The sequence below is a fragment of the Pantoea sp. UBA6567 genome (genome assembly GCF_002434165.1).
In the GTDB taxonomy this organism is placed as follows: Bacteria; Pseudomonadota; Gammaproteobacteria; order Enterobacterales; family Enterobacteriaceae; genus Pantoea; species Pantoea eucrina.
The window spans coordinates 1-115,343 of sequence record NZ_DJJN01000005.1 but is presented as its reverse complement, the minus strand read 5'-3'; the positions used below and the strand labels follow the sequence as shown (position 1 = coordinate 115,343).

The 115,343-nt window shown below is 58.1% G+C and carries 99 protein-coding genes, 1 tRNA gene, 1 pseudogene and 1 riboswitch (1 of these 102 running past the window's edge); of the genes and pseudogenes, 39 read left to right on the top strand and 62 right to left on the bottom strand.

The annotated features are described in order from the left end of the window. The 10 genes from rpe to pilM all read right to left on the bottom strand — a co-directional run. Nucleotides 1–303, bottom strand: the 5' end (the start) of a protein-coding gene (rpe, locus tag B4M48_RS05760; RefSeq protein WP_039380919.1) for a ribulose-phosphate 3-epimerase. It extends 381 nt beyond the left edge of the window; 303 of the gene's 684 nt are visible here — the first part of the coding sequence; its start codon is at nt 301–303; the stop codon falls past the left edge of the window. 65 nt (nt 304–368) lie between these two features. Next, nucleotides 369–1,178 carry an adenine-specific DNA-methyltransferase gene (gene dam / locus B4M48_RS05755; protein ID WP_039380921.1) on the bottom strand — a complete coding sequence of 270 codons (810 nt, stop codon included), beginning with the start codon at nt 1,176–1,178 and terminating at the stop codon, nt 369–371. A 94-nt stretch (nt 1,179–1,272) separates the two neighbouring features. Continuing rightward, entirely contained in the window at nt 1,273–2,304 is a 1,032-nt protein-coding gene (locus B4M48_RS05750) for an SPOR domain-containing protein (RefSeq protein ID WP_288656211.1), read from the bottom strand. Nucleotides 2,305–2,424: 120 nt separating this feature from the next. Continuing rightward, entirely contained in the window at nt 2,425–3,513 is a 1,089-nt protein-coding gene (gene aroB, locus B4M48_RS05745; RefSeq protein WP_039380926.1) for a 3-dehydroquinate synthase, read from the bottom strand. A gap of 39 nt (nt 3,514–3,552) precedes the next feature. Then, the gene (gene aroK, locus B4M48_RS05740) at nt 3,553–4,074 is read right to left on the bottom strand and encodes a shikimate kinase AroK (protein WP_039380929.1); all 522 of its coding nucleotides are present in this window, start codon (nt 4,072–4,074) and stop codon (nt 3,553–3,555) included. 483 nt (nt 4,075–4,557) lie between these two features. Further along, complete coding sequence (gene hofQ, locus B4M48_RS05735; RefSeq protein WP_071669289.1) at nt 4,558–5,817, bottom strand: DNA uptake porin HofQ; 1,260 nt, start codon at nt 5,815–5,817, stop codon at nt 4,558–4,560. Beyond that, nucleotides 5,735–6,142 carry a HofP DNA utilization family protein gene (locus B4M48_RS05730; protein ID WP_039380932.1) on the bottom strand — a complete coding sequence of 136 codons (408 nt, stop codon included), beginning with the start codon at nt 6,140–6,142 and terminating at the stop codon, nt 5,735–5,737. Before B4M48_RS05730 ends, hofQ begins: the two co-directional genes overlap by 83 nt. After that, complete coding sequence (locus tag B4M48_RS05725; RefSeq protein WP_071669288.1) at nt 6,132–6,620, bottom strand: hypothetical protein; 489 nt, start codon at nt 6,618–6,620, stop codon at nt 6,132–6,134. The genes B4M48_RS05730 and B4M48_RS05725 overlap by 11 nt, the downstream gene beginning before the upstream one ends. Further along, nucleotides 6,613–7,155 (bottom strand): PilN domain-containing protein, encoded by a 543-nt coding sequence (locus B4M48_RS05720; RefSeq protein WP_071669287.1) that lies wholly within the window; start codon nt 7,153–7,155, stop codon nt 6,613–6,615. The genes B4M48_RS05725 and B4M48_RS05720 overlap by 8 nt, the downstream gene beginning before the upstream one ends. Then, the gene (pilM, locus tag B4M48_RS05715; RefSeq protein WP_039380938.1) at nt 7,149–7,964 is read right to left on the bottom strand and encodes a pilus assembly protein PilM; all 816 of its coding nucleotides are present in this window, start codon (nt 7,962–7,964) and stop codon (nt 7,149–7,151) included. The genes B4M48_RS05720 and pilM overlap by 7 nt, the downstream gene beginning before the upstream one ends. 153 nt (nt 7,965–8,117) lie before the next feature. Between pilM and mrcA the strand changes: the two genes are divergently transcribed. Then, the gene (gene mrcA, locus B4M48_RS05710) at nt 8,118–10,667 is read left to right on the top strand and encodes a peptidoglycan glycosyltransferase/peptidoglycan DD-transpeptidase MrcA (RefSeq protein WP_039380941.1); all 2,550 of its coding nucleotides are present in this window, start codon (nt 8,118–8,120) and stop codon (nt 10,665–10,667) included. 30 nt (nt 10,668–10,697) lie between these two features. Here the strand turns inward: mrcA and nudE are convergent, their stop codons facing one another. Further along, nucleotides 10,698–11,264, bottom strand: coding sequence for an ADP compounds hydrolase NudE (nudE, locus tag B4M48_RS05705; RefSeq protein ID WP_039380943.1), 567 nt, complete (start codon nt 11,262–11,264; stop codon nt 10,698–10,700). Nucleotides 11,265–11,652: 388 nt separating this feature from the next. On the opposite strand from nudE, the gene B4M48_RS05700 reads away from it, so the two are divergent. The 4 genes from B4M48_RS05700 (at nt 11,653) to pckA (ending at nt 17,313) form a co-directional block, all read left to right on the top strand. After that, complete coding sequence (locus B4M48_RS05700) at nt 11,653–13,788, top strand: intracellular growth attenuator family protein (RefSeq protein ID WP_071669286.1); 2,136 nt, start codon at nt 11,653–11,655, stop codon at nt 13,786–13,788. A gap of 337 nt (nt 13,789–14,125) precedes the next feature. Next, nucleotides 14,126–14,527, top strand: a complete 402-nt coding sequence (gene hslR / locus B4M48_RS05695; protein WP_039380949.1) for a ribosome-associated heat shock protein Hsp15 — start codon at nt 14,126–14,128, stop codon at nt 14,525–14,527. A gap of 25 nt (nt 14,528–14,552) precedes the next feature. Then, nucleotides 14,553–15,425 (top strand): Hsp33 family molecular chaperone HslO, encoded by an 873-nt coding sequence (gene hslO, locus B4M48_RS05690; protein WP_039380951.1) that lies wholly within the window; start codon nt 14,553–14,555, stop codon nt 15,423–15,425. A 268-nt stretch (nt 15,426–15,693) separates the two neighbouring features. Next, the gene (gene pckA, locus B4M48_RS05685; protein WP_039380954.1) at nt 15,694–17,313 is read left to right on the top strand and encodes a phosphoenolpyruvate carboxykinase (ATP); all 1,620 of its coding nucleotides are present in this window, start codon (nt 15,694–15,696) and stop codon (nt 17,311–17,313) included. Nucleotides 17,314–17,368: 55 nt separating this feature from the next. Here the strand turns inward: pckA and envZ are convergent, their stop codons facing one another. Together envZ and ompR are read right to left on the bottom strand one after the other, a co-directional pair. Continuing rightward, nucleotides 17,369–18,727, bottom strand: a complete 1,359-nt coding sequence (envZ, locus tag B4M48_RS05680) for a two-component system sensor histidine kinase EnvZ (RefSeq protein ID WP_039380956.1) — start codon at nt 18,725–18,727, stop codon at nt 17,369–17,371. Further along, complete coding sequence (gene ompR / locus B4M48_RS05675) at nt 18,724–19,443, bottom strand: two-component system response regulator OmpR (RefSeq protein ID WP_001157751.1); 720 nt, start codon at nt 19,441–19,443, stop codon at nt 18,724–18,726. Before ompR ends, envZ begins: the two co-directional genes overlap by 4 nt. A 498-nt stretch (nt 19,444–19,941) precedes the next feature. On the opposite strand from ompR, the gene yjbE reads away from it, so the two are divergent. Further along, on the top strand, nt 19,942–20,187 hold the full coding sequence (gene yjbE / locus B4M48_RS05670) for an exopolysaccharide production protein YjbE (protein WP_039380960.1): 246 nt from the start codon (nt 19,942–19,944) through the stop codon (nt 20,185–20,187). A gap of 53 nt (nt 20,188–20,240) precedes the next feature. Here the strand turns inward: yjbE and greB are convergent, their stop codons facing one another. After that, nucleotides 20,241–20,726, bottom strand: a complete 486-nt coding sequence (gene greB, locus B4M48_RS05665; protein WP_039380962.1) for a transcription elongation factor GreB — start codon at nt 20,724–20,726, stop codon at nt 20,241–20,243. A gap of 188 nt (nt 20,727–20,914) precedes the next feature. Between greB and B4M48_RS05660 the strand changes: the two genes are divergently transcribed. Together B4M48_RS05660 and B4M48_RS05655 are read left to right on the top strand one after the other, a co-directional pair. Then, entirely contained in the window at nt 20,915–23,239 is a 2,325-nt protein-coding gene (locus B4M48_RS05660; RefSeq protein ID WP_288656206.1) for a Tex family protein, read from the top strand. Between the two features lie 126 nt (nt 23,240–23,365). Further along, the gene (locus B4M48_RS05655) at nt 23,366–25,051 is read left to right on the top strand and encodes an alpha-amylase family glycosyl hydrolase (RefSeq protein ID WP_039380965.1); all 1,686 of its coding nucleotides are present in this window, start codon (nt 23,366–23,368) and stop codon (nt 25,049–25,051) included. Here the strand turns inward: B4M48_RS05655 and bioH are convergent. Then, nucleotides 25,032–25,805, bottom strand: coding sequence for a pimeloyl-ACP methyl ester esterase BioH (gene bioH / locus B4M48_RS05650; RefSeq protein WP_283341323.1), 774 nt, complete (start codon nt 25,803–25,805; stop codon nt 25,032–25,034). The genes B4M48_RS05655 and bioH overlap by 20 nt on opposite strands. A gap of 35 nt (nt 25,806–25,840) precedes the next feature. Here bioH and gntX point away from each other — a divergent pair, with 35 nt between their 5' ends. Both gntX and nfuA read left to right on the top strand, forming a co-directional pair. Next, nucleotides 25,841–26,518, top strand: a complete 678-nt coding sequence (gene gntX, locus B4M48_RS05645) for a DNA utilization protein GntX (RefSeq protein WP_039380970.1) — start codon at nt 25,841–25,843, stop codon at nt 26,516–26,518. A gap of 58 nt (nt 26,519–26,576) precedes the next feature. Beyond that, on the top strand, nt 26,577–27,152 hold the full coding sequence (gene nfuA / locus B4M48_RS05640; protein ID WP_039380973.1) for a Fe-S biogenesis protein NfuA: 576 nt from the start codon (nt 26,577–26,579) through the stop codon (nt 27,150–27,152). Nucleotides 27,153–27,190: 38 nt separating this feature from the next. Here the strand turns inward: nfuA and malQ are convergent, their stop codons facing one another. From malQ to glpE, 4 genes are all read right to left on the bottom strand, one after another. Then, the gene (malQ, locus tag B4M48_RS05635; protein WP_039380975.1) at nt 27,191–29,245 is read right to left on the bottom strand and encodes a 4-alpha-glucanotransferase; all 2,055 of its coding nucleotides are present in this window, start codon (nt 29,243–29,245) and stop codon (nt 27,191–27,193) included. 132 nt (nt 29,246–29,377) lie between these two features. After that, nucleotides 29,378–30,136, bottom strand: coding sequence for a DeoR/GlpR family transcriptional regulator (locus B4M48_RS05630; protein WP_039380978.1), 759 nt, complete (start codon nt 30,134–30,136; stop codon nt 29,378–29,380). Between the two features lie 32 nt (nt 30,137–30,168). Then, the gene (glpG, locus tag B4M48_RS05625; RefSeq protein ID WP_039385660.1) at nt 30,169–30,999 is read right to left on the bottom strand and encodes a rhomboid family intramembrane serine protease GlpG; all 831 of its coding nucleotides are present in this window, start codon (nt 30,997–30,999) and stop codon (nt 30,169–30,171) included. A gap of 28 nt (nt 31,000–31,027) precedes the next feature. Next, nucleotides 31,028–31,354: a thiosulfate sulfurtransferase GlpE gene (glpE, locus tag B4M48_RS05620; protein ID WP_039380980.1), complete on the bottom strand. Its 327-nt coding sequence runs from the start codon at nt 31,352–31,354 to the stop codon at nt 31,028–31,030. A gap of 228 nt (nt 31,355–31,582) precedes the next feature. On the opposite strand from glpE, the gene glpD reads away from it, so the two are divergent. Continuing rightward, nucleotides 31,583–33,091, top strand: a complete 1,509-nt coding sequence (glpD, locus tag B4M48_RS05615) for a glycerol-3-phosphate dehydrogenase (protein WP_039380983.1) — start codon at nt 31,583–31,585, stop codon at nt 33,089–33,091. 144 nt (nt 33,092–33,235) lie between these two features. Here glpD and iolE read toward each other — a convergent pair whose 3' ends face one another. The 3 genes from iolE to iolD are packed head-to-tail and all read right to left on the bottom strand — an operon-like array spanning nt 33,236 to nt 37,199. Next, a complete protein-coding gene (gene iolE, locus B4M48_RS05610; RefSeq protein ID WP_071669280.1) occupies nt 33,236–34,132 on the bottom strand; it encodes a myo-inosose-2 dehydratase in 897 nt (298 codons plus the stop codon). A gap of 59 nt (nt 34,133–34,191) precedes the next feature. Further along, a complete protein-coding gene (locus B4M48_RS05605) occupies nt 34,192–35,205 on the bottom strand; it encodes a Gfo/Idh/MocA family protein (RefSeq protein WP_039380988.1) in 1,014 nt (337 codons plus the stop codon). 59 nt (nt 35,206–35,264) lie between these two features. Then, nucleotides 35,265–37,199 (bottom strand): 3D-(3,5/4)-trihydroxycyclohexane-1,2-dione acylhydrolase (decyclizing), encoded by a 1,935-nt coding sequence (gene iolD / locus B4M48_RS05600; protein WP_039380990.1) that lies wholly within the window; start codon nt 37,197–37,199, stop codon nt 35,265–35,267. A gap of 537 nt (nt 37,200–37,736) precedes the next feature. Here iolD and B4M48_RS05595 point away from each other — a divergent pair. Both B4M48_RS05595 and B4M48_RS05590 read left to right on the top strand, forming a co-directional pair. Further along, nucleotides 37,737–39,650: a bifunctional 5-dehydro-2-deoxygluconokinase/5-dehydro-2-deoxyphosphogluconate aldolase gene (locus B4M48_RS05595; RefSeq protein WP_288656202.1), complete on the top strand. Its 1,914-nt coding sequence runs from the start codon at nt 37,737–37,739 to the stop codon at nt 39,648–39,650. Between the two features lie 262 nt (nt 39,651–39,912). Continuing rightward, nucleotides 39,913–40,758 (top strand): MurR/RpiR family transcriptional regulator, encoded by an 846-nt coding sequence (locus B4M48_RS05590; RefSeq protein ID WP_039380996.1) that lies wholly within the window; start codon nt 39,913–39,915, stop codon nt 40,756–40,758. Between the two features lie 57 nt (nt 40,759–40,815). On the opposite strand, the gene iolB is transcribed toward B4M48_RS05590, so the two are convergent. The 3 genes from iolB to B4M48_RS05575 all read right to left on the bottom strand — a co-directional run bounded on the left by iolB (nt 40,816) and on the right by B4M48_RS05575 (nt 44,774). Then, nucleotides 40,816–41,634: a 5-deoxy-glucuronate isomerase gene (gene iolB / locus B4M48_RS05585; protein WP_071669277.1), complete on the bottom strand. Its 819-nt coding sequence runs from the start codon at nt 41,632–41,634 to the stop codon at nt 40,816–40,818. Between the two features lie 20 nt (nt 41,635–41,654). After that, complete coding sequence (locus B4M48_RS05580; RefSeq protein WP_071669276.1) at nt 41,655–43,160, bottom strand: CoA-acylating methylmalonate-semialdehyde dehydrogenase; 1,506 nt, start codon at nt 43,158–43,160, stop codon at nt 41,655–41,657. Between the two features lie 405 nt (nt 43,161–43,565). Next, nucleotides 43,566–44,774: an MFS transporter gene (locus B4M48_RS05575; RefSeq protein WP_104086008.1), complete on the bottom strand. Its 1,209-nt coding sequence runs from the start codon at nt 44,772–44,774 to the stop codon at nt 43,566–43,568. Between the two features lie 204 nt (nt 44,775–44,978). Between B4M48_RS05575 and B4M48_RS05570 the strand changes: the two genes are divergently transcribed. The 5 genes from B4M48_RS05570 to B4M48_RS05550 all read left to right on the top strand — a co-directional run bounded on the left by B4M48_RS05570 (nt 44,979) and on the right by B4M48_RS05550 (nt 51,528). After that, the gene (locus B4M48_RS05570) at nt 44,979–46,046 is read left to right on the top strand and encodes an AI-2E family transporter (RefSeq protein WP_104086007.1); all 1,068 of its coding nucleotides are present in this window, start codon (nt 44,979–44,981) and stop codon (nt 46,044–46,046) included. Between the two features lie 251 nt (nt 46,047–46,297). Beyond that, a complete protein-coding gene (locus B4M48_RS05565; RefSeq protein ID WP_288656228.1) occupies nt 46,298–47,887 on the top strand; it encodes an EAL domain-containing protein in 1,590 nt (529 codons plus the stop codon). A gap of 314 nt (nt 47,888–48,201) precedes the next feature. Continuing rightward, nucleotides 48,202–49,707 carry a glycine betaine/L-proline transporter ProP gene (gene proP, locus B4M48_RS05560; protein WP_039381007.1) on the top strand — a complete coding sequence of 502 codons (1,506 nt, stop codon included), beginning with the start codon at nt 48,202–48,204 and terminating at the stop codon, nt 49,705–49,707. A 135-nt stretch (nt 49,708–49,842) separates the two neighbouring features. Next, complete coding sequence (gene hemB / locus B4M48_RS05555; RefSeq protein ID WP_039381009.1) at nt 49,843–50,820, top strand: porphobilinogen synthase; 978 nt, start codon at nt 49,843–49,845, stop codon at nt 50,818–50,820. 273 nt (nt 50,821–51,093) lie between these two features. Next, nucleotides 51,094–51,528: a helix-turn-helix domain-containing protein gene (locus B4M48_RS05550; protein WP_052246457.1), complete on the top strand. Its 435-nt coding sequence runs from the start codon at nt 51,094–51,096 to the stop codon at nt 51,526–51,528. A gap of 48 nt (nt 51,529–51,576) precedes the next feature. On the opposite strand, the gene B4M48_RS05545 is transcribed toward B4M48_RS05550, so the two are convergent. Then, nucleotides 51,577–51,924, bottom strand: coding sequence for a hypothetical protein (locus tag B4M48_RS05545; protein WP_039381011.1), 348 nt, complete (start codon nt 51,922–51,924; stop codon nt 51,577–51,579). Between the two features lie 269 nt (nt 51,925–52,193). On the opposite strand from B4M48_RS05545, the gene B4M48_RS05540 reads away from it, so the two are divergent. Then, nucleotides 52,194–53,138 carry a glycosyltransferase family 32 protein gene (locus B4M48_RS05540; protein WP_052246458.1) on the top strand — a complete coding sequence of 315 codons (945 nt, stop codon included), beginning with the start codon at nt 52,194–52,196 and terminating at the stop codon, nt 53,136–53,138. A 3-nt stretch (nt 53,139–53,141) separates the two neighbouring features. Here the strand turns inward: B4M48_RS05540 and B4M48_RS05535 are convergent, their stop codons facing one another. Then, nucleotides 53,142–54,326 (bottom strand): NAD(P)/FAD-dependent oxidoreductase, encoded by a 1,185-nt coding sequence (locus tag B4M48_RS05535; protein WP_071669272.1) that lies wholly within the window; start codon nt 54,324–54,326, stop codon nt 53,142–53,144. A 241-nt stretch (nt 54,327–54,567) separates the two neighbouring features. Here B4M48_RS05535 and pitA point away from each other — a divergent pair, with 241 nt between their 5' ends. Then, entirely contained in the window at nt 54,568–56,067 is a 1,500-nt protein-coding gene (gene pitA / locus B4M48_RS05530) for an inorganic phosphate transporter PitA (RefSeq protein ID WP_039381015.1), read from the top strand. A 77-nt stretch (nt 56,068–56,144) separates the two neighbouring features. On the opposite strand, the gene uspB is transcribed toward pitA, so the two are convergent. After that, on the bottom strand, nt 56,145–56,480 hold the full coding sequence (uspB, locus tag B4M48_RS05525; protein ID WP_039381017.1) for a universal stress protein UspB: 336 nt from the start codon (nt 56,478–56,480) through the stop codon (nt 56,145–56,147). 416 nt (nt 56,481–56,896) lie between these two features. On the opposite strand from uspB, the gene uspA reads away from it, so the two are divergent. Then, on the top strand, nt 56,897–57,334 hold the full coding sequence (gene uspA / locus B4M48_RS05520) for a universal stress protein UspA (protein ID WP_039381019.1): 438 nt from the start codon (nt 56,897–56,899) through the stop codon (nt 57,332–57,334). Nucleotides 57,335–57,389: 55 nt separating this feature from the next. Here the strand turns inward: uspA and rsmJ are convergent, their stop codons facing one another. Next, nucleotides 57,390–58,139: a 16S rRNA (guanine(1516)-N(2))-methyltransferase RsmJ gene (gene rsmJ / locus B4M48_RS05515; RefSeq protein ID WP_071669270.1), complete on the bottom strand. Its 750-nt coding sequence runs from the start codon at nt 58,137–58,139 to the stop codon at nt 57,390–57,392. An 8-nt stretch (nt 58,140–58,147) separates the two neighbouring features. After that, nucleotides 58,148–60,190: an oligopeptidase A gene (gene prlC / locus B4M48_RS05510; protein WP_039381023.1), complete on the bottom strand. Its 2,043-nt coding sequence runs from the start codon at nt 60,188–60,190 to the stop codon at nt 58,148–58,150. Nucleotides 60,191–60,547: 357 nt separating this feature from the next. Between prlC and B4M48_RS05505 the strand changes: the two genes are divergently transcribed. Next, a complete protein-coding gene (locus B4M48_RS05505; protein WP_039381025.1) occupies nt 60,548–61,390 on the top strand; it encodes a 23S rRNA (adenine(2030)-N(6))-methyltransferase RlmJ in 843 nt (280 codons plus the stop codon). A 12-nt stretch (nt 61,391–61,402) separates the two neighbouring features. Here the strand turns inward: B4M48_RS05505 and rnz are convergent, their stop codons facing one another. Further along, complete coding sequence (gene rnz, locus B4M48_RS05500) at nt 61,403–62,314, bottom strand: ribonuclease Z (RefSeq protein ID WP_039381026.1); 912 nt, start codon at nt 62,312–62,314, stop codon at nt 61,403–61,405. Between the two features lie 125 nt (nt 62,315–62,439). Here rnz and gorA point away from each other — a divergent pair, with 125 nt between their 5' ends. Further along, entirely contained in the window at nt 62,440–63,792 is a 1,353-nt protein-coding gene (gene gorA, locus B4M48_RS05495; protein ID WP_094112215.1) for a glutathione-disulfide reductase, read from the top strand. 45 nt (nt 63,793–63,837) lie between these two features. On the opposite strand, the gene B4M48_RS05490 is transcribed toward gorA, so the two are convergent. The 5 genes from B4M48_RS05490 to B4M48_RS05470 form a co-directional block, all read right to left on the bottom strand. Further along, the gene (locus B4M48_RS05490; protein WP_039381031.1) at nt 63,838–64,854 is read right to left on the bottom strand and encodes a zinc-dependent alcohol dehydrogenase family protein; all 1,017 of its coding nucleotides are present in this window, start codon (nt 64,852–64,854) and stop codon (nt 63,838–63,840) included. A 105-nt stretch (nt 64,855–64,959) separates the two neighbouring features. Next, entirely contained in the window at nt 64,960–65,856 is an 897-nt protein-coding gene (locus B4M48_RS05485; protein ID WP_039381033.1) for an alpha/beta hydrolase, read from the bottom strand. A gap of 192 nt (nt 65,857–66,048) precedes the next feature. Beyond that, on the bottom strand, nt 66,049–66,390 hold the full coding sequence (locus tag B4M48_RS05480; RefSeq protein ID WP_039381035.1) for a hypothetical protein: 342 nt from the start codon (nt 66,388–66,390) through the stop codon (nt 66,049–66,051). A 25-nt stretch (nt 66,391–66,415) separates the two neighbouring features. Next, nucleotides 66,416–67,765 (bottom strand): cation:proton antiporter, encoded by a 1,350-nt coding sequence (locus tag B4M48_RS05475; protein ID WP_039381038.1) that lies wholly within the window; start codon nt 67,763–67,765, stop codon nt 66,416–66,418. Between the two features lie 54 nt (nt 67,766–67,819). Next, on the bottom strand, nt 67,820–69,025 hold the full coding sequence (locus tag B4M48_RS05470) for an MFS transporter (RefSeq protein ID WP_071669268.1): 1,206 nt from the start codon (nt 69,023–69,025) through the stop codon (nt 67,820–67,822). Nucleotides 69,026–69,117: 92 nt separating this feature from the next. On the opposite strand from B4M48_RS05470, the gene B4M48_RS05465 reads away from it, so the two are divergent. Beyond that, nucleotides 69,118–70,050, top strand: coding sequence for a LysR family transcriptional regulator (locus B4M48_RS05465; RefSeq protein WP_039381040.1), 933 nt, complete (start codon nt 69,118–69,120; stop codon nt 70,048–70,050). A 5-nt stretch (nt 70,051–70,055) separates the two neighbouring features. Here B4M48_RS05465 and B4M48_RS05460 read toward each other — a convergent pair whose 3' ends face one another. The 8 genes from B4M48_RS05460 to B4M48_RS05425 form a co-directional block, all read right to left on the bottom strand. Beyond that, entirely contained in the window at nt 70,056–70,562 is a 507-nt protein-coding gene (locus B4M48_RS05460) for a TIGR00645 family protein (protein ID WP_039381043.1), read from the bottom strand. A 54-nt stretch (nt 70,563–70,616) separates the two neighbouring features. Then, nucleotides 70,617–73,292: a two-component system sensor histidine kinase KdpD gene (gene kdpD / locus B4M48_RS05455; protein WP_039381045.1), complete on the bottom strand. Its 2,676-nt coding sequence runs from the start codon at nt 73,290–73,292 to the stop codon at nt 70,617–70,619. A gap of 97 nt (nt 73,293–73,389) precedes the next feature. Beyond that, the gene (gene kdpC / locus B4M48_RS05450; protein ID WP_039381048.1) at nt 73,390–73,962 is read right to left on the bottom strand and encodes a potassium-transporting ATPase subunit KdpC; all 573 of its coding nucleotides are present in this window, start codon (nt 73,960–73,962) and stop codon (nt 73,390–73,392) included. An 11-nt stretch (nt 73,963–73,973) separates the two neighbouring features. Continuing rightward, entirely contained in the window at nt 73,974–76,022 is a 2,049-nt protein-coding gene (gene kdpB, locus B4M48_RS05445; RefSeq protein ID WP_039381051.1) for a potassium-transporting ATPase subunit KdpB, read from the bottom strand. Nucleotides 76,023–76,029: 7 nt separating this feature from the next. Next, complete coding sequence (gene kdpA, locus B4M48_RS05440) at nt 76,030–77,709, bottom strand: potassium-transporting ATPase subunit KdpA (protein WP_071669266.1); 1,680 nt, start codon at nt 77,707–77,709, stop codon at nt 76,030–76,032. Further along, nucleotides 77,709–77,798, bottom strand: a complete 90-nt coding sequence (gene kdpF / locus B4M48_RS05435; protein ID WP_071669265.1) for a K(+)-transporting ATPase subunit F — start codon at nt 77,796–77,798, stop codon at nt 77,709–77,711. The genes kdpA and kdpF overlap by 1 nt, the downstream gene beginning before the upstream one ends. Nucleotides 77,799–77,906: 108 nt before the next feature. Further along, nucleotides 77,907–79,070, bottom strand: a complete 1,164-nt coding sequence (locus B4M48_RS05430; protein WP_039381059.1) for an HD-GYP domain-containing protein — start codon at nt 79,068–79,070, stop codon at nt 77,907–77,909. 146 nt (nt 79,071–79,216) lie between these two features. Further along, the gene (locus B4M48_RS05425) at nt 79,217–80,611 is read right to left on the bottom strand and encodes an MFS transporter (protein ID WP_039381061.1); all 1,395 of its coding nucleotides are present in this window, start codon (nt 80,609–80,611) and stop codon (nt 79,217–79,219) included. Nucleotides 80,612–81,031: 420 nt separating this feature from the next. On the opposite strand from B4M48_RS05425, the gene B4M48_RS05420 reads away from it, so the two are divergent. Continuing rightward, nucleotides 81,032–81,946 (top strand): sugar ABC transporter substrate-binding protein, encoded by a 915-nt coding sequence (locus B4M48_RS05420; RefSeq protein WP_039381064.1) that lies wholly within the window; start codon nt 81,032–81,034, stop codon nt 81,944–81,946. A gap of 88 nt (nt 81,947–82,034) precedes the next feature. On the opposite strand, the gene B4M48_RS05415 is transcribed toward B4M48_RS05420, so the two are convergent. Beyond that, entirely contained in the window at nt 82,035–82,535 is a 501-nt protein-coding gene (locus B4M48_RS05415; RefSeq protein ID WP_071669262.1) for a GNAT family N-acetyltransferase, read from the bottom strand. Between the two features lie 63 nt (nt 82,536–82,598). On the opposite strand from B4M48_RS05415, the gene B4M48_RS05410 reads away from it, so the two are divergent. Then, a complete protein-coding gene (locus B4M48_RS05410; RefSeq protein WP_039381067.1) occupies nt 82,599–84,431 on the top strand; it encodes an ABC transporter ATP-binding protein in 1,833 nt (610 codons plus the stop codon). On the opposite strand, the gene B4M48_RS05405 is transcribed toward B4M48_RS05410, so the two are convergent. Then, nucleotides 84,428–85,552 carry a GNAT family N-acetyltransferase gene (locus B4M48_RS05405; RefSeq protein WP_039381070.1) on the bottom strand — a complete coding sequence of 375 codons (1,125 nt, stop codon included), beginning with the start codon at nt 85,550–85,552 and terminating at the stop codon, nt 84,428–84,430. The genes B4M48_RS05410 and B4M48_RS05405 overlap by 4 nt on opposite strands. Nucleotides 85,553–85,914: 362 nt before the next feature. On the opposite strand from B4M48_RS05405, the gene B4M48_RS05400 reads away from it, so the two are divergent. The 3 genes from B4M48_RS05400 (at nt 85,915) to B4M48_RS05390 (ending at nt 88,470) form a co-directional block, all read left to right on the top strand. Then, complete coding sequence (locus B4M48_RS05400; protein ID WP_288656193.1) at nt 85,915–86,814, top strand: LysR family transcriptional regulator; 900 nt, start codon at nt 85,915–85,917, stop codon at nt 86,812–86,814. A 99-nt stretch (nt 86,815–86,913) separates the two neighbouring features. Beyond that, on the top strand, nt 86,914–87,855 hold the full coding sequence (locus B4M48_RS05395) for a glutathione S-transferase family protein (protein ID WP_039381074.1): 942 nt from the start codon (nt 86,914–86,916) through the stop codon (nt 87,853–87,855). Nucleotides 87,856–87,864: 9 nt separating this feature from the next. Beyond that, nucleotides 87,865–88,470: an alpha/beta hydrolase gene (locus B4M48_RS05390; protein ID WP_094112041.1), complete on the top strand. Its 606-nt coding sequence runs from the start codon at nt 87,865–87,867 to the stop codon at nt 88,468–88,470. Here B4M48_RS05390 and B4M48_RS05385 read toward each other — a convergent pair. The 4 genes from B4M48_RS05385 to mntP all read right to left on the bottom strand — a co-directional run bounded on the left by B4M48_RS05385 (nt 88,467) and on the right by mntP (nt 91,683). Beyond that, nucleotides 88,467–89,264 (bottom strand): sugar phosphate isomerase/epimerase family protein, encoded by a 798-nt coding sequence (locus B4M48_RS05385; RefSeq protein WP_288656191.1) that lies wholly within the window; start codon nt 89,262–89,264, stop codon nt 88,467–88,469. The genes B4M48_RS05390 and B4M48_RS05385 overlap by 4 nt on opposite strands. 56 nt (nt 89,265–89,320) lie before the next feature. Further along, nucleotides 89,321–89,698, bottom strand: a complete 378-nt coding sequence (crcB, locus tag B4M48_RS05380; RefSeq protein WP_145339910.1) for a fluoride efflux transporter CrcB — start codon at nt 89,696–89,698, stop codon at nt 89,321–89,323. A gap of 86 nt (nt 89,699–89,784) precedes the next feature. Beyond that, nucleotides 89,785–89,858: riboswitch (Fluoride riboswitch) on the bottom strand. A 56-nt stretch (nt 89,859–89,914) separates the two neighbouring features. Next, on the bottom strand, nt 89,915–90,751 hold the full coding sequence (locus B4M48_RS05375) for a fumarylacetoacetate hydrolase family protein (protein ID WP_071669293.1): 837 nt from the start codon (nt 90,749–90,751) through the stop codon (nt 89,915–89,917). Between the two features lie 359 nt (nt 90,752–91,110). Then, nucleotides 91,111–91,683 carry a manganese efflux pump MntP gene (mntP, locus tag B4M48_RS05370; protein WP_039381085.1) on the bottom strand — a complete coding sequence of 191 codons (573 nt, stop codon included), beginning with the start codon at nt 91,681–91,683 and terminating at the stop codon, nt 91,111–91,113. Between the two features lie 284 nt (nt 91,684–91,967). Between mntP and B4M48_RS05365 the strand changes: the two genes are divergently transcribed. Together B4M48_RS05365 and mqo are read left to right on the top strand one after the other, a co-directional pair. Further along, the gene (locus B4M48_RS05365) at nt 91,968–92,213 is read left to right on the top strand and encodes a DUF1158 domain-containing protein (protein WP_039381087.1); all 246 of its coding nucleotides are present in this window, start codon (nt 91,968–91,970) and stop codon (nt 92,211–92,213) included. Nucleotides 92,214–92,711: 498 nt separating this feature from the next. Further along, nucleotides 92,712–94,322: a malate dehydrogenase (quinone) gene (gene mqo / locus B4M48_RS05360; RefSeq protein ID WP_250341322.1), complete on the top strand. Its 1,611-nt coding sequence runs from the start codon at nt 92,712–92,714 to the stop codon at nt 94,320–94,322. A 35-nt stretch (nt 94,323–94,357) separates the two neighbouring features. Here mqo and B4M48_RS05355 read toward each other — a convergent pair whose 3' ends face one another. Further along, nucleotides 94,358–94,945: a LysE family translocator gene (locus tag B4M48_RS05355; protein WP_039381094.1), complete on the bottom strand. Its 588-nt coding sequence runs from the start codon at nt 94,943–94,945 to the stop codon at nt 94,358–94,360. Nucleotides 94,946–95,080: 135 nt separating this feature from the next. On the opposite strand from B4M48_RS05355, the gene B4M48_RS05350 reads away from it, so the two are divergent. After that, nucleotides 95,081–96,541: a PLP-dependent aminotransferase family protein gene (locus B4M48_RS05350; RefSeq protein ID WP_250341323.1), complete on the top strand. Its 1,461-nt coding sequence runs from the start codon at nt 95,081–95,083 to the stop codon at nt 96,539–96,541. On the opposite strand, the gene B4M48_RS05345 is transcribed toward B4M48_RS05350, so the two are convergent. Further along, entirely contained in the window at nt 96,538–97,161 is a 624-nt protein-coding gene (locus B4M48_RS05345; protein ID WP_039381100.1) for a glutathione S-transferase family protein, read from the bottom strand. The two genes, B4M48_RS05350 and B4M48_RS05345, sit on opposite strands and share 4 nt — an antisense overlap. A gap of 107 nt (nt 97,162–97,268) precedes the next feature. Here B4M48_RS05345 and B4M48_RS05340 point away from each other — a divergent pair, with 107 nt between their 5' ends. Next, entirely contained in the window at nt 97,269–98,117 is an 849-nt protein-coding gene (locus B4M48_RS05340; RefSeq protein ID WP_039381103.1) for a PhzF family phenazine biosynthesis protein, read from the top strand. Between the two features lie 26 nt (nt 98,118–98,143). On the opposite strand, the gene B4M48_RS05335 is transcribed toward B4M48_RS05340, so the two are convergent. Continuing rightward, on the bottom strand, nt 98,144–98,902 hold the full coding sequence (locus B4M48_RS05335) for an SDR family NAD(P)-dependent oxidoreductase (protein ID WP_288656183.1): 759 nt from the start codon (nt 98,900–98,902) through the stop codon (nt 98,144–98,146). A 115-nt stretch (nt 98,903–99,017) separates the two neighbouring features. On the opposite strand from B4M48_RS05335, the gene B4M48_RS05330 reads away from it, so the two are divergent. The 3 genes from B4M48_RS05330 (at nt 99,018) to B4M48_RS05320 (ending at nt 102,610) form a co-directional block, all read left to right on the top strand. Then, complete coding sequence (locus B4M48_RS05330) at nt 99,018–99,917, top strand: LysR family transcriptional regulator (RefSeq protein ID WP_071669257.1); 900 nt, start codon at nt 99,018–99,020, stop codon at nt 99,915–99,917. Nucleotides 99,918–99,986: 69 nt separating this feature from the next. Continuing rightward, nucleotides 99,987–100,988, top strand: a complete 1,002-nt coding sequence (gene yhjD / locus B4M48_RS05325; protein WP_039381111.1) for an inner membrane protein YhjD — start codon at nt 99,987–99,989, stop codon at nt 100,986–100,988. Nucleotides 100,989–101,275: 287 nt separating this feature from the next. Continuing rightward, nucleotides 101,276–102,610: an MFS transporter gene (locus tag B4M48_RS05320; RefSeq protein WP_039381113.1), complete on the top strand. Its 1,335-nt coding sequence runs from the start codon at nt 101,276–101,278 to the stop codon at nt 102,608–102,610. Between the two features lie 231 nt (nt 102,611–102,841). On the opposite strand, the gene ilvC is transcribed toward B4M48_RS05320, so the two are convergent. Next, entirely contained in the window at nt 102,842–104,317 is a 1,476-nt protein-coding gene (gene ilvC, locus B4M48_RS05315; RefSeq protein ID WP_039381116.1) for a ketol-acid reductoisomerase, read from the bottom strand. Between the two features lie 164 nt (nt 104,318–104,481). Here ilvC and ilvY point away from each other — a divergent pair, with 164 nt between their 5' ends. After that, nucleotides 104,482–105,363, top strand: coding sequence for an HTH-type transcriptional activator IlvY (ilvY, locus tag B4M48_RS05310; protein ID WP_039381119.1), 882 nt, complete (start codon nt 104,482–104,484; stop codon nt 105,361–105,363). Here ilvY and ilvA read toward each other — a convergent pair whose 3' ends face one another. The 6 genes from ilvA to ilvL form a co-directional block, all read right to left on the bottom strand. After that, nucleotides 105,364–106,911 carry a threonine ammonia-lyase, biosynthetic gene (ilvA, locus tag B4M48_RS05305; RefSeq protein ID WP_071669255.1) on the bottom strand — a complete coding sequence of 516 codons (1,548 nt, stop codon included), beginning with the start codon at nt 106,909–106,911 and terminating at the stop codon, nt 105,364–105,366. A gap of 4 nt (nt 106,912–106,915) precedes the next feature. Beyond that, a complete protein-coding gene (gene ilvD / locus B4M48_RS05300; protein ID WP_039381124.1) occupies nt 106,916–108,766 on the bottom strand; it encodes a dihydroxy-acid dehydratase in 1,851 nt (616 codons plus the stop codon). Nucleotides 108,767–108,827: 61 nt separating this feature from the next. Beyond that, nucleotides 108,828–109,757: a branched-chain amino acid transaminase gene (locus B4M48_RS05295; RefSeq protein ID WP_039381127.1), complete on the bottom strand. Its 930-nt coding sequence runs from the start codon at nt 109,755–109,757 to the stop codon at nt 108,828–108,830. A gap of 18 nt (nt 109,758–109,775) precedes the next feature. Further along, on the bottom strand, nt 109,776–110,033 hold the full coding sequence (ilvM, locus tag B4M48_RS05290) for an acetolactate synthase 2 small subunit (RefSeq protein WP_039381130.1): 258 nt from the start codon (nt 110,031–110,033) through the stop codon (nt 109,776–109,778). Further along, nucleotides 110,030–111,676, bottom strand: a complete 1,647-nt coding sequence (ilvG, locus tag B4M48_RS05285) for an acetolactate synthase 2 catalytic subunit (protein WP_039381132.1) — start codon at nt 111,674–111,676, stop codon at nt 110,030–110,032. The genes ilvM and ilvG overlap by 4 nt, the downstream gene beginning before the upstream one ends. 149 nt (nt 111,677–111,825) lie before the next feature. Further along, complete coding sequence (ilvL, locus tag B4M48_RS05280; RefSeq protein ID WP_071669254.1) at nt 111,826–111,924, bottom strand: ilv operon leader peptide; 99 nt, start codon at nt 111,922–111,924, stop codon at nt 111,826–111,828. A 327-nt stretch (nt 111,925–112,251) separates the two neighbouring features. Between ilvL and B4M48_RS05275 the strand changes: the two are divergent. Beyond that, nucleotides 112,252–113,771, top strand: a pseudogene (locus B4M48_RS05275) (YifB family Mg chelatase-like AAA ATPase). A 28-nt stretch (nt 113,772–113,799) separates the two neighbouring features. On the opposite strand, the gene B4M48_RS05270 reads toward B4M48_RS05275, so the two are convergent. Next, nucleotides 113,800–114,138, bottom strand: coding sequence for a DUF413 domain-containing protein (locus B4M48_RS05270; RefSeq protein WP_039381138.1), 339 nt, complete (start codon nt 114,136–114,138; stop codon nt 113,800–113,802). A 121-nt stretch (nt 114,139–114,259) separates the two neighbouring features. On the opposite strand from B4M48_RS05270, the gene hdfR reads away from it, so the two are divergent. Continuing rightward, on the top strand, nt 114,260–115,081 hold the full coding sequence (gene hdfR / locus B4M48_RS05265) for an HTH-type transcriptional regulator HdfR (RefSeq protein WP_039381140.1): 822 nt from the start codon (nt 114,260–114,262) through the stop codon (nt 115,079–115,081). 128 nt (nt 115,082–115,209) lie between these two features. Here hdfR and B4M48_RS05260 read toward each other — a convergent pair. After that, nucleotides 115,210–115,285, bottom strand: a tRNA-Trp gene (locus B4M48_RS05260). Between the last annotated feature and the right edge of the window lie 58 nt (nt 115,286–115,343).

Genomic DNA, 115,343 nt, shown 5'->3' with positions numbered 1-115,343 from the left:
GCGATCCACGTGGTCACTGGCTTCCGGGTGGAATGTGATATAGCTGGCACCCGCTTTCGCAAACTCCGGGATAAGCGCATCCACTGGCTTGACCATCAGGTGCACATCAATCGGTGCCGTAATGCCGTAGTCACGCAGCGCTTTCAGCACCATAGGTCCCATCGTCAGATTGGGCACATAGTGATTATCCATCACATCGAAATGCACGACATCGCCGCCTGCCGCCAGTGCTTTGGCGGTATCTTCACCCAGACGGGCAAAGTCAGCGGCAAGAATTGAAGGGGCCAGTAAAAATTGTTTCATCCGATTCTCCCAATGTTGTGCGCCAGTCTCAGCTGACGTAATGCGTTGGTCGCGGACGAAACAGGCTAGCGGAAAAGCGCCAGCAGTTCGTCCACCTGCGTACGACCACTTATGCTTCGGCTGATAGAACGCCGGGCTTTTACTACATGTAAATCCGCGTTCTGATACCACTCCCGGGTCAGCAGCGTATCGTGATTGGAAATCAGGACCGGTATCTGGCTCTTAGCCAGCTTCCCGGCCAGCTCCGCGAGATGCTGCTGCTCGCGCAGGCTGAAACTGTTGGTGTGATAGGCCGTGAAGTTGGCCGTTGCCGACAGCGGTGCATAGGGCGGATCGCAATAGACCACCGAGCCTGCAGCAGCGCTGTTCAGGGTAACATCGTACGATTCGCAGACAAAGGTCGCTTTCTGCGCGCGCTCTGCAAACCAGAGTAGTTCAGCTTCCGGAAAGTAGGGTTTGCGGTAGCGGCCAAAAGGCACGTTAAATTCACCGCGCAGGTTGTAGCGACACAGGCCGTTATAGCCGTGACGATTCAGATAGAGGAACAGCACGGCGCGCTGGTAGGGATCGCGGCTGGCGTTAAATGCCAGCCGCTGCGCATAATAGTGCTCAGCGCTGTTTCCTTCCGGCGTAAACAGCTGACGCGCATCCGCAATAAATGTCTGCGTACGCGTTTTGACAATGTTGTAGAGGTTAATGAGATCGCCGTTGATGTCCGCCAGATGGTAGCGGTCATAATCGGTATTGAGAAATACGGAACCGGCGCCCACAAAAGGCTCAACTAAGCAGTCGCCTTGTGGCAGGTGACGACGAATATCGTCAAGCAGTGGGTATTTCCCACCGGCCCATTTCAGGAAAGCGCGATTTTTTTTCATGCTGTCGTGGTTATTACATCTTCATTGTAGCTGTGGTGAAACCGACAGCAGATCTGCGCTTAAACGGGGCCGCAGCAGCGGGCCCCACATCAATTTACTGACTCTCTTTCTTAACCTGGCTCAGCGGTTTTACCCACGGATTAACCGCACGTACTTCTGCAGGCAGCGCAGCCGCAGCCCGTTTCGCTTCGGCAGGCGTCGCGTAAGCGCCACTGACCAGCACGTACCAGGGCTGACCGTTACGTGTGGTTTTATACACGTGATAGCCGCTCAGATTCTGTTTTTTTGCCCACGCCGTCAGGCTCTCCTGCTTCGACGCTCCGCTCAGCTGCAGCGTATAGTTGCCACCCGAAAGCAGAGACTTGCTGGCGCTGCTGGCAGGCGGGTTGTGCGCCGCCGTGGTGTGGGTCTGGCTCTCGCGGGTCGCAGACGGTTTTGCCGCAGCCGCTGGTTTATGGCTGGTACCGGATGCGGTGGAGCGTGAATTATTGCTGCTGGCACGCGGCGCATTATCCGCCCGCACAGCTGGCGGCGTAACCGCTTTTCCTGCTGTGCTGCCAGCATTACCGCTTACGGTAGCCGGCGCGGTGGGCAGAGAAGAGCCGCCCTGCGCACCCTGGGCGGCAGCATCTACCGAGCCCTGCTGATTACTCAGCGCGCTGTTGAGATCGCCTGGCAGCGTGACGCGCTGCTGATTCGCAGGCGCCTCTGTTACCTGCGCCTGCGTTGGCGTGGATGACACGGAAGGCATTGAGATCGCCTGCCCTTCACTGCCGGCTGCCGGCTGCGTCGTATCCTGTGGCGCGCTGCCTTCAGCCGTTGGGGCCGCTGCCTGCTGGCCGCTCATGGAGGTGGAGTCAGAGAGATCGATATGTTTTTCACTGCCGCCAGATGTCGACGCACTGCCGCTGCTGCGGTTAGCCGCGGGTTTATCATCCGGCCCGGTCAGCGCTGAACCAATGCCCAGCACCAGAACCAGCAACACCAGAATGCCAATCCCCATCATCATATGCTGACGGGAGACCGGCGCTTTGGCCTTTGGCGCAGAAGACGCTTTACGGGATCGCGCGGGACGGCGATCGCTGGCATCAGGTTTTAACTCATCTTCCGGTTTGAACTCATCCATCTCGCCTCCTCCGTAAAACGGTGCGTCTCCGACACACCGTATCACAACGTTCTTCTTCAGCCTGAACTTGCCTGCCGCAGCGTTATATGACGGTCTGCTGTCAGAACGCTACATTCGCGCTCAGTTACTGCGACAATCGTTAATTGCAGCCAGCACCATATCATGTGCAACACCGGCACGCACTTCAGAGCGACCAATAGCGAGAGGCAGCACCAGACGCAGCTCGCCCCCGATCACTTTTTTGTCGCGCATCATGTGCGGCAGATACGCTTCAGCTGTCATCTCAGCGGGACCGGTTACCGGCAAGCCAGCACGCTGCAGCAGCGCAATCACGCGTTCGCTCTCTGCTGCGGTAAATTGCCCCAGCCGTTGCGCCGTACGCGCGGCCATCACCATACCTGCGGCCACGGCTTCGCCATGTAGCCAGTTGCCATAGCCCATATGCGCTTCAATCGCATGACCAAACGTATGGCCCAGATTGAGCAGCGCACGCTGGCCGTTTTCACGCTCGTCGGCAGCAACCACTTCCGCTTTCAGCTCGCAGCAGCGGCGAATACACCAGGCGATTGCGCGCGCATCCAGCGCCAGCAGCGCATCAAGATTTTGCTCCAGCCAGTGGAAGAATTCACCGTCCAGAATAATGCCGTATTTGATCACCTCTGCCAGGCCAGACGCCAGCTCGCGCGGCGGTAGCGTGGAGAGACAATCCGTGTCGATGACCACCGAGGCGGGCTGATAAAACGCGCCAATCATGTTTTTACCGAGCGGATGATTGACGGCGGTTTTTCCGCCTACTGACGAGTCAACCTGCGCCAGCAGCGTGGTGGGCACCTGAATAAATCGGACGCCGCGCTGATAGCTGGCAGCGGCAAATCCGGTGAGATCGCCAATCACGCCGCCACCCAGCGCAATCAGCGTGGTGTCGCGGCCGTGCGGCTTCTGCAGCAGCGCGGTAAAGACCTCATCCATGACGGTCAGCGTTTTATACTGCTCACCGTCAGGCAAAATCACCTGATCAACATGGATGCCCGCCTGGGTCAGCAGCGTTGCGACTTTCCCGAGATAGAGCGGGGCCAGCGTCTGGTTGGTTACCAGCATGGCGCGATCGCCTGCCTTCAGCGGCCAAAAAGAAGCCGGATCCTTAAACAATCCGGCAGCAATGGTAATGGGGTAACTACGATCCCCCAGTGAGACAGTGATCTTCTCCATGATGACCGATACCTGTTGCTGAGCCCTCAGGATGCTGGATTAATTTTTTTCCAGCATGTTGATGATCTGATTGGCGACCACTTTGGCACTTTGATCATCAGTGCGAATAGTGACGTCAGCGATCTCTTCATAAAGCGGATTGCGTTCATCTGCCAGTGCTTCGAGCACTTCACGAGGCGGTTCATCAACCTGCAGCAGCGGGCGCTTTTTATCGCGCTGCGTGCGGGCAAGCTGCTTTTCGATGGTGGTTTCCAGATAGACAACCACGCCGCGGGCGGAGAGACGATTGCGCGTTTCACGGGATTTGACGGAACCGCCGCCGGTCGCCAGTACGATGCCTTGTTTCTCGGTCAGCTCGTTAATGATTTTTTCTTCGCGATCGCGGAAACCAGCTTCGCCTTCCACATCAAATACCCAGCCTACATCCGCTCCGGTACGTCGCTCAATTTCCTGATCGGAATCGAAAAATTCCATATTGAGTTGCTGAGCTAACTGACGACCAATAGTGCTTTTGCCGGCACCCATCGGCCCAACCAGAAAGATATTGCGTTTCTCTGCCATTTTGTCGGTATTACTAAGAATTCGTTGATGATACCCCGCGTTCAGCGCGTTGCTGGCGGGACAGGAACTGAGACCTCATAAGCATTAGCAAGAGTCAGATAGAAAATTATCTCAACACTCATGGCCGTTTGGCAACCGAATAAATCGCCTCCGGCAACCTGCACACAGGTATGGTCTTTGGTTCGCGAGACGGTAACGCTCTTCCTTACGTGCCTTCATTAAACGGGCTACAGCTGCGCAGGCCGGGGGTTGCCGGTGCTTATCATCGGCTGATATTAGCGCTGAAAACGGCCCTTTATCTGCTTGCTGCTGCCCACTTTATGCTGGCATATTTCTTTTTTGACGCCAGTATCGCTTGTGACTGACGCCCGTCGGAAGATTATCCTGCCGCGTACCGCTACACCGTTTTAAAATCGCTAAACCTTGTAAGCTAATTCCTCTCTGGCGTCAACGCGCACGGCACTACAGAACGAATTTTCCGCTTTATCCGGCAGAAAGCGCTGCTTCCCTGACCAGTCTGGGGGTAATAAAGATAACCAGCTCACGTTTTTTCTGCTCCTGCAGCTGCTGCCGGAACAGCGCGCCCAGCAGCGGCACTTCTCCCAGCCACGGCACGCGCTTTTCACTCTGCGTGCGCTGCTGCTGAAAAATGCCGCCCAGCGCCAGCGTTTCGCCATCACGCAGCGTCACCTGCGTCTCAATTTCCTGCTTTTCAATGCTCAGCACCTGGTTCTCTCCCAGCGTCAGGCTGCGGCCAGGCATGTTCTGGCTCAGCCGCAGCCGCAGCTGAATGCGACCGTTGCCCAGAACCGTGGGAGTGACCTCCATACCCAGCACCGCCTCTTTGAACTCGATTGCCGTCGCACCGCTGTTGCCTGACTTCACCTCGTACGGAATTTCGGTGCCCTGTTTGATGGTGGCCGTCTGCTGATGCGCAGTAAAGAGCCGCGGGCTGGCGATGATATCGATCTGATTCTCCTGCTCCAGCGCGCTCAGCTCAAGATTCAGCAATTCACCGCTCATTTTACCCAGCGTCACCCCGGCGCGCAGTGCTGGCGTACTGACCGCCAGCGGCAGGCTAAGCTGCGGATTGCGCAGCGTCGCCGCTACCGCATCTGCCGGAGAGAGCTGCCAGCTGACGCCCAGTTCACGCAGATGCTCTTCGTTAAGCGTCACGATATGCGCCTGCAGCTCCACCTGCTCCAGCGGCCGGTCGAGGGCTTTGATCCAGCGCGTCGTGCTTTCCAGAGCCGGTGCCGTGTCGCGCAGCAGCAGTGAGTTAGTACGGCTATCGACCGTGACGCTCCCGCGTGCTGACATCAGTGAAGGCTCTCCCTGCAGGCTGCGGTGAATATCGCTGGCGCTGGCATAATGAAGCGTAACGGTGCGCTGCTCCAGCGTCCGCTGCGCCTGTTTATCTTCCTGCTCCTGCCGGACCCGCTGCATCTGACGCTGCTGCCAGCTTTGCGGATAGACCAGCAGCACCCCCTCCTCTTCTATCAGAACAAGATCGGTCAGGCGGGAAATCAGCGACAGGGCATGCTCTGCGCTTACCTTCTCCAGGCGCAGCGACAGTCGTCCCTCAACCCCGGGCGCAATCAGCAGATTAGTCTGCTGATAATCCGCCAGCGCCTGCAGAATGCGCTCTACCGGCGCATCGTCAAATACCAGGCTCAGCGTGCTGGTCTGCGCCTGCAGCGGGGTGCTTAACATAAGCCCCAGCAGCATCACGATCCGTTTCATAAAAGCCTCCTTTAATTACCCAAACGATCTGTTGCTTCACACAGCGGCGCGGCGCGGTTAACGTCAGCGTGCGCGCGGTTATCCCCGCGACCTGCCAGGGATAAACCGGAAAAGGAATGGATGGCTCCAGCCGGTAGCTTTTCCCCTCGGGCGATATTACCCAGGCGACAAAGTGGGGTGCGCGACCTGCCACGCCCTGCAGACGCCAGTTCTGCGGCGTGGCGGCAGGCGGTTCGCAGGCGCGGGTGGTCAGAGGGACGAAAGGATTGCGTGCTGCGACGGCACCGACCCAGAGCAGCAGGCACAGCAGCGCGCTACTCCGCATCGGATTGCTCCAGCCACAGCTCTGCCGTCAGCAGACGCGCGCCGGACCGCAGTGAAAAACGCTGCGGTACCGGCTGAGCGGTTCCGGCCAGCTCACTGAACAGCGGCATAAATTCACGCCACTCCAGCTGCAGCACCAGTTCTGATGGCTGAGCCTGCGGCTGCCAGTTTTGCAGCTGCGCGCCACGCGTGTTCACCAGCTGCTCCAGCGATGCGCTGGCCGCGCTGCCGCGCTGCGGCATCTGTAACATAGCGATCTCCTGCGTAAGCGTGGCGACTGACGGCTGCAGCGCCTGCTGCAGCTGGCTTTGCTGCGCGGACAGCGCTGTCAGCGCTGTCCGCTGCTGTGCCAGCGCCTGCTGCTGGGGTTGCAGCAGCAGCAGCCAGAGCAGCAGCAGCACGGCTGCGGCAACCAGCGTGCTGCAACCGGCACGCCAGGCAAAAGGCCACAGCGCATAGCGCCACATCAGCTCATTCATTGCGCGGCTCCCGCATCCGCGCCTGCAGCGTGAAGCGGTATCGGCCATCGGACTGCCGGGTTATCGCCCTCTGCCTGACGGCGGCAAACAGCGGCTGTGCCAGCAACCGATGGCGCAGCTCGCTCACCGCAGCCACGCTGTCACTCCACCCTTCGACGCGCAGCAGCTGCTGCTGACGATCGATACGCTCCAGCCACAATGCATCCGGCAGCAACCCCGGCAGCTGCTGCCAGAAACGTTGCCAGTGCTGATACTGCAGCGCCACCTGCTGACGCTGCTGCTGTAAGTCCAGCAGCCTGTCGCGCACCTGCAGCAGTGATTGCTGTTGCGTGCGCAGGTGCCGCAGCGCGAGCAGTCGCTGCCGGGCCTGTTCTGTCGCGCTTTCAGCCTGAGTCAGCTGCTGTCTGCTATATCCTCCCAGCACCAGCGCAACGAGCAGCGGCAGCGTTAACGCGGTAATCAGCAGATATTTCGTCTGCCGGCAGCACTTCTGCCACTGCCGCTCACGCCACGGCAGCAGATTAACCCTTAGCATGAGCTGTCTCCGGGACGCAGCGCCAGTCCCAGCGCCAGCGTAAAGTCGCCCTGCTGTGCGGGCAGAGGCGGCTGCTGGTAGCGTAATAATGAGAGCGGCAGGCACAGCTTCGCCTGTAGTGTGGTCAGGGCTGACGAAGAGGTACAAAGCGAGTCCGATACCTGCGGAAAGAGCTGTGTAACAGTGTCTGCATCGAGCGCGCCTGTGACGCTCCCGCAGCGCAGCGCGCCATCATTAAACACCCAGAACCCGTGCTCGCCTGCCGGGTGGATCAGCAGCGTATGGGGGGCAAGCGGCAGCTGCTGTGCGACCTGCATCAGGGCCTGCGTGCTCAGTTCAAAGATGTCAGGCTCCAGACCCGCCTGCTGCAGCGGCTGCAGCCATTGCGCCATTACGTCCCGCCGTGCCGCCGTAACCTGCAGCCTGTTTTCAGCCGCGTCACACTGATAGTCAAACGCCAGCAGCGCGGTTTCCACCGGAAAGAGGGTACGGGCGGCGGCAGTGACATAACGATTTAAAGCGGGTTCGCGCAGCGAGGTGTCGGGCAGCGGCAAGGTCCGCTGCAGAACCAGCTGTGGCGGCAGGCCAACGCGCAGGGAAAACTGCGCCGGCAGCTGCCGCCGCCACGACGCTAACATCTCCTGTAACAGCGGCGAGCTTTGCAACACGCCGTTGCGTAACGTATCGTGCGGCAGCGCTTGCTGCCACCAGTGTCGCAGCTGCCAGCCATGACGACGGCGTTCAATACCCAGCGCACACAGGTGCCTGTTCTGAATATCCAGTCCAATTTGCCAGCGCTGAAAAGCCATACGCGCGATCTCCTTATCATCAAAGGTAAACGCTAAACCCGGCTATGCTGAATGACAGGCAAATGACGGGTATATCAAAGCGTCAGGCTTGCCTTTATACTACCGCGCGATTGTTTATAAACTGCCCAAACGCCAACAGATGGGAATTCTCAGGTGAAGTTCGTAAAGTATTTATTGATTCTTGCAGTGTGTTGCATTTTGCTGGGAGCCGGTACGGTTTATGGCTTGTACAAGTATATAGAGCCGCAGCTGCCCGATGTGAACACATTGAAAGATGTGCGTTTGCAGACGCCGATGCAGGTTTACAGCGCCGATGGCGAGCTGATCGCCCAGTATGGTGAAAAACGCCGCGTACCGCTGACGCTGAAGCAGATGCCGCCAGAGCTGATCAAAGCATTTATCGCGACCGAAGATAGCCGCTTTTATGAGCATCACGGCGTCGATCCGGTGGGGATTTTCCGTGCCGCCAGCATCGCGCTGATGTCAGGCCATGCGTCGCAGGGTGCCAGTACGATTACTCAGCAGCTGGCGCGTAACTTCTTTCTGAGCCCTGAACGTACGCTGATGCGTAAAATCAAGGAAGCGTTCCTGGCCATCCGCATTGAGCAGCTGCTGAGCAAAGATGAGATCCTTGAGCTTTACCTCAATAAAATCTATCTCGGCTATCGCGCGTATGGCGTTGGCGCGGCGGCGCAGGTCTATTTCGGTAAAACGGTCGATCAGCTGTCGCTGAGTGAAATGGCGATGATCGCTGGCCTGCCGAAAGCGCCCTCAACCTTCAACCCGCTCTATTCGCACAGCCGGGCACTGGCGCGTCGTAATGTGGTGCTGGCGCGCATGCTGGATCAGAACGACATCACACAGCAGCAGTATGAAGAGGCCCGTAATACGCCGCTGACCGCCAGCTATCACGGTCCTGAGATCGCCTTTTCTGCCCCTTATCTCAGTGAAATGGTGCGTCAGGAGATGGTGAAACGTTACGGCGATCGCGCCTATGACGACGGCTACAAGGTGTATACCACCGTAACCCGTCGCCTGCAGGAGGCGGCGCAGCAGGCGGTGCGTAATAACGTTATGGCTTATGATATGCGCCACGGCTATCGCGGCCCGACCGCCGTGTTATGGAAAGTGGGCGAGACCAGCTGGGATCAGCCGCGTATTCTTAAAACGCTGAAAACACTGCCCGCCTACGGACCGCTGAATGCCGCAGTGGTGACCAGCGCCAGCGCTCAGGAGGCCACGGCCTTACTGAAAGATGGCAGCACGGTCGCGCTGAAACTCTCCGGCGTGCGCTGGGCGCGCCCTTATAAATCAGACACGCTGCAGGGCCCGACGCCGCGCAGTATCACGCAGGTGCTGCAGGCTGGTCAGCAGATCTGGGTACGTAAAGTGGGCGATGAGTGGTGGCTGGGTCAGGTACCGCTGGTGAACTCTGCGCTGGTGTCGCTGAATCCGGAAGATGGCGCAGTGCGCGCGCTGGTGGGCGGATTCGATTTCAATCAGAGCATGTTTAACCGTGCCACCCAGGCGCTGCGCCAGGTGGGATCGAACATCAAGCCTTTCCTCTATACCGCCGCTATGGATCGTGGTCTGACGCTGGCTTCTATCCTCAACGATGTGCCGATTTCCCGCTGGGACGCCGGCGCAGGCGCAGACTGGCGGCCTAAAAACTCGCCGCCAACCTATGCTGGTCCTATCCGTTTACGGCAGGGGCTGGGAGAGTCTAAAAACGTGGTGATGGTACGCGCCATGCGCGCGATGGGCGTCGATTATGCTGCGGAATATCTGCAGCGCTTTGGCTTCCCGGCGCAAAATATTATTCATACCGAGTCGCTGGCGCTGGGTGCGGCTTCATTCACCCCACTGCAAGTGGCGCGTGGCTATGCGGTCATGGCAAACGGCGGTTTCCTGGTTGACCCCTATTTCATCACCCGCATTGAGGATGAGCAGGGAGGCGTGATTTTTGAAACAAAGCCTAAGATTGCCTGTCCGCAGTGTAATCTGCCGGTGATCTATGGTGATACGAAGAAGTCAGTTGCCCTGAATGAAGAGAGCGTGGAGAACGTCGCCACCTCTGATGAGTCGAAGAATCAGACGGTGCCACAGCCAGCGCTGGAGCAGGTTCCGGCACAGCCGCAGCCAGCAGGCGATCAGCAGTATGCGCCGCACGTGATTAATACCCCGCTCTCTTTCCTGATCAAAAGCGCGCTTAACTCCAATATCTTTGGCGAGCCGGGCTGGATGGGTACCGGCTGGCGTGCCGGACGCGATCTGAAGCGAAATGATATTGGCGGAAAAACCGGTACGACAAACAGCTCTAAAGATGCCTGGTTCTCCGGCTATGGCCCGGGTGTGGTGACGTCGGTCTGGATTGGCTTTGATGATTCACGCGCGCTGGGACGTTCAACCGTATCAGGTGCGATTCCGGATCAGATTTCCGGTTACGAGGGCGGAGCCAAGAGCGCGCAGCCGGCGTGGGATGACTATATGAAATCTGCGCTGGAGGGCGTACCGGTGCAGCCGCTGACGCCGCCGGAAGGCGTGGTCACCGTGACTATTGACCGGGCAACCGGCAAACTGGCTAACGGTGGTGGCAATACGCGTCAGGAGTATTTCATTGACGGCACGCAGCCGGTGGAATATAGCGTGCACGACGTCGGCACAACCATTATGGACAATGGCGAAAGCCACGAACTGTTCTGATAAACAGGCGCCTGCGGGCGCCTTTTTTATTCAGTAATCAAGCCGGCCCTGTTTTACCAGCCATTCGCGCACCAGAAACAGCGCACTGACGTTACGCGCTTCGCTGAAGTCGGGTTCTTCCAGCAGCGCCAGCAGGTTCTTCAGCGGCCAGCGCCGTACCACCAGCGGCTCCGGCTCATCCCCTTCCAGCTTCTCTTCATAGAGCCCTTCAGCCACCACGATATTCATTTTGCTGGAGAAATAAGAGGGTGCCATGGTGAGCTTGCCAAGGGCTTCAAGACGGGTCGCGCCGTAGCCAGCCTCTTCTTTGAGTTCCCGGTCGGCCGCTTCAAAGGCGCTTTCGCCCGGATCGATTAGCCCTTTTGGAAAACCAAGCTCATAGCTTTCCAGCCCCACCCCATATTCCTGAATCAGGATAACGTCGTCGCCGAGAATCGGCACAATCATTACCGCTTCGCGTTCAGAAGGCTTCATGCGCTCATAAACACGGCGTGCACCATTGCTGAAAGCGAGATCGACGGCTTCAATGGTAAACAGGCGGGAGCGGGCCACCGCTTCTACCTTGAGGATGTCAGGTTTTTTCAATGGAGTGGTCATATCAGCCTCAGACGTTGCACAACCTTGTGAAATGCGATAGCGCCAGCATACCGAAGGCCGCGCAAATGTGCGACAGGCAACGCAGGCTAAGCCGCTGCCGGATTGCGCGGCCCGCCGTATGGCGCGCTATGCGCTCGCTCGCTTTAAGCATAAGTCAACGCCTCAGCGCGAAATTCAGAAAATACCGATATTTAATTGAGTATTGCCTGGTTAACATCCTATCAGGGATTAATCTAATAATTTATAATCCGATGATTTAGCGCATTATTTTATCTGTGTTTCTTCTTGTCAGAACCTCTTCTGCTCGCCAGAATTGACACATCTTACGATTTTCGCCGGGAGTAGAACGTTAACGTGAAGGCATTTCGTTGGCTGGAATGAGCTGAGCATGAGCACTTTTATTGTCATCCTGACAGTGATGCTGATCGGCTCATCATTAGCAGGTATCACTTACTGGTACGCTATGCGGCATCGTCCGCCGTTAGCGCGACCTCTGCCGTTTATCAGTCCGCCCTGCCGCAAACTCTCTGATGATGAACGCATCGCAGTAGAAAAGTATCTGGCTGCGCTGGCAAAACGTCAGCCGCCGCGCACCCGCGCCCGCTTTGCTACGGAAGCGGAAGCGCTGACGCTGACGGCTCAGAGCAATCATGTCTACCCGGTTACCCGTTCCATCACCCGCTACGGTCTCTCAACCGACGATCCGCATAAATGGCGCTACTACCTGGATGAAGTGGAAGTGCATCTGCCACCGCTCTGGGAACAGTATATTGCCGATGAAAATTACGTTGAGCTGATCCGCACGCAGACGCTGCCGCTGGTCATCTCTCTGAATGGTCACTCGCTGGTTAACTACGCCATTGAGCAACCCGCCCTGCCGCCGCTGATCCAGCCTGCCAGTACCAACGCCTCTATCCGTAAAGCAGAGAGTGAAAACGTTGAGTTACTGCGGGTGCGCAAAGAGTCGCACGAGGAGTACCAGCTTTCGCGGCCTGACGGTACGCGTGAAGCGGTCGTTATCAGCTGCGCTTTTTTGCTGTTTTTTCTCGGTCTGGTGCTGCCGGGCAATCTCCTGCTCTGGCTGGTGGTGCCTGGCTGCGTAATGATCGCCGTCAGCCTCTGGTTCCTCTGTCGTTTTCCCGGTGAGAAAAGACTGCGTGATATTCACTGCCTGCGCGGTGCGCCGAAACGCTGGGGCCTGTTTGGTGAATCGAACCAGGAGCAGAGCAACATTTCGCTGGGCATTATCGATCTCATCTACCCGCCGCACTGGCAGCCTTATATCGCTCACGATCTGGGACAGATCACCGAAGTGGATATCTATCTGAACCGCCAGGTTGTGCGTCAGGGGCGTTTTTTGTCGCTGCAGGATGAAGTCAGGAATTTCCCGGTCCAGCGGTGGCGCAAGAATCTGGTACTGGCCTGCGGTTCACTGCTGGTACTGGCAATGCTGCTGACCTGGATCCCGCTCAGTATGCCGCTCAAGCTGAGCCTGGCCTGGGTCAAAGGCACGGAAAGTCTTGAGGTCGACAGCGTGGATAAGCTCTCTGCCCTGCCGCTGCACGTCGGCGATGTGCTCAGGGTGACGGGAACCGGTATGTGCTCGGTGCCAGGCAATTACCAGAGCAATCGCACCTACGCTTACATGCCTTTTGACTGCTCTGCTATCTACTGGAACAAAGCTGCTCCGCTGCCTCAGCCGCAGTCTGACATTATTGACAAGGCCGCTGCGCTGCTGGATACCACCCTGCGCCAGCTGCATCCGGAAACCAGTACCGATCCCAAGCTTAATCCGCAGCTCGCCTCAGCAATTCAGAAGTCAGGCATGATTTTGCTGGATGATTTTTCCGAGCTGGTGCTAAGGACGCAGGATCTCTGCAGCCAGCAGCAGGATTGCGTCCGGCTGAAAAATGCGCTGGTTAACCTGGGCAATGCAAAAGACTGGGATTCGCTGATCCACCGCGCGGACACCGGCAAACTCAGCGGCATGAATGTGCTGTTAAGGCCTGTCAGTGCCGAGGCGCTGGAGAATCTGGTGAATACCGCGACGTCGACCTTCTTTTCCCGTGAAACCCGTCGTGCGGCGGAAACGCTTAACAGCCCGCCGCCGGGCGGCTTTCTTATCATCAGCGATGAAGGCCGGCAGCTGGTGACGCAGCCGCAGCCTGCCGTCTCCCTGTTTGATCTGGACGCGCCTTCACAGTGGCGCGAGCTGCAGCGTATCGCGGGCATGCTGCTGCATACGCCGTTCAGCGCCAGCGGCATCATTACCAGTATGAGTACCGACGCTAACGGGACACGCCATATCATGCTGCATAACGAACCGGATGCCATGGCGCAATGGCGCTACATCGGCAGCGTTGTGCTGATGCTGATACTGCTGATTTCCGCGCTGGTGAACGGGTTACTGACGCTGCGTCGCATCCATCGTAACCGGCTGCGCATGGCTGAAATTCAGCAATATTACGATAAATGCTTTAACCACAATCTCAGCACTATGCAGAGTGTGCGCTCGCTGTTCTGACCCTCCGCCCTTCTGTGCTACCCTGACGCGCATTTTTTTGCGACGGCTGTCGGGGCCGGCATTTACGCTAAACTGATAGGGTGCGGCATCGCGTCGCACCTTGATTTATCACTTTCTGCCCATATCTCCGGGTATCTGCAGCTTTTCCTCTGCGAAGTTCGCGTCAGAGCCGGTTGCATATAGCGCGACGCGGTGATGAGAGCCCGGCCAGCGTCTGGTGCAGAGGCCCGGACGTCAGCCGCTTCCAACGCCGACTGGCCGCCACCCTTTTTCAGCGCCGCCCTGCCGGACCCGTTTACCGGTAAAGGTGAAACGCTGCGTTAAAGCAGGAGCCACAATGAAAGAGAAAATCAGCGACGGCGTACGCCTTGATAAATGGCTGTGGGCCGCGCGCTTCTATAAAACCCGCGCGCTGGCACGTGAAATGATCGAAGGCGGCAAGGTTCACTATAACGGTCAGCGCAGCAAACCCAGCAAGCTGGTTGAATCTGGCGCGGAGTTAACGCTGCGACAGGGAAACGATGAGCGGACGGTGATCGTTAACGCCATCAGCGATCAGCGCCGCCCCGCCAGCGAAGCGCAACTGATGTATAGCGAAACCGCCGCCAGCGTGGAAAAACGGGAAAAAACGGCGCTGGCGCGCAAGCTCAACGCGCTGACTATGCCACATCCGGATCGCCGGCCTGATAAAAAAGAGCGCCGCGATCTGATGAAATTTAAACTGTCGGGTGATGAATAGTTTCCACCCCTGCGAGAGAAAACTTATGTCTGTTCAAGATCAATTACACCGTTACCTGTTCGAAAACGTTGCCGTGCGCGGCGAGCTGGTCAATGTCTCCCACACCTGGCAGGACATTATCCGCAATCATGACTACGCAGAGCCGGTAAAAACGCTGCTGGGCGAGCTGCTGGTTGCGACCAGTCTGCTGACCGCCACGCTGAAATTTGACGGTGATATCACGGTGCAGCTGCAGGGTGACGGTCCGCTGACGCTGGCAGTGATCAACGGTAATAACCGTCAGGAGCTGCGTGGCGTGGCGCGCGTGAAAGAAGGTGCAGAGATTGCGCCCGGCAGCACGCTGAAAGAGATGACAGGTAACGGCTATCTGGTTATCACCATTACACCAGAAAAAGGCGAACGTTATCAGGGCGTGGTAGGTCTGGAAGCGGATACGCTGGCAGGCTGTCTGGAAGACTACTTCATGCGTTCTGAGCAGCTGCCTACCCGCCTGTTTATCCGTACTACTGAGCAGGGCGCAGCCGGTATTTTACTGCAGGTGCTGCCCGCGCAGGAGACCAGTCAGGATGATTTCAATCATCTGGCCATGCTGACGGAGACGGTGAAAGCGGAAGAGCTGATCACGCTGCCGGCAAACGATGTGCTGTGGCGTCTCTACCATCAGGAAGAAGCCACCGTTTACGATCCGCTGCCCGTTATGTTTAAGTGCACCTGCTCGCGCCAGCGCTGCGGTGAAGTGCTTAAAACGCTGCCAGAGAGCGAAGTGGATGAGATCCTCGAAGAAGATGGCAAAATCGATATGCACTGCGACTATTGCGGCACGCACTATGTTTATGACGCGGTCGATATTGCTGCCATCCGGAACGAATCTGTCAGCGACAGCGACCAGCTGCACTGATTCCGCTGCGGGCGGCCACGCCGCCCGTTTCGCGTAAAACTATACCCCCATGTTTTTTCACGGAAATTAACTAATTTTCACTAACTTTACTTTTATAAGTAGCCGATTTCTCCGCTTGTCACGTTCCAGTTCGCATTTTTAACTATCTTCACTTTCCGCTTCTGCTCAGATGTGTACACTGCGCGCGATCTGTCCTGCGCAACCGAGTGCGCCACGCGGCAGACACCCCCTAAAAATGCAATGAAGTACCGATTTAAGGAGCAGTCACATGCGCGTTAACGGCCTGACATCGCAAGACCTCGCCGACCTGGGCATCAGCGGCACTACCGAAGTGGTGTATAACCCTGACTATGACACGCTGTTTCAGGAAGAAACCCGCCCGGAGCTGGAGGGTTATGCGCGAGGCACCCTGACGCAGAGCGGCGCAATCGCCGTGGATACCGGCATTTTTACCGGCCGCTCACCGAAAGATAAATATATTGTCCGCGATGACACGACGCGCGATACGCTGTGGTGGAATGGCACCGGCAACGGTAAAAACGATAATCAGCCGCTTTCGCAGGAGACCTGGCAGGCGCTGAAGGATCGCTGTACCCAGCAGCTTTCAGGCAAACGCCTGTTTGTGGTGGATGCCTTTTGCGGTGCCAATCCTGACTCCCGCCTGAGCGTACGCTTTGTGATGGAAGTGGCCTGGCAGGCACACTTTGTGAAAAACATGTTTATCCGCCCGAGCGATGAAGAGCTGGCCAGCTTCACGCCTGATTTTGTGGTGATGAACGCGGCGCAGTGTACCAATCCGGACTGGCAGGCGCAGGGGCTGAACTCAGAAAATTTTGTTGCATTTAACCTGACAGAACGCATGCAGCTGATTGGCGGTACCTGGTACGGCGGCGAAATGAAGAAGGGCCTCTTCGCCATCATGAACTATCTGCTGCCGCTGAAAGGCATCGCCTCCATGCACTGCTCCGCAAATGTGGGTAAAGCGGGCGACGTGGCCGTGTTCTTTGGCCTCTCCGGCACCGGTAAGACCACGCTCTCCACCGATCCTGAGCGGCAGCTGATTGGCGATGATGAGCACGGCTGGGATGACGACGGCGTCTTCAATTTTGAAGGCGGCTGCTATGCAAAAACCATCAACCTGTCTGAACAGGCAGAGCCGGAAATCTATCGCGCTATCCGCCGCGATGCGCTGCTGGAAAACGTGGTGGTGCGTGCCGACGGCAGCGTGGATTACGCCGATGGCAGCAAAACAGAAAACACCCGCGTCTCCTATCCGATCAATCACATTGAAAACATTGTGCAGCCGGTTTCCAAAGCGGGTCATGCGAAAAAGGTCATTTTCCTTACGGCTGATGCGTTTGGCGTGCTGCCGCCGGTTTCGCGGCTGACGCCAGAGCAGACGCAGTATCACTTCCTTTCCGGCTTCACAGCCAAGCTGGCCGGCACTGAACGCGGCGTCACGCAGCCAACGCCAACCTTCTCTGCCTGCTTTGGCGCCGCATTTCTGACCCTGCATCCGACGCAATATGCTGAAGTGCTGGTTAAGCGCATGGAAGCGGCGGGCGCGCAGGCTTATCTGGTTAACACCGGCTGGAACGGCAGCGGCAAGCGCAACTCACTGAAAGATACCCGGGCGATTATCAACGCGATTCTGGCAGGCGAGCTGGATAACGCCGCGACCGTGACCCTGCCGGTGTTCAATCTGCAGATCCCGACGCAGCTGGCCGGGGTGGACGCCGCCACGCTGGATCCGCGCCGCAGCTGGCAGAGCGAAGCGGAGTGGCAGCAGGCCGCGCAGGATCTGGCACAGCGTTTTATTACTAACTTTGAGAAGTATACCGACAACGACGCGGGTAAAGCGCTGGTACAGGCGGGTCCACAGCTGTAAGCACGGCTGAACCACTGCAGCGGGCGGCATCACTGCCGCCCTTTTTTCTGTCTGCTCAGGTGCTGTGCGCGACGCTGGCCAGCGCGGTGCTGTTTTCCGGCATCGGCAGCCAGGCGCGGATACGTAATCCGCCGCGCTCGCTGGCACCAATCTCCAGCGATCCTTCATGCGCATCGATTATGCGCTGCACAATCGCCAGCCCCAGCCCGGTGCCGCTGGTACTGCGGGCGCTGTCGCCGCGCACAAACGGCTGAAACAGATGCTGCAGCTGATCGGGTTTAATACCGGGACCATCATCATCAACCTGGAACCAGGCGCGGTTAAGCTCCTGGCCGCTGCTGACTTTGATCCAGCCGTTACCATAACGCGCAGCATTTACCACCAGATTTGCCACCGCGCGTTTAATCGAGAGCGGATTGATATTCAGCATCAGCTCATCGGTCATCACCGCATTCTCAATCTCGCGTTCATAGCCGCTCTCGGCCGCGACCACTTCTCCCAGCACGCTATTGAGATCGGCCCGCTCGGTCTGCATCTCCTGACCCGTACGCAGATAATCGATGAACTGCTCAATGATAGCGTTGCACTCTTCGATATCTTTATTAATTGACTCCGCCAGATAGCCATCCTGCTCACCCATCATCTCGGTCGCCAGACGGATGCGCGTCAGCGGCGTGCGCAGATCGTGACTGACGCCCGCCATCAGCAGGGTGCGATCGTCAGCCAGCTGCTTGACGCCAGCCGCCATCTGATTGAAGGCGCGCGTCACTGAACGCACTTCAGAGGCCCCGTATTCACGCAGCGGCGGCGGAATAATGCCTTTACCCACCTGCAGTGCCGCGTGCTCCAGATCCACCAGCGGCCGGTTTTGCATCCGGATAAACAGCCAGGCTCCGCCAATCGCCAGCAGCATGATTGCCAGCGTGTAGCGGAACAGCGGCGAGAAGTCGCCCTGATGAATTTCCGTCAGCGGCACCCGCACCCAGATATCGGGCGAAAGCCAGGTTTTCAGCCAGACAACCGGCGAGTTTTTATTGACCTCGACGCGCACATCGGTCGGGCCGCCCAGCTGCTGCGCCATCTGCTCACTCAGAAACTCATAGTGCTGCGCCCAGCGCAGCCCGCTCTCTTCTGCCGCCGCGTTGGTATAAAGCGAAATCCCCAGCTCGCGGTAAATTTCGCGCCGGAAGGCGGGTGGCACTTCCAGCTGTGTCCCATCTTCCAGCTGCAGCCGATCGGTCATCAGCATACGCACTTCATAGGCCAGCACCTTATTAAACTGCTGCAGGCTGGGAAGAATAGCGAAGTTCAGCACCACCAGATACGTCGTTACCAGGCTGACAAACAGCAGGGTAACGATCAGCAGCAGGGTGCGGGCAAAGGAGCTGCGGGGCGAGAAGCGCAGTCGCCTCATGCTTTACTGCCGTCCGGCACAAAAACGTAGCCCAGACCCCAGACGGTCTGGATATAGCGCGGATGCGCGGGATCTTCTTCCACCATGCGGCGCAGGCGCGAAATCTGCACGTCGATTGAGCGTTCCATGGCGCTGTATTCACGTCCGCGCGCCAGGTTCATCAGCTTGTCACGCGAAAGCGGCTCACGCGGATGACTTACCAGCGCTTTCAGCACGGCAAATTCACCGCTGGTGAGCGGCATAGGCTCATCTTCACGGAACATTTCACGCGTGCCGAGGTTCAGTTTGAATTTGCCGAAGGCGATAACCGCCTCTTCCTGTGAAGGCGCACCCGGCAGCTCGTTGGCCTGACGACGCAGCACCGCGCGGATCCGCGCCAGCAGTTCACGCGGGTTAAACGGTTTGGGAATATAGTCATCCGCCCCGATTTCCAGCCCGACAATGCGGTCAACCTCTTCACCCTTAGCTGTCACCATGATAATCGGCATCGGGTTACTCTGGCTGCGCAGACGGCGACAGATAGAGAGGCCATCTTCGCCTGGCAGCATTAAATCCAGCACCATCAGATGAAACGATTCACGCGTCAGCAGGCGATCCATCTGTTCAGCATTAGCGACACTGCGCACCTGAAAGCCCTGTTCGGTGAGATAGCGTTCCAGCAGCGCGCGCAGACGCATATCGTCATCAACGACCAGAATTTTGTAGTTCTCTTGCATGTTCAACTCCCAAAGGCGCCATTGCCTGAAGCAATATTGTGAGGATAAGGGACCTGTCTGTGACAGATATTTATGGTTTATATTCTAAGCGAAATTGTTACAAAGCATATTAAACAGGAGCTTATATTTAATTTCTTGCCTGAAATGCGGCTCCGCTCCCGCTTTTGCCACCCGATTTTACCCTGATTAGCGCTTGTCTGAAAAAACGGCACTTTTTCTCACTGCGCGTGGCTCGACCGCACTTTTCCCGCTCTGCCAGAGCCTGCCCTGCGCTTTCACATCAATTCAGCGGGATAGCAGACCGCCGGCAGCACAAAACTGCGCAGATTCTGGTTAGCGCCTCATAACGCTCTAGGAAGAGTGCCAGCGGCGGCACAATCCAAGACCATTTATAAATAAAGACAGTTAAATCAGCGAGTAAACACCACTTTCGCCCGGCCCGATGATCTCCGACACTTCTGCTGTATCGACCCGATCGGTGTCATGTGGAGAAGAAAAATGAAAAAAGTTGTTCTGCTGAGCGCGCTGGTTCTCTCCAGCCTTACCCAGGTTCAGGCGGCAACGTCAGTCGGTGAAGCCGCCGGTGCGCAGGCGTCAACGACAGCAAAAGGCAACTCGGATGCAATTGGCGTGGGCGCAGTAGCAGCACTGCTGGGCGTGGCGCTGGCTACCATGGGCGGTGGCGGTGGCGATGGCAATGGCAGCAGCACCTCAACCACTACCGCAACGGTGCCGGGCAAGTAAGCGCTATACCGGGACTGCGCTGCCTGTGGCTCACCACGCGCAGTGCAGTTCACTTACGCCTTGTCGTGATAGGTAATCTGATTCACAAACCAGATCTTTTGTCCTTCAGGCGTGTTAACGGTGACCTCATCATCGACCTCTTTTTTGATCAGCGCCCGCGCCATAGGTGAATCGATCGAGATGTACTCTTTCACATTATCGCCATAGATTTCATCTGGTCCGACGATGCGAAAACGCTTTTGTTCCCCCTGCTCATTCTCCACTTCTACCCACGCGCCGAAAAAGACTTTGCCCTCCTGCTGCGGGGCGTAATCAACAATTTTCAGCTCAGCGAGGCATTTGCGCAGGTAGCGTACCCGCCGGTCAATCTGCCGCAGCAGCCGTTTATTGTAGGTATAGTCCGCGTTTTCTGACCGATCGCCGAGGCTGGCGGCCCAGGAGACGATACGGGTGATCTCCGGACGCTTCTCATTCCACAGATGATCGTGCTCGGCGCGCAGCTTGTTGTAGCCTTCGCGGGTAATCAGTTGAGTTTTCATTACATCGGCTCATTTATGTCAGTTTTGCAGGTCGCCAGCTGCGTACAATAAGCGACGCTGCCGCAGGCAGCAAGATGCGGGCGCGATTCAGAAAAAGATGGATTGCCGCCCGGCTGGCTGGCAATTTACGCCCTCAGTCCGTATAACTGTCCCCTGTTTTTAACCCCGGATAAGCAAGATCGTTACTGATGATGAAAGATTCGCTGAGCCAGATTATCGCAGGTGAGCTGCAGGCACGCGCCGAACAGGTTGATGCCGCCGTACGCCTGCTGGATGAAGGGAATACCGTCCCCTTTATTGCACGTTACCGTAAGGAAGTCACCGGCGGGCTGGATGATACCCAGCTGCGCGCGCTGGAGAGCCGCCTGAGCTATCTGCGCGAGCTGGACGATCGCCGCCAGTCGATTCTGAAATCGATTGACGATCAGGGCAAACTCTCGCCGGAACTGGCGCAGGCTATCAACAGCACGCTGAGTAAAACCGAGCTGGAAGATCTCTATCTGCCTTACAAGCAGAAGCGCCGTACGCGTGGCCAGATCGCCATTGAAGCGGGCCTCGAACCGCTGTCTGACACATTGTGGAACGATCCCTCGCAGCAGCCGGAAGCGGTAGCTGCAGGCTTTGTGGATGCGGATAAAGGCGTGGCGGATACGCGCGCCGCGCTCGATGGCGCACGCTATATCCTGATGGAGCGGTTTGCCGAAGACGCCGCGCTGCTGGCAAAAGTGCGCGACTATCTGTGGAAAAACGCCCATCTGGTAGCACGTGTCGTTGAGGGCAAAGAAGAGGCGGGCGCTAAATTCCGCGACTATTTTGATCATCACGAAGCGCTGAGCAGCGTGCCTTCGCACCGCGCACTGGCGATGTTTCGCGGCCGCAACGAAGGCGTACTGCAGCTGTCGCTGAATGCCGATCCGCAGTCTGAAGAGGCGCCGCGTGAAAGCTATGGCGAAACGCTGATTGCCGATCACCTGGGTCTGCGCCTGAATAATGCGCCGGCTGACAGCTGGCGTAAAGCGGTGGTGAGCTGGACATGGCGCATCAAGGTGCTGCTGCATCTCGAAACCGAACTGATGGGCACCATCCGTGAACGGGCCGAAGATGAAGCGATTAACGTCTTTGCCCGCAATCTGCACGATCTGCTGATGGCCGCTCCGGCCGGTATGCGCGCCACAATGGGGCTTGACCCTGGCCTGCGCACCGGTGTGAAGGTTGCCGTAGTTGATGCGACCGGCAAACTGGTGGCCACTGATACGGTCTACCCGCACACCGGTCAGGCGGCGAAAGCGGCGGCGGCCGTCGCGGCGCTCTGTATAAAGCATCAGGTTGAGCTGGTGGCGATTGGTAACGGCACCGCTTCGCGCGAAACCGAGCGCTTTTTCCTCGATGTGCAGAAACAGTTTCCGCAGGTCAGCGCACAAAAAGTGATCGTCAGTGAAGCGGGCGCCTCCGTCTACTCCGCTTCGGAACTGGCGGCGCTGGAGTTTCCTGACCTCGACGTATCGTTGCGCGGTGCGGTCTCTATTGCCCGTCGCCTGCAGGATCCGCTGGCCGAGCTGGTCAAAATTGACCCTAAATCGATTGGTGTGGGCCAGTATCAGCATGATGTCAGTCAGAGTCAGCTGGCGAAAAAGCTGGATGCCGTGGTTGAAGATTGCGTTAACGCCGTTGGCGTCGATCTCAACACCGCCTCGGTCGCCCTGCTTACGCGCGTAGCGGGTCTGACGCGCATGATGGCGCAGAATATTGTGGGCTGGCGTGATGAAAACGGACGTTTTCAGAACCGTCAGCAGCTGCTGAAAGTGAGCCGCCTCGGACCAAAAGCGTTTGAACAGTGCGCCGGCTTTCTGCGCATCAATCACGGTGACAATCCGCTGGATGCCTCTACGGTGCATCCGGAAGCGTATCCGCTGGTGGAGCGTATTCTCTCTGCCACTGAGCAGGCGCTGGATGCGCTGATGGGAAATCCCGGCAGCCTGCGCAATCTGAACGCGCGCGACTTTACCGATGAACGCTTTGGTCTGCCTACCGTGACCGATATCATCAAAGAGCTGGAAAAGCCGGGCCGCGATCCGCGTCCTGAGTTCAAAACCGCGCAGTTTGCCGAAGGCGTGGAAACCATGAACGATCTGCTGCCCGGCATGATTCTGGAAGGCGCCGTGACCAACGTGACTAACTTTGGTGCCTTTGTGGATATCGGCGTGCATCAGGATGGACTGGTGCATATCTCCTCTCTCTCCGATCGCTTCGTGGAAGATCCGCATCAGGTGGTGAAAGCAGGCGATATCGTGAAGGTCAAAGTCATGGAAGTGGATCTGCAGCGTAAACGTATTGCGCTCACTATGCGTCTGGATGAACAGCCGGGTGAGAGCAATGCACGCAGCGGTAGCCGACCTGCTGCCAGAGAACCGGCGCGCGCCGCAAATCCGGCCAAAGGGCGCGGCAAGACTGCGCCTGCAGGCAACAGTGCCATGGGTGATGCGCTGGCTGCGGCTTTTGGTAAAAAGCGCTGATTTCAGCCTGCTAATCTGCCTGCAGCCGGCAAATGGCTGCAGGTAACAGGTTGCGAAATTGTCCCGTCAGGCTACGCTGAAAAAATCTGTGTGATCCACTGACCTTCCGCGTGGCCTGACAATCTGATGGATAAAATCAACGCCCTGCTCGATGAGATCTATGAAGGAGACCTGCCCGCCATCGCGCGCGAGCGTCTGCTGTCACATATTCGCGCCGCGCGCGACAGCGTGAAAATGCCACGCAAAGCGCACTGGGATGAGAAAGATGTGGTGCTCATCACCTACGCCGATCAGTTTCGTGAGCCGGAGCAGCCCACCCTCGCCAGCTTTACACGCTTTTATCAGCAGCACCTGCAGTCTGCTTTTAACCTGGTGCACCTGCTGCCATTCTTTCCCTACTCGTCCGATGATGGCTTTTCGGTTATCGACTACCACAAAGTCAATCCGATCTGCGGTGACTGGCAGCAGATTGCGGCGCTGCACAGCCAGACGCGGCTGATGTTCGACTTTGTCTGCAACCATATCTCGGCGCACAGCGCCTGGTTTCGTCACTATCTGGCGCAGGACCCGGGCTGGGATGATTTTTTTATCAGTATGCCGCCGGCCACCGATCTCAGCGCCGTGACCCGCCCGCGCACTTCGCCGCTGCTTACGCCTTTTACCCTGGCCGACGGCAGCACGCGCTATATCTGGACCACCTTCAGCGCCGATCAGATCGATCTTAACTTCGCCAGCCCGGATGTGCTGATCCGTATGATCGGCGTGCTGCTCGACTACCTGAAAAAAGGTGCGGATTATGTGCGGCTGGATGCGGTTGGCTATATGTGGAAAACGCCGGGCACGCGCTGCATTCACCTGCATAAAACCCATTTGCTGGTGAAGCTGTTCCGCGCCGTCGCCGATGTTGTTGCGCCGGGCACGGTGATCATCACGGAAACCAACGTGCCGCACCAGGATAACATCAGCTATTTTGGCCGCGGGGATGATGAAGCGCAGATGGTATATCAGTTTTCTCTGCCGCCGCTGGTGCTGCAGGCGATCCATGCCGGTTCAGCGCGCGCGCTGCGTCAGTGGGCCGCCTCGCTGACGCCCGGCAGCGGCAGCACCACCTTTTTTAACTTTCTCGCCTCGCATGACGGTATCGGCCTGAATCCGGCGCGTGGCATTCTGTCAGAGCCTGAAATTGTTGCCCTGGTGCGTGAGCTGGCGCTGGAAGGCGCGCTGGTGTCATATAAAAACAACCCCGACGGCACCACCAGCCCCTATGAAATCAACGTTACCTATCTCGATGCGCTTAACCATCAGACCGATGATGATGAGACGCGCCTGCGCCGTTTCCTGCTGGCGCACGCCATTCTGCTGGCGTTTCCGGGCGTGCCCGCGATTTATATTCAGAGCATCCTCGGCTCGCGTAACGATAACGAAGGGGTGCGCGCTGCCGGCCACAACCGCGCCATCAATCGCGAAAAATATAGCCTGCGTGAAATGGAGCAGTGGATCAGCGGCGGCGACTGGCTGCGTCAGCAGGTGTTTGAACGGCTGAGTGCGCTGATCCAGCTGCGCACCCGCCAGCCCGCTTTTCATCCCGATAACGCCATGACTCTGCTGGAGAGCGACAATGCAGTCCTGCTGTTTCGCCGCCACGCGCCAGATGAAGAGGGGCTGCTGTGCCTGTTTAACCTGAGCAGCCGTGAAATTACCGCCACGCTGCCGCAGGCGCGCCACTACCAGGATATCGTCAGCGGACAAAAGGTGGACGGCAGCGCGCCGGTGACGCTCGCTGCCTGGCAGTTTATGTGGCTGCGTGGATAAACTGCGTCACGTGCCCGCAGAACGCTTCAGGGTGTGAGATGAACGGCGCATGCGCTGCCTTTTCCATGACCACTGACGGGGAGCCGGGCCAGCGCGCATCCAGCTCGGCGGCAATACGTCGCGGTACCAGCCCATCCAGCGCCCCATAGAGGCGCAGAAACGGCACGCTGAGAGTGTCCAGCGCCGGGCGCAAATCGCTCTGCCGCAGAATCTCCAGCCCGCTCTGCAGCGCCGCAACTGACGGCATCGGCTGCAACAGCACCACCTCTTTCAGCTGACGCGCATCCTGACGCGCATTTTCTGTCCCCATGGTCTGTAATGCCAGAAAGCGCTCAACGGTGCGCCGGAAATCGTCACTGAGCTGCTGCTGAAAACCGGTCAGGGTGTCGGGCTTAATCCCCGGCCACTCCGCCTGCGCGGTAAAACAGGGCGAGGAGGCTACGCTGATCAATGCAGAAACGCGCGCCGGCTGCAGCAGCGCCAGCTGGCTGGCAACCAGCCCGCCCAGTGACCAGCCCAGCAGCGTGGCGCGTTCAGGAAGCTGCGGCAGCAGCTGTTGCGCCATCTGCATCAGCGTCAGCGGACCGGCCGCTGCGCTGCGGCCAAACCCGGGCAGATCCACCAGATGCAGGCGAAAATGGGGGCTGAGTCGTGGAACAATGTGTTGCCACACTTCGGCATTCAGTCCCCAGCCGTGCAGCAGCACAAGATCGCGATCGCCCGCGCCCGTGGTGTGCCAGTAAAGCGAACTCATCGGTTATACTCCCGAAAAGTGAAAAAGAGGTCGCTATGCTATCAACCCCGGCCCGCTGCTGGCTATGCCATCTTCCGCTGCAGATTGCACACCACGGCTTGTGCACTCTCTGTCTGCATCAGCTGCCGCTCCTGCCGGCGCTCTGCCCCTGCTGCGGCCTGCCAGCCACTGCAGCGCAGCGCTGCGGTCGCTGCCTGCGTCAGCCGCCGCCGTGGCATCGCTTAACCTGCGTCAGCGATTACACTCCGCCGCTGAGTGACTGGGTACAGCAGCTGAAATTTTCCGGCGCGATCGCACTCAGGGTGATGCTGGCGCGGCTGCTTTTGTTAAAATTGTTAACAACGCGCCGGAATGAACCCGCTACGGCGTTCGATCTGGTGCTGAGCGTGCCGCTGCATCATCAGCGCGCCTGGCAGCGCGGCTTTAATCAGTCAGCGCTGCTTGCGCAGCCGCTCGCACGCTGGCTGAGGTGTGAGTATCGTGAAGGTGTCAGCCGGATACGTCGCGGCAGCACCCAGCATCAGCTTAATGCCCGCGCGCGCCGTCATAATCTGCGCAGCGCGTTCCGCCTTGAAATGCCGGTGCAGGATCGCCATATCCTGCTGATTGATGATGTGGTCACCACCGGCAGCACCGTAGCGGAGATCAGCCGCCTGCTGCAGGCTGAGGGCGCCGCCAGCATCCATATTGGCTGCCTGTGCCGTACCTTGTAGAGCGTCGGTGTTGGGCGTATTATAACCAGGTAATTTAGTCAACTATTGAGCAATCGCCATGATCCGTATTACTGATACTGCGCAAGAGCATTTCGCAAAACTGCTGTCAAAACAGGAAGATGGCACCCAGATCCGCGTATTCGTTATTAACCCGGGTACGCCAACCGCCGAGTGCGGCGTCTCCTACTGCCCGCCTGACGCGGTAGAAGCAACGGATACCGAACTGAAGTTCGATAAACTCTCTGCCTATGTGGATGAGCTGAGCGCACCCTATCTTGAAGATGCAGAGATTGACTTCGTTACGGATAATCTCGGCTCTCAGCTGACCCTGAAAGCGCCAAACGCGAAAATGCGTAAAGTCTCTGACGATGCGCCGATGGCAGAGCGGGTCGAATATCTGCTGCAGGCGCAGATCAATCCGCAGCTGGCCAGCCACGGTGGCCGCGTGTCGCTGATGGAGATCACCGATGATGGCATCGCCGTGCTGCAGTTTGGCGGCGGCTGTAACGGCTGCTCGATGATTGATGTCACGCTGAAAGATGGCATTGAGAAAGAGCTGCTGGCTGCCTTCCCGGAGCTGAAAGGGGTTCGCGATCTCACTGAACACCAGCGCGGCGAACACTCCTACTACTGATAGTTTATGCGGCAGCGCCCTGCGCTGCCGCGGTTTTACTACGCTTTACGCGCCTCGCTTACCGTTTTCAGCAGTTTCTTCACGCCCTTATCCGCAAACGCCTCTTCCAGCGTAAAGCTCCACTTGCGTCGCCAGTTAGGATACTCATCTGTTGTGCCCGGCACGTTAACCGGCGTTGTCATGCCCATCCAGTCCTCCGGCTGCAGGCCCAGCAGCGTGCTGCGGGTAAGCGCCAGAAAGCGATGGATAGCCTGATTAAAGGCTGGCGTCAGCGCCTGTTTTTCCGCCTGCTTTGCACTGCGCGCCGGCATGGCCCCGGCCTGATGCAGCGCATCCAGCAGCGCCTGTTTCTGTTCCACGCGCTGCGCCTGCAGCGACTGCAGCGTACTGCCTTTATACATACCCAGCTTCTCGCCCAGTGCCAGATCCTCCGCCTGCCAGAAGCCGCTCAGCGTCGGCAGATCGTGCGTGCTGGCACTGGCGATGGACTGCGGCGGATAGCTGTCGGGCAGGCGATAGCGCCCCTCTTTTTCCTGCTCGAAGAACAGTACTTTCCAGGAGAAAACCCCGCTGTCGCGCAGCAGTTTGACAATTTCCTGCGGCACGGTGCCGAGATCTTCGCCAATCACCATGCAGCGCATCCGCTGGCTCTCCAGCGCCAGAACCGCCAGCAGATCCTCTACCGGATAGGAGACGTAGGCGCCTTTATCCGCACCTTCCCCATGCGGGATCCACCACAGTCGCAGCAGCGACATCACATGGTCGATGCGCAGCGCGCCGCAGTCGCGCATATTCGCGCGCAGCAGGTCGATAAACGGCTGATAGCCACGCGCGCGCAGCACGTGCGGATCGAGCGGCGGCAGCCCCCAGTTTTGTCCCAGCGGTCCCAGCGGATCGGGCGGCGCGCCGACCGAAGCGCCAAGTTTATATAGCTGCGGATCCTGCCAGGTTTCGGCACTATGTTCAGCCACACCTACCGCCAGGTCGCGGTAAAGCCCCACCGCCATACCCAGCTCCTGACTGCGCTGCCAGCAGTCACTGAACTGCTGATGCGCCAGCCACTGCAGCCAGCTCCAGAAGCCAATCTCCTCTTCATGCTGCGCGCACCAGGCCTGGACTTCCGGCTGCGCGGCACTGCGTAAACCCTCCGGCCAGGTTTCCCAGCCCCACCCCTGCTCATCCTGCCCGCTGCGCTCAGCCAGAATGCCATCAAACGCGGCCTGATAACGCAACGCGTCGCCGCCCGCCGTCAGAAACGCCTGGTAATCCGCTTCCTCTGCCGCCTGCGGCTGATACTGCTGCCAGGCCAGACGCAGCGCCTCCAGCTTGAGTGCCGCCACTGCCGCATAGTCAACTGCCTCCACCGCGCGCGCCTTCTCCAGCGCCTTGCGGGTTTTCGCACTCTTCCACCAGCGCTGTGCCGCGGCGCTTTGCTGAAATGCTGCCACCTGGCTGACGTCAATATAGAGAATATTCAGCCAGCGGCGCGACGCCGGGCTGTAGGGGCTGGCGAGATCGGGCTGAGCCGGATAGAGCGCATGCAGCGGGTTAAGGCCAATAAAGTCGCCGCCGTGCGCCGCTACCTGCTCCAGCATCCGTTTTAAATCGCCAAAGTCACCGATACCCCAGTTCTGCTCTGAGCGCAGCGTATAGAGCTGCACCAGCGCACCCCAGCGTTTTTCTCCCTGTGCCAGCGGTTCAGGCAGGTAGCAGCGACGCGGCGCAATAATCAGGCGCGACTGCCACTCCTGACGCCCTTTACGCAGGCTGAGCTGATGATAGCCCTGCGTCAGACGCGGCGGCAGCGTCAGCATCTCGCCACCCTGTACCGTGCCGCTGTGGCTTTTGCCCTGCTCAGTGGTCAGCTGCCAGGTAAATTCACCTTTGCCACCCACCGCAAGCTCGCGCCGGGCGCGTGCCACAAAGACCTGCACCGGCGGCACCGGCGGCGCTTTACCTGCCGGCGCCTCCATTACCGCCAGCAGCGCCTCTTTGGTCTCATCGCTGATGGTTTCCTTTTCCCCTCTGGCATTCACAAAACGCAAGGCAATTCCCGCCGCTTCTGCGGCCTGATCCAGTTTATTGAGAGACATCAACGCTCCTTTCGCGTCCGGGCTGGCGGATAGAGATCAAAAGGATAAGTAAAGTCGCGCCTGGTGAAAAAAGCGACCGGATCGGAAGGGAGAGGGAAAAAATAGCTGCCGGGCGCGTGGCCCGGCGCAGGATCAGCAGAGTTCGAGATGGACCTCATGCTGCTCAATCACTTTAAGCACGCTGGCGGGAGGCTTCTGATCGGTAAACATGTAATCAATCAGTCCCATATTGCCCAGATTGACCATAGCGTTACGCCCGAACTTTGAGTGATCCACAACCAGCATTACGCAGCGCGAATTGTCGATGATGGCTCGTTTGGTCCGGACTTCATGGTAGTCAAACTCCAGCAGCGAGCCATCCATATCGATGCCGCTGATACCGAGAATGCCGTAGTCGAGGCGGAACTGCGAGATAAAGTCGAGCGTGGCTTCGCCCATGATCCCGCCGTCACGCGTGCGCACTTCTCCGCCGGCGATGATCACCCGGAAATCGGGCTTGCCCATCAGCAGAATGGCAACGTTAAGGTTGTTCGTGACAATCCGCAGATCGTTATGGTTCAGCAGCGCATGGGCAACCGCTTCGGGTGTAGTACCGATATCAATAAACAGCGTTGCGCCATCCGGGATCTGACTGGCCACGCGTGCGGCGATGCGTGCCTTTTCTGCCGACCACATCATTTTACGATCCTGCCAGGCGGTATTTTCCGAACTGGAGGGCAGCGCCGCGCCGCCGTGATGGCGCTGAATTTTATTCTGATCGGCCAGATCGTTTAAATCCCGGCGGATGGTCTGCGGACTGACCGCAAAATGCTCAACCAGCTCTTCCGTACTGACATACCCCTGACGCCGGACCAGATCGATAATGGCGTCATGACGTTGCGTCTGCTTCACATCTCTCTCCTCGGCTTGCAGCCGTGTTCTTTTTATCTCTGATGACGGGCAGCGTGGCGCGTATCCACAAACGCCATAGCCAGCCCGACCAGCAGGCCGGTCACGTGCGCGGCATTAGCAATTGCCAGACCAAATGCGCCGTACCAGCCAATTACCAGCCATACAATAGCGAAACCAATCAGTCCGCGCTCCAGATAAATACCGCTTTCGGGATCGCGCTCGCCGCGCAGCCAGCAATAGCCCATCAGCGCATAGACCACACCCGAAAGACCGCCAAACAGCACGCCGCTGAATTTGGCCTGCATCCAGCCGCTGAGCAGCGCAGAGATCAGCATAATCACAAACAGCTTGCCGCTGCCGAGTCGCTTCTCGACCGCTCCGCCGAGATACCACCACCACATCAGGTTAAACAGGATATGCAGCAACGAAAAGTGCAGCAGCGCATGGCTGAACCAGCGCCAGACCTGAAAATATTGCGAGGCGTCAGCCGGCCAGCCCAGCCAGGCCAGCGCGACATCATCACCCGCAATCTGCATCAGAATAAACACTGCGACGCAGAGCGCCATCACCGAAAGCGTCAGCGGTCCGGCGCGTTCGCGAATCGTGGCCCAGACGTTGCTGCGCTCATAGTGCAGCCCGCTGCGGGTGCTGCCGCTGCGCCAGCTGGCCGCCTGATAGCGCGGGTGATTAGGGTCGCGAACGAATTGCGCAAGTTCGTTTTCGACCATCTGCAGCTGGCTCTCATCATCCAGCACGATCACAAAGTGACTTTCCTGCTCTATGCGCAGCGTCACACCGCGCGTCGCCATATAATCCACAAACGCCTGCGCGGTGCGGGCGTGGCTGAACCGGGTAATACGCATCATGCTGCGCTCTCCTTAAGGTGGCGGGTCAGAGACTACCGGTCGCGGTCTGCGCAGGAAACGCTGCACGCCAGGCGTCAAACCCGCCATCAATGCTGTACACCTCACTGAAACCCTGCCCCAGCAGAAACTGCGCGGCGCCTTTGCTGCTGTTGCCGTGATAACACATCACCAGCACCGGCAGATCGCGGCGCGCCTGCGCGATAAAGTCCGCCAGGTTGTCATTGGAGAGATGCTGCGCGCCAGCGGCATGTCCCAGGGCGAAACTCTGTGGATCGCGAATATCGACCAACTGCGCGCCCTGCGCCAGCTGCGTGTTTGCCTGCTGAACGTTAATACACTCGAAGGTTTCCATCGTTATCTCTCATTTAGCTGTTCTGTTTGCGCCTAGTTTACCCTGAGAAACAGGTGCCATAACCTGATAAAGAAAAGGGTTATCTGTTTTTTTTCCTGCCGGAATGTTAGCTGCATCACGCAGGAATGTTTTTATTGCGTTAAAGACTGGCGAAAATGTTGGTTTCCGATTATTATTACGCTCGAAAACGAACATTTTAGAACTATTCCGAACATCGGAGGAGATGACGTGGAAACCAAAGACCTGATCGTGATCGGCGGCGGCATCAACGGAGCCGGCATTGCAGTGGACGCTGCAGGACGCGGACTGTCTGTGCTGATGCTGGAGGCGCGGGATCTGGCGTGTGCCACCTCCTCCGCCAGTTCCAAACTGATTCACGGCGGCCTGCGCTACCTTGAACACTACGAGTTTCGTCTGGTTGGCGAAGCGCTGGCCGAGCGTGAAGTGCTGTTAAAAATGGCGCCGCATATCGCTTTCCCGATGCGCTTCCGCCTGCCGCACCGCCCGCACCTGCGTCCGGCGTGGATGATCCGTATGGGCCTGTTTATGTATGACCGCCTCGGCAAGCGCACTACGCTGCCGGGCAGTAAAGGTCTGCGCTTTGGCGCGGAGTCGGCGCTGAAGCCGGAAATTACGCGCGGTTTTGAATATTCCGACTGCTGGGTGGATGATGCCCGCATGGTGGTGCTGAACGCGCAGGAAGTTGAGCGTAAAGGTGGCGAAGTGCGCACCCGTACCCGCGTTAACCGCGCATGGCGTGAAGGCGGCATGTGGATGGTTGAGGCAGAAGAGGTCGATACCGGCAAAATTCTGACCTGGCGCGCTAAAGGCCTGGTTAATGCGGCCGGCCCGTGGGTTAAACAGCTGTTTGACGACGGCCTGAAGCTGAAATCCCCTTATGGCATTCGCCTTATTAAAGGCAGCCATATCGTGGTACCGCGCGTGCACACCGAAAAGCAGGCTTATATTCTGCAGAACGAAGATAACCGTATCGTGTTTGTTATTCCGTGGATGGATGAGTTCTCTATCATCGGTACCACCGACGTTGAGTACAAAGGCGATCCGAAAAACGTTAAAATTGATGAGGAAGAGACGCGCTATCTGCTGAAGGTGTTTAACGCGCACTTCAAAAAGCAGCTGACCTCAGATGATATCGTCTGGAGCTACTCCGGCGTGCGTCCGCTGTGTGATGATGAGTCAGATTCACCGCAGGCGATCACCCGTGACTATACGCTGGACGTGCGTGATGATAACGGCGGGGCGCCGCTGCTGTCGGTGTTTGGCGGCAAGCTGACTACCTATCGCAAGCTGGCAGAGCATGCGATGGAGAAACTGGCGAAGTACTACCCGAACGCCGGCCCGGCCTGGACAAAAAATGCCGTGCTGCCGGGTGGTGATTTCTCCGGTACGCGTGAGGACTACGCTGCCGGTCTGCGTCGCCGCTATCCCTTTATCAGCGAAAACATGGCGCGGCACTATGCCCGCACCTACGGCAGTCGCACCGAAATGCTGCTTGAGGGTGCCACCAGCCTGACCGATCTGGGCGAGAATTTTGGTCATGAGTTCTATGAAGCTGAACTGCGTTATCTGGTCAAAAACGAGTGGGTACGTGAACTGGATGATGCTATCTGGCGCCGTACCAAGCAGGGTATGTGGCTGAACACGGCCCAGCAGGCGCGCATCAGCGAGTGGCTGGCGCGCAACAGCCAGAAGCCGGCGCTTTCGCTCGCATCGTAAGGTCTGTTATCCGCTTTACCGACCCCGCACCCGCTGCGGGGTTTTTTATGTCGCCGGATAACCGATTCAGGAAGAGCGTGCAGGGATAACAGAACAGCGCCGCTGCCCCACAGAAGCGGCAGCGGCGCTGGCACAGAGCAGCAATCAGAGTCCGGCGTGTTCGCGGATATATTTGCGCGCTTTTACCGCATATTCAAACGGGTTGGCGATAGCCGGATCCTGCTCCGCCTCTACCACCATCCAGCCTTTATAGCCTGCCTCGTCGAGAATTTTAAACACCGGCGCGAAATCGATCGCACCATCTCCCGGCACGGTGAAGGTGCCTTTCTTCACGCCATCAAGAAACGACAGGGATTGCCCGCGCACTTCAGCCACCACTTCGTCGCGCACATCTTTCAGATGCACGTGGAAAATACGCGGCAGATGCGTGGTCAGTACGTCCAGCATCGCCTGCTGCGATCCTTCAGAGTAGTAAATATGGCCGGTATCATAGAGCAGGCCTACGCTGTCGTGGGTCAGCGCCATAAAACGGTCAATCTCTTCCGGCGTCTGGATCCCGGTTCCCATATGGTGGTGCAGCGTCACGCGCATGCCCTTTTCTGCGGCAAGCTGCGCCAGTTCGTTATAGCCTTCCGCCGTCAGGCGCCACTCTTCGTCACTGAACACCGGTTTCTGCTCAAACACGGCCAGCGTGGTACCCTGAATACTTTTGCTCTGCTCTGAACAGCCGATAACGCGCGCGCCCATCGCATGCAGGAAGTTCATATGGTTGATGAACTCATCGATGGTCTTCGCCTTATCGCCGTTAGCAAAAAAGGTACTGAACCACGCGTTGCAGATCTCAATGCCGCGGATATCGAGCATCGGTTTCAGAATCGCCGGATCGCGCGGATATTTACTGCCGACTTCGCTGCCGGTAAAACCGGCCAGCGCCATTTCACTGACCGTCTGCTGGAATGTGTTCTCTTTGCCCAGATCGGGCATGTCGTCATTGGTCCAGCCGATCGGCGCTATCGCCAGCTTTACATTCTCTTTGTTCATCTTCAGATCCCGGAATCAGGGCGGCGGAGCAGCCGCGCCGCCGCAAAAAAAGTAGCAGGTTATTTGCTGTAGAATGCCGGACGCGGTGGCATTTCAACCGGCTCAATCGCGCCGCTGTTCTGTGCTTTCAGGCAGGCGTCAGCTGCTACTGAAGCGGCAAAGCCATCCCATGCGGAAGGTCCGGTAAGCTCACCGGCTTTAACATCGTTGATAAACGCCTGCAGCTCGACGTCATAGGCGTCGATAAAGCGATCTTTCCAGTCGGTCAGCAGCGGCGTACCGAGGCGCGCATTTTTACGCGTCTGGATCGCCGACGGTTCTGGCAGACGGGCGATGCCCTCTTCTCCCACCACTTCACACTGGATATCGTAGCCATAGGCGCAGTTCACGAAGATCTCCACATCGATGCGGATCCCTTTCTGCGTTTCAAACAGCACAATCTGCGGATCTTTCAGCTGCGCATGCGATTTTGACGTGACGCGCGGAAAGACCACCTGCACCGATTTATAGTCATCCTCCGTCAGCCAGCGCAGCACATCCAGCTCGTGGATCAGCGTGTTGGTGATAGCCATGTCGGTAGTGTAGTTCTCACCCACGCTCTGATTACGGTGCGCGCAGTGCAGCATCAGCGGTTCGCCAATTTCACCTTCAGTAATCACTTTTTTCAGGGCGCGGTAGCCCGCGTCATACGGGCGCATAAAGCCCACCTGCACCAGCCGTTTACCGTGCTGAATTTCCGCATCCACAATACGGCGGCAGCCTTCCGCACTCATCGCCAGCGGCTTTTCACAGAACACCGGCTTGCCGGCAGCGATAGCCGCCAGGGTAAACTCTTCATGCGTCGGGTCCCAGGAGGTCACCAGAATGGCGTCAACCTCCGGCGAGGCGATCACCTGATGACCATCCTGATAAACCTCCGCGCTGATATTCAGCCGCTGCAGCGCCGCCCGGGCCCCCTCAACGTTGATGTCGGAAACCGCCACCACTTTTGCGCCCTGCAGTACGTTGTTACAGCGACGGATATGCTCCTGACCAATTGCACCGGTCCCGATTACCCCGAGTTTGAGCGTCATGATTACACCTGTAGAGTCAGATAAGAGATAAGACGGCCGATCTGCGCCGGCCAGAAGCGTTAATATTTACGTGCCTGCTGAATGTGCTGATTCAGCTTGTCAGCGACCTGCTGCGTACGCTCAGATTCAGAGGTTTGCGCTACGCCAACGTTCCACCAGCTGAAATATTTGTGCACCATGGTTTTTGGCAGCACTTTGATATCAATCAGGGTGGAGACGCTTTGCTGCTGTGCGTCGGCCAGCGCCGCCTTCAGCTGCTCAAGCGTGGTGACGCGGTAGGTTTTGCAGCCGTACCCGGCGGCAATGGCCGCAAAGTCCACCGGCACAAAGCCGCCATCGAGCCGCCCCCCTTCCGGATTACGGAAGCGGAATTCGGTCGTAAAGCTGTCCATACCGTGTTCCATCTGCAGGTTGTTAATGCAGCCGTTGGTCATGTTATCCAGCAGGATGACGTTGATCTTCGCGCCCTCCTGAATCGACGTCACCAGCTCTGAGTGCAGCATCATGAAAGAGCCATCACCGACCATGGCATAGACCTCACGCTGCGGCTGGGCCAGCTTTGCCCCCAGCGCGGCGTTGACTTCATAACCCATGCAGGAGTAGCCATACTCCACGTGATAGTCGTTGTAACTGCGGGTGCGCCAGACGCGCTGCAGGTCGCCCGGCAGGCTGCCCGCTGCGGCCACAATGACCGCGTCATCCGGCAGCTGCTCGTTCAGCGTGCCGAGCACGCTACTCTGCGTCAGCACGGATTGAGTAAGACGCTGAAATTCGGCAAACAGCGCGTCGCGATCGATATGGTCAGCAATTTCCGGAACGAAATCATCGCTGTTCCAGGTAGCAGCATAGACGCGCTGCGTCTCCTGCCGCAGCTGACGCTGCGCCTCTTCTATCTGATCGCCCCAGTGGCTTTCAAAGCCCTGCAGCTGCTGCGCCAGCGCGGTCAGCCCTTCGCGCGCATCGGCGAGCAGCTGCACGCCATCGAGCTTGTAGCTGTCGAAGTTGCTGACGTTAAGATTAAGGAAGCTGACCTCCGGATGGCGGAAAATCCATTTTGACGCGGTGGTGAAGTCGGTATAGCGGGTGCCGATACCGATAACCAGATCGGCCTCTTTCGCCAGCAGGTTAGCGGCCAGAGAGCCGGTTTCCCCCACGCCCCCCAGGTTCAGCGGATGTTCGGAACTCAGCGTGCCTTTGCCCGCCTGCGTTTCCGCAAACGGAATCGCGAAGCGCTCAGCAAATTTCAGCAGCGCCTCGCCCGCTCCGGAGTATTTGACGCCACCGCCCACGACAATCAGCGGCTTGTGCTTGCGCGCAATCAGCGCCAGCGCAGCCTCAAGCTGCGCAGGAGAAGGAAGGCGGCGATCGAGCCGATGCACGCGCTTCTGAAAGAAGTAGTCCGGGAAATCCCACGCTTCGCCCTGTACATCCTGCGGCAGGGCGAGCGTCACTGCACCGGTTTCGGCGGGATCGGTCAGCACGCGCATGGCGTTAATACAGGCGGACATCAGCTGCTCCGGGCGGCTGATGCGATCCCAGTATTTGCTGACGGCGCGGAAAGCATCATTGGTACTGATACTTAAATCGTGGCTCTGCTCAATCTGCTGCAGCACCGGATCGGGCTGGCGGGTCGCAAACACATCGCCGGGGAGCAGCAGCAGCGGAATACGGTTGGCCGTGGCGGTTGCCGCAGCGGTAATCATGTTGGCCGCGCCCGGGCCTACCGACGAGGTACAGGCGATAATCTGACGGCGCAGCGACTGTTTGGCAAAGCCGGTCGCAGCATGCGCCATACCCTGCTCGTTGCGTCCCTGATACACAATCAGATCGCCGCTATCCTGCTCCAGCGCCTGACCCATACCGAGTACGTTACCGTGGCCGAAAATGGCGAACACGCCTTTCACAAACTTGCTCTCTGCGCCATCGACATTCAGATATTGATTATCGAGAAACTTCACCAGCGCCTGTGCCGTTGTCAGTCTGATCGTGCCCATATCTCTTTTCCTTTACTTGCCGGCATCCGCAGAGGAGCCTCGCGACCCGGAGCAGGCTGTCTGGCTGCCCCGCGCATAAGTGAAACATGCGGCGATTATAAACAAATATTTTTTCCATAAAATACAATTACAGAAGAAACATTTCATTTTGCGATGGAGATCAAATTCAGCAGAGTAAAGTGGCTGAGCAGCCGTTTCTGCGTGGCTAAAGTGGAACGAAGCCAGAAAGCGTGGCGCGGTTATGAACTTTTGTTTCACCCGGAGAGCTTCTGCTATTTACCTGATATTTCCTGCGATCGGCTTCACAGCCCGGAGATGCCGCACCTGTTTACGACGTTACCCCTGCTCTGTTGCGCAGAGCGGTAATTTTACCTGGCTCACAAAATAAAGATGTATGTTTCATTTTATGTTGTTTATGAAATATTCATTCCTCATACTGATTTTCCAGCCAGTCAGGCATTCTGAGAACCCGACAGCAGCGCACCCGACACGGGCGATGATGTTCGTGCCTGCTTATCACAGAAGGAAACTATAGGTATGAGTACACAACAGAAGCGGCTTGATGTGATTTGTATCGGACGCATCGCCGTTGATCTCTATGGTCAGCAAATCGGTTCGCGCTTAGAGGATATGACCAGCTTTAATAAATATCTGGGTGGATCCTCAGGCAACGTGGCGTATGGCACAGCCATTCAGGGGCTGAAATCTGCGATGCTGGCGCGCGTCGGCGATGAACATAACGGCCGTTTTTTACGTGAAGAGCTGCAGCGCGTCGGCTGTAATACTGACGGCCTGATCACCGACAAAACGCGTCTGACCGGACTGGTGATCCTCGGCATTAAAGATGAAGAGACCTTTCCGCTGATCTTCTATCGCGATAACTGCGCGGATATGGGACTGGTGCCGGATGATATTGAGGAGACGTTCATTACCTCTTCACGCGCGGTCGCGATTACCGGCACGCACCTTTCCCATCCGGATACCCGCGCCGCCGTGCTGAAAGCGCTGGATATTGCCCGCCGCAACGGGCTGCGTACCGCGCTGGATATCGACTATCGGCCGGTATTGTGGGGCCTGACCTCACTGGGCGACGGTGAGACGCGCTTTATTGAATCGGGCCAGGTGACCCGCCAGCTGCAGGAAGTGCTGCACTATTTTGACCTTATCGTCGGCACCGAAGAGGAGTTTCACATTGCCGGCGGCAGTACCGATACGCTGACGGCGCTGAAAAATGTGCGCCAGGCAAGCCAGGCCACGCTGGTGTGCAAGCGCGGTCCGCTGGGCTGCGTGGTGTTTGAGGGCGATATTCCGGACAGCTGGGAACAGACCCGGCTGCAGAGCGGCGTGCAGGTTGAAGTGCTGAACGTACTGGGTGCGGGCGATGCATTTATGTCCGGTCTGCTGCGCGGCTGGCTGAACGATGAGAGCTGGGAGCAGGCGTGTCGCTACGCGAATGCCTGTGGCGCGCTGGTGGTGTCGCGGCACGGCTGCGCGCCGGCAATGCCTACTAAAGCGGAGCTGGATGATTTCCTCAGCCGCGACCGTGAGGTTAAACGACCAGATCGCGATACGCGCCTTACTCACCTGCACCGGGTCACCACGCGCCGGCAGCAGTGGCCGGAGCTGAATGTGTTCGCCTTTGACCACCGTAAACAGCTGGCCGATATGGCGCAGGAAGCGGGCGTCAGCGAGACGCGCATTCCGCAGTTGAAACTGCTGCTGCTGCAGGCGGCGCAGGAGGCGGCGGCAGAAGCAGGCCTGAATGAAAAGAGCGGCATTCTGGCCGATACCACCTACGGGCAGAAAGCGCTGAACGCAATTACCGGCAAAAAGTGGTGGATTGGTCGGCCGATTGAGCAGCCCGGATCGCGGCCGCTGCGCCTGGAGCATGGCAATATCGGCTCGCAGCTGATCGACTGGCCGGCGGAGCACGTGGTGAAGTGCCTGGTGTTTTACCATCCGCACGACAGCGCTGAGCTGCGCGATGAGCAGGATGCGCTGCTGCTGGATGTCTGGCGCGGTTGTAACAAGAGCGGGCATGAGCTGCTGGTAGAGGTGATCCTGCCGGAGAGCAATCCGGATCACAACGAGTCTTACTATCATGAGATGCTGAGCCACTTCTACAGCCTCGGCATTCAGCCCGACTGGTGGAAACTGCCGCCGCTCTCTGCAGAGAGCTGGCAGGCGATAGGTGCGCTGATTGAACAGCAGGATCCGTACTGTCGCGGCATACTGCTGCTTGGCCTGGACGCGCCGGAAGATAAGCTCAAGGCGGGCTTTGCCGCGGCGGCGCAGGCGGAGTGGGTAAAAGGATTTGCCGTCGGGCGCACCATCTTTGGTCAGCCTTCACGTCAGTGGCTGAAAGGCGAGCTGGATGACCAGACGCTGATTGAGACGGTAAAAGGCAACTATCTGCGCCTGATTGGCTACTGGCGCGCGGCGCGCGGTTAGATCCGGCGGGCATTGTTTCCGCACACCCTCTCCCCTGGCGGAGAGGGTGCAACCCTCTGCTTTAGCTCTTTCCCCTGCCTCTCTCTTTCCGGCCTCCGATAACTTCACCGCAAACCGTACTGCCGCCACGCGGTTTTGTGAGGTATTGCATAATCCAATGAAATAGATGCGCTGCTGATGACAATTGAATGAAATTTTCCATCCATCTGGTACTATAGCGCTCATTATCCAGCCATTTTTCTTTTGTTAACGGGCCGAAGCAATGACCAATAATCCAACCCAGCTCACTCTGCTACAGGACGATATCCGTCGTCGCTACGAGACGCTGAGCAAGCGTCTGAAGCAGGTGGCTCGTTATATTCTCGATAACAGCAACAGCATCGCTTTTGATACCGTCGCCTCTATCGCTCAGCAGGCTGATGTACCGCCCTCCACACTGATCCGTTTTGCCAACGCTTTTGGCTTCAGCGGCTTCAATGAAATGAAACAGGTGTTTCGTCAGCATCTGATGGAAGAGACCGTTAATTATACCGAGCGCGCGCGCCTGTTTCGCCAGACGGCCACCGATGACAGCGCCAGCTCGCCGGAAAGCCCGATGGAGATCCTCAACGTCTTCACCATGGTTAACAGTCAGGCGCTGCAGCAGCTGGCGATGCAGATAAACCCTGAACAGCTCAACAAAGCGGTACAGATGCTGAATGAGGCGGAGAATATCTACATTATTGGCCTGCGCCGCTCCTTCAGTGTGGCTTCTTATCTGGTGTATGCGCTGCGTCACCTTGAGCGCCGCGCGTTCCTGATTGACGGTCTCGGCGGCATGTTTGCCGAGCAGCTGAGCATGGTGAATCCCAAAGATGTGGTGATCGCTATCAGCTACTCGCCCTACGCCCGCGAAGCCGTTGAGCTGGTCGAGCTGGGTGCCCGACGCGGCGCGCATCAGATCGCCATCACCGACAGTCAGGTCAGCCCACTGGCCGCCTTCAGCGACGTCTGCTTTGTGGTACGAGAAGCCCAGGTTGATGGATTCCGTTCTCAGGTTGCTTCACTCTGCCTGGCGCAGACGCTGGCCGTGTCGCTGGCGCTGACTAACAGCAGCGAGCCGGAATAACTGCACCCATAAAAAAGGGCAGCGCGCTGGCTGCCCTCTTACCCTCTATACCGCGACTCAGCGGCTGCGTGGATAGCTATCGCTGTTTACCCAGGCGTGATCTTTCTCCCAGGTAAATTTCCACTGCCGTACCGGTCCCGCCATCACGTTGAGATAGTAGTTGTCATAGCCCGCCAGCGTGGCGACCGGGTGGTAACCGCGTGGCACCATGACCACATCGCGATTGCCGGGCGCCATACAGACATCCAGCGAGCGATCGTCGGTATAGACCCGCTGCATAGCAAAACCGGGTTCCGGATCAAAGCGATGGTAATAGGTCTCCTCCAGATAGGTCTCATCCGGGCTCGCTTTATCATCATGCTTATGACTTGGCCAGGAGCTGGTCGCTCCTTCACCGGTATAAACCTCCACCACCAGCAGGCTGTCCGCCGCTTTGTTATCCGGCAGAATATTATGCACCAGACGCTGGTTACGCCCTTTGCCGCGATGCTCAATGCCTACCTCTTCCGGCGGAATGAGCCGGGCCGGCAGATCGCCATGTCCCGGCGCGCTGCATACGGCCAGCTCAAGATCGGTTTCTGCGGTGATCTCCGCCCCATCGTGGTGCGGCACATAGACTGACCACGGGGGAGTCCGCTCAAACGGCGACATGCGCTTGCCAATACCGGCAAAGGCAGCGTGACGGGTTTTAACCGACGCCCGCCCGGCGACCAGCACCAGGCAGAGCTCTTTCTCACCGCTCTGCAGCGTCAGCGTCTCGCCCTGCTTTAGCAGGTAAGCCGCAAAGCCAACATATTCCCAGCCTGCGCTCTGCGGCGTGACGTGCTGAATACGACCGCTGCTGTCAGGCTGCTGTGCTTTTGAAATCAGGGACATGCTTTCCTCCTGTGACCGCCTCAACCCAGCGTCGGCATACTGAATTCCGATACGGTCTGCTGGCCGCTGGGCCAGCGTACGGTGGCAGTTTTCATCCGCGTATAGAAACGTACGCCATCCGGGCCGTGCACATTCAGCGCACCAAACACGGAACGTTTCCAGCCGCCAAAGCTGTGGAACGCCATAGGAACCGGCACCGGAACGTTTACGCCCACCATGCCCGCCTCGACGTTCTGAATAAACTCGCGCGCGGTGTGGCCATTGCTGGTAAAGATGGCGCTGCCGTTACCAAACTCATGGCTGTTAACCAGCTGCAGTGCGCTGCTATAGTCGCTGGCGCGCATAATGCTCAGCACCGGGCCAAAGATCTCCTCACGCCAGATCACCATATCGGAGGTGACATTATCGAACAGCGTGCCGCCTACATAGTAGCCCTCTTCATGGCCCGCGACCCGGATAGTGCGGCCATCGACCACCAGCTTCGCCCCCTCCTGCTCACCTTTATCGATGTAGCCGAGCACTTTTTTCTGATGAGCGGCAGAGACCACCGGACCCATCTCATTCTCTTCCGCGCCCTGCTGCATGCCTGGCCCCACGCGCAGCGCTTTGATCAGCGGCGTCAGGCGGGCGATCAGTTTGTCCGCGGTATCATCGCCGACGGCAACCACTACCGGCAGCGCCATGCAGCGCTCGCCCGCTGAGCCAAACGCACCACCCATGATGGCATTGACGGTGGCATCCAGATCGGCATCCGGCATGACGATAGCGTGATTTTTCGCCGCGCCAAACGCCTGTACGCGTTTGCCGTGCGCGCTGGCCGTTTTATAGATGTGCTCCGCAACGCCGGACGAGCCGACAAAGCTGACGGCCGCGATGCGCGGATCTTTATACAGCTGTTCTGCATCATCATTAGATGAGTGCACAACGTTAAATACGCCATCCGGCAGGCCCGCTTCTTTCAGCAGCTCCGCCATACGCACCGATGCGGACGGATCCAGAGCCGGTGGTTTGAGAATAAAGGTATTTCCGCACGCCAGTGCGATCGGGAACATCCAGAGCGGCACCATCGCCGGGAAGTTAAATGGCGTAATGCCTGCCACCACGCCCACCGGTTGCATCAGTGAGTAGCTGTCAACGCCGGTGCCTACGCCCGGCGAGTTTTCGCCTTTCAGCAGGTGCGGAATGCCGCAGGCAAACTCAATCACCTCAATACCGCGCGTCAGCTCACCGAGCGCATCTGACCAGACCTTGCCATGTTCTGAGACGATCAGGGCTGCCAGCTCATCACGGTGCTTTTCCATCAGCGCTTTGAAATTAAACATGACGCGCGCACGACGCAGCGGCGCGGTTTTCGACCATTCCGGAAAGGCAGCGTGCGCTACCGCAATCGCCTGCTCTACTTCTGCAGCGGTGCTTTGCGTCAGCTCACGCACCACTTTGCCGGTTGCCGGATCGTAAACCGGAATGGTTTCATTACTGGCGCTGTGCGTGATGCTGCCACCGATAAAGTTTCCAATAATAGTCATGTCGATGCCTCATTGATGTAAAGAACCCTGCAGGCAGCAAAGGGTTAGCGTCAGGCTACCCGGGCAGGTGAGATGAAAAGCGTGCTATGAAGCTATTACAATGAAATAAATTTTTCAAATAATCTTTTTTGGAAGATTTTCTTTTAGCGGGCTGGATCGCATTTTTTCTGGCTGACGGGGCGCTGATCACTCTCATCAGCCAACGTTTTAGTTACTGCAGATAATGTTAACGGTGCATTTTTGCGAAGCGGATCTACTGTTTTAAATTTCATTATTTACTTATTTTGAAACAAATGTTCTCCTGCTTTCCATCAGTATCTCTGCCTGCACGAGGTGCTCAGCGATCCTTATCTGTGTCCCTCAGGGATACTTTTGCCGTTGCTGGCCCCGATCGGGGCCTTTTTTTTATGGCGTCTCCGCGCTGTCCGGCTGGCGGGATTTCAGCATATAGAGCGTGCAGCCCAGCGCGACACAGACCAGCAGCGCCGTCAGCAGATAGACCTGCGACACGCCGGCATAGCTCATGATCAGGCCAGCAAGGGGCCCCGTGATGCCCAGCGCCAGATCCATAAAGGCGGTATAGGTTGCCAGCGCACTGCCCTGATTCTGCTGCGGCACCGCTTTGACCGCGACAACGCCGATAGCCGGAAATACCAGAGAAAAGCCGGCGCCGGTCAGAAAGGCCCCCAGCTTCGCCATCCACGGATCGACCGCGCCTGCGACCAGAAACAGGCCCGCCGCTTCGATGGCAAAGCAGACGCTGGCGACGCGCAGCCCGCCCCATTTGTTAATCGCATCCGGAAACAGCAGGCGCATACCCACGAACGCACTGCTGAACAGCGTCAGGGCAAACGCCGCCCCTTCCCAGCCACGTTCGCGGTAGAACAGGGTAATAAAGGTCGCAATCACGCCAAATCCGGCCGACCCCATCGCCAGCAGCACGCCATAGCCATATATTTTTCCCAGGACCGCACGGAACGGCAGCGGGCGCGCTTTACTGCCTTTAACCGCCGCACGCGGCAGCGCCAGCACCATCGCCAGCAGGCTGATGGCCACAATTACCCCTGAGAGCTGCAGCAGCCCGCCGCTGCGAAACAGCGCAACGCCCAGTGGCGCACCCAGCGCCATGGCGCCGTAGGTGACAATGCCGTTCCAGGAGATAACGCGCCCGATATGCAGAGAACCCGCTTTCGCCACGCCCCACAGCGACGTCCCGGTGCCGCAAAAGCTCTGACCGACGCCGAGAATAATGCGCCCCAGGCAGAGCAGCGTCAGGCTGAGTAGCGCCTGCTGCTGTGTCAGGGCGGAGAAGAGCATACAGAGTCCGCTCAGCAGGCTGCCTGCCAGCCCCAGCACCACCACGCGCTTGGGTCCCCAGCTATCGGCAAAGCGTCCGGCATAGGGCCGGCTCAGCAGCGTAGCGATATACTGCAGGCTGATCACCACCCCGGCCCAGAACGCGCTATACCCCAGATTGTCATGGACGAACCCCGGCAGCACCGCCAGCGGCAGCCCGATAGTCAGATAGGTGGCGAAATTAAACTTCACAATAGAGAGAATCTGCAGATTCAGCCGGAGACGGCTCTGTTCCGCAGCAGCAGGCAGGTCAGGCATAGATAAACGCGCTCACGACAGGCATTTGATAACAGAAAATTAACTATACGCCTTTTCAGAGGGTATGCATCTGCTGAACGCCCTGGATCGCGCTCCTGTTTCTGGCGCTGTGCCCTGGCGTCTGCCCTGCCTGCACGTGTATAAACAATCTCTTACCCGCCTTCAGCTACACTTGGATCAGAAAAATTCCCCGCAGGAGCAGCAATGAACGAAAAGCCACAGGAGAGAATTGGCCAGAACATTCTGGTCAAGCTGGCGATGTTAGTCATTATTCTGGCAGGCATCCGCGCCGCGTCAGACATACTCGTCCCCTTTCTGCTCGCCAGTTTTCTGGCCATCGTGCTCAACCCGCTGGTCAGCACGCTGATGCGTCGCGGGCTACGCCGCGGCGTCGCTATCTCACTGGTGATTACCGTGATCTTTATTATGATGCTGCTGCTGGTCGCCGTGCTGGCAAGCTCAGTCGGTGAATTCAGCGATACCTATCCGCAGATCCGCACCATGCTGGAGCAGAAGCTGATGGTCATCCAGCATCTGGCGGCGGGTTTTCATATTAATATTTCAACCGAAACGCTGGCGCAGCACTTTGACCCGAATCTGATCATGAACATGGCAACCACGGTACTGGCGCAGTTTTCCGGCGCGATGACCAATATTGTGCTGCTGATCCTGACGGTGGTGTTTATGCTGTTTGAAGTGCACCACCTGCCTTATAAAATGCGCAACGCCCTGACAAACCCGCAGATCCGTATTGCGGGCCTGCATAAAGCGCTAAAAGGCGTCACCCACTATCTGGCTCTGAAAACGCTGGTAAGCCTGATAACCGGATTTTCTGTATGGCTGGTTCTGCTGCTGCTGGACGTGAAGTTTGCGCTCTTCTGGGGCGTGGTGGCTTTTATACTCAATTTTATTCCCAATATTGGCCCGATTATCGCCGGTATCCCGCCATTTATTCAGGCGCTGGTGCTGAATGATATTTACGATGCGATGCTGGTCGCGTTTTTGTTCAGCGCAATCCATATGGTATTTGGCAATATGCTGGAACCGCGTCTTATGGGGCGCGGGCTGGGCCTCTCTACGCTGGTGGTTTTTCTGTCGCTGATTTTCTGGGGCTGGCTGCTGGGGCCGGTCGGCATGCTGCTGTCGGTGCCGCTGACCAGCGTCACAAAAATTCTGATGGAAACCACGCCGGGCGGCAGCCGGCTGGCGATCATGCTTGGCACCGGCAGGCCGCGCCTGAAACGACGCGAGCCGCAGCGGCAGATCAAATAGCATCCGGCCTCGTCACCGTTTTGCTTTTAGCGATTAATACCTCTTTATCGCTGCTTTTAACCGCAAAACCACGATTTATCCGCTGGATAAACGCAAATTGAGCGGGAAAAATCGGGCGATAAGCGCAACGGGCAGCGATCGTTAACGCCAGCGGGTGGCATCGCAGACGATTCACAGCCCTGCAGAGCGTAAAGAAGATGCTATGCTGCTGGCGCGGCTGATGAATGCCTAACCCCACCGAGGAGAGTCTGGTGCCTCTGCGTAAAAAACGTCGTGATTTTGGCTGGCTCTATATTGTCTGCGCCGGACTGCTGCCGCTGGTGCTGGGCATCGTCTGTACGGCGATTGAAGCGCGCCATATGGTCAGGCAGCAGCAGGTGGCAACAGCTAATATTCTGCTGGCTCAGGCGGAGAAAATGAGCGACAACGCCTGGGGTATGATCGCCGAACTGCAGCAATACCAGCATCAGACCTGCAGCGATATCGAAAAGCATTTGCAGCGCATCGGCACGCTTAACGCCTACTTTCGTTCGGTGGGGATGCTGCAGGGCGATAACATCACCTGCTCCTCCGCTTACGGCGTTAATCACGGCGCGCTTGAATCGATGATAATGCGTCCGCTGCCGGTGACGGATAAAGCCGTCTGGAGCCTCTCACTGCCCGGCACCTCGGGCGTACCGCATCGTCCGGCGGTGATTTTCGTGCGTCAGCTACCGGACAGCAGCGGCTTCTGGGCCGTTATTGATGGCCAGTATCTGATGGACTTTATGCATGCCATGGGAGAGTCCCGCGGCTATCAGATGAGCCTGCAGTTCAGCGAAGGCGCAATTATCGCCAGCGGCAACTCTAAAACGCCAGCTGAACACTATATGCAGAGCACTCTGTTTCAGAGTGAATCGTCGCGTTACCCTATTCGCGTCAGCGTAACCGTGCCGCCGGCAGAGCTGATCGCCGCCTGGCGACAGGCGCTGTTTATCTTCCTGCCGATGGCCTCAATCTTCTCAATCATGCTGATGATACTGACGGCAAACTGGCTGCGCCGGCGTATCTCCTGGGCCGATGAAATCCGCCGCGCCATGCGTAATCGTCAGTTCTCGGTTCACTATCAGCCGGTGTACAGCAACACCCTGGCGCGCTGCTCAGGCGCAGAAGCGCTGCTGCGCTGGCAGCTCCCCGATGGGGAGATGGTGCGACCCGATATTTTTATTACGCATGCGGAGTCAGAGGGGATGATTGTCGATCTCACCCGCCATCTGCTGGAACTGATGAGTGAAGATATCGCCCGCTGGCCGGTGATGCCAGGTTTTCACCTGGGGTTTAATCTGGCGGCAGATCATCTGCAACATGCAGAATTTACTGAGGATATCATGCAATTTGCGCACGCTATCCGCGACAAGCAGATGCTGCTCACGCTTGAACTTACCGAGCGCAGCCTGATTCAGGATGGCGAAGCGGTGGCGCGCAAGCTGCGCTTTCTGCAGGCGCAGGGCATGAAAGTCGCCATCGACGATTTCGGCACCGGCCACTGCTCCCTCTCCTATTTGATGACCTTCCCGCTCGACTACCTGAAGATCGATCGCGGCTTTATCAACGCTATTGAGGGGCTGGAGATCGAAACGCCGGTGCTGGATGCGATTATCACTCTCTGCCATAAGCTGAAGCTGGAGGTGCTGGGCGAAGGGGTGGAAACCGCGCTGCAGCTCGCCTATCTGCAGCAGCGTCAGGTCACGTTTATTCAGGGCTATTATTATGCCCGTCCTGTCGCCAGTCAGACCTTTCTGCGCTGGCTGGAAGAGCATGGCAGCCAGCCGCTGAGCGGTATTGTCTCTGCATCGCACTGACCTCATCACAGCCCGCATGACATGCGGGTTATGTCAAAAAAAGTAAAATATTTTTTACCCCTCTGACACCGCTTTACGACCATATAATTAGCTAAAAAGTAACCACTTACTGGCTAAAACATGACAAATATCACATAAAAACGGTATACTCTGTCGCGGTTCGCAATAATTACCCGGGTAATAATTGCTATGGCTGGCCAGGGAAAAACCCGTTTTCACGGCTATGCTTTAATTTTCTCAACGCCGCGGACTGAGTTGATAGCAGACAGCCGGCGGCGTTGAGGATTTTTCGAATTCCAATACAGGGTAACATCATGAAATTACGTAGGAAGCGTGTAAAACCTATCGGGCTGGATGACGTCACCATTATCGATGACGCCCGCTTACGCAAGGCTATTACTGCGGCATCGCTGGGTAATGCGATGGAGTGGTTCGACTTTGGTGTCTATGGCTTTGTTGCCTATGCGCTGGGTAAAGTCTTTTTCCCGGATGCCTCTCCGGGCGTGCAGATGATCGCGGCGCTGGGTACCTTTTCGGTTCCGTTCCTGATCCGTCCGCTGGGTGGTCTGTTCTTCGGCATGCTGGGCGATAAGTATGGCCGCCAGAAAATTCTCTCTATCACCATTGTTATTATGTCGGTCAGTACCTTCTGTATCGGCCTGATCCCCTCTTACGCCTCTATCGGCATCTGGGCACCGATTCTGCTGCTGCTGGCCAAAATGGCCCAGGGCTTCTCGGTCGGCGGCGAGTATACCGGCGCATCGATTTTTGTCGCAGAGTACTCCCCGGACCGTAAACGCGGCTTTATGGGCAGCTGGCTCGACTTCGGCTCTATCGCCGGTTTCGTGCTGGGTGCAGGCGTTGTGGTGCTGCTCTCGACTATCGTCGGCGAAGCTAACTTCCTTGAGTGGGGCTGGCGCGTGCCGTTCTTCCTGGCGCTGCCGCTGGGCCTGATTGGCCTCTATCTGCGCCATGCGCTGGAAGAGACCCCGGCTTTCCAGCAGCACGTTGATGGTCTGGAGCAGGGTGACCGTGACGGCCTGCGCGATGGCCCGAAAGTGTCGTTCAAAGAGATCGCCACCAAACACTGGAAAAGCCTGCTGGCCTGTATCGGTCTGGTGCTTGCCACCAACGTGACCTACTACATGCTGCTGACTTACATGCCGAGCTACCTGTCACATAACCTGCACTACTCAGAAGATCATGGGGTGCTGATTATCATCGCCATCATGATGGGTATGCTGTTTGTACAGCCGATCATGGGCATGCTGAGCGACCGCTTCGGCCGTCGTCCGTTTGTTATCCTCGGCAGTATTGCGCTGTTCTTCTGTGCGATCCCGGCGTTTACGCTGATTAACAGTAACGTGCTGGGCCTGATTTTTGCCGGCCTGCTGCTGCTGGCGGTTATCCTCAACGCCTTTACCGGCGTCATGGCCTCGTCGCTGCCGGCGATGTTCCCGACGCATATCCGCTACAGCGCGCTGGCCAGTGCATTCAACATCTCGGTTCTGGTGGCCGGTCTGACGCCAACTATTACCGCCTGGGCAGTAGAAGCCAGCAATAACCTCTATATGCCTGCCTACTATCTGATGGTGGTTGCTGTCGTGGGTCTGATCACCGGTCTCTATATGAAAGAGACGGCGAACAAACCGCTGCGTGGCGCCACGCCTGCGGCATCTGACCTGGATGAAGCCCGTGAGATCCTGCAGGAGCATCACGACAACATCGAACAGAAGATTGAAGATATTGATGCCGAGATCGCACGCCTTGAGGCTAAACGCCGCAACCTGGTCGATCAGCATCCGGTTATTAAAGAGTAATATTCACCAGTCCCGCCGCCCGGCGGGACTTTTTTATCTCCCGTCTCCGCCTCTCAGCAGCACACATTCTTCATTACCCGACGTGAAAAAGAGTAAACTGTAGTCACTATTTTCATCCAAAAAAGTTGTGTGAACATGTCTGAATTTAATCTGATCCAGCGCCCGAGAAGGCTGCGTAAAAGCGCCTCTATGCGCGCAATGTTCCAGGAATCCGGCCTTAGCATCAACGATCTGGCGCTGCCGATCTTTGTTGAAGAAGAGGTGGATGACTATGTGCCGATCAACGCTATGCCAGGCGTGATGCGAATTCCGGAAAAACGTCTCGCGTATGAAATTGAGCGTATTGCCAAAGCGGGTATCCGCTCGGTAATGACCTTCGGTATTTCGCATCATACCGACGCCACCGGCAGCGATGCATGGCAGGAGAATGGCCTGGTCGCGCGTATGGCGCGTATCTGTAAAGATACCGTGCCGGAGATGATCGTGATGTCCGACACCTGCTTCTGTGAATACACCAGCCACGGCCACTGCGGTGTGCTGTGCGATCACGGCGTGGATAATGACCAGACGCTGATCAATCTGGGCAGGCAGGCGGTAGTAGCCGCGCAGGCGGGTGCTGACTTCATTGCCCCTTCAGCGGCAATGGATGGTCAGGTTAAGGCGATTCGTCAGGCGCTGGATGGGGCGGGCTTTACGGATACGGCGATTATGTCCTACTCCACTAAGTTTGCCTCTTCGTTCTACGGCCCGTTCCGTGAGGCCGCTGGCACGGCGCTGAAAGGCGATCGCAAGACCTATCAGATGAACCCGATGAACCGGCGTGAAGCGATCCGCGAATCCCTGCTGGATGAAGCCGAAGGGGCGGATTCGCTGATGGTTAAACCTGCCGGCGCCTATCTCGACATTCTGCGTGATATTCGCGAACGCACCACGCTGCCGCTGGCTGCCTACCAGGTGAGCGGTGAATATGCGATGATCAAGTTCGCCGCGCAGGCGGGTGCGATTGACGAGCGTAATGTCGTACTGGAAAGTCTGGGCGCCATTAAGCGTGCCGGTGCCGACCTGATATTCAGCTACTTTGCGCTGGATCTCGCCGAGCAGAAAGTGCTCTGATAAGCACTCTTCAGCCTGGCGGTCGCTATCGCCGGGCTGCTGATTTACACAATAATCGTGAGCACGTGAACCGCTTTTTCTGATCGAAATTTAAATAAATAACGCTGCTTTTATTCTGTTATTTCCAGAAATAACGGTAAAGTATTTATATAAAAACAAGACCATTCTTGATATGAGAATATATTAATCAAAAGCAGAAAAATAATTTAGCATGCCGCTATTTTATGCCGTTTAATTAACCTTCATAATAACGAGTGAAGGGAAAACATCGGCATGAAGCAGAAATATAATCAGCAAGTTATCGCCATAATAAAAGAGTGGATCACCGATAATCTGGAGCAGCGCCTGAGCATCGACGATATTGCACAGAAATCAGGATATTCGAAATGGTATCTGCAGAAATTATTTGCCCGCTATTATAGTGAAACGCTGGCGCGTTATATTCGCCGGAAAAAACTGACCCACTGTATTGCGGATCTTAAATACAGCGACACGCCGATTATTCGCCTGGCGCTGAAATACCATTTTGAAAGCCAGCAGTCGCTGACCCGTTCGTTTAAGCAGACGCTGGGTTGCACGCCGCTGCAGTGCCGCAGGCGCAGGTTGAGTCACGAAGCGGAAGCGCATATCCGCAACAGTGACGACCCCTGTGCGATTTGCCGGCGTATGGAGGGTAAACCGGGCTCTCCGGATGAAGACCCGCTGTGATCGGCCGGCAATACGCTTCGCGCCGGCCGCAGAGAAGCGCAATCGCTTTTATGCCACTGGCTTACCCGGCAGCATCACGGCTGACATGATCTGCCGGCAGCGCAGCGCCTCCTGACGCGCCTGCTGCTGCTGCGGCAAGGCCAGATCCTGCCACACCTGCTGTAGATGGGTTGCCAGGCCAGGCTGGAAGCGGATTTTCTGCAGCGCGTAATCGGAGTTACCGCCTTCAATAATCTGTTGCATCGCCTGCGGGCTGTTATCGCGCCCGTCGTGGGTCAGCGTACAGAATACAGCAATATAATAAGCTTTATCTTCATCATCATAATGTGGCATCAGCCACCATACGGCTGCGCTCAGCAAAATCAGCACCGGCAGCAGAAATTTCATTTTTAACATAGTGTCACAGGATCGGCGGAGTAAAAAACCTGGCGATAATAGCAGATTAGCGGCCCGGCTACCCGCCCGCGTGAGCCATCCGCGCCGGTTTCTGCGGATTCTCTTAAAGTTGTTGTTTTACGGTTTATTGATTGAGCAACTTCACGCCCTTTGTTAATTTTAAAACTTCATTTCGCGCCGCTCAGGGTGCATTCAGGACGTTGCCACAGGGCCAGTTTTTTTGCCTGCATAAAAACTGCGATAGCTGACGGCCTGTGACAGGAAAAAGCATGAACAAAAATAACGTTAAAACGCATCTGGTCTCGCTGGGTCTGCGGGCAGAGAAGATGCTGACGCGGCGTAAACAGCTGGCAAGCTATAATCCGCGCGATGAGCAGGATATCGATATGTGCAGCCAGCCCGCCACCGGCACGCCAATCCCGCAGCAGATCTGGATGTACTGGGAGAGCGAAACGCTGCCCGCTGAAGTGCAGATTTTTGTGGATAAAATTGTCCGGGAAAACCCGGGTTACCAGATGACGGTGATTAACAATCGCAATCTCGCCCACTATCTGCCGGACCTGCAGTTTACGCATCCCGATATGCGTCCGTCGCACAAAAGCGATGTTATCCGCCTGGAGCTGCTTTACCGCTATGGCGGCATCTGGATGGATGCCACCATTATCCTCAACCGTACGCTGGATACGCTGCTGGCCGTTAACGCCGACTCGCGTTACGACCTGATTGCGTTTTATCGTGCCGGTTCAACGCACGATATGGCTTATCCGGTGATTGAGTCGTGGTTTCTTGCGGCTCCGGCGAACAATGCCTTTATTGGCCGCTGGCTGCACTATTTCCGCCCGATTGTGACGCTGGGGGCGGAGGCTTTCTTCCGGCAGCTGCTGGCGCAGCCTGACTATGACACCCTGGTGCAGGGGATTACGCCACCCGACTATCTGGTAGTCTATCTGGCGCAGCAGCAGGCGCTGCGCGAAAGCAATCATTACAATCTTTATCTGCGCAAGTGCGAAGCCAGCGCACTGCTTTATCAAAGCCTGAGCGAGTGGCGTCCGGTCCGGCTGAGCCGCATGCTGATGGTCGATCGTCTGCCTGAGGTGCTGCCGCCGTTAACCAAACTCACCGGCTTCGATCGCAAATATCTCGCCACCAACCTGAAATATGGCGTGGTCAACCGCGACAGCCTGCTGGGACAGCTGCTGCTGAGCCGCCGGTAATGCTCAGAGCGCCTGGGCGCAGGCCCAGGCGGAACTCCACGCCCACTGGAAATTGTAGCCCCCCAGCCAGCCGGTCACGTCCGCAACTTCACCAATGAAATAGAGGCCCGGCACATCGCGCGCCTCCATGGTTTTTGAAGAGAGCTGGGTGGTATCGACGCCTCCCAGCGTGACCTCTGCGGTGCGATAACCTTCGGTGCCGTTTGGCTGTACCCGCCACTGGTGCAGTAACTGCGCCAGTTCAGCCTGCTGTTTGCTGTTGAGCTGCTTCAGGGTGACATCCGGAATCGAATTCATCGCCTGCAGAACCTCCACCAGCCGCTTCGGCAGGATCTTCGCCAGGCTGTTTTTCAGGCTGAGATTGGGATGTGCGCTGCGCTGCTCATCAAGGTAGTCGTTCAGCGCCAGCGCCGGCAGCAGGTTGACGCTGATAAACTCGCCTGGCTGCCAGTAGCTGGAGATCTGCAGCACTGCCGGACCAGAGAGACCGCGATGGGTAAACAGCATCGCCTCCTTAAACAGCGTGCCATCCTGCGCTTCGATGGTGGCCGGCAGCGCAACGCCCGACAGGGTGCTGAGCTGCTCCAGCAGCGGCTTATGCAGCGTAAACGGCACCAGTCCGGCGCGGGTCGGATAGACGCGCAGACCAAACTGCTCCGCCACTTTGTAACCAAACGGCGACGCGCCCAGTCCCGGCATCGACAGCCCGCCGCTGGCGATCACCAGCTTCTCTGCCCATACCTCTGCGCCATTAAGCTGCAGCCGGTATCCCCCGTTGTCACGCTCCGTGCTCAGCACTTCGCTGCGCAGCCGCAGCGTCACCGCACCCGCTTCACACTCTTTCAGCAGCATATCGACAATCTGCTGCGCGGAGTCATCACAGAACAGCTGACCCAGCGTTTTTTCATGCCAAGCGATGCCGTACCGGCTGACCAGATCGATAAAATCCCACTGGGTGTAACGCGCCAGTGCAGATTTGCAGAAGTGCGGATTGTGCGACAGGTAGGCCGCCGGCTCGGTATACAGATTGGTAAAGTTGCAGCGGCCGCCGCCTGACATCAGAATCTTACGGCCCGCTTTTTTGCCGTTATCCAGCAGCAGTACGCGGCGCCCGCGCTGTCCCGCCTGCGCTGCACAGAACATCCCGGCAGCACCTGCCCCTATTACGATAACGTCAAACTTTTCCACTGCGATGTCCACCTGATTACGAAAGGCGCTGATTGTAGTGATCTGCGGCTTTTTGCGCCACCTTCAAAAAAATGCCGTAAATATGTCATAATGTAACTGTTTCATTTTTCGGCTCTTTTACCTTGTTTTGTCCTCTGAGTTACCAATTTAAGACAAAAAAAGGCTATATTTCTCTTTCCCATACAGTGCGTTGTCGCAGATAATGCGCCGCGTTCATGTCCTCCAAAATGGCGTAACGTTTATGCTACATCTGTTTGCTGGTCTTGACCTGAGTACCGGCCTGTTATTGGTTCTTGCCCTGCTGTTTGTATTGTTTTATGAGGCAATCAACGGCTTCCACGACACCGCCAACGCGGTCGCTACCGTCATCTACACCCGTGCGATGCGGGCGCAGCTGGCAGTGGTGATGGCAGGTGTGTTCAACTTTTTTGGCGTGCTGCTCGGCGGTCTGAGCGTGGCCTACGCCATCGTACATATGCTTCCTACCGACCTGCTCCTGAATGTTGGTTCGGCGCACGGCCTCGCCATGGTCTTTTCCATGCTGCTGGCTGCCATTATCTGGAACCTCGGCACCTGGTATTTGGGCCTGCCGGCCTCCAGCTCCCATACGCTGATTGGCGCCATTATCGGTATTGGTCTCACCAATGCGCTGATGACCGGCACCTCTGTAGTGGATGCGCTTAATCTGCCAAAAGTGATCAATATCTTTCTGTCGCTGATCCTGTCACCGATTATCGGATTGATCATCGCCGGCGGCCTGATTTTCCTGCTGCGCCGCTACTGGAGCAGTACGAAGAAACGCGCGCGTATTCATATGACCCCCGCTGACCGTGAAAAGATCGATGGCAAGAAAAAGCCGCCATTCTGGACGCGCATCGCGCTGATTGTTTCGGCCATCGGTGTCAGCTATTCACACGGCGCTAACGACGGACAGAAAGGCATTGGTCTGATCATGCTGGTGCTGATTGGCGTGGCTCCGGCAGGTTTTGTCGTGAATATGAACGCTTCCGGTTATGACATTACCCGCACGCGCGATGCGGTTAATCATCTGGAGCAGTATTACCGCCAGCACGGCGATTCGCTGACGCACATTGTGCAGATGGCACCGCCTGCGCTGCCGACCCCGGAAGAAGTTCCGAGCGGCCCGCAGGAGTTCCACTGTGACAGCGCCCGTGCGCTGCAGGCTATCGGCCGGGCCCAGGGCCTGCTGAATAATCTGCAGAGCTACGATCAGCTCTCTGTCGATCAGCGCAGCCAGATGCGTCGTCTGCTGCTGTGCATCTCTGACACGGCGGATAAGGCGGCCAAGCTGCCGGAAACCGGCGCGGATGATAAGCGCTTCCTCAGCAAGCTGAAGGGCGATCTGCTTGGCACCATCGAGTATGCCCCGGTCTGGATTATCGTGGCCGTGGCGCTGGCGCTGGGTATCGGCACCATGATTGGCTGGCGTCGTGTGGCGACCACCATCGGTGAAAAAATCGGTAAGAAAGGCATGACCTATGCGCAGGGTATGTCGGCGCAGGTGACTGCCGCCGTATCGATTGGCGTGGCAAGCTATACCGGTATGCCGGTTTCAACCACACATATCCTCTCCTCCTCTGTGGCCGGCACCATGCTGGTTGACGGCGGCGGACTGCAGAGTCGCACCATTAAAAATATCGCCATGGCGTGGATCTTCACGCTGCCGGTCTGTATTTTGCTCTCGGGCGGACTCTACTGGATTGCGCTGCATCTGATTTGATACCGCACTATTCCGGCAAAAGGGCGACAGCAGTGTCGCCCTTTTTTATTGCCTGCGCGCGGAATAACGGTGTCGCTTTACTGCCAGATCGCCATCGCCACCAGGCTCACCACGACCAGAAAACAGAGTCCGCTGGTCAGTACAAACTGACTGCGCACCCGTTCACAGCGGCGGATAAACTCATCGTCATGATGGTCAAGATAGCGCTTTAACCAGATATAGCGCACCAGCCGCACCTGTTTACCCGGCTGGCCGTGAGACGTAAAAAAGCCGGCACCATCAACATATTGGTACAACAGCGGATCGCAGCCGCGCAATACGTAGAGCAGCGCACGCAGGGAAGAGAAGTAGCGCGCCATATTTACCAGACAAACCACACAAAGAGCCCAAAAAAGCGCGATAGTGCTGATCATATTTCCCCCTTCTGGCTGGTACCGCAATGACGTGATATGCAGCGGGGAAGTGCTGCAGACGCCCTGTGGAAAATAAGCCAGCCATCGATAAGCAGATTGGCGTTGTTGTTTTACAGATCTGCGCCTCGCCACCAGAGAAAAGTGGCACGCAATTTCAGTGTAGAATATCTGCTCAAACTTTTTCCAGCGACGCGCTTCGTCAATATATGCATAACCCCCTGCTCAGTGGATCGTTATCACGCTCAGGCGCAGCGGTGCAGCATTTGCCGGTGACACTGGCTATACTCAGCAGATAACAACAGATCCTGCAGTTTCATTGAGTCACCGGCGCATCATCGCCGCTTCGCGCTAAGGAAAACGCCCGCCGTGGTTTGCGGGAGGGTAGCCCCCCAGAATATTGAGAAAGGAGTTTTATCATGGCCTATAAACATATCCTGATTGCAGTCGATCTCTCTCCGGAAAGCCAGCTGCTGGTGGATAAAGCGGTATCGCTGGCGCGTCCTTATGATGCCAAAATCTCGCTGATCCACGTTGACGTTAACTATTCCGATCTCTATACCGGCCTGATTGACGTAAATCTCGGCGATATGCAGAAGCGCATTTCAGAGGAGACGCACAGCGCCCTGAAAGCTCTCTCCGTCAGCGCAGGCTATCCGGTTGGCGAAACGCTGAGCGGCAGCGGCGATCTGGGCCAGGTGCTGGTGGATGCTATCCGGAAATATGATGTGGATCTGGTGGTCTGCGGACATCACCAGGATTTCTGGAGCAAGCTGATGTCATCCGCGCGTCAGCTGATCAATACCGTGCATATCGATATGCTGATTGTGCCGCTGCGCGACGCAGAAGAAGAATAAAAAAACAGGCCGGGATAACCGGCCTGTTTTATATCTGACGCCCTGCTCTGCCGCTTCAGGTTAGCGGCGGATAGATATCAAAGCGGTGACTTTTTGTTACCACGGCAGACTGTGTCACCACGCCTGCCAGCGGCGGTGCGTAATCAGGACGCTTGACCACGATACGCTTTTTCGCCAGACGCCGCGCAGGCTCCAGCAGCGCATCGGCATCCTCATCAGCCCCCACCAGCGACTGAAATACGCGCATCTCTTTTTTTACCATCGCACTTTTCTGCCGGTGCGGATACATGGGGTCGAGATAGACCACATCCGGCGCGGGCGCGATATCGCTCAGCGCCTGCTGGCTCGCCACGTGCAGCAGCGTCAGCCGCTCGCGCAGCCAGCCGCCGATTTCGCTGTCGGCGTAGCCACGCTGCAGGCCATCCTCAAGCAGCGCGGCGACCACCGGGTGGCGCTCCAGCATCCGCACCCGGCACCCCAGCGCGGCAAGCACAAACGCATCGCGTCCGAGACCGGCCGTTGCGTCGACCACATCCGGCAGATAGCCGCCTTTGATGCCCACGGCTTTGGCCACCGCTTCGCCGCGTCCGCCGCCAAATTTGCGCCGGTGCGCCATGGCACCGGAGACAAAATCGACAAAAATACCGCCCAGCTTAGGCTCATCGCGCTTGCGCAGCTCAAGATGCGCAGACGTGAGCACCAGCGCCAGCGGCGCGTTCTCATCCTGCTCAAGGCCCCAGCGCGTTGCCAGCTGTAATAAGGCGCCGTCTCCGGCGCCTGTTTCATCCACTAAACCGATTTTCACAAGCCGGTTTATCCCTGGATGCCGTAGCTTTTCAGCATGGCATCAAGCTGCGGCTCGCGGCCGCGGAAGCGTTTGAACAGCTCCATTGGCTCTTCAGCACCGCCGCGCGTCAGGATATTGTCAAGGAACGCCTGGCCGGTTTCGCGATTGAAAATGCCCTCATCGCTGAGGCGCGCCCACGCATCTGCTGCCAGCACATCGGCCCATAAATAGCTGTAGTAACCGGCGGCATATCCGCCTGCAAAGATATGGCTGAACGCATGCGGGAAGCGTCCCCACTGCGGCGATTCCACAACGGCAACCTGCTTCTTGACGGCATGCAGGGTATCCATAACCTTCGGCCCCTGCTGCGGGTCAAAACCCGTGTGAAGCTGCAGATCGAACAGGCCGAATTCAAGCTGACGCAGGATAAACAGCGCCGCATGGTAATTCTTCGCTTTCAGCATTTTTTCCAGCAGCTCGTCCGGCAGGGATGAACCGGTTTGGTAGTGACCGGAGATAAAATCCAGCGCATCCGGTTCCCAGCACCAGTTTTCCATAAACTGGCTCGGCAGTTCGACCGCATCCCACGGTACGCCGTTGATACCCGATATTCCCGGGACTTCAACCTGCGTCAGCATGTGGTGCAGACCATGGCCAAATTCGTGGAACAGCGTGATAACTTCGTCGTGCGTAAACAGGGCAGGCTTATCCGACAGCGGCTGGCTGAAATTACAGGTCAGATAGGCGATAGGCTTCTGCAGGCTGCCGTCCGCCTTGCGCATTTTATCAACGCAATTATCCATCCAGGCACCACCGCGCTTATGCTCGCGCGCGTAGAGATCGAGATAGAAACTGCCGCGCAGTTCGCCGCTTTCATCAAACAGGTCGAAGAAGCGGACATCATGATGGTAGATCTCAACGCCCTTGCGCTCTTTAACGTTGATGCCGTAGATACGTTTTACGACTTCAAACAGGCCTTTTAATACGCGGGCTTCCGGAAAATAGGGACGCAGCTGTTCATCACTGATCGCGAAGAGATGCTGCTTCTGCTTTTCACTAAAATAGGTGATATCCCAGGGCTGCATGTTATCAACCCCGTACACCTCTTTAGCGAACTCACGCAGCTGCGCCAGCTCCTGCTCAGCCTGTGGACGGGCGCGTTTTGCCAGATCGCCCAGGAAGTCGATGACCTGAGACGGGCTGTCGGCCATTTTGGTTACCAGCGACTTATCCGCGTAGGAGTCGTAGCCAAGCAGCTGGGCCAGCTCGTGGCGCAGCGCCAGCTGCTCTTCCATTATCGGGCCATTATCCCATTTGCCTGCGTTGGGTCCCTGATCGGAAGCGCGCGTAGCGTACGCACGGTACATCTCTTCACGCAGGGCGGCGTTGTCGCAATAGGTGATAATTGGCAGATAGCTCGGGATATCCAGCGTCAGCAGCCAGCCTTCCTGCTTGCGTAGCTTAGCCTGCGCCTCGGCAGCGGCAAGCGCATCTTCAGGTACACCCGCCAGCTCCGCTTTATCGGTGACAAGTTTGGTCCAGCCCATGGTCGCATCCAGCACATTGTTGCTATAGGCTGAGCCCAGCTCTGACAGGCGCGCCATAATTTTGCCATAGCGCCGCTGTTTGTCTCTTTCCAGCCCGATGCCTGACAGCTCGAAATCACGCAGGCTGTTATCAATAGCGCGCTGCTGCTCCGGGCTGAGTGCAGCAAAGCCTTCGCTTTGCTTCAGGCTGCGATACGCCTTGTAGAGGCCCTCATGCTGTCCAACCCAGGTAGAATATTCAGAAAGCAGCGGCAGCACTTTGTCGAAGGCGTCGCGCAGATCGGGGTTATTTTTTACCGCATTCAGATGGCTGACAGGTGAAAATACGCGGCTCAGACGATCGTCTGCTTCTGCAATAGGCTGAACCAGGCTCTCCCAGGTGTAAGGCGCTCCCCGCGTTACCGCACGATCTACCGTATCACGGCACTCTTCAAGAACCTGAGTCACGGCAGGCACCACATGCTCGGGTTTAATGGCGGTAAAAGGGGGCAGGGTAAAAGGGGTAAGTAATGGGTTAGTCATAAGCGCGATCCTTTCATCATGGAATTATGGGCGCGAATACTCGCGCTACGCAATTTTACTAAAATGCGGGCGCCGGACATTAAAATCAATGCCGTAAAATGGAATAGAAGTAGGAAAAAACGCTCAAAATTGCATTTCCAGGCGCGATCTGGCAGCAAATTAAGCGTGAGCCTGAATCGGCCTGTCACTATTTTGCCGTGCCCTGCCCGCTTTCCCGCGGCTGGCCCGATGCGTACTGCGCTGCCGCAGCGCCGGGGCGGAGGCCGCAAAAGCCCAGCAATTTCTGTACGGTCCGGCTATAATCGCGCCATATTCAATCGTCAACTCCTTTGATCCAACTGCGGACCCCCATCTTTTATGCTGAGTTATCGCCACAGTTTTCACGCCGGCAACCACGCCGACGTGCTGAAACACACCGTTGAAAGCCTGATCCTCACCGCGCTCATGGAGAAGGATAAGCCCTTTCTCTATCTGGATACGCACGCGGGTGCCGGACGCTACCAGCTGAGCAGCGCGCACGCCGAGCGCACGGGTGAATATCTGGAAGGCATCGCCCGCATCTGGCAGCAGCCTGACGCGCCTGCGCTGCTGAAACCCTATCTGAACGCGGTGCGTAACCTGAATCCCGGTGGCACCCTGCGCTACTATCCAGGTTCACCGCTGATCGCCCGTTACCTGCTGCGCGAAGAGGATAAGCTGCAGCTGACCGAACTGCACCCCAGCGACTATCCGCTACTACGCACCGAGTTCAGCAAAGATGCGCGCGCGCGCGTGGAACGCGGCGATGGCTATCAGCAGCTGAAGGCGAAACTGCCACCGCCGGCGCGGCGCGGCCTGATCCTGATCGATCCCCCTTATGAGATGAAAAGCGACTACCAGGATGTGGTGAAAGGGATTCAGGAAGGCTATAAGCGCTTTGCTACCGGTATCTATGCGCTCTGGTATCCGGTGGTAATGCGCCAGCAAATCAAACATATGCTGCGCGATCTGGAAGCTACCGGTATCCGCAATATTCTGCAGATTGAGCTGGCGGTGCGTCCGGACAGCGACCAGCGCGGCATGACCGCCTCCGGCATGATAGTCATTAATCCGCCGTGGAAACTCAAAGCGCAGATGGAAGAGCTGCTGCCGTGGCTGCATAAAACGCTGGTCCCTGCCGGCACCGGGCACTATAGCGTGACGCAGGTAGTACCAGAGTAACCGTCCGGCGCGTTAAATCTCCACAACAGCAAAATCGTGTGCCAGTTCGGTTGCCGCAAACACCGACTGGCACTCCGCCAGCAGCTTGTCCCGATCTGCAGAGAGATAGCGCGAGCTGAAGTGCGTCGCGATCATACGCTTAACCCCCGCCTGCTGCGCCACGGCTGCCGCCTGCACCGTCGTTGAGTGACCGCGCCCGTTGGCCTTCTCCGCCATTGCTGCCTCAAGCGTGGTTTCATGCACCATGACATCGGCGTTGGCCGCCAGCGCCAGCGCGGCGTCGGTCGGCGCGGTATCGCCAAATATTGCCAGCACCTTACCTGCCGTCGCGGGCCCCAGATAGTCTGCGCCGTTAATTTCGCGCCCATCCTCCAGCCGGATAACTTTTCCCTGCTTTAGATCCTGATACCAGGGGCCGCGCGGCACGCCCTCTGCTTTAAGCCGTGCGGCATCCAGAAATCCGGGCTTATCATGCTGCTCAATGCGGTAGCCGTAGCACTCTACGACATGATTCATCGGATAAGCGGTCACCCGGAACTCGCCGTTATCCAGTACCAGACCCGCCTCAATCTCCACGATTTCCAGCGGATAAGTGGTCCATGAACTGCTCAGGCTCAGCGCGTTTTCAACAAATGCCTTCAGCCCCTCAGGGCCATACAGCGTCAGCGGATCGAGCATGCCCGCCATCGAGCGGCTGGTAAGCAGGCCCGGCAGGCCAAAAATGTGATCGCCATGCAGGTGCGTAATGAAAATCTTCTCCAGTTTGCCAGGGCGAAGCGCCGAGCGCATAAACTGATGCTGCGTCGCCTCACCGCAGTCAAACAGCCAGGTGTCGCCACGCTTTGAGAGCGTCAGGGCGATCGCGCTGACATTGCGCTGTAAACTGGGCGCGCCCGCGCCGGTGCCTAAAAAAGTCAGATGCATAATAGCCTTACCTGTAAGCGAAACCTGGATTTCACTCTATCATAATCATAGGCGGAACCTTTGCGCCGCTCCGCCAGGTAGCGGTAAACTTTACGCCATATTTTCTCAACAGACGGAAACAACGGATGACCAGACATTTTGACTACCTCGCTATCGGCGGCGGCAGCGGCGGCATCGCCTCCATTAATCGTGCAGCCATGCACGGCCAGACGTGTGCGCTGATCGAAGCGAAAGAGCTGGGTGGCACCTGCGTTAACGTCGGTTGCGTGCCCAAAAAAGTGATGTGGCATGCGGCACAGATCGCCGAAGCCATTCATCTGTATGGACCCGATTACGGCTTTGATACTACGGTGAACCGCTTTGACTGGGCCACGCTGGTAAAGAACCGCAGCGCCTATATCGATCGCATTCACACCTCTTATGACAACGTGCTGGGCAAAAACAAAGTCGAAGTCATCAAAGGCTTTGCCCGCTTTGTGGATGCGCACACGGTGGAAGTTAATGGTGAAACGATCACCGCCGATCATATTCTGATCGCCACCGGCGGACGCCCGGTGCGCCCTGCTGTGCCAGGTGCCGAATATGGTATCGATTCTGACGGTTTCTTTGAGCTGGGATCCTTACCGCGGCGCGTGGCCGTAGTGGGTGCAGGCTATATCGCCGTCGAGCTGGCAGGCGTGGTCAACGCGCTGGGCGCGGAAACGCATCTGTTCGTGCGTAAACACGCTCCGCTGCGCAGTTTTGATCCGCTCCTGAGCGAAACGCTGGTGGAGGTGATGCAGGCGGAAGGCCCGCAGCTGCATACCGAAGCGACGCCAAAAGCCGTGGTTAAAAATGCTGACGGCAGCCTGACGCTGCAGCTGGAAAATGGCAGCGAACAGACGGTGGATTGCCTGGTCTGGGCGGTGGGTCGTGAACCGGCAACCGATAATCTTAACCTTGACGTGACCGGCGTTGCGCTCGATGAGAAAGGCTATATCCGCGTCGATAAGTTTCAGAATACCAGCGTCGCAGGCATTTATGCGGTAGGAGATAACACCGGTGCCGTCGAGCTGACGCCGGTAGCGGTGGCGGCAGGCCGTCGTCTCTCTGAGCGTCTGTTTAACAACAAACCGGATGAGCATCTCGACTACAGCAATATTCCGACAGTGGTGTTCAGCCATCCGCCGATTGGCACGGTGGGCCTGACCGAACCGCAGGCGCGCGAGCAGTATGGTGATGACCAGGTGAAAGTCTATAAATCCTCTTTTACCGCCATGTACACCGCGGTCACGCAGCATCGCCAGCCGTGCCGCATGAAGCTGGTCTGCGTCGGCCCGGAAGAGAAGATTGTCGGTATTCACGGCATCGGCAGCGGCATGGATGAGATGCTGCAGGGCTTTGCCGTGGCGCTGAAGATGGGTGCCACGAAAAAAGATTTCGACAATACCGTGGCGATTCACCCCACCGCAGCGGAAGAGTTTGTGACGATGCGTTAACAAAAAGGCGCCCGGACGGGCGCCTTTTTTGATCGCCGTAGCCGGTTACCAGGAGACGGTAATTTTGCCAAAGTGGCTGGCGCCCTGCTGATGGCGGAACGCCGCCGGCAGATCGTCAAGCGCCGCAAAATGCTCACCAATCACCGGCCGCACCGCAATCTGCTCCAGCGCCCGCACAAACTCCTGCTGCTGCCGGCGATGGCCCACTATCAGCCCCTGGATCCGCGCCTGCTTCGCCATCAACAGCGAGGTCGGGATCACGCCTTCATGGCCGGTCAGTACGCCAATCAGCGCGATATGTCCGCCGATACGCACCGCTTTGATCGACTCTGCCATGGTGCCCGGTCCGCCCAGCTCAATCACCACGTCCGCACCGATCCCATCCGTCAGCTGCTGTACTTCGCTGCCCCACCCGGGCGTGGTGCGGTAGTTAATGCCGGCATCGGCGCCCAGCTCGCGCGCACGCGCCAGCTTCTCATCAGAGGATGAGGTGACAATCACCCGCGCGCCCATCGCTTTAGCGATCTGCAGTGCGGTAATGGAGACGCCGCCGGTGCCGAGCGTAACGATAGTATCGCCCGCCTTGATCTGCGCATCGCCTACCAGCGCCCGCCACGCCGTCAGCCCGGAGGTGGTGATAGTGGCCGCTTCAGCATGGCTCCAGCCGCGCGGCGCCAGGGTGAAGTGATGCGCCGGGCGCACCACGGTTTCCGCGGCAAAGCCCTGCGCGCCATCTCCCGGCGTGCGGGTGAAGTCGCCCACGCGGGCGTAAGGCAGGCCATCCTGCCACTGCGGGAAAAAGCAGGAAACCACGTGGTCGCCGGGGCGGAATTCGCTGACGCTGCTGCCCACCGCCTCCACGACGCCGGCGCCGTCCGCCATCATAATGCGCCCCGCTTCGGTCGGGATCGATCCGTCGGCAACCAGCAGATCGTGATAATTAAGTGAGGTGGCGTGGATACGGACGCGGATCTCGTCAGCGGCGGGCTTGCCGGGATCGGGCAGATCCACCAGCTGCAGATTATCCAGCCCGCCGGGCTGGTTAAGAATCATCGCTTTCATTCGCTTTTCTCCTGTCAGGACACAATAACGCGTTACCGGTTACTGAGTGTGGCAGTGCAACAGCATTCCCGCCTGGTAGGGTGTGCGGCAGGTGCGCCGCAGCGATCAGCTCAGTTTATCGAGCCAGCGCACATACGCCTGGTCCCAGAGCGCAGCAGGCGTGCCCGCTTTACCCAGGCCAAATCCGTGCCCGCCGCTGCTGAGCTCAATCAGCTCAACCGGTACGCGCATGCGCCGGCAGACGTCGCGCATCAGTTCGGTGTTGTAAGGATTGGAGGTGCGATCGTCCTCTGCCTGGGCGAGAAACGTCGGCGGATAGGCGCGGGTAACATAGTTTTGCACGGACCAGTTCGCCGCCTGGGTCGCAGTGGCGTGCGCCCCCACCATCATCAGGCGGGTCTGCGTATGCTGAAACGGCGCTTCCAGCGTGATCACCGGGTAGATAAGCCCCACGCTGCTGGCTGAAGGCACGATCTCATCCAGCGCGTCCTGCTGCGGATAAGTGCGAAAGTCAGGTCGCGCGGCGGCCATGCCCAGCAGATGGCCGCCGGCCGAAAAGCCGAGCAGGTGCACTTTCGACTCCATCGCGCGTACCATGCGAATGGCGCGCTGTGCATCCTGCAGCGGTGCCAGATTGCCCGCCTGCCACTTTTCACCGGGCAGGCGATAGCTCAGCACATAGGCGGTATAGCCATTGGCATTCAGCCAGCGCGCCACCGGCCACGCCTCCCGGCCCATGCCGATGAAGCGATAGCCACCGCCCGCGGCAATCAGTACCGCCTCGCCGTTGGGGTTTTCCGGACGAAAGCGCTGGATAGCGGGTGAAACGATATTGGTCCATGAGCCTTTAGTATTGACCCTTAACAGGCCGGACGGACCGCCCCCACCCGGCGGCTCATCCGGCCAGAGCGGAATGATGTCATCACGGGCAAACAGCTTGCCGGTGGTCATCGCGAGAACGGTTGCCCCGCTCGCCTGTAAAAAACGACGACGTGTCATCATGTTGCGTGCCAGCCACTCTCAGGAAACACCCGGCCACGGGTCAGATTATTGGTATGACGAAAGTCTGATTTCTATCCGGCGATAATGTACGCATTCCGCACCAAAAAGCCATAAAAAAACGCGCCATAAAAGGCGCGTATAACGTGATGGCTGCCGCTGCTGCCGCGGTGGCACATACCGCAAAGCGGCGGCTTAATCCTGCTGCTGAAACTGCGTCATGACGGTCTGCTCGCACTGCTGCTGATCGTGGCGCAGCTTACCGCGCTCCTCTTCGCCGAGTTCCAGCCAGCCGTTGATCACTTCCTGCGCGATCTCTTCATCAAATTCAGTCTTGTTCATGGCAGAAGGTGACTGGCTGGCGGCCATTTGCGCCTTCAGCTTGGCGGTATAGCTCTCCATGTCACCGGTTTTCTGTTCGCTGCTGACCAGATGGCAGAGCTGGCCGGCGTAGACATTTTCCTGCGCATCCGCATCTGCCGCCAGCGCGCTGGCGGAAAGGGTTAAGCCCGTCAGGGCAATCAATAAGCGTTTCATAAAGGCTCCTGTTGTTTCCGGAAACTCAGGTTTCATCCTGTTGCGTGCGTGCCGCCTGGCGGGCAGCACGCCAGTTTAAAAGCGGTGTCACCGTGATACCGTGCAGCACCACGCTGCATACTACAATGGTCAGGGCCATATCCACCATCTGCTGCGCTTCAGCGCCCTGCAGGCCGTGCACCCAGGCAAAAGCGATATAGTTGATACTGCCGATCCCGCGAATGCCGAGCCAGCCAATCAGCAGCCGGCGCGCGCGCGGCATTTCGCAGCGCCAGGTGGTGAGCCAGACCGCCAGCGGCCGCACCACGACAAACAGCAGCAGCGCCAGGCCGATGCCCATCGGATTCCAGTGGTGCGCCAGCGTAATGCCCAGCACCACCATCAGCGCGGCAGCCAGCAGGCGCTCTACCGTATCGCCAAATGAGAGCGCATCGCCAATGACCAGACCCACGGACTTAACCATGCCGCCGCCGCTCTGCCGCACGCGCTGATTAGGATTCACCATGACTTCAGCCGGCAAATGCTGCTTCTCCTCCGGCAGATCTTCCAGCGGAAAACAGCGCGTGACGCGCAGTTCAGCGCGCCGCAGGCCGACGCCTGCAGCAAAGGTTGCCAGGAAGCCGGAGGCATCCAGCGCCTGCGAGGCGGCATAGCTGAACGCAATAAGCGCCAGCGCGAGAAAATCGTTTGGCGCCACATCGTCGTGCGCGCTGCGCAGCCGCGCCGCGAGCTGGCCGATAACGCGCCCCAGCAGATAACCAATTGCAATACCCCCGCCAATAGACCAGAGCACATCCAGCGTCGCCCACTCCCCCAGGCTGGCGAGATCAAAGCCTTCCGGGCGCATCAGCAGCAGCGCCAGGATCAGCAGCGGCAGCGCCGAGCCATCGTTCATTCCCGCCTCGCTGGAGAGCGCAACGCGCAGCGCATCATCATCGCGCGCATCGTTGACTGAAATCAGGCTGGCCAGCACCGGATCGGTTGGCGCAACAATGGCGCCAAACGCCAGCGACAGCGGCCAGTTAAAGCCGGTGATCCAGTGCACCAGACACGCCATGCCGCCTACCGTCAGCAGCATCGCCGGAAACGCCAGCCGCAGTCCGACCCGCCAGGCGTGCGCTTTCAGCGGCAGGCGCAGCTTCAGACCGGTGATAAACAGCGACGCGGCCATGGTGATTTCGGTGATATGCGCCACCAGCTCAGAGTGACCAACAATATCGATACGCAGCAGGTCCAGCACCCAGGGACCGCAGATAATCCCGGCGATAAGATAGAGGCCAAATGAGGTCACCGGCCCGCGGTGGATCCAGCCGGAGGCCAGTGACATGATCAGTAACAGACCGCCGACAACGGCGGTCCAGGCAAGGAAATTCATAACGCTCCGCTTTTCAAAAACATAACTCCCTTAAGCCTGGCACAGGATTGGAAATTAGTGTCTGAGATGCGCACTGCCCAGGCGTACCAGCAGCGCCAGCAGCGCCGCCGTCGTTGCCAGGGTGACCACGCCGTTCCAGCCAAAATGCGCCAGCGCCAGGCTGCCGAGGGCCGCGCCGGCGGCCATGCCGACAAACACCACGGTAAACATCAGGGCATTCAGGCGGCTGCGCGCCTCAGGTGCCAGGCTGTAGACCAGCGTCTGATGCGCCACCAGCGTCGCCTGCACCCCCAGATCAAATCCCACCGTACTCAGGATAATCACGCCCGGCTGCGCCGCCAGCGGCAGCAGCGGCAGCAGAAACATCAGCGCGAACGACACCATCACCAGCGCAGAGCCATACTGCGTCACCCGCGCCGGACCGATGCGATCGGCTACGCTGCCGGCCAGCGGAGCAGCCAGCGCCCCTGCCGCGCCCGCCAGGCCAAACGCACCCGCGATGGCACTGTCGAAATGAAAGCGCTCGCTCAGCATCAGCGCCAGCGTTGACCAGAAGGCGCTGAATCCCACCGATAGCAGCCCCTGTGCCAGCGCGGCGCGGCGCAGCGTCTGATGCTGACGCCACAGCTGCGCCAGCGACAGCAGCAGGCGCGGATAGCTGACGGCGGTACCGGGTGTGAAGCGCGGCAGCACGCGCCAGAGCGCCAGCGTCATCAGCAGCATGGCACCCGCAGCGATAAAATAGAGCGTACGCCAGCCGGCATACTCCGCCACCAGGCCGCTGATCACGCGCGACAGCAGAATGCCCGCCAGCAGCCCGGTCATTACCACGCCAACCGTCTTGCCCCGGCGATGCTCCGGTGCCAGCGCGGCAGAGGCAGGCACAATATCCTGCGCGACGGTAGCGGTCAGCCCGGTGACAAAGCTGGCGATCAGCAGCGCGCCGATTCCGCCGGCAAAGCCACACAGCAGCAGCGAGGCCACCAGCAGTAGACCTTTAATCAGAATAATGGTCCGCCGGTCGTGGCGATCGCCCAGCGGGGCCAGCAGCAGGATCCCCAGCGCATAGCCCGCCTGCGTCAGCATCGGCACCATACCGGTGCTGCTGATGCCGGTATTAAACGTTTTACTGATGATATCCAGCATGGGCTGACTGTAGTAGATAGAGGCGACGCTCAGGCCGGCACCGGCGGCAAGCGTAAACAGCAGCGGAGCGGGAAGCGTTTCTGCGCGACGGGCAGATGACAATAAAACAGACATAGGTGACTCTCCTGAAAAGTTGCGCCTATTAAAGCGCGCGGCAGCCATACGCGGTAGAGTGTGACAGGACACAACCGTTATGCGTGGTACGTATGAATAACCTGACCAGCACCGATCGTATTGCCCTGATGCAGACCTTTATCCGTATCGTTGAGAGTGGCTCCCTCTCCGCCGCCGCGCGGCAGCTTAATACCACCCAGCCTACCGTCAGCCGCCGGCTGCAGGCGCTGGAGCACTATCTCGGCCTGAAGCTGATACTGCGCACCACCCATGCGCTCAAGCTGACCGATGACGGGGAGCGCTGCTATACGCAGGCGCGCCAGCTGCTGGCAACGTGGTATGCGCTGGAGGATGAACTGACCGGCTCACATGACGAACCAGCGGGCACGCTGCGGGTGCGCGCACCGCACGCTTTCGGGCAGGATCAGCTGATTACGCCGCTGGTCGCCTGGCTGGAGCGCTATCCGCGTCTGAATGTAGAGTGGATGCTTAACGATCGCACGCCGGACTTTATCAGTGAAAACGTGGACTGTGCGATTCAGGTTGGTGCGCCGGACGATCCGGGCATTGTGGCCGTGCTGCTGGCGGAAGTGCCGCGTATTGTAGTGGCAGCGCCGGCGCTGCTGGCCGCCCATCCGCCCGTGACGCAGGCAGAAGAACTGACACAGCTGCCGTGGCTGGCGCTGACCAGCTTTTATCGCAATGAGATTGCGCTGCAGCGCGTCAGCGATAGCGCAATGGTGAACCTGGCGATCGCGCCGCGGCTCGCCAGCGACAGCCTTTATGCGGTGCGCAAGGCCGCGCTGGCCGGAATGGGCGTGGCGCTGGTTTCATCGTGGGTGGTACAGGACGATCTGGAGAGCGGCGCGCTGGTGCAGCTGCTGCCGGCGTGGCAGGCGCCGCCGCTGCCGGTCTGGCTGACCTACCCGTGGGCCAGCTACTATCCGGCAAGGCTGCGCCATTTTTTTACGCTGATTAAAACGGTCATGCCGCAGCTGCTCGGCACCCGCCCCCCGGCACGCTGAGCAGATCAGCCAGCGTGCTTTTTCTCCATTTTTGACATGTTATCCAGCCAGCCCATAACAAACGCGGAGAGCACAAAGGTCAGATGGATGATCACGTACCACATCAGCTTGTCGTTGGCGACGTTGCGCGCATCCATAAAGATACGCAGCAGATGGATAGAGGAGATCGCCACAATGGAGGCGGCGACTTTATTTTTAAGCGAGCCGGAGTCCATCTTGCCCAGCCAGCTCAGCTTCTCTTTGTGTTCGGCGATATCGAGCTTCGAGACAAAGTTTTCATAGCCGGAGAGCATCACCATCACCAGCAGCCCTCCGACCAGTGTCATGTCAACCAGCGACAGCAGCAGCAGGATCAGATCGTTTTCCGCAATGCTGAGGATGTTCGGCAGCAGATGGAAAATTTCCTGAAAAAATTTAACGGTCAGCGCCAGCAGGCCCAGCGAAAGTCCAATGTAAACCGGTGCCAGCAGCCAGCGGGATGAATACATCAGGTTTTCGGTAAAACGTTCCATAAGTTTCCATAAGTTAGCAGCGAAGCTGCCGAGTATACCCGAACTTGTGTGAAGTTATTTAAGTGCGGCCTCGGAAATTTCCGGCGGCGCCGGGAGCGGGAGCGACAGACGAAACTCAGCGCCGCCGCTGGCACGGTTTTCCGCCCAGATGCGTCCGCGATGCGCTTCAGTGATGGTCTTGCTGATCGCCAGCCCCAGTCCGACCCCCGGTACGGCAGACTCTTTATCACCCCGGGCAAACTTTTCAAAAATCTGCGTCAGGCTGTCGCCCGCGATGCCCGGCCCGCTGTCCCAGACGCCAATTTCCAGCCGGCTGCCGTCGCGCCAGGCGCGAATACCGTGCTGCGCCGCGTTACCGGCATACTTCAGGCTGTTCTCAATCAGATTGGAAAACACCCGCTCCAGCATCGCGCTGTCGCCTTTAATCAATACCAGCTCTGACGGCAGCGCCAGCTCAAACGCGTGGCCTTTAAGCATCGGCCCCATGCTGCGCAGCGCGCCATCGATCACCTCATCCAGCGCCACCCACTCTTCGCGCAGCTGCAGGCCGCCGGACTGAATGCGCGCCATATCCAGCATATTGCTGACCAGACGAATCGTGCTCAGCGTCTGTTCACGGATCTGGCCGGCCTGCGCGACAAACGGCGACTGCGCATGCGCCAGATCGAGCATCAGCATCTCTGCCTGACCAAACAGCACCGTCAGCGGCGTGCGTAAATCGTGTGACAGTGCCGATAGCAGCGCATTGCGCAGCTGCTCGCGCTCTGCTGCGAGGCGCGAAGCCGCTTCGCTCTGCGTCAGCGCCATGCGCTCCAGCGCGTTGGCGATCAGCACGGTAAACGTCTCCACCAGCCGCTGCTGCTCCGGGATCATCAGCTGGCGCAGGTTCTCCGGCTCAACCACCAGCAGACCCCGGCACTGCTGGCCGCTCTTCAGCGGAACAATCTGGTAGGGCACGGCCGGCAGCGTATCGGTGCCGGCGCCGGCAGGCTGACCTTTGCTGTAGCTCCATTTTGCGATTCCGGCATCGGGCGGCGTGCCGCGTAAGTCCGGTCCGGTTGCCTGCAGCTCCCCCTGCTCATCGGGCAGCAGCAGCTGACTGCGCGCCTGCAGCGTCACCTCAATCACTCGCTGTGCGGTAGCGGCAATATCCTGCGGCGTCAGCGCGCTGCCGAGCGATTTCGCCATTTCATAGAGATAGCGGGCGCGCTGCTCGCGATAGCGCGCCACCCTGGCCTGGTAGCGCACGCCGGCGGTGAGATTTCCTACGATCACGCCGACCGCCAGCATCACGCCAAAGGTGACCAGATACTGCAGGTCAGAGACGGCGACGGTGCCGGTGGGCGCGACAAACATCAGATCAAACGCGACGATATTGATCACGGTGGCAAACACCGAGGGCCAGCGCCCGTAGCGCAGTGCCACCAGCACGACCGACAGCAGATAGATCATGACGGCGTTGGCGCTATCGAACTCTGCAAGCAGGCCGCGTCCGATAAACGTCACCGCAAGGCAGAGCAGCAGCGCCATGATGCAGCCGCGCAGCCGCAGCCGCCACTTATCGCTGCTGACCGGTTTGCTGCTGGCCGCATGCAGCGCCGGGCGCAGCGGCTCATCCAGCGCCACGACCAGCAGATCGAGATCCGGCCCCAGCTCGCCGAGACGCTGGGCGAAGCTGTCGCGGCGGAAGCGCCGGTGCGGCTGGCGTCCGGCGACAATTTTGCCCAGATTATGCTCCCGCGCGTAGCGCAGCACCGCGCGCACCTCATCGGGATCGGCGAGCGTGGCCGTTTCCGCGCCCAGCTCCTGCGCCAGCTGTAACGTACGCAGGATCGCGCGCCGCTGCGCCTCCGGCAGGCGATGCAGGCGCGGGGTTTCCACATAAACGGCGTGCCAGACGCTGCCGAGCCGCGCGGCCAGACGTGCGGCGGTTCGCACCAGCTTTTCGCTGCCGGTATCATCACCAATACAGAGCAGAATCGCATCCCGCGTATGCCAGACCCGATCGCGTCCCTGCTGGTCACGCCAGGCGCGCATCTGATCGTCCACGCGATCGGCGGTGCGACGCAGCGCCAGTTCACGCAGCGCAAACAGATTGCCTTTGCGGAAAAAGTTTTCAATCGCGCGCTCGGCCCGGTCGCCGACGTAGACTTTGCCCTCTTTCAGCCGCTGACGCAGATCGTCCGGCGGCAGGTCCACCAGCACTACCTCATCTGCGCTGTCAAAAAAGGGATCGGGCACGGTTTCGCGCACCTGAATTCCGGTGATACCGGCTACTACGTCATTGAGGCTTTCGAGGTGCTGCACGTTTACCGTGGTGATGACATCGATGCCGGCATCAAGCAGCTCGTCAATATCCTGCCAGCGTTTGGGATGGCGCGCGCCCTGAACGTTGGTATGCGCCAGCTCATCCATCAGGATCACCGCCGGATGACGCGCCAGCGCCGCATCCAGATCGAACTCCGTGTGGTGCGAGCGACCGGTGGTGCGACGCGGCAGCAGCGTCAGGCCATGCAGCAGCGCGGCCGTTTCTGCGCGATTGTGGGTTTCCACGATACCGGCCAGCACATCCAGCCCCTGCGCGCGCAGCCGCTGCGCCTCCTGCAGCATCGCAAAGGTTTTGCCCACGCCGGCACAGGCGCCAAAATAGATTTTCAGCTTGCCGCGATGGCTGTCGCTATGGCTGAGCAGCAGCGCATCGGGGTCCGGACGAGGCAGTTCATCATTCATGTCGTTCAAATAGTGAATTCCGTACGATCAGTGAAAGGGTCGCCATACATGGCGACCCTGCGTTGCAGGGTGCGCATTTATGCGCACCGAATGTGCCTCATCCCTGCAAATTATCCAGCGCCATATTGAGCCGCAGCACGTTCACCGTCTCTTCGCCGATAAACGGCAGCAGCGGACGCCCGGTGTTACGCGCAATCAGCGCCTCAACGTCTTTCAGCGTCATATTGCGCGCTGCCGCAATGCGCGGTGCCTGCCACAGCGCGGCTTCAGGAGAGATATCCGGATCCAGGCCGCTGCCTGAAGCGGTGACCAGCTCCACCGGCACCGCTGACGGCGCCTGCGGATTCGCCGCCCGCAGCGCGGCCACGCGCGCGGCGACGGCGCTGTCCAGCGCCGGGTTACTCCCGGCCAGGTTGCTGCCACCGGAAGCCTGCGCGTTATAAGGCCGCTCCGCCGTAGCCGATGGCCGACCCTGGAAATAGCCGGGCTGAGTGAACTGCTGCCCAATCAGCGCTGAGCCGCGCACGCTGCCCGCCTGCCTCAGCAGCGAACCGCTCGCCTGCTGCGGAAACCACCACTGTGCCAGCCCGGTGGTCAGCAGCGGATAGAGAACACCGGTAAACAGCATCAGCACCATAAACAATACAACAGCCGGACGTAACTGACTCATCTCTCTTCTCCTTACACCAGGCCTGACAGCGTGAGCAGCAGGTCAATCGCTTTAATACCGATAAAAGGCACCACCAGCCCGCCCGCACCGTAAATCCACAGATTGCGTCGCAGCAGCGCTGCCGCGCTCACCGGCCGGTAACTCACCCCTTTCAGCGCCAGCGGAATAAGAAACACAATCACCAGTGCGTTGAAGATCACCGCCGACAGGATCGCGGAGGCGGGAGAGTGCAGCGCCATGATATTGAGCATGCTGAGCTGCGGGTAGGTCACGGCAAACGCCGCCGGAATGATGGCAAAATATTTCGCCACGTCGTTGGCGATGCTAAAGGTGGTCAGCGACCCCCGCGTCATCAGCATCTGCTTACCGATATGCACCACCTCCAGCAGCTTGGTCGGATTCGAGTCGAGATCGACCATGTTCCCCGCCTCTTTCGCCGCCTGGGTGCCGGAGTTCATCGCCACCGCGACATCCGCCTGCGCCAGCGCAGGCGCATCGTTGGTGCCGTCGCCGGTCATCGCGACCAGCCGTCCTTCTGACTGATACTGACGGATCAGCGCCAGTTTAGCCTCCGGCGTCGCTTCTGACAGAAAGTCATCCACGCCCGCCTCTGCGGCGATAGCCGCTGCGGTCAGCGGGTTGTCGCCGGTGATCATCACGGTTTTAATGCCCATCCGGCGCAGTTCAGCAAAACGCTCTTTGATGCCGCCTTTGACAATGTCTTTCAACGCCACCACGCCCAGAACCTGCGCGCCTTCGGCTACCACCAGCGGCGTGCCGCCCGCGCGCGCGACCTCCTCAACCCGGGCGTTGACCTCCGCCGGAAAGCGTCCATTGCCGGCGTCGATATAGCGGCGCACGGCGTCCACGGCGCCTTTACGGATCAGCCGATCCTGCACGTTCACGCCGCTCATGCGGGTCTGAGCGGAAAAAGGGATAAAGCTGGCGCCCATTGCGCTGAGATCGCGTTCGCGCAGGTTAAACCGCTGCTTCGCCAGCACCACAATGCTGCGTCCTTCCGGCGTTTCATCTGCCAGAGAGGCGAGCTGTGCCGCATCCGCCAGCTGCTCTTCGCTGACGCCTGGCGCGGGCAGAAACTGCGTCGCCTGGCGATTACCGAGCGTGATGGTGCCGGTTTTATCCAGCAGCAGCACGTCAACGTCCCCTGCCGCCTCCACCGCGCGTCCGCTGGTGGCGATCACGTTTGCCCCCAGCATGCGGCTCATGCCCGCCACGCCAATGGCCGACAGCAGGCCACCAATCGTGGTGGGAATAAGACAGACCAGCAGCGCCACCAGTACCGTGACGCTGACCGGTGTACCGCCGTACGCGGAAAATGGCCACAGCGTGGCGGTCACCAGCAGAAATACGATGGTCAGTGAAACCAGCAGAATGGTCAGCGCGACCTCATTCGGGGTTTTACGACGTTTTGCGCCCTCCACCATGGCGATCATCCGATCGAGAAAGGTTTCGCCCGGATTGACGCTGCACCGGATCACCAGCCAGTCAGACAGAATGCGCGTGCCGCCGGTAACGGAAGCAAAATCACCGCCGGACTCGCGTATCACCGGCGCCGATTCGCCGGTAATGGCGCTCTCATCTACCGACGCGCCGCCCTCCAGTACATCGCCGTCGCACGGGATCACATCGCCCGCCTCAACCAGGACCACGTCACCTTTGCGCAGCGTATCCGCAGAGACTGGCTGCCATGCAGCACCATAGTGCGCTGCCGCAAGCTTCTTCGCCTCGCTGGTTTTCTTAATGCCTTTCAGGCTGTTGGCCTGCGCCTTGCTGCGCCCTTCCGCCAGCGCTTCTGCAAAGCTGGCGAACAGCACGGTTATCCAGAGCCAGAAGGCAATGGCGCCGGTAAAGCCGGCGCTGCCGCTCAGCCAGCCCGCCAGCATGCCGCCGGCCAGCAGCGACGTCAGCACGCTGCCCAGCCATACCAGAAACATCACCGGGTTGCGAAACTGCACGCGCGGATCGAGTTTTTTTACCGCATCCAGCAGCGCGGTGCGGGTCAGCTGCGCATCAAACAGCGCCAGTTGTTGACGACTCATGATTGCGTTATTCCTGAATCAGTTGCAGATGTTCCGCGACCGGCCCAAGCGCCAGCGCGGGAATAAAGGTCAGCGCACCCACCAGCAGCACGGTGCCTGTGAGCAGGCCGATAAACAGCGGGCCGTGCGTCGGCAGCGTACCGTTACCCGCGGGCTGAACGTTTTTTGCCGCCAGCGATCCGGCAATCGCCATAACCGGAATAATGATGCCGAAGCGGCCAGCCAGCATGCAGACGCCGAGCAGCAGGTTCCAGAACGGCGTGTTGGCGCTGAGTCCGGCAAAAGCGCTGCCGTTGTTATTTGCCGCAGATGAGACCGCATAGAGTATTTCGCTGAATCCGTGAATGCCGGGGTTGGCCATCGCCGCGCGACCGGCATCGGTCATCAGCGCCAGTGCGGTACCCAGCAGCACCAGCGCAGGCGTGACCAGAATCGCCAGCGCGGTCATTTTCATCTCCCATACGTCGATTTTTTTACCGCGATACTCCGGCGTGCGTCCGATCATCAGCCCGGCGATAAACACCGCCAGCAGAACGAACAGCAGCATGCCGTACAGCCCTGCGCCCACGCCGCCGAATACCACTTCGCCCAGCTGCATCAGCCACATCGGCACCATGCCGCCCAGCGCGGTAAAGGAGTCATGCATTGCATTAACCGCGCCGCAGGAGGCTGCCGTGGTAATTACCGCGAACAGGCCCGAGTTGAGTATGCCGAAGCGCGTCTCCTTGCCCTCCATGTTGAGCGCGCTGTCAGCGCCCAGCGCCAGGAAATGCGGGTTGCCCCGTACCTCTGCCCACATCACCGCCGAGGCCGCGAGGACAAACAGAATACTCATGCTCCACAGCAGCATATGGCCCTGCCGGCGATCGTTCAGGTGCTGCCCGAACGTAAAGCAGAGCGACGCCGGGATCAGGAAAATGCTCAGCATCTGAACAAAGTTGGTCAGGGCGGTCGGATTCTCAAACGGGTGGGCAGAGTTCGCGTTAAAGAACCCACCGCCGTTGGTGCCGAGCATCTTGATGGCTTCCTGTGAGGCTACCGGACCGAGCGGCAGCGTCTGCTGTGCGCCCTCCAGCGTGGTGAGGGTGTGATACGCCGCAAAGCTCTGGATGGTGCCCTGGCTGACATAAAACAGCGCAATCACCAGGCTGAGCGGCAGCAGGACGTAGAGCGTGATGCGCGTCAGGTCACGCCAGGCGTTGCCGAGCGTCGCCAGCGAGCGGTTAGCAAACCCGCGCATCAGGGCAAACGCTACGGCGATACCGGTTGCCGCAGAGAGAAAGTTTTGTACCGTCAGCCCCGCCATCTGGCTGAAGTAGCTCAGGCTGCTCTCACCGCCATACGCCTGCCAGTTGGTATTGGTGACAAAGCTTACCGCAGTGTTAAACGCCAGATCCCAGCTCAGGCCCGGCATCTGCTGCGGATTAAGCGGCAGCGCCCCCTGCAGCATCAGTATCGCCAGCAGCACCACGAAGCCCACGGCGTTAAACAGCAGCAGCGCCAGCAGATAGTGCTGCCAGCGCATCGCCGCTGTGCCGCTGCCCGTCAGCTGCCACAGCAGGTGCTCGGTGCGCGGCAGCAGCGGTTTATCCGCCACCAGCCGCGCCAGAAACCGACCCAGCGGCTGCGCCAGCGCCATCAGCACCAGCAGAAACAGCGCGATCAGTAAGAATGCATTCGCCGCCATCAGAATGCCTCCGCATTAAGCAGGGCATAAACCAGATAGCCCAGCAACAAAATCAGCAGCACAATGCCCGCTATTACGCCCACGCTCACAGCAACCTCCGGAGTAGTCAGTAGTGCGGCAAGCATGCGCGGCGCGGCATAAAGAAGGGATAAAAAGGCGGAGGACGGGCGTAAAGAAAGTATAAATATGGCGTAAAATTAAGCGCTTTCCAGCGCCCAGACGCGGTTAAGGTCGATGTTCTGCCACAGCGACCCCTCTTCAGCACCGGTAATGCTGTCGGTACAGAAGCTGTCGCCTAAATCGACAATTTCCGGTTTCACTTCGCGCCGGGCATGCAGCGACCAGAAGACGTGCAGTTTAGGCTTCAGCAGCGATTTTTCACCCGCCTGCACCACCAGCGCGACCCGTCCCGACGCCAGACGTACCAGCGATCCGACCGGATAGATGCCAATCGACCGTACAAAACTGTGCAGCAGCGCGGGATCGAAATGGCCGCGCCAGCTCAGCATATTGTGCATCGCTTCTGCAGGCGTCCAGCCTTTACGGTAGGGACGATGCGAGGTGAGCGCGTCATAGACATCACAGACGGAGGCCATGCGGGCATAGAGCGTGATCTCCTCGCCGCGCAGGCCGTGCGGGTAGCCGCTGCCGTCAAATTTTTCGTGATGATGCAGCGCCACATCCAGCAGATCGTAGCCCGCATCCGCCTCCATCAGCATCTGCGCGCCAACAATCGGGTGTTCACGCATGACCGCGAACTCATCGTCGCTCAGCTTGCCGGGCTTATTGAGGATCGCCAGCGGCACGGCCGCTTTGCCGACGTCGTGCAGCAGGCCAGCCATGCCTGCGCGACGCAGCCGGTCGGCCTCCAGCCCCAGTTTCTTCCCGAGCGAGATCATCAGCCCGCACACCGCCATGGAGTGCAGATAGGTGTAGTCATCGTGATTTTTCAGGCGCGCCACGCTGAGCAGCGCTGAAGGCTCACGCGCAATCGATCCCGCTATCTGATCAACCAGATCGAGCGTGAAGCTGAGATCGAGGCGCTGCCCCATACGGGCCTCATTAAACATCGCCAGCACGCGCGGCTTGCCCTGGGCGAAAATCTGCTGCGCCTGATCCAGCTCGCGGAAAAAGGCACTCTCCGCAACCGGCGCTCTGACGGGCTGGCTGTGCGGGATCGGCACCGACTTATCGAGATCGATCCAGACCTGGCGGATCCCTTCACTGCGGATCATGGCGATCTGGCGGCGGTCAGTGATCAGCATAAGGTTGCGAATGCGCCGATCTTTCAGCCACCAGACCTCAAGTTTGTGGATAAACATGCCCTCTTGCAGTTCGTCCACGGAAATCAGCTTTATCACACGTACTCTCCTGACTCGCTGTGGATGGTCAGGAGGGGTATCGGCAGCTGATCAAAAAATCTTCAGAGGCGTTTTGTGCGGCTGTGAGCCCGCCGGTAAAGCGCACATTTTCCCGCTGGTGCCCTTTACCGGTGGCGGTGAACAGACTACCGGCTCAGAGCGCCTTCGCCCTGCTCACGGCGCGGCGTGCGCGTCTGGCCCGCAGGCGTCTGGCTCTCTGCGCGCTGAATCGGTCCCATCACCAGCAGAAACAGCAGGGCCGCGATAATACAGTGCGCGCCAACAAACAGCAGGCCAACGCTGTAGCTGCCGGTCAGGCCGACAATAATGCCAAACAGTAGCGGCGTGATGAAGCCAGCCATATTGCCGATACCGTTGAAGATGGCACCAGCCAGCCCTACCGCCTCTTTTGGCGCGGTATCGCTGACAATGGTCCAGGTGCCCGCGCCCGCCGCCACGCCCTTGCCGAAGAACGCGAAAGACATGATAGCGATAATACCGGCGTTGCTCGGGATCACCGCGGCCAGCGTCAGCGAAGCCGCCATCACCATACCGGCGATAAACGGCCCCTTGCGCGCCCAGGAGAGGCTCCAGCCGCGCGCCAGCAGCCTGTCAGAGAGGAAACCGCCGCTGATGCCGCCAAGAAATCCAAACAGCGCCGGCGCAATGGTGGCAAAACCGGCATCCATGATATTCATGCCGCGCGCCTGAACCAGATAGATAGGGAACCAGGTAATGAAGAAGTAGCTGAGTGCAATCGTGCAGTACTGCCCCAGATAGGCGCACCACAGCATGCGGCTGCTGAGCAGCAGTTTAAACATGCGTTTATCGACCGGAGGACGGGCTTTCAGCGTCTCTGCGGCATCAATATCCACCAGCGCACCGCCCTGCTCAATGTAGTCCAGCTCGCTTTTTGTCACGCGCGGATGCTGACGCGGCGTGTGCATCCACGCCATCCAGCCAAACACGGCCAGAATGCCGATGGTGCCCAGCACAAAGAACGGCCACTCCCAGCCAAACCGCATGACCAGCCAGCCTGAGATGGGCGAAAAAATGGCGACGGCAAAATATTGCGCCGAGGCAAACAGCGATGAGGCGCGGCCGCGTTCGGCTCCGGGAAACCACATAATGACCGCGCGGGCGTTGGCGGGAAAGCTCGGCGCTTCTATCAGCCCCAGCGCAAAACGCAGCGCAAACATCAGCGTCAGCGTCATGGTTACGCCGGCGGAGAACTCACCGACAAAGCCCATCAGCAGCGTGGAGACCGACCAGAGCACCAGCGTCGCGCCGTAGACTTTTTTGGTGCCAAAGCGGTCGAGCAGCAGGCCGCCGGGGATCTGACCAATCACGTAAGCCCAGCTGAAGGCGGAGAGGATCAGGCCAAGCTGGATCGCTGAAAGACCAAACTCCTCTTTAATTGCGGAACCGGAGATCGACAGGATCGAACGGTCAGCATAGGCCACCACCGACAGAAACAGGATCAGACACAGGATCCAGAGGCGCACACGGCTGGTTTCACTGCGGGTTTGACGTTGCAACATAGGCTCAGTTCCTTGAAAGGGGAAGCGTCCTGTCGCGATGCGACAGGGATCAGCAATACCGCGCAATCTTTACTGTTCAGCAACTATAGAAAGCGGGCTGGTGCGCGGTCATTGTGCGGTTGCAGGGATCGGCAGGTTAAAAACGGTCCCGCTTTCAGCGTTTGGCACAATGCCGCGTGCTGTGCCGCACAGATTGCCGATCTTTCTCCGGTGACCGCCGCAGAGTGTGCGCCAGGCGAAAGAAAAGGCGGCTGGCGCTGGCTATGTGGGAGCCGATCTGTGCTCCCGGCAGCAAAACGCGCACCGGCAGATTGTCAGGCTTGCGCGCCGATCGTAGTCTCAAATGGTTGCAACAGGTCATTTTTAATTTTACTGAAACATTTGTTCCATCCTCTCTTCTCTCATGCTCTGGAGTACGCAATGAAAACAGTAAAAGCGGTGCTGCTGGTGGGATTGCTTTCGGCTTCTGCGTCGTCGCTGGCGGATAAAATCGGCGTGTCGATGGCCTACTTTGATCAGAACTTTTTAACCATCATCCGCCAGTCGATCGATAAAGAGGCGAAAGCGCGCGGGCTGGCGGTGCAGTTTGAAGATGCACGCGGCGATGTCGGCCGTCAGACCGATCAGGTACAGAGTTTTATCGGCGCGGGCGTGGATGCCATCATTGTCGATCCGGTGGACTCGGCCAGCACGCCGCAGCTGACCCGTCTGGCACAGCAGGCAAAAATTCCGCTGGTGTATGTGAACCGTACGCCGGGCGATAAAACGCTGCCGCCGGGAGTGGTGTTCGTGGGCTCGGATGAGCGTGAGTCGGGCACGCTGCAGATGGAAGCGCTGGCTAAAATGGCTGATTACAAAGGCAATGTGGCGATTATGATCGGCAATCTCACTGATGCCGGTGCCCTGCAGCGCACGAAAGATGTGGAGCAGGTGGTAGCAAAATATCCCGGCATGAAAGTGGTGCAGAAACAGCCGGCTAACTATGCGCGCAACGAAGGCATGGATTTAATGCTTAACTGGCTTGGCAACGGCGAGACGATTGATATTGTCGCGGCGAACAACGATGAGATGGCGATTGGCGCAGCCATGGCGCTGGCAAAAAGCAACAAAAAGCTGCTGATTGGCGGCATTGACGCCACGCCGGATGGTCTGCAGGCGCTGGCGCAGGATAAAATTCAGGTCACCGTATTTCAGGACGCTATCGGCCAGGGCAAAACCTCTGTTGAGGTCGCGCAAAAGCTGATTGCCGGTGAAAAAGTCGCTTCTCACGTCTGGATCCCGTTTGAGCTGGTCACCAAAGAGAATATGCAGAACTACGTTAAAAAGAGCCAGTAGCCCCGCCTGAGAACGCAGCAGAGCCGTACGGTGCGGCGGCTCTGCTGTCAGCTCTTCTTTTCGTGCGCTTCAGAAGGCGCGCGCAGCGTCACTGAGGGTCGCGCAGTTTCGCCATCACCACAATATCGTGATAGTCGCCATCGCGCAGGCACGCTTTGCGCTTTACGCCCTCATGCTCAAAGCCCAGACGCGTATAGAGGCGCAGCGCGCGCGCGTTGTCATGAAACGCTTCCAGCTCCACGCGGATAATCCCCATCCAGTTAAAGGCGTAGTCGAGCCCGGTGCGGATTAGCTGCTCACCGATGCCGCGTCCGGCAAACGCCGGATCAACGCTGATGCCAAAGCTCAGGCTGTGGCGGGTGCGCAGCCGCTGTTCGGTAAACAGCGTCAGTTCGCCTACCAGCTGCCCCTCCAGCTCAGCGACAAACGCGATATAGCCTTCAGCGTCCATGCGCTCAAATTTTTTCTCCCACGTGGCCACGCTGGGAAAGGGCAGCTGCGTGGTCCAGCGATATACCTCTGGCTGACTGTAGAGACGCTGGTAAGCCGCGGCGTCGCGCGGTTCGCGGCCGCGAATCTTTATCTCCATATCCGTGATCTCCGTCTGATTGCACTAAGCTGTTAACTCTGACCTTCCGGAAAGAGTGACCCTATGTTGTTTCGCCGTTTTGAACGTTTTATCAATATTTTTCAGGATGCACCAACGGATTCTCCCCCCGCCACCCTCGGCGCGTTCTATCGCTACTATCTGCGTCAGGTATGGCCAGGTTTCGCCGCGCTGCTGGTAGTGGGCCTGGCGCAGGCGCTGATTGAAGTGGCGCTGTTCAGCTATCTCAGCCGCATTATCGACCTCGTCAGCCATGCCACGCCGGCGACGCTCTTCAGTGAACACTGGCCGACTCTGCTCTGGATGGCGGCGGTGGCGCTGATCCTGCGGCCGGTGGTGATCGCCCTGCACGACCTGCTGGTTCACCAGAGCATCAACCCCGGCATGACCAGCATGATCCGCTGGCAGCATCATAACTATGTACTGCGCCAGAGCCTGAACTTCTTTCAGAACGATTTTGCCGGCCGCATCGCCCAGCGCATCATGCAGACCGGCAACGCGCTGCGCGATTCAGCGGTACAGCTGGTGGACGCCATCTGGCATGTGGTGATTTACGCCGGTACCTCGCTGGTGCTGTTTGCAGAAGCGGACTGGCGGCTGATGATCCCGCTGGTAATCTGGCTGATCGCTTACAGCCTGTCACTGCGCTTTTTTGTCCCGCGCGTGAAGCAGCGGTCGGTGGTCTCTTCAGAGGCGCGATCGCGCCTGATGGGCACCATTGTGGATGGTTACACCAACATTGCCACCATCAAGCTGTTTGCGCATACCGATCTGGAGAAGCGCTACGCACGCGAGGCGATTCAGGACCAGACCGACAAAACCCGCCACGCCAGCCGCATGGTGACCAGCATGGACATCACGCTCTCTGCGCTCAATGGCCTGCTGATTGTCAGCACCTCCGGGCTGGCGCTGTGGCTCTGGAGCCAGTCGCTGATCAGCGTCGGCGCCATTGCACTGGCGACCGGGCTGGTGATCCGGCTGGTGAATATGTCAGGCTGGATCATGTGGGTGGTGAACGGTATTTTTGAAAATATCGGCATGGTGCAGGATGGGCTGGGTACTATTGCGCAGCCGCTCAGCGTCCAGGATGCGCCGGCGGCGCCACCGCTGCGGGTGACGCGCGGTCAGATCCGCTTTGAAGATGTGCGCTTTGATTATGGCACTAACCGTCAGGTGATTAACCGGCTGAATCTGACGATTAAACCGGGTGAAAAAATCGGCCTGATTGGCCCTTCCGGTGCCGGTAAATCCACGCTGGTGAATCTGCTGCTGCGCCTGTATGACCTCAACGGCGGCCGCATTGCGATTGACGATCAAAACATTGCGGATGTGACTCAGGCGAGCCTGCGCGGGCAGATTGGTATGATCACGCAGGATACCTCACTGCTGCACCGTTCCATCCGCGACAATCTGCTCTATGGTCGTCCCGACGCCACGGAAGCGGAGCTGCAGGCGGCCATCACGCAGGCGCGTGCCGATGAGTTTATTCCGCTGCTCTCTGATTCTCAGGGGCGCACCGGGCTGGAGGCGCACGTCGGTGAGCGCGGCGTCAAGCTCTCCGGCGGTCAGCGACAGCGTATCGCTATCGCCCGCGTGCTGCTCAAAGATGCGCCGATTCTGATTATGGATGAAGCCACCTCGGCGCTGGACTCTGAAGTGGAAGCGGCCATTCAGGAGAGCCTGGAGAGCCTGATGCAGGGCAAAACGGTGATCGCTATCGCCCATCGTCTGTCGACCATTGCGAAGATGGACCGGCTGGTGGTGCTGGAGCAGGGGGAGATCGTGGAGATGGGCAATCATCACGAGCTGCTGGCGCAGAACGGTCTCTATGCCCGCCTGTGGCAGCATCAGACCGGCGGTTTTGTCGGCACCGATTAATCGCCGCGCCGGAACGGCAGGGCTGCACGCGCCTCATCGGCCCAGTCGTGCACCCCTGCCCGTTCCTGCTGCAGAAAATCCTCCACCGCCGCGCGCAGTCCCGGATGCGCCAGATAGTGCCACGAGTGCGTTATCACCGGCTCAAAACCGCGCACCAGTTTGTGCTCACCCTGCGCTCCCGCATCAAAGCGCTGCAGCCCTTCTGCGATAGCAAACTCCATGCCCTGATAGAAACAGGTTTCAAAATGCAGGCGGTCAAACTCTGCCAGACAGCCCCAGTAGCGGCCATAAAGCGTGGTGCTGTCGCACAGGTAAAAGGCCATCGCGGCAGGCCGCTCATCCAGCGTGGCGATAACCACGCGAATCGCCTGCGGCATACGCTCTGCCAGCAGACTGAAAAATGCACGCGTCAGGTAAGGACGCTGGCCGCGTACCGCATAGGTGCTGACGTAGCAGGTGTAGACAAAATCCCACTGATCCTCCCGCAGTTCATCACCGCGATACCAGCTAAAGACAAAGCCGCTCTGCTGCACCAGCTCCCGCTCTTTGCGCAGCTGCTTGCGTTTACGCGACATCAGCGTATCAAGGAAGTCGGCAAAGTCGCGGTAGTGACGGTTGTGCCAGTGATACTGCAGGCCGAGGCGCATCAGCCAGTCGGACTGCTCTGCGATCAGGGCATTGGCGGGCGGCGTGGTGAAGTTGATATGCGCCCCGCTTATCTGTCGCGCCAGCAGCGCGTCCGGCAGCGCGGTCAGCAGCTGAGTGATGGCGGACGCTTCGCCCAGCAGACGCTGCCCCGTTACCGGACTGAACGGAACGGCACCGAGCCATTTGGGGTAGTAGCGGATCCCCGCGCGCTGGCACGCCTCGGCCCAGGCCTGATCGAAGACATATTCTCCGCGCGAGTGGGATTTAACATAGCCCGGTAGCGCAGCGACGGTTTTGCCCTGCTCCCGCCAGAGCAGGTGTGCCGGCTGCCAGCCCGTTTCAGCGCGCACGCTGCCGCTCTCCTCAAGGGTGGTCAGAAAGGCGTGGCGTAAAAAGGGCTGATCGTCAGGCAGCAGCGCGTCCCATTCAGCAGCCGCGATCTCCGTCAGTGATGATAGAAAATGCAGTGACATGCAGCTCTCCCGGCCAGGGGCGCCCTTTATGACGCCCGGATGAATGCGTATACGATACGTCACGACGCCCTTTCCCGCCATGATGCAATGCAGGGGCGGTGCGAGCTGCGGCCAGGGGCGCATTAATGCACCCCCTGCGATGCCCCCGCAGGGGCGCCATTAATGGCGCCCTGGGTTAATGCGCGGGCGGAACGTGATGACGCCATTTATGGCGCCCGGGTTAATCCGCGTGCGAAACGCGATGACGCCGGCGCGGTGCGGGCTGCGGGCAGGGACGCATTAATGCGCTCCCTGCGACGGAATTCCCGCCCGGGGGCGCCGGTTGATGCGTATACTCTGGCTTTGGCCTGCCTGGAGAGAAGATGGATCGACTTGATTGTGACCGGATGTTTGTCGCTGTACTGGAGACGGGCAGCTTTGCCGCTGCGGCAATGCGCCTTGGCGCCAGCAGCGGGCAGGCGTCAAAGCTGGTGTCGCGGCTTGAGCAGCTGCTGGGCGTTCAGCTGCTCAAACGTACCACGCGGGCGCTCTCTCCGACCGATGCGGGCCGCGCTTACTATGAACGCATTAAAACGCTGCTGGATGCGTTTGATGCGCTGGATGACGCTATGCGCGAAAATGCCAGCCTGCCCTCTGGCCGGCTGCGTATCAGCGCGCCTGGCACCTTTGGAACGGCGGTACTGGCACCGGTGCTGGTCGCGTTTGCCCGTCACTATCCGCTAATCGAGCTGGACGTCAGCTTTTCCGATCGCGCTGTCAATATCGTGGATGAAGGGTTCGATCTGGCGGTGCGCATCGGCCGCCTCGATGACAGCAGCCTGATCGCCCGGCGACTGGGTGACGTGCCGGTACATATTGCCGCATCGCCGGCCTACCTGCTCCGGCATGGCACGCCACAGCACTGGCGCGATCTCGCCCGACACCAGTGCATCAGCGACACCAACTTTCGCGATCCGTGGAACTGGCCTTTTGTCACGGCTGCAGGCGACAGCGCCACGGTACCGATCCGCGGCCGCCTCTGTTTTTCCAACACCGAAGCGTGCCTGCACGCTGCCGTCGCCGGGCTCGGTATCGCCCGCCTGCCCGGCTTTATCGCCACGCCCGCTCTGCAGCGTCAGGAGATTGTTACGCTGCTGGCGGAGTTTGCGCCGCCGCCCATGGGGCTGTTTGCACTTTACCCCTCTGCCCGTTTTCTGGCGCAGAAAACCCGGCTGCTGATCGACTTTCTGGCCAGCCACTTCCTCCATCAGCCGTCCACCTGATTACTTCCATTTCGGAAAGAATGAAAGCCGTTTTGCCTGGATTATCACCAGGCCCGCGGCGCGCTACTCTCTGCGCCCTGATTACACAGGAGCAGCGTTATGTTAGTGAATGGCAAATGGAGTGAAGCCTGGCATCCGGTACAGGCCACCGATCGGCAGGGTGGATTTGTACGACAGACCTCGCAGTTTCGTCACTGGATCAGTGCTGATGGCACAACCGAATTTGCCGCAGAGCCGGATCGCTACCATCTCTACGTGGCGCTGATCTGCCCGTGGGCATCGCGTACGCTGATTGCGCGCAGCCTGAAAGGTCTGGAACAGGTGATTACTGTTTCCGTGGTTGAACCGCAGCTGGGCAGCGCCGGCTGGCGCTTTGGCGATTATCCGGGGGCGCAGCGCGACACGCTGAACCAGGCTGAGTATCTGCATGAACTCTATACCCGCGCCGATGCCGCTTTTACCGGACGCGCCACCGTCCCGGTGCTATGGGATAAAAAGACGCAGACTATCGTCAATAACGAGTCGGCCGATATTCTGCGCATGCTGAACAGCGGCTTTGGCGATCTGGCTGACGATCGCCTGGATCTCTATCCTGCCGATCTGCGCACGGAGATCGATGCGCTGAATGAAACGATCTACACCCGGTTAAATAATGGCGTTTATCGTACCGGCTTTGCCACTACCCAGGTAAGTTATCAGCAGGCTTTCAGCGACGTTTTTGCGCAGCTGGACGAGCTGGAAGCGCTGCTGAAAGATGGCCGTACCTTTGTGCTGGGCGAACGCCTGACTGAAACCGACATCCGGCTGTTTGTCACGCTGATTCGTTTTGACGCCGCCTACTATGGCCTGTTCAAATGCAACCTGCGTCGTCTGTGCGACTATCCGCTGCTGGATCGCTATCTGAAAAGCGTTCTGGCGGTCTCGGGCATACGACAGACGGTGAACATGGACCATATCAAACAGGGCTACTATTCGATTAACGCTCTGAACCCCAACGGCATCGTGCCCGCCGGGCCGGATATGGCAGCGTACGGTTTTTAAGGAGCAGGCATGGCAAAAGCACTGGTTATTTTTCTGCATGGCGTTGGCAGCAGCGGTGACGATCTGGCGGTGCTCGGTGAGCACTGGAGCGGGCTGCTGCCCGACGTGGCGTTTGCTTCCCCCGACGCGCCCTGGCCATTTGAGCATGCGATGGGCTATCAGTGGTTCAGCCTGACCGGCGTTACGCCGGAGAATCGTCCGGCGCGCGTGCGTGCGGCGCGCGATGCATTTGATGATACGCTGCAGCGCCTGATGGCGCAGCACGGCATGCCGGATGCCTGGGAAAACGTTATTCTGGTCGGCTTCTCGCAGGGATCGATCATGGCGCTGGATGCACTGGCTTCAGGACGCTACCCGCTGGCCGGCGTGGTGGCATTTTCCGGCCGGCTGGCATTCGACGAACCGCTAACCCCGCAGCCCTGCGCTTCCGCGCTGCTGATCCACGGCAAAGCGGATGAGGTGATCCCCTTCAGCGAAACAGCGTCCGCCGTCAGCCGGTTACAGGCGGCAGGCGTTAACGTAACGGCCGCTTTCGAAGCCACCACCGGCCACACCATCTCGCCGCAGGGCGCAAGAGAGGCGGTAACCTATATTGCGCAGTGCCTGCAGGATTAGCGCCAGCAGCGATTCAGCGCCTGCCAGGCGCGCCGTGCGCTCTCTGCCGCCGGCTGCGCTTTCAGCTGGTCATTGAATACTTCAATGCCAACCGGACCAGCATAAATGGCTCGCTGCAGGCGACTGACAAAGCTGGCCACATCAATAATGCCGTCGCCCGGCAGCAGCCGCTGGTGACGCGCATAGTCGCTCAGCGCCTGATTATTCTGCGGCGGCTGTTCAGCCATATCGCACAGCTGGACTTCATAGATACGGCTGGCCGGGATGCCCTCAAGGTGCGACGCGTCACCACCCAGCGCGCAGATATGAAACAGATCCACCACCAGGCCAACATTAGGCAGATCAAGACGCTGCAGGCGCTGCCAGGCAAGCGGCAGCGTATTGTCCACGCTACTCCACGCCATAGGCTCATACATGATGCGCATCTCATGGCGCGCCGCTTCCGCCGCCAGCCAGCGCAGATCGTCATCAATGCGTTCCGGGATGCAATCCTGTCGCGTGGTGGCAGGCGCCTGAATGGTGTCGCAGCCAATCGCACGCGCCAGCCGGATAAACTGCTGCAGCTCCTCACGCTTTTGCTGGCGCTCGCTGTCCGGCGCGCCGGTAAAATCGCGCAGCACCTGCAGATTAGTGAAACGGATCGCGGAGTGCGCTAAGTGCGCCGTCTCCATCTTTTCCACATCCTCGCGCCAGATTTCAGCCTGATCAAACCCTGCATCCTGCGCCGCGCGCAGCTTTGCTGCAGGCTCGCCCTGCAGCAGGACCAGATTAAGGAAAAGTGGATTGCCCGGCATGGTTACGCTCCTTTGCGTCTGAACAGAATCCTCCCTGACGGGCCGCTGGCGGGCGCTCAGCCGAGCAGGTTAACCACTGCAAAGCCCGCAAAGGTCATCAGCAGCGAACCCACGACATGCACCATCACGCTCGACATTGCCCACAGGTATTTACCTGATTGTAGCAGGCTGACAATTTCTGCTGAGAAGGTAGAAAACGTGGTCAGTCCGCCACACAGACCGGTAACGATCAGCAGTTTCCATGCCGGATCGAGCTGCGGGTAGCGCATAAACCACGCCAGAGCGGCGCCAATAATGAAACCGCCCACCAGATTGACGATCAGCGTGCCTGGCGGCAAATCAGGAAACAGCGCGTTAAAACGTAGCGAGATAAGCCAGCGCAGGGTGCAGCCAGCAGCTCCGCCGACGATTACGGCACACAGCGACTTCAGCATAATTTGATCTCCGGAATGAAGCGCGCGTAACGGCAGCAGGAAACGAAAAACGCCTGACCCGCCGCCCTCTCCGCGCAGGGATAAGCGTATAGTCAGGCGTCATCAGCCGTCTGAAAACAGCGGCGGTTGGATCGGGTGGTACGCCATCACCCGTGCAGAGATAATACGCTATCGCCGGTAAACGATCACCCTGCCGGCAGCAGCGCCGGGTTACGGTCAGACCACCCGGTGACGCAGACGACCGATTTTTTCAATCTCCACTTCAATCTCATCACCCGGGAACATAAACAGCGGTGGCGTACGCTTTTTGCCGACGCCGCCGGGCGATCCGGTAATAATAACGTCTCCCGGCGAGAGTGGGCTAAACGCAGAGATATACTCAATAATTTTCGCCACCGGATGCACCATACTGGCCGTGGTGTCGTTCTGCACTTCGCGCTGGTTAAGCCAGGTTTTGATCGCCAGCTGCTGCGGATCGGGGATCTCATCAGCCGTGGTCATCCACGGGCCAAAGCCGCCGGTCTGCTGCCAGTTTTTTCCGGCGGTAAACCAGGTAAACTGCATATCGCGGACAGTGGCATCCATAAAGCAGCTATAGCCCGCCACATACGCCAGCGCGTCGCTTGCCGACACCTGCGAGGCGGCTTTGCCGATAATCACAGCCAGCTCGCCCTCGTAGTCAAATTCTGCGGTAGTCGCAGGCTTCAGCAGCGGCTGTTCGTGCGCCGCCAGTGAGTCAGCGAAACGGACAAACAGCGTGGGCGCTTCCAGCGTTTCCGCAAACTCTTTACGTTTATCGGCATAGTTCATGCCGACGCAGAAAACTTTTCCCGGCTGCTCAATGACCGGCAGAAAACGAATGGCACTAAACGCATGATCCGCTGGCAGATGCTCAAATGCGGCCAGATCGCTGATACCACCGCGCGCCAGCAGGGTTTTCAGGTCGGGACAGACGTCACCGAAGCGCAGCCCCAGATCGACCACACCCTCTTTCTGCACGATGCCATAGCTTTTGCGTGCACAATCAATCAGATAAAAACTGCAAAGCTGCATAACCGCCTCGTTATAATAAGAAATGGCGCGCAGCGTATCAAAAGCCAGCCAGAAATGCGGTATGACCTGCAAAGAAAGTGGTGAAGGTTTGTGTCAGTCTGCGTGCGGGAAAGGACAAAGATGAGAGGTGATAATCATCCTTCGATCCCTGAAGGCGATTATCGAGGGTAACTCTGGACGCTTAAGAAAGCGCGCCCGGCGGTACGTGTTTAAAGGTTGCGACATAGGCGCGAAACACATAACGGAAAAAAGCTTTCATGAAACACCTGACTCAAATATTGTTGAAAAATTACGCGCAAATTATAGCGACAGCGCGTTTTTCATGCAATTTTATTTGAGCCAGATCACAAAATTAACGTTCAGCTCATCAATCCCAGATGCTCGATCAGAATCGTGCTGCCGATACAGATCAGGACCACACCTCCCAGCACTTCTGCCCACTTGCCCAGCACCGGGCCGATAAAGCGTCCCACCAGCACACCGGTTGTCGCCATCAGCGTGGTTGCAGCACCAATGGTCAGCGCGGTGAACAAAATATTAACCTGCAGGAAAGCGAGACCGACGCCGACGGCCAGCGCATCAAGGCTGGTGGCAACCGCCGTCAGCGCCAGCACCATAAAGCCGTGCTGCTGCGGCGCTTCGCAGGGCTCATCTGCTGTCTGGCGGAAACCTTCCATAATCATACGGCCGCCCAGTACGCTAAGCAGACCAAAGGCCACCCAGTGATCCCACGCCATGATGTAGTGACTGGCCGCCAGGCCGATTGCCCAGCCGATCAGCGGCGTCAGCATTTCAATGGCACCAAAAATCAGGCCAGTGCGTAAGGCTTCTTTTATACCCGGACGGTGCAACGACGCACCTTTACCCAGTGCAGCGGCAAAGGCGTCCATTGACATGCCAAAAGCCAGGATCAGGGTTGCGATGAATGTCATGGGTTTTTAGCCAGTTAGCGAACAAATGCGTAAATCCTCTGCTTTGTTCGTATTAATAAGTCAGTCATAAAAAAGTGCGCGCAGTCTAGCATGCAAATACCCCAAAAAAAAGACAACAAAATCAGGGGTTTAAGTATAGCAAAGGCTATAACTCTTAACTGCCGCTATTTTTAACGCTAAGTTGATGGAATCGCAGAAATTTCCTGGCGTCATCTGATTCACAGATTGCACTGCCCGCCCCTTTTATGCGCTAATGCACGCGCAATATTGACAGGAAAAGAGCGATGAAAAACCCTTTCGAAACACTGATTATTCCAGGCGGGATCCTGCTGCTGGGCTTTCTTTCGGCGCTTCTGCTGCCCGCCCCCTCTTTTGGTCTGATATGGGCGCAGCGACTGCAGCAGAGCTTACACCTCCAGGATCTCAACCAGCTCTATACGCTGGTATTTTGCCTGTGGTTTTTGCTGCTTGGCACGCTGGAGTTTTTTGTTATCCGTTTTATCTGGCGTCGCTGGTTTCAGATGCGCTGACCCCTCTCTCAAACGCTTCGCCCGTTAAAATCAGAATCACAGAAATGTAACACTATTTTTACACAAACGGGCGACATATCACGCAATAAAAAATCCCCGTTTCCAGCTCACCATAAATATTTCTTATTATTCAGAATGTTATTTTGTGATACCTGTCACTGTTCAACTTTCAACCTCTGCGACCTCGTCACAATTACATAACATTGATATCTGCATAACCTGCTGATTAGCGGATAAAAATATCTTATAAGCTGCCGCTCAGGCTGATTAATTCTTATGCTGAATCATTTCGGCATTTAAAAAATAAACAAACGTTTAATTCCAATACGAGAATGTTATATTCAGAAGCATATGCATAACGTGTAGTTAACCGTTATCGCCCCATTGGCTTAACCTGAGTCTTAACCCTTTGAGATAGCGCAGCGCGCGTAAGCCGCGCGGCTATTTTGCCTGCCAACCTGTTGAGCTTCAGGTCAACAGAAGAGGAGATGTCGCCTCATGAGCAACACTGCGGTAAACCTGGCGCTGAGCAGCGCTGCAATGGATGGTGCAAAACGTCAGGAACGGAAAGAAGTTGATGTCCTGCTGATTGGCGCAGGCGTGATGAGCGCTACGCTCGGCACCTGGCTGCAGGAGCTGGAGCCAGACTGGTCCATTGAAATGGTTGAGCGTCTGAATGACGTCGCAGTGGAGTCCTCTAACGGCTGGAATAATGCCGGTACCGGTCACGCCGCGCTGGCAGAGCTTAACTACACGCCGCAAAAGGCGGATGGTTCGATCGACATCGCTAAAGCGGTGACCATCAACGAATCTTTCCAGATGTCGCGTCAGTTCTGGGCGTATCACGTGCAGAAAGGCAACCTGCAGGATCCCAAAAGCTTTATCCATACCACGCCACACATGAGTTTTGTCTGGGGTGACGCTAACGTCGACTTCCTGCGCAAGCGTTTCCAGGCGCTGCAGAAGAGCACGCTGTTTCGCGGCATGCGCTATTCCGAAGATCGCGATCAGATTGCGCAGTGGATCCCGCTGGTGATGAAAGGACGCGATCCGCAGCAGAAGGTAGCCGCCACCTGGACCGATATGGGTACAGACGTCAACTTTGGTGAAGTGACGCGTCAGCTGATCGCCGCCCTGGAGAAAAAAACGCATTTCCGCCTGCGTATGCGGCAGGAAGTGCGTGACCTGGTGCGCCTGAACGATGGCCGCTGGCAGGTTACGTTGATGAACCTGGATACCAGTGAACAGCGCACCCTGATTACCCGCCAGCTGTTTATCGGTGCCGGCGGTGCGGCGCTGCCGCTGCTGCAGAAGTCAGGCATTCCTGAGGTTAAAGGTTACGCCGGCTTCCCGGTAGGCGGCTCTTTCCTTGTCACTGAAAATCCGGATGTGGTCGCGCAGCATATGGCCAAGGTCTACGGCAAAGCCAGCGTCGGCGCACCGCCAATGTCAGTGCCGCACGTTGATACGCGCGTGCTGGATGGCAAACAGGTGCTGCTGTTTGGCCCGTTCGCCACCTTCTCCACTAAGTTCCTGAAACAGGGTTCGCTGCTGGATATGTTTGGCGCGATGAACACCAGCAACCTGCTGCCGATGATGCAGGTCGGCCTGAAGAGTTTTGACCTGGTGAAATATCTGGTTGATCAGGTGCTGCAGAGCGATGCCGATCGCATGGAGGCGCTGCGCGCCTATGTGCCGCAGGCGAAACAGGAAGACTGGCGCCTGGTCACGGCGGGCCAGCGCGTGCAGATCATCAAAAATGATGAGCTGGAAGGCGGCGTGCTGCGCCTCGGCACTGAAGTGGTGACGTCTGCTGATGGCTCTATTTCTGCGCTGCTGGGCGCCTCACCAGGCGCATCGACCGCGCCACCGATTATGCTGGAGCTGATGGCTAAAGCTTTCCCTGAGCAGATGCGCTCACCGGAGTGGCAGACTAAAATCCGGGCCGTTATTCCATCATGGGGCCGCAAGCTCAATGGTGACGTGGCGCTGACCGAGAAAGTACTGGCCGATACCAGTCGCATACTGCAGCTGGAATATGAGCCGGTGATCACCTCGCATGCGGCAAACGACGAAGCGCGGATCACCGCTCACGTGGTCGGCAAATAGCTGACTGCTCAGGTGCGCCGCCCGGCGCACCTGCTCTATATTGCGCTCAGCGCGTCATACCCCATCCAGCCGGTCGTTGCCAGCAGCGATAGCGCCATCAGCGTGTTAAACAGGCGCCGCTTCCAGTGCGTCTGCAGGTACGTCCGCAGCCGATCGCCCAGCGCTGCCCAGAGCAGAATGCAGGGCAGATTGAGCGCGGCAAAACCGGTCAGCACCAGCCAGACGTTGCTGCTGCTGGCGTAAAGCAGCGCAACGTTGGTCACCATCAGCCAGGCCTTGGGATTAACCGCCTGAAAAGCCATGCCTCCCAGCAGCGTCATCGGACGCGGACGGACGCTGGCCTGCGGCGCACCGGCGCGAAAAATTTTCCATGACAGCCACAGCAGATAGCCGCAGCCCGCCAGCGTCAGCGGCAGGCGCACGGCTGCCATCCACGTCAGCAGCAGCTCCAGCGCCACGCTTGCCAGCAGCATCTGCAGCGCGCAGCCGAGCAGTATACCGCCCAGCACTGGCAGCGTGCGACGAAAGCCGAAATTGACCCCTGATGTGGCCAGCAGCAGATTGTTCGGGCCGGGCGTAATAGACATGATGGTGACATAACTGAAAAAGGCGGGATCGAGCATAGACGTTCTCCGGACTGAATAAGCTGACTCCATCGTAATGCCGTCACCGCAATGGCAACAGAGACAGCAATTCAGTATTGTAATGGGTACAGTCACACTTTTTCTGCTTTGTACCTGTCACTTCCGGAGGCCATTGTGTCCCTCGCGTTTACTGACGATCAACCGCGCTACCAGCAGCTGGCAGCAAAATTTGCCGACGCTATTCATCAGGGTTCGCTGCGGCCGGGTGCCCGCCTGCCCGCTATCCGGCGAGTGGCGCAGTCGCACCAGCTCAGCGTAAATACCGTGATCAGCGCCTGGCAACTGTTGGAAGATCGCGGCCTGATTGAGGCGCGGCCGCAGTCAGGTTATTACGTTCGCGGCGTATTGCCTGCCGTTACGCTGCAGCCGCAGCCGCCCACCGCAGAGAGTGGCGATCCGGATGCACAGAAGCTGGCGCTGATTGAACAGGTTTTTGCCGCGCAGAATAATCCCGACTACACCAATATTTCGCTGGCCTGTCCGCAGGACAGTGAGCTTTTTCCTTCAGCGAAGCTGGGCCGTATCACCGCCGCGCTGATCCGGCGCCAGGGCGACATTATCGGTCGTTATGCGCTGCCTCCCGGCAGCGAGCGGCTGCGCGAGGAGATCGCCCGGCGCAGCGTGCATACCGGACTGAACCTTACCGCTCAGGCGATTACCCTGACCCACGGCTGCATGGAGGCGCTGCAGCTGGCGCTGCGCGCTGTCACGCAGCCCGGCGACTGTATCGGACTGGAATCCCCCACCTATTTTTTCCTGTTTCCGCTGCTCGCCTCGCTCGGACTGAAAGCGCTGGAGATCCCCACCGATCCGCAGCGCGGTCTTTCGCTGGACGCGCTGGAGATGCTGCTGCAGGAGCAGCGCATTCAGGCGCTGATCGCTATGCCGGGCGCGCAAAACCCGCTGGGCTACGTGATGCCGCTGGAGAACAAAAAACGGCTCGCTGCGCTGATGAATCACTATCGCATTCCGCTGATTGAAGACGGGCTCTACGATGAATTGCAGTTTGACTGGCCGCAGTCACCGCCGGTTAAGGCGTTCGATCGCGATGGCTGGGTGATTTACTGCACCAGCTTTACCAAAACCGTGGCGCCTGATTTTCGTATCGGCTGGACCGCCGCGGGCCGGTTTCATGCCAGCATTGCGCGGCTGAAAGCGGTCTCGTCGATGACTGAATCGCGGCTGCTGAGCGAGACGCTGGCAGAGTTCCTCGCCAGCGGGGGGTACGATCATCATTTGCGCTCGCTGCGCCGGCGCTATGCGGCAAATCTGGATGCGGCGCGGGGCATTCTGGCGCGCCATTTTCCGCAGGGAACACGCGCCACGCTGCCGCGCGGTGGCTTTGTCTTCTGGGTCGAGCTGCCGGGTAAGATTGATACCGTGCTGCTGTTTAATCGTCTGCTGCAGGAGCAGATCTGCGTCACGCCAGGCGCGCTCTACACGCTGAGCGAACGCTACCGGCATGCGCTGCGCCTCTCCTGCTGTTATCCGTTCGACGCGCGTTACACCCGTGCCTTAGCGCGCACGGGTGCTCTGGCGTGCGAGATGAGCGGCATTGCCCCTGCTGCGTCTTAAGGCGTGCCGTTGCGTCCCCAGGTGGTAAATCCGGGGCGCTCGGTCAGCCGCTCATAGTAGGTCTGTATTGCCGGAAAATCGGGGTGATCCAGCGGCGTTTCAAACCAGCGGTTTACGGCCAGTCCAATGGGAATATCCGCCAGGCTAAAGTGACGCCCGGCCACATAGCGGCCCGATTTTTCCAGCTGCTGATTGAGTATCCCCATGGTGTGCGTCCAGCCTTTCACCGCTGCTGCGAGCAGACGGGGATCCTGATGCGCTGGTGAATTTCGTACCAGCGACATAAAGGCGTAGCGCCAGGAGGTGTTAAGCTCGGTAGCCTGCCAGTCGATCCACTGATCCACCGGCGCGCGTAAGCGCGGCTCCTCCGGATAGAGCCATGCACCACCGTAGCTGTTGGCCAGGTAGCGCAGAATAGCGTTGGATTCCCATATCACCAGCCCGTCGTCGATGATGACCGGCACCAGGGCGTTGGGGTTCAGCGCCATAAACTGCGGTGCATGCAGCGACAGACCCTCGTCGCCCCAGGCTTCATGCTTATAGGTGATATTCAGCTCAGCGCAGAGCCACAGCACCTTGCGCACGTTGATTGACGTTTTACGGCCTAAAATTTTTAACATCGCGGACTCCGCCTGCAGAATTATTAATCTATTCATAGCCCTGTTAGCGCGCTTTTACCATGCGCAGGGTATCATTCCACATATTGGCTGACAGAAAAGGAATTGTTATGAGAGTGGCGTTTAAACAGGTGGATGTCTTTACCGCAACGGCATTTCGGGGAAATCCGCTGGCCGTGATTATGGATGCACAGGGATTAGCTGACGAACAGATGGCAGCGATTGCGCGCTGGACCAATCTGTCAGAGACCACGTTTGTGCTGCCGCCAGAGAGCAGCGCGGCGGACTATCGCATCCGCATTTTTACCCCTTCGGGTGAGCTGCCGTTTGCCGGTCACCCGACGCTGGGTACAGCCCATGCGCTGCTGGAAGCGGGCTGGCCGCGGAAAAACGCCGGCTGTATTGTTCAGGAGTGCGGTGTCGGACTGGTTGAGGTGCGTATCGCCGCCGATGGCGCACTGGCATTCGCTGCCCCTGCGGCAACCCTGACGCCGTTCAGCGATGCGCTGATGAGCCGCGCGCTTAACAGCGAGGCCTTTGATCTGACGCAGTCGCCTGCCGTAGCGGATATGGGTATTCGCTGGCTGCTGATCCCGCTCAGCAGCGCGCAGGCGGTCGTCGACGTCACAGCTTCCGTGGCCGATCTGCAGCAGCTGCAGCAGCGGGCGGGCGTCAGCGGCGCGCTGATTTTCGGCGCGCTGCCGCCGGGGGAACCGGAGCAGTATGAGGTCCGCGCGCTGCTTGTGGAGAATGGCAGCCTGACTGAAGATCCGGTCACCGGCAGCGCCAACGCCTGTCTGGCTCGCTACCTGGCGGCCCAGGGCCAGACGCGCAGCTACCGGGCGCGCCAGGGCAGCGCGATCCAGCGCAACGGCCGTATTGACGTTACCTATACGGAAGAGGCGATCTGGATCGGCGGCCAGACGGTAACGGTTATCGACGGTACCATCACGCTCTGACGCGCCGCTCTTACGTCAGCAGGCGATTACAACGCCTGACCGCCCGATGCTTCAATGCGCTGGGCGGTGATCCAGCCGCTCTCCTCGCTCAGCAGCATGCAGATAGCGTCCCCGATGTCGTCCGGCAGCCCGACCCGCCCCAGCGCGGTGACGGACGCAATCTGCGCGTTAAGTTCACGCGTATCGCGCACCCGTCCGCCGCCAAAGTCAGTCTCAATGGCGCCCGGTGCCAGAATATTGACGCGAATGCGGCGCGCGCCCAGCTCCTTCGCCTGATAGCGCGTCAGCACCTCCATGGCGCCTTTCATTGCGGCATAGGTTCCGGAGCCAGGCTGCGTGATACGGGTCAGCCCGCTGGAGATATTCAGAATACGGCCGCCGTCGTTCAGCAGCGGCAGCAGCGCCTGGGTCAGAAAAAACGGGCCTTTCAGGTGCACATTGACCAGCGCATCAAACTCCGCCTCAGTGGTATCGGTCAGCAGCTGATAGTGACCATGACCGGCGTTATTCACCAGAAAATCGAACCGGTCGCGCTGCCAGACGCGCTGCAGCGTCTGCGTAAGCTGTTGTGCAAAGGCAGCGAACTGGCTGCTGTCGCCAACGTCCAGCGGCAGCGCAGCCGCCTGCACGCCCAGCGCTTCGATCTCCTCTGCCACTTTCTGCGCTTCATCAGCGTGACTTCGGTAAGTAAACACAATATGCGTGCCGCGTGCGGCCAGTGTCAGGGCTGCATTACGTCCCAGGCCGCGGTTTCCGCCGGTAATCAGCGCTATTTTGTGATTCATAACTCTCTCCTGCTGCAAAAGTGAACGTCTGATAAAGATATTCAAACCAAAGTGATCTATAAACGCAGATAACTGCGCAGCACTGTTTCAATAACAACAACAATCGGTGAACAACATGGATAAAATTCATGCAATGCAGGTTTTTGTACGGGTCGCGGAGATGGGCAGTTTTACCCGGGCAGCGGAAAGTCTGGGTTTACCAAAAGGCAGCGTGTCGCGTCAGCTGCAGGCGCTGGAGAACCAGATGGGCACGCGCCTGCTGCATCGCACCACCCGGCGCGTGCACCTCACCCAGGATGGACTGGTCTATTACGATCGCTGCCTCGATCTGCTGTCGATGATGGAGGATATGGACAGTCTGTTTCAGCATGACCCGGCGACGCTGAGCGGCAAGCTGCGGGTCGATATGTCGGTGGCGATGGCCACCAGCTTTATTCTGCCGCGCCTGCCGGAGTTTCTGCAGCACTATCCCGGCATTGAGATTGAGCTGAGCAGCAGCGATCGCCAGGTGGATGTGATTCGGGAAGGATTTGACTGCGTAGTGCGCGTGGGCGAGCTGAAAGATTCCGGTCTGATTGCGCGAAAAATTGGCACCTATGCCTTGATCAACTGCGCCAGTCCCGACTACCTTTCCCGCTTTGGCCGTCCGATACGGCTGGAGGAGCTGTCGCAGCACGCCATGGTGCACTATACCCAGCAGCTGGGTCAGCCTGCGCCGGGATTTGAATATTTCGATGGCCGCCAGTGTCACTATGTGCAGACCGGCGGCGTGGTGACGGTAAACAGTACTGAAACCTACCGTGCCGCCTGCCTCGCCGGGCTGGGCATTATTCAGGTGCCGGCAATGGGCGTTCAGCCGCTGCTGGAGTCGGGTCAGCTGGTGGAGGTGCTGCACGCTTTTCCGGCAAAACCGATGCCGATTACGCTGCTCTATCCGCACCGCCGCAACGTGGCGCGCCGCGTGCGGGTGTTTATGGAGTGGCTGAGCCAGGTGCTGCAGGAGTATGTCACCTGACACATCCGCCGCTGCCGTTATTTACGGTATATAATTTCAGTTTCGCAGTGAACAGGATGCCTATCGTCTATGACAGACAAAACAACCCAGGAGTCAGCCGCCGATCCAAAGCCGCTGATCGATATCCACACCGGTAACAAAACCGTGGATGGCTCAATTCGTCGCGTGTCGCGCTTCGCCACGTGGTTTCAGTCTATTCCGGCCGTCGCGCACTTTATCCGGGCGCTGGATCGCTTTAATGACCGGCTGGGCAGCCAGTTTGGCGCGGCGATCACCTACTTCTCCTTTTTATCGCTGATCCCGATTCTGATGGTGTCGTTTGCCGCCGTGGGGTTTGTGCTGGCCTCTAATCAGGATCTGCTGTCGGAGCTGATTAACAAAATTGTCAGCAGCATCAGCGATCCTACGCTCGCCACCACGTTAAAAAATACCGTGAACACTGCGATTCAGCAGCGCGCTACCGTGGGTCTGACCGGTCTGCTGCTGGCACTCTATTCCGGTATCAACTGGATGGGCAACCTGCGCGAAGCGGTTCGCGCGCAGTCGCGCGATGTCTGGGAGCGAACGCCGGATGATAAAGAGGTGTTCTGGAAAAAATATCTGCGCGATCTCTTCTCACTCCTGGGGCTGATGCTGGCGCTGGTGATCACCCTTTCGCTGACGTCGATTGCCGGTGCGGCTCAGGCAGCGATCGTCAGCGCGCTGGGGCTGGATGGCATCGACTGGCTGCGTCCGGTAATGACAATTATTGCCCTCTCCATCTCCGTGCTGGCGAACTATCTGCTGTTCCTGTGGATTTTCTGGATCCTGCCGCGCCATAAGCCGCGTAAAAGAGCGCTGCTGCGCGGTACGCTGCTGGCAGCTATCGGCTTTGAGGTGATTAAATTTGTTATGACGCTGACGCTGCCGAAGCTGGCGACCTCTCCTTCAGGCGCTGCCTTTGGTTCAGTACTCGGCCTGATGGCATTTTTCTACTTCTTTGCCCGCCTGACGCTGTTTTGCGCTGCGTGGATCGCCACGGCGAAATATAAAGGTGATACGGAGATGCCGCAGCCGCGTCAGCCCTCCTGACAACGGGCACAGGGCAACCACCTGAACAGTAAAACCTGTTTCCTGCTGGCGAATTTTAGCGCTCCCGCCAGCAGGAAACGCCAGCCAGTCACTTTTATTTAGCGGTTTAGCAGCGATTCACGCCAGAAAAACGTTTCCTGCCGCTGCCATTCGCCACCATTCCGGTTAACTCAGACATTATCCTCTTTTTCGCCGAAAATCGTCGTTTTGCGACGCTTTTTGCTCATTGAATGCCGCATACCAGGTGCGTAATATTTCTGGTTTACATTTACAATTAAGAAACATTTATGCAAGCCTCCATCACAGAAACACCTGACGCGCTGCACGACGAAGCGCCGGTCAATTCGCGCGGTAAAGTTGTCGTAGCTTCTCTGGTCGGTACGGCTATCGAGTTCTTCGATTTCTATATTTACGCCACCGCAGCGGTTATCGTCTTTCCGCATATTTTCTTTCCTCAGGGGGACGCCACGGTTGCGACGCTGCAGTCGCTGGCAACCTTTGCCATCGCCTTTGTCGCGCGGCCAATCGGCTCAGCGGTGTTTGGCCACTTTGGCGATCGCGTCGGTCGTAAGGCGACGCTGGTCGCTTCGCTGCTGACGATGGGCGTCTCAACGGTGCTGATTGGCCTGCTGCCTGGCTATGAAACCATTGGCGTTGCCGCGCCACTGCTGCTGGCGCTGGCGCGCTTCGGTCAGGGGCTGGGACTGGGCGGCGAATGGGGCGGTGCCGCGCTGCTGGCAACGGAGAATGCGCCGGCGAAAAAGCGCGCGCTGTATGGATCGTTCCCCCAGCTGGGCGCGCCGATTGGCTTTTTCTTTGCCAATGGTACGTTCCTGCTGCTCTCCTGGCTGCTGACCGACGAGCAGTTTATGCAGTGGGGCTGGCGCGTGCCGTTTATCCTTTCTGCAGTACTGGTGCTGATCGGCCTCTACGTGCGCGTCTCGCTGCATGAGAGTCCGGTTTTTGCCAAAGTGCAGAAGGAGCAGAAGCAGGTGCGTATGCCTATTGGCACGCTGCTGAGCAAACATATGACGGCGACCATACTCGGCACCTTTATCATGCTGGCTACCTACACGCTGTTCTACATCATGACCGTCTACTCAATGAGCTACGGCACCGCGCCGGCGCCGGTCGGACTGGGCTACTCGCGCAACAGTTTCCTGTGGATGCTGATGGTGGCGGTAATCGGATTTGGCGTGATGGTGCCCATTGCCGGTCTGCTGGCCGATCGCTTTGGTCGCCGCAGAACGATGATCACTATCACGCTGATGATTATCGCTTTTGCGCTGATGTTCCCGCTGCTGCTCGGCTCCGGCTCGCAGATTCTGGTGATGGGCTTTCTGCTGCTGGGCCTGAGCATTATGGGCCTGACGTTTGGCCCGATGGGTGCGCTGCTGCCGGAGCTGTTCCCGACCGAAGTGCGCTATACCGGTGCCTCTTTCTCTTATAATTTGTCATCTATTCTGGGAGCGTCCGTAGCACCCTATATCGCCACCTGGCTCAATGCAAACTATGGCCTGCAGGCAGTGGGTTTCTATCTTGCCGCCATGGCGGTGCTGACGCTGATTGCCCTGATCGCCTGTAAAGAGACGCGGCACCAGACGCTGTATGATGCGGCGTAAACGCGTATCCTGATGCAGCATAAAAACCCGGCCAGTCCGGGTTTTTTATTGCGTAATGCCGCGGGACGGTGCGGCGCGGGGTATATCGTACAGGGGCCGCATTTATGCGGCCCGTTGTACCGGGACGGTGCGGCGTTGGGCGCCATTAATGGCGCCCCTACGGGAGGTGTGGCGCAATAAAAAACCCCGGCAAGCCGGGGTTTGATAAGGCTGAAAATTGTCGGTGGGAACTTAGCCAGCTACCGCGATACGTTTCATATCGGTCATGTAGCCACGCAGCTTGCGACCAACGGTTTCAATCGGATGCTGACGAATCGCTTCGTTAACGTCGCGCAGCTGTGCGTTATCAACCTGAGTGCCTTCTGTCGCTTTGCCCAGATCGCCCGGCTGCAGCGTGGTCATAAACTCCTCCAGCAGCGGTACAGCGGCGAATGAGAACAGGTAGTTGCCATACTCAGCGGTATCGGAGATCACCACGTTCATCTCATACAGGCGCTTACGTGCGATGGTGTTAGCAATCAGCGGCAGCTCATGCAGCGACTCATAGTATGCAGACTCTTCAATGATGCCGGCATCTACCATGGTTTCAAACGCCAGCTCAACGCCCGCTTTTACCATCGCGACCATCACCACGCCTTTGTCGTAGTACTCCTGCTCTTCGATTTTGCCCTCAAACTGTGGCGCATTTTCAAACGCCGTTTTACCGGTCTCTTCACGCCAGGTCAGCAGGTTTTTATCATCGTTCGCCCAGTCAGCCATCATACCGGAGGAGAATTCACCCGAGATGATATCATCCATATGCTTCTGGAACAGCGGAGCCATGATCGTTTTCAGCTGCTCAGAAAGCGCCCAGGCACGGATTTTTGCCGGATTAGACAGGCGATCCATCATCAGCGTAATACCGCCAAACTTCAGTGATTCAGTGATGGTTTCCCAGCCGAACTGGATCAGTTTTTCGGTATAGGCGACATCGTGCCCTTCAGCCACCAGCTTGTCGAAGCAGAGCAGCGAACCCGCCTGCAGCATACCGCACAGAATGGTCTGCTCACCCATCAGATCCGATTTTACTTCCGCTACAAAGGAGGATTCCAGCACGCCTGCGCGGTCACCGCCGGTAGCCGCAGCCCAGGCTTTCGCGATAGCCATGCCTTCGCCTTTCGGATCGTTTTCCGGGTGCACGGCGATAAGCGTCGGAACACCAAAACCGCGTTTATACTCTTCACGCACTTCTGTACCCGGGCACTTCGGTGCCACCATCACCACGGTGATGTCTTTGCGGATGGTTTCGCCCACTTCAACAATGTTAAAGCCGTGCGAGTAGCCCAGCGCAGCGCCATCTTTCATCAGGGGCTGAACCGCCTTCACAACAGAAGAGTGCTGTTTGTCTGGCGTCAGGTTAACCACCAGATCCGCCTGCGGGATCAGCTCTTCATAGGTACCGACTTTAAAACCGTTTTCTGTTGCTTTGCGGAACGAGGCGCGCTTCTCTGCAATCGCTTCTGCACGCAGCGCATAGGCTACATCCAGCCCGGAGTCGCGCATATTGAGCCCCTGGTTCAGGCCCTGTGCGCCGCAGCCCACGATCACTACTTTTTTACCTTTCAGGAAGCTGGCGCCATCGGCGAACTCATCGCGCGCCATAAAGCGACATTTGCCCAGCTGCGCTAACTGATTGCGCAGGTTTAATGTGTTGAAGTAGTTAGCCATGGGGTACTCCGCATCAATGTTGTGTTTGCATTATTGTCTGATAGCGGCGCCTGTTTCAGCGCTGCGAATGACCCCATCATATGACAGGAAATCCATTGCTTAAATTGATATATTAACAACGTTACGTTGCAATTTTTGCAATACGAAATGTCAGGAGATCCCGGATGGATTTACGCGATTTAAAACTCTTTCTGCATCTGGCAGAAAGCTGCCATTTTGGCCGTACGGCACGCGCCATGCACGTCAGCCCCTCTACGCTGTCGCGCCAGATCCAGCGGCTGGAAGAGGATGTCGGCCATGCGCTGTTTCTGCGTGATAACCGCACCGTGACGCTGACGGAAGCGGGTGAGCGGCTGCGCCAGTTTGCCCAGCAGACGCTGCTGCAGTATCAGCAGCTGCGTCACGTCATGGATCTCAACGGCCCCTCGCTAAGCGGTGAGCTGCGTCTGTTCTGCTCGGTGACTGCCGCTTACAGCCATCTGCCGCCGATTCTCGATCGCTTTCGCGCTGAACATCCGCAGGTGGAGATCAAGCTCACGACCGGCGACGCGGCGGACGCCATTGAGATGGTGCAGTCTGGCGAGGCGGATCTGGCCATCGCCGGCCGGCCGGAGTCGCTGCCCGCCAGCATCGGCTTTACACCGCTGGGGCTGATCCCGCTGGTGCTGATTGCACCGGCGCTGCCCTGCCCGGTACGCAGCCAGGCCACGCAGACGGAGCCCGACTGGTCGCAGATCCCGTTTATTATTCCGGATCAGGGACCGGCGCGGCGCGGCATCGATCTCTGGTTCCGGCGCTATCGTCTCGCTAATCCGCAGATCTACGCTACGGTGGCGGGCCATGAGGCGATTATCTCTATGGTGGCGCTGGGCTGCGGAATTGCGCTGGTGCCGGATGTGGTGCTGGAGAACAGCCCTGAGCCGGTGCGAAACCGGGTTATGACGCTGGAGAACGTGGAGTCAGTGGCGCCGCTGCAGCTGGGCGTTTGCGTACAAAAAAAGCGGCTCGGGGAGCCGCTGATTCACGCGTTCTGGCACCTGCTCTGATTACTGCCCGGCGAGAAAGAAACGGAACGCCGGATTATTCGCCTCATCGTGCCACTCGTAACCCAGTGCCGTCAGGTGAGTTTCAAAATCGGGTTCTTTATCATTCACTTCAAATGCCGCCAGCACGCGACCAAAATCGGTGCCGTGGCTGCGGTAGTGGAACAGTGAGATATTCCAGTGCGCGCCCAGCGTCTGCAGAAACTTCAGCAGCGCGCCCGGCGCCTCCGGGAACTCAAAGCTGAACAGCCGCTCGCGCAGCGGTTTTGACGGACGCCCGCCGACCATATAACGCACATGCAGCTTGGCCATCTCATCATCAGAGAGATCCACCACCTGGTAGCCCCCTTCAGTAAGCTGACTGATGATCTCGCCGCGCTCTTCAAGGCCGCGCGTCAGACGCACGCCGACAAAGATGCAGGCGCTGTCCGCATCCGCATAGCGGTAGTTGAATTCCGTGACCGATCGGCCGCCCAGCGTCTGACAGAACGTCAGAAAGCTGCCCTGCTGCTCAGGAATGGTCACCGCCAGCAGCGCTTCCCGCTGCTCTCCCAGCTCGCAGCGTTCGGAAACATAGCGCAGGCCGTGGAAGTTGACGTTGGCGCCCGACAGCACGTGTGCCAGGCGCTCGCCTTTGATGTCGTGCTGCTGGATATACTTTTTCATTCCCGCCAGCGCCAGCGCACCTGAGGGTTCCGCCACGGCCCGCACATCCTCAAACAGATCTTTCATCGCCGCACAGATGGCATCGCTGTCAACGGTGATGATGTCGTCGAGATACTCCTGGCAGAGCCGGAAAGTTTCGCTGCCGATACGTTTCACCGCCACGCCCTCGGCAAACAGCCCGACGCGCGGCAGATCCACCGGCTCGCCCGCCGTCAGCGCAGCTTTCAGGCAGGCGGAGTCTTCAGACTCCACCGCGATGACTTTGATCTGCGGCATCAGCTGTTTAATCAGCACCGCCACGCCGGCTGCCAGCCCGCCGCCGCCAACCGGAACAAATACGCGATCAAGATGCGCATCCTGCTGCAGCAGCTCCATCGCCAGCGTGCCCTGCCCGGCAATCACCGCCGGATGGTCAAACGGCGGCACAAAGGTGTACCCCTGCTGCTGCGCCAGCTCAATCGCTTTGGCTTTCGCCTCATCGAAATTTGCGCCAAACAGAAAGGCTTCGCCGCCAAACGCCCGCACCGCATCGACTTTGATATCCGCCGTGGTGACCGGCATGACAATCAGCGATTTAATTCCCAGCGTGCTGGCTGAGAGTGCAACCCCCTGCGCGTGGTTACCGGCAGAAGCGGTCACCACGCCGCGCGCTTTCTGCTCTTCGTTTAATCCGGCGATCATCGCATAGGCACCGCGCAGCTTGAAGCTGTGCACCGGCTGCCGATCTTCACGTTTCACCAGAACGGTGTTGCCGAGCCTTGATGAGAGTTTCTCCATCTTCTGCAGCGGCGTTACCTGCGCAATTTCATAAACCGGCGCACGCAGAATGGCACGCAGGTATTCCGCGCCGCCAGGCGACGCAGACAGGGGTTGAGACTCAGCCATACCATCAGCCTCCCAGCTTCGACTTGTCGCGCACTGCGCCTTTATCCGCGCTGGTCGCCAGTGAGGCGTAAGCACGCAGCGCAAAAGAGACCTGACGTTCGCGATTATGCGGCGTCCAGGCGGCTTCTCCGCGCGCAGCTTCTTCTTCACGACGGGCGTGCAGCTCATTATCCGGTACCGCCAGCTTAATGCCGCGATTCGGGATATCGATCTCAATCAGATCGCCATCTTTTACCAGCGCAATGGTGCCGCCGCTTGCCGCTTCCGGCGAGGCGTGGCCGATAGAGAGGCCAGATGTGCCGCCAGAGAAGCGCCCGTCGGTGATCAGCGCGCAGCTTTTGCCAAGGCCCATCGACTTCAGATAGGTCGTCGGATAAAGCATCTCCTGCATGCCCGGCCCCCCTTTTGGCCCTTCGTAGCGAATGACGACGACATCACCGGCCACCACTTTACCGCCCAGGATCGCTTCAACGGCATCATCCTGGCTTTCATAGACTTTAGCCGGCCCTTTAAAGGTCAGGATCTCTTTATCGACGCCCGCCGTTTTAACGATACAGCCATCTTCTGCCAGGTTACCGTACAGAACCGCCAGGCCGCCATCCTGTGAGTAGGCGTGTTCGCGCGTACGGATACAGCCCTCAGCGCGATCGTCATCCAGCGTGTCCCAGCGACAGCTTTGCGAGAAAGCCTGCGTGGTGCGGATGCCCGCCGGACCGGCGCGGAACATATCTTTTACGGCCTGGTCCTGCGTCAGCATGATGTCGTACTGATCCAGCGTTTCACGCATCGTCTGCTGCAGAATATTGCGCGCGCTGGTGTCAATCAGGCCAGCCCGATCCAGCTCGCCAAGAATACCGATTACGCCGCCGGCGCGGTGCACATCTTCCATATGATATTTCGGAGTGCTGGGCGCCACTTTACACAGCTGCGGTACTTTACGTGACAGGCGGTCGATATCGGAGATATTGAAGTCGATCTCGCCCTCCTGCGCCGCCGCCAGCAGATGCAGTACGGTATTGGTGGAGCCGCCCATGGCGATATCCAGCGTCATGGCGTTCTCAAATGCTGCTTTGGTCGCGATATTACGCGGCAGCATATTGGCGTCATCCTGCTCGTAGTAGCGTTTGGTCAGGCTCACAATGCGTTTACCGGCATTGATGAACAGCGCTTTACGATCGGCGTGGGTGGCCAGCAGCGAGCCGTTGCCCGGCTGTGACAGGCCCAGCGCTTCTGTCAGGCAGTTCATGGAGTTAGCGGTAAACATTCCGGAGCAGGAGCCGCAGGTTGGGCAGGCTGAGCGCTCAATCTGCTCACTGTCGGCGTCGCTGACGTTGGGGTTCGCCCCCTGAATCATCGCATCTACCAGATCCAGCTTGATGATCTGGTCGGAGAGTTTGGTTTTCCCCGCTTCCATCGGGCCGCCGGAGACAAAGATCACCGGAATGTTGAGGCGCAGTGCCGCCATCAGCATGCCCGGGGTGATTTTGTCGCAGTTGGAGATACAGACCATCGCATCCGCGCAGTGGGCGTTGACCATATACTCTACGGAGTCGGCGATCAGCTCACGTGACGGAAGTGAATACAGCATGCCGCCATGTCCCATGGCGATACCATCATCTACCGCGATGGTGTTGAACTCTTTTGCCACACCGCCCGCTGCTTCAATCTGCTCTGCAACCAGCTTGCCGAGGTCGCGCAGGTGCACGTGCCCTGGTACAAACTGTGTGAATGAGTTCACTACCGCAATAATCGGCTTGCCGAAATCATCATCGGTCATTCCGGTGGCGCGCCACAGGGCACGGGCACCCGCCATATTACGGCCGTGGGTGGTGGTGGCTGAACGGTACTTAGGCATGCTCTATTTACTCCAGTCTGAAAAATGACGCGGGCGCTGCTGCCCCCGCGCTGATCTCTTGTTACGGATTAACCTGATCCAGCCAGCCATATTTATCTTCGGTTTCGCCGGTAAACAGGCCAAAGAACGCTTTCTGAATTCGGGTGGTCACCGGACCACGCTTGCCTTCGCCGACCTGAATGCCGTCAACGCTGCGCACCGGGGTGATTTCAGCAGCGGTGCCTGACATGAAGATCTCATCGGCCAGATAGAGCGACTCGCGTGACAGCACCTGCTCGCGCACTTCAATACCGAGATCGTGCGCCAGCTTGATAATTGCATCACGGGTGATGCCAGGCAGAGCGGAAGAGGTAAACGGCGGCGTAAACAGGATGCCATCTTTGACTTCAAACAGGTTTTCGCCTGCGCCTTCAGAGATGTAGCCCTGCGTATCCAGCGCGATCCCTTCCTGATAGCCGTGGCGGCGTGCTTCGCTGCCCACCAGCAGGGAGGAGAGATAGTTACCGCCCGCTTTGGCTGCGGTAGGCAGTGTGTTAGGCGCCACGCGATTCCACGAAGAGACCATGGCGTTGATACCCTGCTCCAGCGCTTCCGGACCGAGGTAGGCTCCCCACGGGAAAGCCGCAATAATCACGTCAGTGGTAAAACCGTCCGGCGGGTTAACGCCCAGGCCTACATCGCCGACAAACGCCAGCGGGCGGATATAGGCACTCTTCAGATTGTTAACGCGGATCACTTCGCGGCAGGCTTCCATCAGCTCATCGACGCTGGCTTTGATGGGAAAACGATAGATTTTTGCGGAGTCGTGCAGACGCTGCATATGTTCACGGTGACGGAACACTACCGGGCCTTTGTGCGAGTCGTAGCAGCGTACGCCTTCAAACACGGAAGTGCCGTAATGCAGTGCGTGAGACATAACGCTGACCTTGGCGTCTTCCCACTTAACCATCTCTCCGTTGAACCAAATAAAGTCTGCTTTCTTCGTACTCATCGTTATGTCCTTTGGCGACTAAGCGCGGATTTGTTGTGTTGTCTGCTGCTGGATCTCGACACAGGCGACATCCAAAAGTTTGCGTAACTGAGAAGACAGTAAATCGACTGAGCGCTGGCTGGCAACGGTCATTTCGATATTAATATTGTCTGCGTTGCTGGCGGAGCCCATATTCATCGCGCAGACCTGAAAGCCGCGGTGGCGAACAACGCGTAAAATGCGCTCCAGCACTTCCGGGCGAAAACGGGCTTCAATTGATAACTGATGCTGATTCATATGCTCTTCTCCATCATGTTTGCGTTGCTGGCACCCGGCGGGACCAGTGGCCAGACGTTTTCATGCTCATCAATCGAAACATGCAGGAAATAAGGTCCTTCGCTGTTCAGCAGAGCATCAATCGCGGCGTCAACTTCATCTTTACGGCTGATACGCTGGCCTGGAATATCAAACGCGCGGGCCAGCATCAGAAAATCGGGGTTATCGGTCAGGATGGTCTCGCTATAGCGGCCATCGAAAAACAGCTGCTGCCACTGGCGCACCATGCCCAGCCGCTGGTTATCCAGCAGCAGAATTTTTACCGGCAGCTGTTTGCGTTTAATCGTGCCCAGCTCCTGAATGTTCATCATGATGGAACCATCACCGGAGACGCAGATTACCGTATCATCAGGGCGGGCAATCTGCGCCCCCACGGCTGCCGGCAGACCAAATCCCATGGTGCCGAGACCGCTGGAGGTGATGAAATTTTCCGGCGCGCTGAACTGCATATGCTGCGCGGTCCACATCTGATGCTGACCCACATCGGTGGTCACAACCGTACTGTCCGGTTTGCGATCGGAAACCTGCTTCAGCAGCAGCGGTGCGTAAATAGCGTCACCGGGATGATCGTAGCGCCAGCTAAACTCCGCTTTCATCGCGCGGACTTCCTGACGCCATGCATCGATCTGCAGAGGCATACTCAGCGCGGGCAGTATCTGCCGGAGGTCGCCTGGCAGCGAAACATGAGCACGGCGCAGTTTGTTCAGCTCCGCCGGATCGATATCGATATGAATAACGCTGGCATGCGGGGCGAAGGTATCCAGCTTGCCGGTCACGCGGTCATCAAAGCGGGCGCCTACTGCAATCAGCAAATCGCACGACTGTACGGCAAGGTTGGCCGCTTTAGTGCCGTGCATGCCCAGCATCCCGAGATAAAGCTCGCTGCTGCTCTCTGCACAGCCAAGCCCTTTCAGGGTTGAGACGACCGGGATGCCGCTTTCTTTTGCCAGCGCACGCAGTGCCGGTACCGCCTGCGCCATACCCACGCCACCCCCTACATAGAGGATGGGTTTTGCCGCACGTGCCATTAAGGCGCGCGCGTCATCAATGTGCTGCGGCGAATGGGAAAGCGTCTCCTCAACCGGCAGCAGATGGGGCGTCAGTTCCGCGCTGGCAATCTGGATATCTTTTGGGATATCAACCAGTACCGGCCCCGGGCGTCCCGACTGCGCGATAGCAAAGGCTTCGGCCATCACTGAAGGCAGATCGTCAAGCGATTCAACCAGAAAACTGTGTTTGGTGCAGGCCAGCGACAGCCCAAGGACGTCAATCTCCTGAAAAGCGTCGGTTCCCATCACAGCGGATGAAACCTGTCCGGTGATGGCTACTACGGGAACAGAATCCATCATCGCATCCGCCAGGCCAGTGATCAGGTTAGTGGCTCCCGGACCAGAGGTTGCGATGCAGACGCCGGTTTTACCCGTAGCACGGGCATAGCCGATAGCCGCTATCACCGCGCCCTGCTCATGACGGCACAACAGATGTTCTACGCCGCCATCATATAGCGCATCGTACACGGGCATGATAGCGCCGCCAGGATAACCGAACACGGTATCAACGCCCTGCGCGCGTAATGCCTGAACTACCCATTGTGCACCTGTCATGGTTATTCTCCTGTAATCCTGTGAGAACAACAGAATTTTATGCTACTGCTCATAATCTGCTCCTCGCTAATCAGCTGATAGTTTGTCTGGTCAAAAAAAAACCCCCGGACCTTTCGGTGCGGGGGTTTTTGGGATTTCAGACTTGATTTTTAAGCCTTTCTTTCTCCAGACGCAGCCCCGCACGGTGGGTTAATAATCACCACCACGCTAATCACGACTAGGCTAATCACGGATAGAAGGGCTTTCATACGTTGTCTTTTTTTCACTTGTTCGAAGTAATGCCTACAGAGTTATCATAGTTACCGGGTCATTTACAATAATTTTCATCAGCCAATTTTTCGCGGTTCTGATGCAATCATCGTTATCACCTTGTAAAAACTAGGTTATTCAGATTTGTGATAAATATTCATCACGCCCGGCGCGTAATTGCATAATGCTTAGCGGAAGAGATCGCTCATTTTTGGCGAAAACAGTGAAACAATAGAGAAAAATATGGAATAAGGCGGTCAAAATGGCACAACCGGGATCGCAGATAGCGCGCTGAGGAGCAAGGATAGAGGCAACAAGGAGGGGTGATGTCTTTATCTAAAGTTCTGACCCGTGCGGACTGGGAATCGAAGCGCCGCTGGTAACCGTCGAGGTTCATATCAGTAATGGATTGCCTGCGCTGACGCTGGTCGGCCTGCCTGAAACCACGGTTAAGGAGGCTCGCGAACGGGTACGCAGCGCTATTATTAATAGCGGATTCAGCTTTCCGGCCAAACGTATCACCATCAATCTGGCGCCTGCTGACCTGCCTAAGGAGGGTGGTCGCTACGATCTGCCGATTGCTATCGCGCTTCTCGCAGCCTCAGAACAGCTGCCAGGGGATAAACTTACGCGCTATGAGTTCCTGGGTGAGCTGGCGCTTAACGGCGCGCTCTGTGGCGTGCAGGCCGCAATTCCGGCCGCTATGGCAGCGCTCAGAGCCGGCCGCCAGATGATTGTTGCTGAACAGAATCAGCAGGATGTGGGATTAATCCAGCAGGGCGAAACGCTGACCGGCGTGCATCTTAGTGAAATATGCGCTTTTCTGCACAATCAGACCACGCTCAGAGTGGCGCAGACCGTTGCCGAAGAGGCCACGGACTCACCGCAGGATCTGCGTGACGTTATTGGTCAGCAGCAGGGACGACGCGCGCTGGAGATTGCAGCAGCAGGCGGACATAATCTGCTGCTGCTCGGACCACCCGGTACAGGCAAAACGATGCTGGCGACGCGTCTGCCGGGCATTATGCCCCCGCTGGACGACGGTGAAGCGCTGGAGTGTGCGGCAATTGCCAGCCTGGTCAGCAATGGTGAACAGCGCGCTCAGTGGCGCAAGCGCCCTTTCAGGGCACCTCATCACAGCGCCTCACTCTATGCGCTGGTTGGCGGAGGCTCTATACCCCGCCCGGGTGAAATATCACTGGCACACAATGGCGTACTGTTTCTGGATGAGTTACCGGAATTTGATCGCCGCGTCCTTGATGCGCTGCGTGAACCTATTGAATCAGGCGAAATTGCGCTCTCCCGTACGCGGGCTAAAGTGACTTATCCTGCGCGCTTTCAGCTGATAGGCGCAATGAACCCCAGCCCCACCGGGCATTACCAGGGCAATCACAACCGCTGTTCACCACAGCAGGTACTGCGTTATCTCAGCCGGTTGTCAGGGCCCTTTCTGGACCGCTTTGATTTGTCGCTTGAGATTCCGCTGCTGCCAGGCGGTACCCTGAGTCAGCAGGCTGTCACCGGCGAGAGCACTGCACAGGTCAGGGAACGGGTGCTGGCAGCCAGAGCACGACAGCAGGCGCGCGCTGGCAAAATTAATGCCCATCTTACTAATGCGGAGATCGCGCGCGACTGTGCGTTGTTACAGGCTGATGCAGAGTGGCTGGAAGGAATACTTAATACGCTGGGTTTGTCGGTGCGTGCATGGCAGCGCATCCTGAAAGTGGCCAGAACCATCACCGATCTTGCCGGGGAAACACAGATAGTACGGCCACATCTGCAGGAAGCGGTGAGCTACCGCAGTATCGATCGTTTAATGATTTATCTGCATAAGACGCTGGAATAAAAACGGGGCCGTTCAGAGCCCCGTTTTATCAGTCATCACTGTCGCTGAAATCTTCAACCGTATCCATCTGCGGCTTGCCACCCGAGAGGGTGTGAAAGCGCTTAGGACGCTTGATGCGGGCGATATACTTAGACCAGACGCGCTCTGCTTCGGTCAGCGGCTCACGTTGTCCGCGGCACACTTCAAGAAACGACCGCTCTTCTTCTGTTACCGGTTCGCGTTTTGCCAGATCAAGCTCATTAAAAGCGTATCCGTGACGCTCCAGAAGCTGGGCTTCTTTAATGGTGAAATCACCGTGACGTGAAAATCCACGTGGATAATGTTTGTTATCGAAGAAACGATTTGTTGTTGCGAAGCTTTCCGCCATTTTACACGCTCCTGATTCTCATATGGCCGTGCTATTTATGGCGCGGAGTATTAGATAGGCTTGACAGAGTGTAAAACAAAACATTTAAATCAGTACGACAAACAAATTTTGGGAGAATAGTGTGGATACGGAATTACTGAAAACTTTTCTGGAGGTGAGCAGAACGCGTCATTTTGGACGTGCTGCGGAGGCGCTGTACCTTACGCAATCTGCTGTCAGTTTTCGCATCCGTCAATTGGAAAACCAGCTGGGCGTAAATCTCTTTACCCGCCATCGTAATAACATCCGCCTGACTTCAGCAGGTGAGCGGTTATTACCTTATGCGGAAAGCCTGATGAGTACCTGGCTGATGGCAAAGAAAGAGGTTTCGCATACGCAGCAGCATCATGAGCTCTCAATCGGTGCCAGCGCTTCCCTGTGGGAGGCTTATCTCACGCCCTGGCTTCAGACGCTCTATGAGAACCGTGAGAGCCTGCATATGGAAGCCCGTATTGCCCAGCGTCATCTGCTGGTTAAACAGCTGCATGAGCGGCAGCTTGATCTGCTAATCACCACGGAAGCGCCAAAAATGGATGAGCTGACCAGCCAGCAGATTGGTCATATTTCACTTGCTCTGTTCCGGGCGCGTAAAACGGAAAAACGCGAGAAGTATGATTATATCAAACTGGAATGGGGCGCAGATTTTCATCAGCATGAGAGCTATTTGTCGAGTGATGATGTTCCGGTATTAACCACGACATCGGCACATGTAACGCGGGAACTGTTACACACTACCGGGGCCTGTGCTTTTTTACCCGATTCCTGGCAGGGAATATATAACGATATTGTGCCGATCCCTGATACACCGGTAGCGGTGCGTCCGCTATATGCCGTCTGGCTGCAGAATAGCGATCAGCAAACGCATATCCGCCAGCTGCTCAAATTTCCGGTTCTGACGCACTGAGATAGCAGATTGAGAAGGGTCTGAAGCTGTGAAAGCGGGCGCAGACTCTTTCTTTTTTTGAAAGGATGCAGAAGGATCCTGAATTTCAGGCAAAAAAAAATCCTTTGCCGAAGCAAAGGATTGTTTTCTGGCAGGGGCGGAGGGACTCGAACCCCCAACACCCGGTTTTGGAGACCGGTGCTCTACCAATTGAACTACGCCCCTAAATAGGGTCGCGGAACGGTCGGGGCTTCAACCCGCGACCCCCTGCGTGACAGGCAGG

Bases quoted from the DNA above. Each gene is read 5' to 3' on its own strand.
- B4M48_RS05595 (WP_288656202.1), top strand. From the start codon at position 37,737: ATGAGTACACAACAGAAGCGGCTTGATGTGATTTGTATCGGACGCATC.
- hofQ (WP_071669289.1), bottom strand. From the start codon at position 5,817: ATGAAACGGATCGTGATGCTGCTGGGGCTTATGTTAAGCACCCCGCTG.
- B4M48_RS05405 (WP_039381070.1), bottom strand. From the start codon at position 85,552: ATGTCACTGCATTTTCTATCATCACTGACGGAGATCGCGGCTGCTGAA.
- B4M48_RS05575 (WP_104086008.1), bottom strand. From the start codon at position 44,774: ATGCCTGACCTGCCTGCTGCTGCGGAACAGAGCCGTCTCCGGCTGAAT.
- aroK (WP_039380929.1), bottom strand. From the start codon at position 4,074: ATGGCAGAGAAACGCAATATCTTTCTGGTTGGGCCGATGGGTGCCGGC.
- kdpD (WP_039381045.1), bottom strand. From the start codon at position 73,292: ATGAATGATGAACTGCCTCGTCCGGACCCCGATGCGCTGCTGCTCAGC.
- B4M48_RS05335 (WP_288656183.1), bottom strand. From the start codon at position 98,902: ATGAATCACAAAATAGCGCTGATTACCGGCGGAAACCGCGGCCTGGGA.
- prlC (WP_039381023.1), bottom strand. From the start codon at position 60,190: ATGACTAACCCATTACTTACCCCTTTTACCCTGCCCCCTTTTACCGCC.
- mntP (WP_039381085.1), bottom strand. From the start codon at position 91,683: ATGACATTCATCGCAACCCTGATCCTGGCTTTTGGCATGTCAATGGAC.
- B4M48_RS05505 (WP_039381025.1), top strand. From the start codon at position 60,548: ATGCTGAGTTATCGCCACAGTTTTCACGCCGGCAACCACGCCGACGTG.
- B4M48_RS05400 (WP_288656193.1), top strand. From the start codon at position 85,915: ATGGATCGACTTGATTGTGACCGGATGTTTGTCGCTGTACTGGAGACG.
- B4M48_RS05460 (WP_039381043.1), bottom strand. From the start codon at position 70,562: ATGGAACGTTTTACCGAAAACCTGATGTATTCATCCCGCTGGCTGCTG.
- B4M48_RS05345 (WP_039381100.1), bottom strand. From the start codon at position 97,161: ATGTTAAAAATTTTAGGCCGTAAAACGTCAATCAACGTGCGCAAGGTG.
- ompR (WP_001157751.1), bottom strand. From the start codon at position 19,443: ATGCAAGAGAACTACAAAATTCTGGTCGTTGATGACGATATGCGTCTG.
- B4M48_RS05470 (WP_071669268.1), bottom strand. From the start codon at position 69,025: ATGTCTGTTTTATTGTCATCTGCCCGTCGCGCAGAAACGCTTCCCGCT.
- B4M48_RS05330 (WP_071669257.1), top strand. From the start codon at position 99,018: ATGGATAAAATTCATGCAATGCAGGTTTTTGTACGGGTCGCGGAGATG.
- B4M48_RS05425 (WP_039381061.1), bottom strand. From the start codon at position 80,611: ATGTTGCAACGTCAAACCCGCAGTGAAACCAGCCGTGTGCGCCTCTGG.
- glpE (WP_039380980.1), bottom strand. From the start codon at position 31,354: ATGGAAACCTTCGAGTGTATTAACGTTCAGCAGGCAAACACGCAGCTG.
- malQ (WP_039380975.1), bottom strand. From the start codon at position 29,245: ATGTCTCTCAATAAACTGGATCAGGCCGCAGAAGCGGCGGGAATTGCC.
- B4M48_RS05410 (WP_039381067.1), top strand. From the start codon at position 82,599: ATGTTGTTTCGCCGTTTTGAACGTTTTATCAATATTTTTCAGGATGCA.
- kdpC (WP_039381048.1), bottom strand. From the start codon at position 73,962: ATGAGTCAGTTACGTCCGGCTGTTGTATTGTTTATGGTGCTGATGCTG.
- iolB (WP_071669277.1), bottom strand. From the start codon at position 41,634: ATGTCCCTGATTTCAAAAGCACAGCAGCCTGACAGCAGCGGTCGTATT.
- ilvG (WP_039381132.1), bottom strand. From the start codon at position 111,676: ATGACAGGTGCACAATGGGTAGTTCAGGCATTACGCGCGCAGGGCGTT.
- B4M48_RS05320 (WP_039381113.1), top strand. From the start codon at position 101,276: ATGCAAGCCTCCATCACAGAAACACCTGACGCGCTGCACGACGAAGCG.
- B4M48_RS05655 (WP_039380965.1), top strand. From the start codon at position 23,366: ATGGATAAAATCAACGCCCTGCTCGATGAGATCTATGAAGGAGACCTG.
- B4M48_RS05375 (WP_071669293.1), bottom strand. From the start codon at position 90,751: ATGCAGCTTTGCAGTTTTTATCTGATTGATTGTGCACGCAAAAGCTAT.
- B4M48_RS05720 (WP_071669287.1), bottom strand. From the start codon at position 7,155: ATGCTAAGGGTTAATCTGCTGCCGTGGCGTGAGCGGCAGTGGCAGAAG.
- uspB (WP_039381017.1), bottom strand. From the start codon at position 56,480: ATGATCAGCACTATCGCGCTTTTTTGGGCTCTTTGTGTGGTTTGTCTG.
- iolE (WP_071669280.1), bottom strand. From the start codon at position 34,132: ATGAACAAAGAGAATGTAAAGCTGGCGATAGCGCCGATCGGCTGGACC.
- pilM (WP_039380938.1), bottom strand. From the start codon at position 7,964: ATGGCTTTTCAGCGCTGGCAAATTGGACTGGATATTCAGAACAGGCAC.
- B4M48_RS05540 (WP_052246458.1), top strand. From the start codon at position 52,194: ATGAACAAAAATAACGTTAAAACGCATCTGGTCTCGCTGGGTCTGCGG.
- B4M48_RS05590 (WP_039380996.1), top strand. From the start codon at position 39,913: ATGACCAATAATCCAACCCAGCTCACTCTGCTACAGGACGATATCCGT.
- envZ (WP_039380956.1), bottom strand. From the start codon at position 18,727: ATGAGGCGACTGCGCTTCTCGCCCCGCAGCTCCTTTGCCCGCACCCTG.
- B4M48_RS05395 (WP_039381074.1), top strand. From the start codon at position 86,914: ATGTTAGTGAATGGCAAATGGAGTGAAGCCTGGCATCCGGTACAGGCC.
- mqo (WP_250341322.1), top strand. From the start codon at position 92,712: ATGAGCAACACTGCGGTAAACCTGGCGCTGAGCAGCGCTGCAATGGAT.
- aroB (WP_039380926.1), bottom strand. From the start codon at position 3,513: ATGGAGAAGATCACTGTCTCACTGGGGGATCGTAGTTACCCCATTACC.
- B4M48_RS05295 (WP_039381127.1), bottom strand. From the start codon at position 109,757: ATGAGTACGAAGAAAGCAGACTTTATTTGGTTCAACGGAGAGATGGTT.
- kdpA (WP_071669266.1), bottom strand. From the start codon at position 77,709: ATGGCGGCGAATGCATTCTTACTGATCGCGCTGTTTCTGCTGGTGCTG.
- B4M48_RS05465 (WP_039381040.1), top strand. From the start codon at position 69,118: ATGAATAACCTGACCAGCACCGATCGTATTGCCCTGATGCAGACCTTT.
- crcB (WP_145339910.1), bottom strand. From the start codon at position 89,698: ATGCTGAAGTCGCTGTGTGCCGTAATCGTCGGCGGAGCTGCTGGCTGC.
- yjbE (WP_039380960.1), top strand. From the start codon at position 19,942: ATGAAAAAAGTTGTTCTGCTGAGCGCGCTGGTTCTCTCCAGCCTTACC.
- pitA (WP_039381015.1), top strand. From the start codon at position 54,568: ATGCTACATCTGTTTGCTGGTCTTGACCTGAGTACCGGCCTGTTATTG.
- gntX (WP_039380970.1), top strand. From the start codon at position 25,841: ATGCTATCAACCCCGGCCCGCTGCTGGCTATGCCATCTTCCGCTGCAG.
- ilvL (WP_071669254.1), bottom strand. From the start codon at position 111,924: ATGAAAGCCCTTCTATCCGTGATTAGCCTAGTCGTGATTAGCGTGGTG.
- pckA (WP_039380954.1), top strand. From the start codon at position 15,694: ATGCGCGTTAACGGCCTGACATCGCAAGACCTCGCCGACCTGGGCATC.
- B4M48_RS05390 (WP_094112041.1), top strand. From the start codon at position 87,865: ATGGCAAAAGCACTGGTTATTTTTCTGCATGGCGTTGGCAGCAGCGGT.
- hslR (WP_039380949.1), top strand. From the start codon at position 14,126: ATGAAAGAGAAAATCAGCGACGGCGTACGCCTTGATAAATGGCTGTGG.
- B4M48_RS05700 (WP_071669286.1), top strand. From the start codon at position 11,653: ATGAGCACTTTTATTGTCATCCTGACAGTGATGCTGATCGGCTCATCA.
- ilvD (WP_039381124.1), bottom strand. From the start codon at position 108,766: ATGCCTAAGTACCGTTCAGCCACCACCACCCACGGCCGTAATATGGCG.
- proP (WP_039381007.1), top strand. From the start codon at position 48,202: ATGAAATTACGTAGGAAGCGTGTAAAACCTATCGGGCTGGATGACGTC.
- ilvY (WP_039381119.1), top strand. From the start codon at position 104,482: ATGGATTTACGCGATTTAAAACTCTTTCTGCATCTGGCAGAAAGCTGC.
- yhjD (WP_039381111.1), top strand. From the start codon at position 99,987: ATGACAGACAAAACAACCCAGGAGTCAGCCGCCGATCCAAAGCCGCTG.
- B4M48_RS05355 (WP_039381094.1), bottom strand. From the start codon at position 94,945: ATGCTCGATCCCGCCTTTTTCAGTTATGTCACCATCATGTCTATTACG.
- B4M48_RS05605 (WP_039380988.1), bottom strand. From the start codon at position 35,205: ATGACGCTCAAACTCGGGGTAATCGGGACCGGTGCAATTGGTCAGGAG.
- B4M48_RS05730 (WP_039380932.1), bottom strand. From the start codon at position 6,142: ATGCGGAGTAGCGCGCTGCTGTGCCTGCTGCTCTGGGTCGGTGCCGTC.
- B4M48_RS05580 (WP_071669276.1), bottom strand. From the start codon at position 43,160: ATGACTATTATTGGAAACTTTATCGGTGGCAGCATCACGCACAGCGCC.
- B4M48_RS05475 (WP_039381038.1), bottom strand. From the start codon at position 67,765: ATGAATTTCCTTGCCTGGACCGCCGTTGTCGGCGGTCTGTTACTGATC.
- B4M48_RS05725 (WP_071669288.1), bottom strand. From the start codon at position 6,620: ATGAATGAGCTGATGTGGCGCTATGCGCTGTGGCCTTTTGCCTGGCGT.
- ilvC (WP_039381116.1), bottom strand. From the start codon at position 104,317: ATGGCTAACTACTTCAACACATTAAACCTGCGCAATCAGTTAGCGCAG.
- hslO (WP_039380951.1), top strand. From the start codon at position 14,553: ATGTCTGTTCAAGATCAATTACACCGTTACCTGTTCGAAAACGTTGCC.
- glpG (WP_039385660.1), bottom strand. From the start codon at position 30,999: ATGCGTATTACCCGGTTCAGCCACGCCCGCACCGCGCAGGCGTTTGTG.
- nfuA (WP_039380973.1), top strand. From the start codon at position 26,577: ATGATCCGTATTACTGATACTGCGCAAGAGCATTTCGCAAAACTGCTG.
- bioH (WP_283341323.1), bottom strand. From the start codon at position 25,805: ATGAGTTCGCTTTACTGGCACACCACGGGCGCGGGCGATCGCGATCTT.
- gorA (WP_094112215.1), top strand. From the start codon at position 62,440: ATGACCAGACATTTTGACTACCTCGCTATCGGCGGCGGCAGCGGCGGC.
- B4M48_RS05750 (WP_288656211.1), bottom strand. From the start codon at position 2,304: ATGGATGAGTTCAAACCGGAAGATGAGTTAAAACCTGATGCCAGCGAT.
- hemB (WP_039381009.1), top strand. From the start codon at position 49,843: ATGTCTGAATTTAATCTGATCCAGCGCCCGAGAAGGCTGCGTAAAAGC.
- B4M48_RS05340 (WP_039381103.1), top strand. From the start codon at position 97,269: ATGAGAGTGGCGTTTAAACAGGTGGATGTCTTTACCGCAACGGCATTT.
- B4M48_RS05415 (WP_071669262.1), bottom strand. From the start codon at position 82,535: ATGGAGATAAAGATTCGCGGCCGCGAACCGCGCGACGCCGCGGCTTAC.
- ilvA (WP_071669255.1), bottom strand. From the start codon at position 106,911: ATGGCTGAGTCTCAACCCCTGTCTGCGTCGCCTGGCGGCGCGGAATAC.
- B4M48_RS05365 (WP_039381087.1), top strand. From the start codon at position 91,968: ATGAAAAACCCTTTCGAAACACTGATTATTCCAGGCGGGATCCTGCTG.
- B4M48_RS05570 (WP_104086007.1), top strand. From the start codon at position 44,979: ATGAACGAAAAGCCACAGGAGAGAATTGGCCAGAACATTCTGGTCAAG.
- nudE (WP_039380943.1), bottom strand. From the start codon at position 11,264: ATGACCACTCCATTGAAAAAACCTGACATCCTCAAGGTAGAAGCGGTG.
- greB (WP_039380962.1), bottom strand. From the start codon at position 20,726: ATGAAAACTCAACTGATTACCCGCGAAGGCTACAACAAGCTGCGCGCC.
- dam (WP_039380921.1), bottom strand. From the start codon at position 1,178: ATGAAAAAAAATCGCGCTTTCCTGAAATGGGCCGGTGGGAAATACCCA.
- B4M48_RS05480 (WP_039381035.1), bottom strand. From the start codon at position 66,390: ATGAAACGCTTATTGATTGCCCTGACGGGCTTAACCCTTTCCGCCAGC.
- B4M48_RS05550 (WP_052246457.1), top strand. From the start codon at position 51,094: ATGAAGCAGAAATATAATCAGCAAGTTATCGCCATAATAAAAGAGTGG.
- B4M48_RS05545 (WP_039381011.1), bottom strand. From the start codon at position 51,924: ATGTTAAAAATGAAATTTCTGCTGCCGGTGCTGATTTTGCTGAGCGCA.
- kdpB (WP_039381051.1), bottom strand. From the start codon at position 76,022: ATGAGTCGTCAACAACTGGCGCTGTTTGATGCGCAGCTGACCCGCACC.
- B4M48_RS05485 (WP_039381033.1), bottom strand. From the start codon at position 65,856: ATGATGACACGTCGTCGTTTTTTACAGGCGAGCGGGGCAACCGTTCTC.
- iolD (WP_039380990.1), bottom strand. From the start codon at position 37,199: ATGGGCACGATCAGACTGACAACGGCACAGGCGCTGGTGAAGTTTCTC.
- B4M48_RS05270 (WP_039381138.1), bottom strand. From the start codon at position 114,138: ATGGCGGAAAGCTTCGCAACAACAAATCGTTTCTTCGATAACAAACAT.
- B4M48_RS05420 (WP_039381064.1), top strand. From the start codon at position 81,032: ATGAAAACAGTAAAAGCGGTGCTGCTGGTGGGATTGCTTTCGGCTTCT.
- B4M48_RS05490 (WP_039381031.1), bottom strand. From the start codon at position 64,854: ATGAAAGCGATGATTCTTAACCAGCCCGGCGGGCTGGATAATCTGCAG.
- ilvM (WP_039381130.1), bottom strand. From the start codon at position 110,033: ATGAATCAGCATCAGTTATCAATTGAAGCCCGTTTTCGCCCGGAAGTG.
- uspA (WP_039381019.1), top strand. From the start codon at position 56,897: ATGGCCTATAAACATATCCTGATTGCAGTCGATCTCTCTCCGGAAAGC.
- B4M48_RS05385 (WP_288656191.1), bottom strand. From the start codon at position 89,264: ATGCCGGGCAATCCACTTTTCCTTAATCTGGTCCTGCTGCAGGGCGAG.
- B4M48_RS05660 (WP_288656206.1), top strand. From the start codon at position 20,915: ATGATGAAAGATTCGCTGAGCCAGATTATCGCAGGTGAGCTGCAGGCA.
- rnz (WP_039381026.1), bottom strand. From the start codon at position 62,314: ATGCATCTGACTTTTTTAGGCACCGGCGCGGGCGCGCCCAGTTTACAG.